General features: G+C 50.0%; 91 protein-coding genes, 1 riboswitch and 1 other annotated feature (3 of these 93 running past the window's edge). Of the genes, 60 read left to right on the top strand and 31 right to left on the bottom strand.

Annotated elements, in window-relative coordinates; genetic code table 11:
- The 5 genes from thrL to B3Z23_RS16435 all read left to right on the top strand — a co-directional run.
- Position 1: a 1-nt sliver of a thr operon leader peptide gene (gene thrL / locus B3Z23_RS16455; protein ID WP_072055937.1), read on the top strand. 71 nt of this gene lie to the left of the window's left edge; just 1 of its 72 coding nucleotides falls inside the window; its start codon lies off the left edge, out of view; its stop codon straddles the left edge of the window (only 1 of its three bases is visible, at position 1).
- Positions 1-59 (top strand) — a sequence feature (Thr leader region) (it extends 64 nt beyond the left edge of the window). (Overlaps the previous gene by 65 nt.)
- Positions 60-85: 26 nt before the next feature.
- Positions 86-2,548, top strand: a complete 2,463-nt coding sequence (gene thrA / locus B3Z23_RS16450; protein WP_294912237.1) for a bifunctional aspartate kinase/homoserine dehydrogenase I — start codon at positions 86-88, stop codon at positions 2,546-2,548.
- Between the two features lie 2 nt (positions 2,549-2,550).
- Positions 2,551-3,480, top strand: a complete 930-nt coding sequence (gene thrB / locus B3Z23_RS16445) for a homoserine kinase (protein ID WP_294912236.1) — start codon at positions 2,551-2,553, stop codon at positions 3,478-3,480.
- 3 nt (positions 3,481-3,483) lie between these two features.
- Positions 3,484-4,776: a threonine synthase gene (gene thrC / locus B3Z23_RS16440; RefSeq protein WP_294912235.1), complete on the top strand. Its 1,293-nt coding sequence runs from the start codon at positions 3,484-3,486 to the stop codon at positions 4,774-4,776.
- Positions 4,777-4,854: 78 nt separating this feature from the next.
- Entirely contained in the window at positions 4,855-5,259 is a 405-nt protein-coding gene (locus B3Z23_RS16435) for a YybH family protein (RefSeq protein ID WP_294912234.1), read from the top strand.
- A gap of 65 nt (positions 5,260-5,324) precedes the next feature.
- Here B3Z23_RS16435 and yaaA read toward each other — a convergent pair whose 3' ends face one another.
- A complete protein-coding gene (gene yaaA / locus B3Z23_RS16430; protein ID WP_294912233.1) occupies positions 5,325-6,104 on the bottom strand; it encodes a peroxide stress protein YaaA in 780 nt (259 codons plus the stop codon).
- Positions 6,105-6,365: 261 nt separating this feature from the next.
- Between yaaA and tal the strand changes: the two genes are divergently transcribed.
- The 6 genes from tal to nhaA all read left to right on the top strand — a co-directional run bounded on the left by tal (position 6,366) and on the right by nhaA (position 14,183).
- On the top strand, positions 6,366-7,319 hold the full coding sequence (gene tal, locus B3Z23_RS16425; protein WP_294912232.1) for a transaldolase: 954 nt from the start codon (positions 6,366-6,368) through the stop codon (positions 7,317-7,319).
- Between the two features lie 100 nt (positions 7,320-7,419).
- Positions 7,420-8,007 (top strand): molybdopterin adenylyltransferase, encoded by a 588-nt coding sequence (gene mog / locus B3Z23_RS16420; protein ID WP_294912231.1) that lies wholly within the window; start codon positions 7,420-7,422, stop codon positions 8,005-8,007.
- Positions 8,008-8,125: 118 nt separating this feature from the next.
- Positions 8,126-9,418, top strand: a complete 1,293-nt coding sequence (locus B3Z23_RS16415) for an MFS transporter (RefSeq protein WP_294912230.1) — start codon at positions 8,126-8,128, stop codon at positions 9,416-9,418.
- Between the two features lie 296 nt (positions 9,419-9,714).
- Positions 9,715-11,628, top strand: coding sequence for a molecular chaperone DnaK (gene dnaK, locus B3Z23_RS16410; RefSeq protein ID WP_038023172.1), 1,914 nt, complete (start codon positions 9,715-9,717; stop codon positions 11,626-11,628).
- Between the two features lie 103 nt (positions 11,629-11,731).
- Positions 11,732-12,874: a molecular chaperone DnaJ gene (dnaJ, locus tag B3Z23_RS16405; protein WP_294912229.1), complete on the top strand. Its 1,143-nt coding sequence runs from the start codon at positions 11,732-11,734 to the stop codon at positions 12,872-12,874.
- A 139-nt stretch (positions 12,875-13,013) separates the two neighbouring features.
- Entirely contained in the window at positions 13,014-14,183 is a 1,170-nt protein-coding gene (gene nhaA, locus B3Z23_RS16400) for a Na+/H+ antiporter NhaA (RefSeq protein WP_294912228.1), read from the top strand.
- A 94-nt stretch (positions 14,184-14,277) separates the two neighbouring features.
- On the opposite strand, the gene rpsT is transcribed toward nhaA, so the two are convergent.
- Positions 14,278-14,541, bottom strand: coding sequence for a 30S ribosomal protein S20 (gene rpsT, locus B3Z23_RS16395; RefSeq protein WP_038023165.1), 264 nt, complete (start codon positions 14,539-14,541; stop codon positions 14,278-14,280).
- Positions 14,542-14,859: 318 nt separating this feature from the next.
- Between rpsT and ribF the strand changes: the two genes are divergently transcribed.
- From ribF to ascB, 13 genes are all read left to right on the top strand, one after another.
- The gene (ribF, locus tag B3Z23_RS16390; protein WP_294912227.1) at positions 14,860-15,798 is read left to right on the top strand and encodes a bifunctional riboflavin kinase/FAD synthetase; all 939 of its coding nucleotides are present in this window, start codon (positions 14,860-14,862) and stop codon (positions 15,796-15,798) included.
- A gap of 27 nt (positions 15,799-15,825) precedes the next feature.
- Positions 15,826-18,642, top strand: a complete 2,817-nt coding sequence (gene ileS / locus B3Z23_RS16385) for an isoleucine--tRNA ligase (protein WP_294912226.1) — start codon at positions 15,826-15,828, stop codon at positions 18,640-18,642.
- Entirely contained in the window at positions 18,642-19,145 is a 504-nt protein-coding gene (gene lspA, locus B3Z23_RS16380; RefSeq protein WP_294912225.1) for a signal peptidase II, read from the top strand. Before ileS ends, lspA begins: the two co-directional genes overlap by 1 nt.
- A 3-nt stretch (positions 19,146-19,148) precedes the next feature.
- Entirely contained in the window at positions 19,149-19,619 is a 471-nt protein-coding gene (gene fkpB, locus B3Z23_RS16375; protein ID WP_294912224.1) for an FKBP-type peptidyl-prolyl cis-trans isomerase, read from the top strand.
- Positions 19,600-20,553 (top strand): 4-hydroxy-3-methylbut-2-enyl diphosphate reductase, encoded by a 954-nt coding sequence (gene ispH, locus B3Z23_RS16370; RefSeq protein ID WP_294912223.1) that lies wholly within the window; start codon positions 19,600-19,602, stop codon positions 20,551-20,553. The genes fkpB and ispH overlap by 20 nt, the downstream gene beginning before the upstream one ends.
- Before the next feature lie 230 nt (positions 20,554-20,783).
- Complete coding sequence (dapB, locus tag B3Z23_RS16365) at positions 20,784-21,599, top strand: 4-hydroxy-tetrahydrodipicolinate reductase (RefSeq protein ID WP_294912222.1); 816 nt, start codon at positions 20,784-20,786, stop codon at positions 21,597-21,599.
- A gap of 457 nt (positions 21,600-22,056) precedes the next feature.
- Positions 22,057-23,205, top strand: coding sequence for a glutamine-hydrolyzing carbamoyl-phosphate synthase small subunit (gene carA / locus B3Z23_RS16360; protein WP_294912221.1), 1,149 nt, complete (start codon positions 22,057-22,059; stop codon positions 23,203-23,205).
- 14 nt (positions 23,206-23,219) lie between these two features.
- Entirely contained in the window at positions 23,220-26,444 is a 3,225-nt protein-coding gene (gene carB, locus B3Z23_RS16355) for a carbamoyl-phosphate synthase large subunit (protein ID WP_294912220.1), read from the top strand.
- Between the two features lie 282 nt (positions 26,445-26,726).
- Complete coding sequence (locus B3Z23_RS16350) at positions 26,727-27,821, top strand: porin (protein WP_294912361.1); 1,095 nt, start codon at positions 26,727-26,729, stop codon at positions 27,819-27,821.
- Positions 27,822-28,098: 277 nt separating this feature from the next.
- Positions 28,099-29,244, top strand: coding sequence for a porin (locus B3Z23_RS16345; protein ID WP_294912219.1), 1,146 nt, complete (start codon positions 28,099-28,101; stop codon positions 29,242-29,244).
- A 214-nt stretch (positions 29,245-29,458) separates the two neighbouring features.
- The gene (gene folA / locus B3Z23_RS16340) at positions 29,459-29,941 is read left to right on the top strand and encodes a type 3 dihydrofolate reductase (protein WP_294912217.1); all 483 of its coding nucleotides are present in this window, start codon (positions 29,459-29,461) and stop codon (positions 29,939-29,941) included.
- Positions 29,942-30,467: 526 nt separating this feature from the next.
- On the top strand, positions 30,468-31,862 hold the full coding sequence (locus B3Z23_RS16335; protein ID WP_414716503.1) for a PTS transporter subunit EIIC: 1,395 nt from the start codon (positions 30,468-30,470) through the stop codon (positions 31,860-31,862).
- 118 nt (positions 31,863-31,980) lie between these two features.
- On the top strand, positions 31,981-33,372 hold the full coding sequence (gene ascB / locus B3Z23_RS16330; protein ID WP_294912216.1) for a 6-phospho-beta-glucosidase: 1,392 nt from the start codon (positions 31,981-31,983) through the stop codon (positions 33,370-33,372).
- Positions 33,373-33,423: 51 nt separating this feature from the next.
- Here ascB and apaH read toward each other — a convergent pair whose 3' ends face one another.
- The 6 genes from apaH to lptD all read right to left on the bottom strand — a co-directional run bounded on the left by apaH (position 33,424) and on the right by lptD (position 40,215).
- Positions 33,424-34,248, bottom strand: a complete 825-nt coding sequence (gene apaH / locus B3Z23_RS16325; RefSeq protein ID WP_294912215.1) for a bis(5'-nucleosyl)-tetraphosphatase (symmetrical) ApaH — start codon at positions 34,246-34,248, stop codon at positions 33,424-33,426.
- 55 nt (positions 34,249-34,303) lie between these two features.
- Positions 34,304-34,681, bottom strand: a complete 378-nt coding sequence (gene apaG, locus B3Z23_RS16320; protein WP_294912213.1) for a Co2+/Mg2+ efflux protein ApaG — start codon at positions 34,679-34,681, stop codon at positions 34,304-34,306.
- Positions 34,682-34,684: 3 nt separating this feature from the next.
- Complete coding sequence (gene rsmA, locus B3Z23_RS16315; RefSeq protein ID WP_294912212.1) at positions 34,685-35,509, bottom strand: 16S rRNA (adenine(1518)-N(6)/adenine(1519)-N(6))-dimethyltransferase RsmA; 825 nt, start codon at positions 35,507-35,509, stop codon at positions 34,685-34,687.
- Positions 35,502-36,494, bottom strand: a complete 993-nt coding sequence (gene pdxA / locus B3Z23_RS16310) for a 4-hydroxythreonine-4-phosphate dehydrogenase PdxA (protein WP_294912211.1) — start codon at positions 36,492-36,494, stop codon at positions 35,502-35,504. Before pdxA ends, rsmA begins: the two co-directional genes overlap by 8 nt.
- Positions 36,487-37,779 carry a peptidylprolyl isomerase SurA gene (gene surA / locus B3Z23_RS16305; protein ID WP_294912210.1) on the bottom strand — a complete coding sequence of 431 codons (1,293 nt, stop codon included), beginning with the start codon at positions 37,777-37,779 and terminating at the stop codon, positions 36,487-36,489. The genes pdxA and surA overlap by 8 nt, the downstream gene beginning before the upstream one ends.
- Positions 37,780-37,842: 63 nt before the next feature.
- Positions 37,843-40,215 carry an LPS assembly protein LptD gene (gene lptD / locus B3Z23_RS16300; protein ID WP_294912209.1) on the bottom strand — a complete coding sequence of 791 codons (2,373 nt, stop codon included), beginning with the start codon at positions 40,213-40,215 and terminating at the stop codon, positions 37,843-37,845.
- A 179-nt stretch (positions 40,216-40,394) separates the two neighbouring features.
- On the opposite strand from lptD, the gene djlA reads away from it, so the two are divergent.
- Positions 40,395-41,207, top strand: coding sequence for a co-chaperone DjlA (djlA, locus tag B3Z23_RS16295; protein WP_294912208.1), 813 nt, complete (start codon positions 40,395-40,397; stop codon positions 41,205-41,207).
- A 57-nt stretch (positions 41,208-41,264) separates the two neighbouring features.
- Here djlA and rluA read toward each other — a convergent pair whose 3' ends face one another.
- From rluA to B3Z23_RS16280, 3 genes are all read right to left on the bottom strand, one after another.
- Positions 41,265-41,918: a bifunctional tRNA pseudouridine(32) synthase/23S rRNA pseudouridine(746) synthase RluA gene (gene rluA / locus B3Z23_RS16290; RefSeq protein WP_294912207.1), complete on the bottom strand. Its 654-nt coding sequence runs from the start codon at positions 41,916-41,918 to the stop codon at positions 41,265-41,267.
- A 37-nt stretch (positions 41,919-41,955) separates the two neighbouring features.
- Positions 41,956-44,862 carry an RNA polymerase-associated protein RapA gene (gene rapA / locus B3Z23_RS16285; RefSeq protein WP_294912359.1) on the bottom strand — a complete coding sequence of 969 codons (2,907 nt, stop codon included), beginning with the start codon at positions 44,860-44,862 and terminating at the stop codon, positions 41,956-41,958.
- A gap of 154 nt (positions 44,863-45,016) precedes the next feature.
- Positions 45,017-47,377: a DNA polymerase II gene (locus B3Z23_RS16280; RefSeq protein WP_294912206.1), complete on the bottom strand. Its 2,361-nt coding sequence runs from the start codon at positions 47,375-47,377 to the stop codon at positions 45,017-45,019.
- A gap of 178 nt (positions 47,378-47,555) precedes the next feature.
- On the opposite strand from B3Z23_RS16280, the gene B3Z23_RS16275 reads away from it, so the two are divergent.
- Positions 47,556-48,320, top strand: coding sequence for a DedA family protein (locus B3Z23_RS16275; RefSeq protein ID WP_038023115.1), 765 nt, complete (start codon positions 47,556-47,558; stop codon positions 48,318-48,320).
- Here the strand turns inward: B3Z23_RS16275 and thiQ are convergent.
- The 4 genes from thiQ to sgrR form a co-directional block, all read right to left on the bottom strand.
- Positions 48,290-49,021 (bottom strand): thiamine ABC transporter ATP-binding protein ThiQ, encoded by a 732-nt coding sequence (gene thiQ / locus B3Z23_RS16270; RefSeq protein ID WP_294912205.1) that lies wholly within the window; start codon positions 49,019-49,021, stop codon positions 48,290-48,292. The two genes, B3Z23_RS16275 and thiQ, sit on opposite strands and share 31 nt — an antisense overlap.
- Positions 49,005-50,615, bottom strand: a complete 1,611-nt coding sequence (gene thiP / locus B3Z23_RS16265; protein ID WP_294912204.1) for a thiamine/thiamine pyrophosphate ABC transporter permease ThiP — start codon at positions 50,613-50,615, stop codon at positions 49,005-49,007. The genes thiQ and thiP overlap by 17 nt, the downstream gene beginning before the upstream one ends.
- Entirely contained in the window at positions 50,591-51,577 is a 987-nt protein-coding gene (gene thiB, locus B3Z23_RS16260; RefSeq protein ID WP_294912202.1) for a thiamine ABC transporter substrate binding subunit, read from the bottom strand. The genes thiP and thiB overlap by 25 nt, the downstream gene beginning before the upstream one ends.
- A gap of 42 nt (positions 51,578-51,619) precedes the next feature.
- Positions 51,620-51,711, bottom strand: a riboswitch (TPP riboswitch).
- A 35-nt stretch (positions 51,712-51,746) separates the two neighbouring features.
- Positions 51,747-53,408 carry an HTH-type transcriptional regulator SgrR gene (gene sgrR / locus B3Z23_RS16255; protein WP_294912201.1) on the bottom strand — a complete coding sequence of 554 codons (1,662 nt, stop codon included), beginning with the start codon at positions 53,406-53,408 and terminating at the stop codon, positions 51,747-51,749.
- 237 nt (positions 53,409-53,645) lie between these two features.
- Here sgrR and B3Z23_RS16250 point away from each other — a divergent pair, with 237 nt between their 5' ends.
- Complete coding sequence (locus tag B3Z23_RS16250) at positions 53,646-54,827, top strand: MFS transporter (RefSeq protein ID WP_294912200.1); 1,182 nt, start codon at positions 53,646-53,648, stop codon at positions 54,825-54,827.
- Between the two features lie 65 nt (positions 54,828-54,892).
- On the opposite strand, the gene leuD is transcribed toward B3Z23_RS16250, so the two are convergent.
- The 4 genes from leuD to leuA are packed head-to-tail and all read right to left on the bottom strand — an operon-like array spanning position 54,893 to position 59,572.
- Positions 54,893-55,498 (bottom strand): 3-isopropylmalate dehydratase small subunit, encoded by a 606-nt coding sequence (leuD, locus tag B3Z23_RS16245; RefSeq protein WP_294912199.1) that lies wholly within the window; start codon positions 55,496-55,498, stop codon positions 54,893-54,895.
- A 10-nt stretch (positions 55,499-55,508) separates the two neighbouring features.
- The gene (leuC, locus tag B3Z23_RS16240; protein ID WP_294912198.1) at positions 55,509-56,909 is read right to left on the bottom strand and encodes a 3-isopropylmalate dehydratase large subunit; all 1,401 of its coding nucleotides are present in this window, start codon (positions 56,907-56,909) and stop codon (positions 55,509-55,511) included.
- Positions 56,910-56,912: 3 nt separating this feature from the next.
- Positions 56,913-58,004, bottom strand: coding sequence for a 3-isopropylmalate dehydrogenase (gene leuB, locus B3Z23_RS16235; protein WP_294912197.1), 1,092 nt, complete (start codon positions 58,002-58,004; stop codon positions 56,913-56,915).
- 2 nt (positions 58,005-58,006) lie between these two features.
- Positions 58,007-59,572 carry a 2-isopropylmalate synthase gene (gene leuA, locus B3Z23_RS16230; protein WP_294912196.1) on the bottom strand — a complete coding sequence of 522 codons (1,566 nt, stop codon included), beginning with the start codon at positions 59,570-59,572 and terminating at the stop codon, positions 58,007-58,009.
- A 902-nt stretch (positions 59,573-60,474) separates the two neighbouring features.
- Here leuA and ilvI point away from each other — a divergent pair.
- The 22 genes from ilvI to mutT all read left to right on the top strand — a co-directional run bounded on the left by ilvI (position 60,475) and on the right by mutT (position 86,175).
- The gene (gene ilvI / locus B3Z23_RS16225; protein ID WP_294912358.1) at positions 60,475-62,196 is read left to right on the top strand and encodes an acetolactate synthase 3 large subunit; all 1,722 of its coding nucleotides are present in this window, start codon (positions 60,475-60,477) and stop codon (positions 62,194-62,196) included.
- A complete protein-coding gene (gene ilvN, locus B3Z23_RS16220) occupies positions 62,196-62,687 on the top strand; it encodes an acetolactate synthase small subunit (RefSeq protein ID WP_294912195.1) in 492 nt (163 codons plus the stop codon). The genes ilvI and ilvN overlap by 1 nt, the downstream gene beginning before the upstream one ends.
- 156 nt (positions 62,688-62,843) lie before the next feature.
- On the top strand, positions 62,844-63,854 hold the full coding sequence (gene cra, locus B3Z23_RS16215) for a catabolite repressor/activator (protein ID WP_038023439.1): 1,011 nt from the start codon (positions 62,844-62,846) through the stop codon (positions 63,852-63,854).
- A gap of 428 nt (positions 63,855-64,282) precedes the next feature.
- The gene (mraZ, locus tag B3Z23_RS16210) at positions 64,283-64,738 is read left to right on the top strand and encodes a division/cell wall cluster transcriptional repressor MraZ (protein WP_038023087.1); all 456 of its coding nucleotides are present in this window, start codon (positions 64,283-64,285) and stop codon (positions 64,736-64,738) included.
- Positions 64,739-64,741: 3 nt separating this feature from the next.
- Positions 64,742-65,683: a 16S rRNA (cytosine(1402)-N(4))-methyltransferase RsmH gene (gene rsmH, locus B3Z23_RS16205; RefSeq protein ID WP_038023084.1), complete on the top strand. Its 942-nt coding sequence runs from the start codon at positions 64,742-64,744 to the stop codon at positions 65,681-65,683.
- Positions 65,680-66,000, top strand: a complete 321-nt coding sequence (ftsL, locus tag B3Z23_RS16200; protein WP_038023081.1) for a cell division protein FtsL — start codon at positions 65,680-65,682, stop codon at positions 65,998-66,000. The genes rsmH and ftsL overlap by 4 nt, the downstream gene beginning before the upstream one ends.
- Positions 66,001-66,015: 15 nt before the next feature.
- Entirely contained in the window at positions 66,016-67,782 is a 1,767-nt protein-coding gene (locus tag B3Z23_RS16195) for a peptidoglycan glycosyltransferase FtsI (protein ID WP_294912192.1), read from the top strand.
- Positions 67,769-69,256 carry a UDP-N-acetylmuramoyl-L-alanyl-D-glutamate--2,6-diaminopimelate ligase gene (murE, locus tag B3Z23_RS16190; protein ID WP_294912191.1) on the top strand — a complete coding sequence of 496 codons (1,488 nt, stop codon included), beginning with the start codon at positions 67,769-67,771 and terminating at the stop codon, positions 69,254-69,256. The genes B3Z23_RS16195 and murE overlap by 14 nt, the downstream gene beginning before the upstream one ends.
- The gene (murF, locus tag B3Z23_RS16185; RefSeq protein WP_294912189.1) at positions 69,253-70,617 is read left to right on the top strand and encodes a UDP-N-acetylmuramoyl-tripeptide--D-alanyl-D-alanine ligase; all 1,365 of its coding nucleotides are present in this window, start codon (positions 69,253-69,255) and stop codon (positions 70,615-70,617) included. Before murE ends, murF begins: the two co-directional genes overlap by 4 nt.
- The gene (gene mraY, locus B3Z23_RS16180; RefSeq protein WP_038023071.1) at positions 70,611-71,693 is read left to right on the top strand and encodes a phospho-N-acetylmuramoyl-pentapeptide-transferase; all 1,083 of its coding nucleotides are present in this window, start codon (positions 70,611-70,613) and stop codon (positions 71,691-71,693) included. Before murF ends, mraY begins: the two co-directional genes overlap by 7 nt.
- Before the next feature lie 2 nt (positions 71,694-71,695).
- Positions 71,696-73,012: a UDP-N-acetylmuramoyl-L-alanine--D-glutamate ligase gene (gene murD, locus B3Z23_RS16175; RefSeq protein WP_294912355.1), complete on the top strand. Its 1,317-nt coding sequence runs from the start codon at positions 71,696-71,698 to the stop codon at positions 73,010-73,012.
- Positions 73,012-74,238: a cell division protein FtsW gene (gene ftsW / locus B3Z23_RS16170; RefSeq protein ID WP_294912188.1), complete on the top strand. Its 1,227-nt coding sequence runs from the start codon at positions 73,012-73,014 to the stop codon at positions 74,236-74,238. Before murD ends, ftsW begins: the two co-directional genes overlap by 1 nt.
- A complete protein-coding gene (gene murG, locus B3Z23_RS16165) occupies positions 74,235-75,293 on the top strand; it encodes an undecaprenyldiphospho-muramoylpentapeptide beta-N-acetylglucosaminyltransferase (RefSeq protein WP_294912187.1) in 1,059 nt (352 codons plus the stop codon). Before ftsW ends, murG begins: the two co-directional genes overlap by 4 nt.
- 64 nt (positions 75,294-75,357) lie before the next feature.
- On the top strand, positions 75,358-76,833 hold the full coding sequence (gene murC / locus B3Z23_RS16160; protein WP_294912186.1) for a UDP-N-acetylmuramate--L-alanine ligase: 1,476 nt from the start codon (positions 75,358-75,360) through the stop codon (positions 76,831-76,833).
- Entirely contained in the window at positions 76,826-77,746 is a 921-nt protein-coding gene (locus B3Z23_RS16155) for a D-alanine--D-alanine ligase (RefSeq protein WP_294912185.1), read from the top strand. Before murC ends, B3Z23_RS16155 begins: the two co-directional genes overlap by 8 nt.
- A gap of 1 nt (position 77,747) precedes the next feature.
- Positions 77,748-78,584, top strand: coding sequence for a cell division protein FtsQ (gene ftsQ / locus B3Z23_RS16150; protein ID WP_294912183.1), 837 nt, complete (start codon positions 77,748-77,750; stop codon positions 78,582-78,584).
- A complete protein-coding gene (ftsA, locus tag B3Z23_RS16145) occupies positions 78,584-79,840 on the top strand; it encodes a cell division protein FtsA (RefSeq protein WP_038023056.1) in 1,257 nt (418 codons plus the stop codon). The genes ftsQ and ftsA overlap by 1 nt, the downstream gene beginning before the upstream one ends.
- Positions 79,841-79,911: 71 nt before the next feature.
- Positions 79,912-81,066: a cell division protein FtsZ gene (gene ftsZ / locus B3Z23_RS16140; protein ID WP_294912182.1), complete on the top strand. Its 1,155-nt coding sequence runs from the start codon at positions 79,912-79,914 to the stop codon at positions 81,064-81,066.
- A gap of 101 nt (positions 81,067-81,167) precedes the next feature.
- On the top strand, positions 81,168-82,085 hold the full coding sequence (gene lpxC, locus B3Z23_RS16135; RefSeq protein ID WP_038023053.1) for a UDP-3-O-acyl-N-acetylglucosamine deacetylase: 918 nt from the start codon (positions 81,168-81,170) through the stop codon (positions 82,083-82,085).
- A gap of 255 nt (positions 82,086-82,340) precedes the next feature.
- On the top strand, positions 82,341-82,847 hold the full coding sequence (gene secM / locus B3Z23_RS16130; RefSeq protein WP_294912181.1) for a secA translation cis-regulator SecM: 507 nt from the start codon (positions 82,341-82,343) through the stop codon (positions 82,845-82,847).
- A gap of 65 nt (positions 82,848-82,912) precedes the next feature.
- Positions 82,913-85,618, top strand: a complete 2,706-nt coding sequence (gene secA / locus B3Z23_RS16125) for a preprotein translocase subunit SecA (protein WP_294912180.1) — start codon at positions 82,913-82,915, stop codon at positions 85,616-85,618.
- A 161-nt stretch (positions 85,619-85,779) separates the two neighbouring features.
- Positions 85,780-86,175 carry an 8-oxo-dGTP diphosphatase MutT gene (gene mutT, locus B3Z23_RS16120; protein WP_294912179.1) on the top strand — a complete coding sequence of 132 codons (396 nt, stop codon included), beginning with the start codon at positions 85,780-85,782 and terminating at the stop codon, positions 86,173-86,175.
- Between the two features lie 49 nt (positions 86,176-86,224).
- Here the strand turns inward: mutT and yacG are convergent, their stop codons facing one another.
- The 3 genes from yacG to coaE are packed head-to-tail and all read right to left on the bottom strand — an operon-like array spanning position 86,225 to position 87,783.
- The gene (gene yacG / locus B3Z23_RS16115) at positions 86,225-86,416 is read right to left on the bottom strand and encodes a DNA gyrase inhibitor YacG (RefSeq protein ID WP_294912177.1); all 192 of its coding nucleotides are present in this window, start codon (positions 86,414-86,416) and stop codon (positions 86,225-86,227) included.
- 9 nt (positions 86,417-86,425) lie between these two features.
- The gene (zapD, locus tag B3Z23_RS16110) at positions 86,426-87,169 is read right to left on the bottom strand and encodes a cell division protein ZapD (protein WP_294912176.1); all 744 of its coding nucleotides are present in this window, start codon (positions 87,167-87,169) and stop codon (positions 86,426-86,428) included.
- On the bottom strand, positions 87,166-87,783 hold the full coding sequence (gene coaE / locus B3Z23_RS16105) for a dephospho-CoA kinase (RefSeq protein ID WP_294912174.1): 618 nt from the start codon (positions 87,781-87,783) through the stop codon (positions 87,166-87,168). The genes zapD and coaE overlap by 4 nt, the downstream gene beginning before the upstream one ends.
- Before the next feature lie 197 nt (positions 87,784-87,980).
- Between coaE and B3Z23_RS16100 the strand changes: the two genes are divergently transcribed.
- Complete coding sequence (locus B3Z23_RS16100; protein WP_294912172.1) at positions 87,981-89,027, top strand: GMP reductase; 1,047 nt, start codon at positions 87,981-87,983, stop codon at positions 89,025-89,027.
- 275 nt (positions 89,028-89,302) lie between these two features.
- On the opposite strand, the gene hofC is transcribed toward B3Z23_RS16100, so the two are convergent.
- From hofC to B3Z23_RS16080, 4 genes are all read right to left on the bottom strand, one after another.
- A complete protein-coding gene (gene hofC / locus B3Z23_RS16095) occupies positions 89,303-90,502 on the bottom strand; it encodes a protein transport protein HofC (RefSeq protein WP_294912171.1) in 1,200 nt (399 codons plus the stop codon).
- Positions 90,480-91,880, bottom strand: coding sequence for a type II secretion system protein GspE (gene gspE, locus B3Z23_RS16090; protein WP_294912170.1), 1,401 nt, complete (start codon positions 91,878-91,880; stop codon positions 90,480-90,482). The genes hofC and gspE overlap by 23 nt, the downstream gene beginning before the upstream one ends.
- On the bottom strand, positions 91,877-92,323 hold the full coding sequence (gene ppdD / locus B3Z23_RS16085; protein WP_294912354.1) for a prepilin peptidase-dependent pilin: 447 nt from the start codon (positions 92,321-92,323) through the stop codon (positions 91,877-91,879). The genes gspE and ppdD overlap by 4 nt, the downstream gene beginning before the upstream one ends.
- Before the next feature lie 166 nt (positions 92,324-92,489).
- Positions 92,490-93,368 (bottom strand): nicotinate-nucleotide diphosphorylase, encoded by an 879-nt coding sequence (locus B3Z23_RS16080; RefSeq protein ID WP_294912169.1) that lies wholly within the window; start codon positions 93,366-93,368, stop codon positions 92,490-92,492.
- Positions 93,369-93,574: 206 nt separating this feature from the next.
- On the opposite strand from B3Z23_RS16080, the gene ampD reads away from it, so the two are divergent.
- Both ampD and ampE read left to right on the top strand, forming a co-directional pair.
- On the top strand, positions 93,575-94,129 hold the full coding sequence (gene ampD / locus B3Z23_RS16075) for a 1,6-anhydro-N-acetylmuramyl-L-alanine amidase AmpD (RefSeq protein WP_294912168.1): 555 nt from the start codon (positions 93,575-93,577) through the stop codon (positions 94,127-94,129).
- A gap of 32 nt (positions 94,130-94,161) precedes the next feature.
- Positions 94,162-95,016: a beta-lactamase regulator AmpE gene (gene ampE / locus B3Z23_RS16070; RefSeq protein WP_294912166.1), complete on the top strand. Its 855-nt coding sequence runs from the start codon at positions 94,162-94,164 to the stop codon at positions 95,014-95,016.
- 88 nt (positions 95,017-95,104) lie between these two features.
- Here the strand turns inward: ampE and aroP are convergent, their stop codons facing one another.
- Positions 95,105-96,460, bottom strand: a complete 1,356-nt coding sequence (gene aroP, locus B3Z23_RS16065; protein ID WP_294912164.1) for an aromatic amino acid transporter AroP — start codon at positions 96,458-96,460, stop codon at positions 95,105-95,107.
- Between the two features lie 469 nt (positions 96,461-96,929).
- On the opposite strand from aroP, the gene pdhR reads away from it, so the two are divergent.
- The 4 genes from pdhR to lpdA all read left to right on the top strand — a co-directional run bounded on the left by pdhR (position 96,930) and on the right by lpdA (position 104,056).
- Positions 96,930-97,694 (top strand): pyruvate dehydrogenase complex transcriptional repressor PdhR, encoded by a 765-nt coding sequence (pdhR, locus tag B3Z23_RS16060; RefSeq protein ID WP_294912352.1) that lies wholly within the window; start codon positions 96,930-96,932, stop codon positions 97,692-97,694.
- 116 nt (positions 97,695-97,810) lie between these two features.
- Entirely contained in the window at positions 97,811-100,474 is a 2,664-nt protein-coding gene (aceE, locus tag B3Z23_RS16055; RefSeq protein WP_294912163.1) for a pyruvate dehydrogenase (acetyl-transferring), homodimeric type, read from the top strand.
- 13 nt (positions 100,475-100,487) lie between these two features.
- Positions 100,488-102,371, top strand: a complete 1,884-nt coding sequence (gene aceF, locus B3Z23_RS16050) for a pyruvate dehydrogenase complex dihydrolipoyllysine-residue acetyltransferase (protein WP_294912162.1) — start codon at positions 100,488-100,490, stop codon at positions 102,369-102,371.
- A 260-nt stretch (positions 102,372-102,631) separates the two neighbouring features.
- A complete protein-coding gene (gene lpdA / locus B3Z23_RS16045; RefSeq protein WP_294912161.1) occupies positions 102,632-104,056 on the top strand; it encodes a dihydrolipoyl dehydrogenase in 1,425 nt (474 codons plus the stop codon).
- Between the two features lie 60 nt (positions 104,057-104,116).
- Here the strand turns inward: lpdA and mgtA are convergent, their stop codons facing one another.
- On the bottom strand, positions 104,117-106,816 hold the full coding sequence (gene mgtA, locus B3Z23_RS16040) for a magnesium-translocating P-type ATPase (RefSeq protein WP_294912160.1): 2,700 nt from the start codon (positions 106,814-106,816) through the stop codon (positions 104,117-104,119).
- Positions 106,817-107,592: 776 nt separating this feature from the next.
- Between mgtA and acnB the strand changes: the two genes are divergently transcribed.
- Positions 107,593-110,190 (top strand): bifunctional aconitate hydratase 2/2-methylisocitrate dehydratase, encoded by a 2,598-nt coding sequence (gene acnB / locus B3Z23_RS16035; protein ID WP_294912159.1) that lies wholly within the window; start codon positions 107,593-107,595, stop codon positions 110,188-110,190.
- Between the two features lie 202 nt (positions 110,191-110,392).
- Positions 110,393-110,755, top strand: coding sequence for a YacL family protein (locus B3Z23_RS16030; RefSeq protein WP_294912158.1), 363 nt, complete (start codon positions 110,393-110,395; stop codon positions 110,753-110,755).
- 65 nt (positions 110,756-110,820) lie between these two features.
- Here the strand turns inward: B3Z23_RS16030 and speD are convergent, their stop codons facing one another.
- The 3 genes from speD to B3Z23_RS16015 form a co-directional block, all read right to left on the bottom strand.
- Positions 110,821-111,624: an adenosylmethionine decarboxylase gene (gene speD / locus B3Z23_RS16025; RefSeq protein ID WP_038023016.1), complete on the bottom strand. Its 804-nt coding sequence runs from the start codon at positions 111,622-111,624 to the stop codon at positions 110,821-110,823.
- A 30-nt stretch (positions 111,625-111,654) separates the two neighbouring features.
- On the bottom strand, positions 111,655-112,515 hold the full coding sequence (gene speE / locus B3Z23_RS16020; RefSeq protein WP_294912157.1) for a polyamine aminopropyltransferase: 861 nt from the start codon (positions 112,513-112,515) through the stop codon (positions 111,655-111,657).
- Between the two features lie 95 nt (positions 112,516-112,610).
- Positions 112,611-112,961 (bottom strand): YacC family pilotin-like protein, encoded by a 351-nt coding sequence (locus B3Z23_RS16015; RefSeq protein ID WP_038023012.1) that lies wholly within the window; start codon positions 112,959-112,961, stop codon positions 112,611-112,613.
- Between the two features lie 157 nt (positions 112,962-113,118).
- Between B3Z23_RS16015 and cueO the strand changes: the two genes are divergently transcribed.
- Positions 113,119-114,765, top strand: coding sequence for a multicopper oxidase CueO (gene cueO, locus B3Z23_RS16010; RefSeq protein WP_294912156.1), 1,647 nt, complete (start codon positions 113,119-113,121; stop codon positions 114,763-114,765).
- A gap of 151 nt (positions 114,766-114,916) precedes the next feature.
- On the top strand, positions 114,917-115,343 hold the 5' portion of the coding sequence (hpt, locus tag B3Z23_RS16005; protein WP_294912155.1) for a hypoxanthine phosphoribosyltransferase. Its footprint extends 110 nt past the window's final position; only the first 427 of its 537 coding nucleotides appear in the window; its start codon is at positions 114,917-114,919; the stop codon falls past the right edge of the window.

The raw sequence follows: 115,343 nt of genomic DNA, 5'->3' as shown, positions 1-115,343 counted from the left end.
ACGCATAACAGGAAAAAACGAAAAAGCCCGCTCCCTAATCAGGTGCGGGCTTTTTTTTCGGCATAAATTCAGGAGTTACAAACCCATGCGAGTGTTGAAATTTGGCGGAACCTCGGTCGCAAACGCAGAGCGTTTTCTGCGTGTTGTCGACATACTGGAAAATTATGCACAGCAGGAACAGGTTGCGACAGTCCTCTCCGCTCCGGCAAAAATTACCAATCACTTAGTTGCTCTTATCGAAAAGACTATCTCAGGTCAGGATGCTTCAGCCAACCTGAATGATGCACGCCAGATTTTCGACCAGTTATTGCAGGGACTGGCGGTTGCTCAGCCAGGCTTCGACTTGCAGGCGATGACCCGGTTTGTCGATACCGAATTCGCTCGCTTACAGCAGGTTATCCTCGGGATTAATCTGCTGGGTCAGTGCCCTGATAGTGTCAATGCTACCGTTATCTGTACCGGTGAAAAACTATCCATTGCGATTATGCAGGCATTGTTACAGGCCCGTGGTCATCAGGTCACCGTTATTGATCCGGTAGAAAAGTTGCTTGCTATCGGCGGTTATCTGGAATCCACCGTGGATATTACCGAATCGAGCCGGCGGATCGCCGCCAGCCAGATTCCGCCAGACAATTATGTACTGATGGCCGGCTTTACTGCCGGAAACGAGCAGGGCGAACTGGTCGCCCTGGGACGTAATGGTTCAGACTATTCCGCCGCCGTCCTGGCAGCATGTTCACGGGCCAGCTGTTGCGAGATCTGGACTGATGTTGACGGTGTTTATACCTGTGACCCGCGTCAGGTACCAGATGCACGGCTGCTGAAGTCGATGTCCTACCAGGAGGCGATGGAGCTCTCCTATTTTGGCGCCAAAGTGCTTCACCCGCGCACCATAACCCCGATTGCCCAGTTCCAGATCCCTTGCCTGATTAAAAACACGGCTAATCCGTCTGCACCAGGAACTCTGATTGCTGCAGGGCAGGGTGAAGATTCGACGCCGGTAAAAGGCATTACCAATCTGAATAACATGGCCATGTTTAATGTTTCAGGGCCAGGAATGAAGGGCATGGTCGGTATGGCGGCCAGGGTGTTTGCCGTGATGTCGCGTAAAGGAATTTCGGTCGTTCTGATTACACAGTCTTCTTCTGAGTACAGTATCAGTTTCTGTGTTCCGCAAAATGAAGCATTGTCTACCCGCCGGGCGCTGGAAGACGAGTTCTATCTGGAGCTGAAAGATGGTTTGCTTGACCCGCTGGAAGTCACAGAAAAGCTGGCGATTATTTCGGTGGTAGGTGATGGAATGCGTACCCTGCGTGGCATCTCTGCAAAATTCTTCTCAGCACTGGCCAGGGCAAACATTAATATTGTCGCCATCGCTCAGGGCTCATCAGAACGCTCTATCTCGGTAGTGGTCAGTAATGATGACGCGACCACCGGGGTGAGGGTGGTCCATCAGATGCTATTCGCGACTGACCAGGTGATCGAAGTGTTTGTGGTCGGTACCGGCGGAGTCGGTGCCGCATTACTCAACCAGTTACATCGCCAGCAATCCTGGCTGAAAAAGAAACATATTGATTTACGGGTATGCGGTATTGCCAACTCGCGGGCATTACTGACCAACGTACATGGTATTCATCTTGACCATTGGCAGGATCAGCTTTCCCGGGCGACCGATGAGTTTTCTCTTGAACACCTGACACGTCTGGTCAAAGAGTACCACCTGCTGAATCCGGTCATTGTTGACTGCACTTCCAGCCAGCAGTTGGCTGATCAGTACGTCGATTTCCTGCGTGAAGGTTTCCATGTGGTAACGCCGAACAAAAAGGCAAATACCTCCTCCCGGGAATACTATCAGCAGATTCGGGCAGCTGCAGAGAAAGCCCGGCGTAAATTCCTGTATGACACGAATGTGGGAGCAGGCCTGCCGGTGATTGAAAATTTGCAGAATCTGTTAAATGCCGGCGATGAACTGATTAAGTTCAACGGTATTCTTTCCGGTTCTTTGTCGTATATTTTTGGCATGCTGGATGACGGTGTATCGCTGTCAGAGGCGACGAGCAAAGCCCGCGAGCTCGGCTTTACCGAACCTGATCCACGGGATGACTTATCGGGAATGGATGTGGCACGAAAACTGCTAATTCTGGCCCGGGAAGCCGGAATGTCGCTGGAGCTGGAAGATATCGTGATTGAGCCCGTGCTGCCGGAAAGACTGCTGTCGCTGGCAGATGCGGATGAGTTTATGCAGCAACTGCCATCGCTGGATGCAGAGTTCTCGGCCCGTGCAGCTAAAGCCCGTGATGAAGGTAAAGTATTACGCTTCGTTGGCGCCATCGATGAACAGGGACATTGCAGTGTGAAAATTGCGGCGGTGGATGGAAACGATCCGCTGTTTAAAGTGAAGAATGGTGAAAATGCGCTGGCATTTTACAGTCGCTACTATCAGCCTCTGCCTCTGGTGCTCCGGGGATACGGTGCCGGTAATGATGTCACCGCGGCCGGGGTGTTTGCAGATTTATTGAGAACTCTGACGTGGAAGCTGGGAGTCTGATCATGGTAAAAGTTTATGCACCCGCCTCTATCGGGAATGTCAGTGTCGGGTTTGATGTGTTGGGCGCGGCGGTTTCGCCGGTCGATGGCACATTACTGGGTGATTGCGTCACTGTCGAAGCGGCGGAATCTTTTCGTCTTGAAAATCGTGGCCGCTTTGTATCAAAACTGCCAACGGATCCGAAAGAGAATATTGTTTATCAGTGCTGGGAACGTTTTTGCCAGGAGGTCGGCCGTGAAGTCCCTGTAAGCATGGTACTGGAAAAGAATATGCCGATTGGTTCCGGACTGGGTTCCAGCGCCTGTTCGGTGGTAGCCGGACTGATGGCGATGAATGAGTTCTGTAACCGGCCTTTGGATGATGACCGGTTGCTGGCCCTGATGGGCGAACTGGAAGGGCGGGTCTCCGGCAGCGTACATTTTGATAATGTCGCTCCCTGCTTTCTGGGGGGGATCCAACTGATGCTGGAAGCTCATGGCATCACCTGTCAGCCCGTACCGGGCTTCGATGAATGGTTCTGGGTAATGGCTTACCCGGGGATTAAAGTGTCCACCGCTGAAGCCAGAGCCATTTTACCGGCGAGTTACAGTAAAGCCGATTGCATTACCCACGGGCGGATGCTTTCAGGATTTATTCATGCCTGTCATACCCGCCAGCCATTGCTGGCTGCCAGCCTGATGAAGGATGTCATTGCTGAACCCTACCGTACCGGACTACTGCCAGGCTTTGCGCAGGCGCGGCAGGCAGTGACAGAACTGGGGGCGCTGGCCTGTGGCATTTCAGGTTCAGGGCCGACATTGTTTGCGGTCTGTGACACACCTGAAGTGGCTGAGCAGGCTAAGGCATGGCTGCAGCAACACTATCTGCAGAATGATGAAGGCTTCGTACATATTTGCCGTCTTGATACGACGGGCGCACGTAAACTGGGATAAGCGATGAAATTATATAATCTGAAAGATCATAACGAGCAGGTCAGTTTCACTCAGGCCGTAAAGCAGGGCCTGGGTTCACAACAGGGGCTGTTCTTCCCGAATGAACTGCCAGAGTTTGAACTGACCGAAATTGATCAGTTGCTGGAGCTGGATTTTGTCAGCCGCAGCAGCAAAATTTTGTCGGCATTTATCGGTGATGAGATCCCTGAAGCAGAACTGGCTGAACGGGTAAAGGCTGCGTTTGCTTTCCCGGCTCCGGTGCAGCCTGTCTCAGACGATATCGCCTGCCTGGAGTTGTTCCACGGCCCTACACTGGCATTCAAAGACTTTGGCGGCCGGTTTATGGCACAGATGCTGGCTTTGAGCAGTGATAAAGATGAGAAAATCACTATTCTGACAGCAACCTCCGGAGATACCGGCGCGGCGGTGGCTCATGCTTTTTATGGCATGGAAAATATCCGGGTGGTTATTCTCTATCCTCAGGGAAAAATCAGTCCACTACAGGAAAAACTGTTCTGCACCCTCGGTGGGAATATCCAGACCATTGCGGTAGATGGCGATTTTGATGCCTGCCAGTCACTGGTGAAACAGGCATTTGATGATCAGTCACTGAAGCAGTCGATTGGCCTTAATTCCGCGAACTCTATTAATATCAGCCGCTTACTGGCTCAGGTCTGCTATTATTTCGAAGCGGTAGCTCAGTTACCCCAGGAAAAACGTAACCAACTGGTGATTTCAGTACCCAGTGGAAACTTCGGTGATCTTACCGCAGGGTTACTGGCGAAAAGCCTTGGACTGCCGGTAAAACGTTTTATTGCCGCGACCAATGCCAATGATACGGTTCCTCGTTTCCTGAGCAGCGGTGAGTGGGCGCCGAATAAGACCGTCGCAACGCTTTCTAATGCCATGGATGTCAGCCAGCCGAACAACTGGCCACGCGTCGAGGAGTTATTCCGCCGTAAAACCTGGCAACTGGACGAGCTGGCCTACGGCGCACTGAGCGACGAGCAGACCCGTGCAGCGATGCGTGAGCTGGCCGCAGAAGGTTATATCTCTGAACCTCATGCCGCAATTGCATGGCGTATGCTGCGTGACCAGTTACAAGAGGGGGAATATGGGTTATTCCTGGGCACCGCGCATCCGGCAAAATTCAAAGAGAGCGTGGACGAGATTCTGCAGAAAGATCTGCCGTTACCGGCCGAATTAGCTGAACGTGCCGATCTGCCTCTGCTGTCCGATAACTTACCGGCAGATTTTGCTGCGTTAAACGAGTATCTGCTGACCAAACGCATCTGATCCTTTCGGTAATGACTCTCCTGCAGGCGCTGTTTGCTTGCAGGTTTTCCACTATCCCTCCAGCCAGCCGGAGCTATGATGACTACCCACCCTGTTCGGCAGATTATCGAATATTGTGACCGGGCGATTTCTGCCGGGGACTTTGATGCAGTGATGGAGCATTACACTGAAGATGCAGCACTGGTGATTAAGCCCGGTATGATTGCCCGCGGAAAATCCGATATTCGTCAGGCCTTTGGGCTGATTTCTGACTATTTTCAGGGACAGTTACAGGTCACCCAGGGGAATATGCAGGTGATTGAAGCGGGGGAAGATGCCCTGGTAATCATGGAAACTCAGTTAAAATTCCCGGGCCCGCACGGAGAACCCGTGGAAATCAGTCGTCGGGCGACCTATGTTTTTCGGAAAGAACCGGACGGACGCTGGTTATGCAGCATTGATAATTCATACGGTACGGATCTATTGGATACAGAAACAGCCTGAGTTTGTTTGGGATTGCCGTCGTCACTGAATGCTCAACCTCCATTAGCCACGACGGTCTCCTTCGGTCAGGCTGATTGTTCGTGGCGTTTAAACACCAGTTCCTGTCCGTCGCTGGCAGCACCGTCAAAAAAGTAGCCTTCACTGTCGAAAGCGGTCAGTTGTTCAGGGCTGGTCAGGCGATTCCGTATGATGTAACGGCACATCAGCCCGCGGGCTTTCTTCGCGTAGAAACTGATGACTTTAAATTTACCGTTCTTCTCATCCAGGAATACCGGTTTAATAATTTTACCGGCCAGCTGTTTTGGTTTTACGGCTTTGAAATACTCATCAGAAGCCAGGTTAATCAGTACATCATCGCCCTGGCCTGCCAGAGCTTCATTAAGCACTTTGGTCAACCGGTCTCCCCAGAAACTATAGAGATCTTTGCCTTGCGGATTCGCCAGTTTAATTCCCATTTCCAGCCGGTAGGGTTGCATTAAATCAAGCGGGCGAAGTACACCATATAATCCCGAGAGCATACGCAGGTGTTGTTGGGCGAAACTAAAATCATCGTCACTCAGGCTATCAGCCGCAAGCCCGGTATAGACATCACCTTTAAAGGCCAGAATAGCCTGACGAGCATTGTCAGGGGTAAAATCTGCCTGCCAGTCATTGAATCGCTCAGCATTCAGATGGGCCAGTTTATCACTGATACTCATCAATGAAGCCACCTGTGCCGGGGACAACTGACGGGCTACATCAATTAATTGTTGAGAATATTTTAACAGTGCTGGTTGGGTATATTTTTGGGTCGCCAGCGGGCTTTCATAATCCAGCGTTTTGGCCGGAGAGATAACCATCAACATCGTTTAATCCTTATATCTGGCCCGCGTGGGCTCACTGTTTTACCGGCAGTGTAACAAAAAAGTTGCACGGATAGATCAATCGTTGTCATTCATCCGGGCTATGGTATAAGGCAGATGGCCGGGAAAACCGGGGGCGAATGCCTGTGTTGTACAATGCGATTTCGTGATTGTTTCGCCGGGCTGGTCTTGCACCTCAGGAAGTGCGTGATATTATCCGGAGAGGATTTTTTACCCTGACAGTTCAACAGAAGAGAAGCAAACATGACGGACAAACTTACCTCACTGCGCAAGTTAACCACAGTCGTTGCCGATACGGGTGACATTGCAGCAATGAAACTGTACAAACCACAGGATGCAACCACTAACCCTTCACTGATTCTCAATGCTGCTCAGATTCCTGAATACCGTAAGCTGATTGATGAAGCTATCGAATGGGCACGTAAGCAGAGCAACGATAAAGATCAGCAGATTGCTTTCGCCTCTGACAAGCTGGCCGTAAATATCGGTCTGGAAATTCTGAAATTAATCCCTGGCCGCATTTCGACCGAAGTTGATGCTCGTCTGTCTTATGACACCGAAGCCAGTATCGCTAAAGCTCATAGCCTGATTAAACTGTATAACGATGCGGGTATCAGCAATGATCGTATTCTGATCAAACTGGCTTCCACCTGGCAGGGGATCCGCGCGGCAGAACGCCTGGAAAAAGAAGGCATCAACTGTAACCTGACACTGCTGTTCTCTTTTGCTCAGGCACGGGCTTGTGCTGAAGCGGGTGTTTTCCTGATTTCTCCGTTCGTCGGTCGTATCCTTGACTGGTACAAAGCTAATACCGACAAAAAAGAGTACGCACCTCACGAAGATCCGGGTGTAGTTTCTGTCGCTGAAATCTACAACTACTATAAACAGCACGGTTATGAAACTGTCGTTATGGGCGCAAGTTTCCGTAACACCGGCGAAATTCTTGAGCTGGCCGGTTGTGACCGTCTGACCATTTCTCCGGGACTGCTGAAAGAGCTGTCAGAAACTGACGGTGAAGTTGAGCGCAAGCTGAGCTACAGCGGTGAAGTGAAAGCCCGTCCGGAAAAAATGTCAGAAGCTGAATTCCTGTGGGAACATAACCAGGATCCAATGGCTATCGATAAACTGGCTCAGGGTATCCGTAACTTTGCTCTGGACCAGGGCAAACTGGAAAAAATGATTGCAGATCTGCTGTAATTAACCTGCCCGCAGCAGTGTTGTTGCTGCGGGATATCAGCATTCCCTTTTATTCCCCGCATTTGCTGCCATCGGCAGCCCTCAGATAAAGCGAATTATCATGACTACTTTACGTATCGGACTGGTATCCGTTTCCGACCGCGCCTCTCAGGGGGTATATCAGGATCAGGGGATACCGGCCCTCAGTGAATGGCTGTCCCGGGCGCTGATCACGCCGTTTCAGTTGGAAAGTCGGGTGATCCCGGACGAGCAAGCGTTGATAGAACAGACTCTGATCGATCTGGTCGATGAGCAACATTGTCACCTGGTGTTGACCACGGGTGGTACCGGGCCTGCTTTGCGTGATGTGACCCCGGATGCAACTCTGGCAGTGGCTGACCGTGTGATGCCTGGTTTTGGCGAGCAGATGCGCCAGATCAGCCTAAATTTTGTTCCGACGGCGATTCTGTCACGGCAGACCGGGGTTATCCGTAAGCAGGCACTTATCCTGAACCTGCCAGGTCAGCCAAAATCGATTAAAGAAACACTGGAAGGGCTAAAAGATGAGTCCGGCCAGGTCAAAGTTGCCGGTATCTTTGCGAGTGTACCCTATTGTTTACAGTTGCTGGAAGGGCCTTATATCGAAACCGAGCCACAGGTGGTAGCAGCATTTCGCCCTAAAAGTGCAAGGCGTGAGATAAACAACTAAAAATAAAGTTTTTTAAGGATAAAATTCATTGGTGCTGGTGTGGTGATTGATTGCCGATATAGTAAGAAAATATTTACAAACATCCCTTTGGCCACACCTCTGAAAAGTATATTTTATTATGGATAATCGTCCCTCAAGTCGCCTGAGCGCGCAGGACTACAAAACACTCATTCTTGCCGCGTTGGGCGGTGCCCTGGAATTTTACGATTTTATTATTTTCGTGTTCTTCGCTGCGGTTATCGGCGACCTGTTCTTCCCGGAGGATATTCCTGAATGGTTACGTCAGGTTCAGACCTTTGGTATTTTTGCTGCCGGATATCTGGCCAGGCCTCTGGGCGGGATTGTAATGGCGCATTTTGGCGATATTCTTGGGCGTAAGAAGATGTTTAGCCTGAGTATTTTGTTAATGGCACTGCCGACTCTGGCGATGGGATTATTACCTTCCTACCAGTCAATCGGTCTGGCTGCTCCGCTGTTGATGTTACTTATGCGTTTATTACAGGGGGCGGCCATTGGTGGTGAGGTACCTGGTGCCTGGGTGTTCGTTGCCGAACATGTCCCGGGCAACCGGACTGGCATTGCCTGTGGCACACTCACCGCCGGGTTAACGGTAGGCATCCTGCTGGGATCACTGGTGGCTGGCCTAATTAACCGCAGTATGTCTCCGGAGTTGGTTGCCTCCACCGGTTGGCGGCTGGCATTTCTTCTCGGTGGTGTTTTCGGTTTTGTGGCGTTGTACCTGCGTCGCTGGTTGCAGGAAACGCCGGTATTTCGCCAGATGCAGCAGCAAAAATCATTATCTGAAGCCATGCCATTGAATACGGTTATTCGTTTCCACCGTAAAAGTTTGCTGATCTCGGTACTGCTGACATGGCTGCTGTCCGCTGCTATCGTGGTGATTATTCTGATGGCTCCGGCATTAATGCAAAAAATGCATCATATTCCGGCTGCACTCAGTCTGCAGGCTAACAGTATCGCCACGGTCATGCTGTTATTAGGGTGCATTATTGCCGGCTGGCTGGTTGACCGTTTTGGTGCCGGACTTTGTTTATCCGTAGGCTGCCTGTTACTGGCCATTAGCAGTGGGCTATTTTTCCATGTTATCGCCACTCATCCACAGTATCTTATTGCTGTTTATGCACTGACCGGACTCTGCGTCGGGACTGTCGGGATAGTGCCGTATATTATGGTACGGGCTTTCCCACCAGCGGTTCGTTTCAGTGGTATTTCTTTGGCCTATAACCTCTCTTATGCATTGTTCGGTGGCCTGACTCCTGTCTTTGTGACGCTGGCATTAAGGATGACCCCACTGGCTCCTTGCGGCTACATTGTCGGGTTATGTGTGATGGGGGCGGTGACTGGTTTATATCTGCACTCGCAGACCCGTTCTACCGGCCAGGCCAGAGCCTGAATACACAGGGGGGCTCCCCCTGTGTATTTACACCTTCTTTCTCACCGTTATACGCTGGCGGGCCGAACCCATATGACATGCGTACCATGATTGACAAGCCTGCTGTCATCACGCTGCTTTTTTTTACTTTTTTTTACTCCGACCCTTGATGGTCGTCAAACTGACCCCATCTAGTTCTCATAGCGAGTTATGAGCCGAAAAAAAATATGCAATCCGGGGCTTGAATTAATCACCTGTGACCGCATTTAAGGTTCATATCCGAACGAAAACAGAATTTAAGTGGGAGATGTGTAGAGATGGGTAAAATTATTGGTATTGACCTTGGTACAACCAATTCATGTGTAGCAATTATGGATGGTGGTAAAGCACGCGTACTGGAAAATGCTGAGGGTGATCGTACAACACCTTCAATCATCGCTTACACCCAGGATGGCGAAACTCTGGTAGGCCAGCCTGCTAAACGTCAGGCCGTGACTAACCCGCAAAACACTCTGTTTGCTATCAAACGTCTGATTGGTCGTCGTTTCCAGGACGAAGAAGTTCAGCGTGACCTGAAAATTATGCCTTATAAAATCATCGGTTCTGATAACGGTGATGCATGGCTGGATGTGAAAGGTCAGAAAATGGCACCACCGCAGATCTCTGCGGAAGTGCTGAAAAAAATGAAGAAAACGGCTGAAGATTATCTGGGTGAGCCAGTGACTGAAGCGGTTATCACTGTACCTGCATACTTCAACGATGCGCAGCGTCAGGCGACTAAAGATGCCGGTCGTATCGCAGGTCTGGAAGTCAAACGTATCATCAACGAACCTACCGCTGCAGCACTGGCATACGGTATGGATAAAGGCCAGGGCAACCGTACTATTGCGGTCTATGACCTGGGAGGTGGTACTTTCGATATTTCGATCATCGAAATCGATGATGTTGATGGCGAAAAAACCTTCGAAGTTCTGGCAACCAATGGTGATACTCACCTGGGTGGTGAAGACTTCGACAGCCGTCTGATCAACTACCTGGTGGACGAGTTTAAGAAAGAGCAGGGCATTGATCTGCGCAACGATCCACTGGCAATGCAACGTCTGAAAGAAGCGGCTGAAAAAGCGAAAATCGAACTCTCTTCTGCACAGCAGACTGACGTTAACCTGCCATACGTGACTGCCGATGCGACAGGCCCTAAACACCTGAACATCAAAGTGACGCGTGCAAAACTGGAAGCACTGGTCGAAGATTTGGTGAGCCGTTCTATCGAGCCACTGAAAGTTGCTCTGAAAGATGCCGGTCTGTCAGTCTCTGACATCAATGACGTGATTCTGGTGGGCGGACAGACCCGTATGCCATTGGTTCAGACCAAAGTAAAAGAGTTCTTTGGTAAAGAACCGCGTAAAGACGTTAACCCGGATGAAGCGGTAGCTGTAGGTGCAGCGGTTCAGGGTGGTGTACTGGCTGGTGATGTTAAAGATGTTCTGTTGCTGGACGTCACTCCGCTGTCCCTGGGTATTGAAACCATGGGTGGTGTGATGACCAGTCTGATCAGCAAAAACACCACTATCCCGACCAAGCACAGCCAGGTGTTCTCTACAGCTGAAGACAATCAGTCTGCGGTAACTATCCATGTGTTGCAGGGTGAGCGTAAACGTTCATCTGATAACAAGTCACTGGGTCAGTTCAACCTGGACGGTATTCAGGCAGCGCCACGTGGTATGCCACAGATCGAAGTGACTTTTGACATCGATGCGGATGGTATCCTGCACGTGTCTGCTAAAGACAAAAACAGCGGTAAAGAGCAGAAGATTACCATTAAGGCTTCTTCCGGTCTGAACGATGAAGAAATCGAAAAAATGGTCCGTGATGCAGAACTGAATGCTGAATCTGACCGTAAATTCGAAGAACTGGTTCAGGCGCGTAACCAGGGTGACCAGGTGGTACACAGCACCCGTAAACAGTTAGAAGAAGCTGGCGATAAATTATCTGCTGAAGATAAAGCACCGATTGAGTCTGCACTGACTGCGCTGGAAACTGCGCTGAAAGCAGAAGATAAAGCCGATATCGACGCTAAAATTCAGGCGCTGGTTGAGGTGTCCGGTAAGCTGATGGAGCTGGCACAGCAGCAGGCTCAGGCGAACGGTGAAACTCAGGGTGCAGACGCTTCTGCTCAGAAAGATGACGATGTCGTCGACGCTGAATTTGAAGAAGTAAAAGACAAAAAATAATTGCCCATGACCGGGCTCAGCGGCAGGCAACTCTGTCGCTGCTAACCAGCACGGGCGTCGGAGAATATCCACGCCCGTGCGATCATGTTAAAGGCAATGAAAAATGGCGAAGAGTGATTACTACGAGGTTTTAGGCGTATCCAAATCAGCGGATGAGCGTGAAATCAAAAAAGCCTATAAACGGCTGGCAATGAAATATCACCCTGACCGTAACCCGGGCGATACCCAGGCTGAAGAGAAGTTTAAAGAAGTTAAAGAAGCCTATGAAATTCTGACAGATGAGCAGAAGCGTGCAGCTTATGACCAGTACGGCCATGCGGCGTTTGAACAGGGTGGCATGGGCGGCGGCGGATTCGGCGGTGGCTTCGGTGGTGGCGGCGCAGATTTCGGCGATATCTTCGGTGATGTATTCGGTGACATTTTTGGCGGCGGTCGTCGCCAGCGTGCTGCCCGGGGTTCCGATCTGCGTTACAACATGGAACTGACTCTTGAAGAAGCGGTTCGTGGCGTGACTAAAGAGATCCGTATTCCGACACTCCAGGAATGCGATACCTGTCATGGTAGCGGAGCGAAAGCAGGCTCCAAACCGCAAACCTGTACTACCTGCCAGGGTGCAGGTCAGGTACAAATGCGTCAGGGTTTCTTCACGGTGCAGCAACCCTGTCCGACCTGTCAGGGGCGGGGAACCATCATTAAAGATCCGTGCAACTCTTGTCACGGTCATGGTCGTGTAGAGAAAACCAAAACGCTGTCAGTAAAAATTCCGGCAGGCGTGGATACCGGAGATCGCATTCGTCTGAGTGGCGAAGGTGAAGCGGGTGAGCAGGGCGCACCAGCCGGTGATCTTTATGTACAGGTCTCGGTGAAAAAACACCCGATCTTCGAGCGTGAAGATAATAATCTCTATTGCGAAGTGCCGATTAACTTTGCTATGGCGGCTCTGGGGGGGGAGATTGAAGTGCCTACCCTGGACGGAAGGGTGAAGCTGAAAATCCCTGCCGGCACGCAAACCGATAAATTATTCCGGATGCGTGGCAAAGGTGTGAAATCGGTACGTGGCGGTTCTGTCGGCGATTTGTTGTGCCGTGTGGTCGTCGAAACACCGGTGAATCTGAGTGAGAAGCAGAAAGAGTTACTCAGTGAACTGGGTGAGACTCTGGGCGGTCCCTCAGGTGACAATAACAGTCCCCGTTCGAAAAGCTTCTTCGATGGTGTGAAGAAATTCTTTGACGATTTGACCCGATAAACTACCGGTTCAACGAAACAAGCCAGTACTCTGTTGTGCTGGCTTTTTTTTGTATATTAATCCTGGAATGTTTGGCAATCAGTCACATAACTGAGATCATTATCCAAACCGTAACAATAAACCGGAAGGATGCAGACTGATGTCAGTTTTGAAAAAAATATTCCTGAGCGAGGCGGCCGGAGGTGTGGTCTTAATCGTTGCCGCGATACTTGCCATGGTGCTGGCAAACGCCAGCTGGAGTGCGGAGGGATATCAGCATTTCCTGCATTTTACCCTGTCGGAAGGCAGCAGTGCTGATGCACATCCTCACAATACCTTGTTCTGGATTAATGATGCCCTGATGGCGCTTTTTTTTCTGCTGGTCGGGCTGGAGGTCAAACAGGAGCTGGTCAGTGGTGCGCTGGCAACCCGTCAGCAGGCTATTTTTCCGTTATTGGCCGCGCTGGGGGGAATGATTGCTCCGGCCGTAATCTTTCTGGTGGTTAACGGGCATCAGCCTGAATTTCGCAATGGTTGGGCCATTCCTACCGCCACGGATATCGCTTTTGCACTGGGTATATTGGCATTACTGGGGCACAGAGTTCCGGCGGTTCTGCGGGTGTTTCTGATGGCCCTGGCGGTGATCGATGATCTGGGGGCTATTATTATCATTGCCCTGTTCTACAGTAGCGATATCTCTCTGTTGGCGCTGGCTGCCATGGCAGTGATGGTATTGATTCTGGCACTGATGAATCGTGCCGGTGTACAAAAGCGCAGCATCTGGCTACTGGCCGGGGTTGTATTGTGGTATGCGGTACTCTCTTCAGGAATACATGCCACCATTGCCGGTGTTATCCTGGGACTCATGATGCCGGTGAAGGGGCAGGGTGAACATTCCGCTGCGATAAAACTGGCGCACAGTCTCGCCCCCTGGAGTCGCTGGCTGATCCTGCCTTTGTTTGCCTTTGCCAATGCCGGAGTCGTGCTGGATAACCTGAGTCTGTCAGATGTGATATCGCCTTTACCCTTAGGTATTATTGCAGGTTTGCTGATTGGTAAACCGCTGGGAATTTCCCTGGTCTGCTGGCTGAGTACAAAACTGGGGATTGCCAGATTTCCGGGCAAAACCGGTATTGCCGATATCGCGACCATCGGTGTGTTGTGCGGTATTGGTTTCACCATGTCGATATTTATTGCCTCACTGGCATTTGGCCTGCAGTATGCGCAGCTGGTGAATGAGGCTAAGCTGGGGATTCTTGGTGGCTCAATTCTGTCTGCTGTCGTTGGGTACGTACTCCTTCGACTACGTTATGCGGCACCATCGAACTAACAGACTGACCGGTCAGTAATCTCTGGCCGGTAGATTTCAGGTATAAAAAAACCGGCCAGAGCCGGTTCTTTTCAAAGCGACAACAATCAGGCGATTAAGCCAGTTTGTTGATCTGTGCAGTCAGATTAGCTTTATGACGTGCAGCTTTGTTTTTGTGGATCAGACCTTTAGCAGCCTGACGGTCCACGATTGGTTGCATTTCGTTAAATGCGTTCTGCGCAGCTGTTTTATCGCCAGCAGCGATTGCAGCGTATACTTTTTTGATGAAAGTACGCAGCATTGAGCGACGGCTTGCATTGTGCTTGCGACGTTTCTCAGATGTTACAGCGCGTTTCTTAGCTGATTTGATATTAGCCAAGGTCCAACTCCCAAATATGTTCTATATGGACAAATCAAAGGCCGAGGACTATGCCTTTTGCGCCTTCTTTTGTCAATGGATTTGTGCAAATAAGCGTCGTTTAAATAACAACACCCGGTTACGTAATTGATGGCGCAAGATTCTACCAGCTTCCTTGCCCTGAATACAGCTTTTCGCAACAAAATTGTCGGGAATTTACCCGGCTATAAATAAACATGAGGAAAAGCAGTAAAGAAGCACCGAAAGGGTAGGTTAACGGGTTAAATTTGTACGCCGTAAAGGGTATAATCCGGCGATTTCCAGCGATTTGAGTCGACCATGAAGTTTATCCGCGGTTTACATAATCTTTCAAAGCAGCATCAAGGCTGTGTTTTGACTATTGGTAATTTTGACGGAGTGCATCGCGGGCATCAGGCGCTACTGACGCAGCTTTGCGAAGAAGGGCGAAAACGTCATCTGCCGGTGGTGGTGATGTTGTTTGAACCACAGCCGCTGGAGTTTTTTGCTCGCGGACAGGTCCCTGCGCGACTGACAAGATTACGGGAAAAAATTCACTTTCTGGAACAGGCCGGGGTTGATACCGTACTGTGCGTCCGTTTTGACAGTGCTTTTTCGGCACTGACGGCGGATGATTTCATCCATGATATCCTGGTGGATAAACTGGATGTCCGCTTTCTGACTGTCGGTGATGATTTCCGTTTTGGCGCCGGCCGGGAAGGTGATTTCCTGTTATTACAGGAAGCCGGACGACGGTATCGCTTTGAAATTGCTAATACCCTGACATTTTGTCATGAAGGGCAGCGAGTCAGCAGTACTAAAGTCCGCGAGGCGCTGGCGGCTGATGATTTTGCTGCGGCAGAGCGATTGCTGGGGCGCCCTTATGCCATTTCCGGCAAGGTGATACATGGTGATGCTCTGGGCCGGACACTGGGCTTCCCCACCGCCAATATTCCGTTGCGACGATCTGTGGCGCCGGTGAAGGGTGTATTTGCGGTCGAAGTGCAGGGCCTTCACGGTGGTCCCTTTTATGGCGTGGCGAATATTGGTACACGACCCACGGTAAAAGGGATTCGACAGCAACTGGAAGTGAATTTACTGGACGTAAATATTAATTTATATGGCCGCCATATCTCTGTGGTATTGCGGCATAAAATACGCAATGAGCAACGATTTGCCTCGCTTGATGAACTGAAAGCGCAAATTGCTAAAGATGTGGTGACGGCCCGGGAATTTTTTGGGCTTAAAGCAACGGTGTAATAACCGAAATATGGAACCGAGAATCTGATGAGTGACTATAAATCTACCCTGAATTTACCAGAAACAGGGTTCCCGATGCGTGGCGATCTGGCCAAACGGGAACCAGCAATGCTGCAACGCTGGACCGACGATAATTTGTATGAAGTTATTCGTGCAGCCAAAAAAGGTAAAAAAACATTTATCCTGCACGATGGCCCTCCGTACGCTAATGGCAGCATTCATATTGGTCACTCAGTTAATAAGATTCTGAAAGATATTATTATTAAATCCAAAGGACTATCGGGGTTTGATGCTCCATATGTTCCGGGCTGGGACTGCCATGGATTACCTATCGAACATAAAGTTGAGCAGATGATCGGCAAGCCTGGTGAAAAGGTGACTGCTGCTGAATTCCGTGCGGCTTGTCGAGAGTATGCGGCAGAACAGATCGAAGGGCAGAAAAAAGATTTCATCCGGCTGGGTGTATTGGGTGACTGGAATCATCCTTATCTGACGATGGATTTCAAAACCGAAGCTAACATTATCCGTGCGTTAGGACGCATTATCGGTAACGGCCACTTATTGAAAGGGGCAAAACCGGTTCACTGGTGTACCGAGTGCCGCTCTGCACTGGCCGAGGCAGAAGTTGAGTATTACGATAAAACATCACCCTCTATTGATGTGATGTTTAGGGCGACAGACCCAGCCGCGGTGGCAGCTAAGTTCTCTGCAGTTTTGCCGGAAGCTCCAATATCGCTGGTGATCTGGACCACCACTCCGTGGACCATGCCTTCTAACCGGGCGATTTCTGTTAACCCTGAGTTTGAATACCAGTTAGTTCAGGCCGGTAGCAATGTGCTGATTCTGGCAAAAGAACTGACCGAAAGTGTACTGGAGCGTGCCGGGATCACAGAATGGACCGTTCTGGGGGAATGCCGCGGCGATGCGCTTGAGCTGTTGCGTTTCCATCATCCGTTCCTCGACTTTGATGTTCCGGTATTGCTGGGTGATCATGTCACTCTGGATGCTGGTACAGGTGCTGTTCATACGGCCCCGGGACATGGTCCTGAAGACTATGTCATTGGTCAAAAATATGGCATTGAAGTTGCCAACCCTGTTGGCCCGGATGGCAGCTACCTGCCAGGAACTTATCCGGGTCTGGATGGCGTTAATGTATTTAAAGCGAATGATCTGATTGTGGAACTGCTGCGTGAGAAAGGCGCACTTCTGCATGTGGAAAAATTACACCACAGCTATCCACACTGCTGGCGTCACAAAACACCTATTATCTTCCGTGCAACGCCACAATGGTTTATCAGCATGGATCAGAAAGGTCTGCGTGCTCAGTCACTCAAAGAGATCAATGATGTGCAGTGGATTCCGGACTGGGGTCAGGCTCGAATTGAATCTATGGTCGCGAATCGCCCTGACTGGTGTATTTCCCGCCAGCGTACCTGGGGTGTGCCGATGGCACTGTTTGTCCACAACCAGACTGAGGAGCTTCATCCGAATACCCTGCAACTGATGGAACAGGTTGCACTGCGTGTCGAGCAGGATGGTATTCAGGCATGGTGGGATCTGGATGCTAAAGAGTTACTGGGTGATGATGCTGAAAACTACAGCAAAGTGCCTGATACGCTGGATGTCTGGTTTGATTCCGGGTCGACCAGCTGCTCTGTCGTGGATGTGCGCCCGGAGTTTAACGGTCACAGTGCAGATATTTATCTGGAAGGCTCTGACCAGCACCGGGGCTGGTTCATGTCATCCCTGATGATCTCTACCGCTATCAAAAGCAAGGCACCTTACCGCCAGGTACTGACTCATGGTTTCACCGTGGATGGTCAGGGCCGTAAGATGTCTAAATCGATTGGTAATACTGTTAGCCCTCAGGATGTGATGGACAAACTGGGTGCGGATATTTTACGTCTGTGGGTCGCTTCTACCGACTACTCAGGTGAAATGGCGGTATCAGACGAAATTCTGAAACGTTCTGCGGATGCGTATCGCCGTATCCGTAACACCGCCCGCTTCCTGCTGGCAAACCTGAACGGATTTAATCCGGAAACTGATCTGGTGGCTGCAGAGGATATGGTGGTGCTGGATCGCTGGGCTGTCAGTTGTGCACTGGCGGCACAGCAGGATATCGTAGCCTCTTATGAGCGTTATGACTTCCACGAAGTGGTACAACGCCTGATGCAGTTCTGTTCAGTCGAGATGGGATCTTTCTATCTGGATATCATCAAAGATCGCCAGTACACCGCGAAAGCCGATAGCGTGGCACGCCGGAGTTGCCAGACGGCACTGTGGCATATTGCCGAAGCACTGGTTCGCTGGATGGCACCTGTCATGTCATTCACCGCGGATGAAATCTGGGGACACTTGTCCGGACAGCGTGAACAGTATGTGTTTACCGGTGAATGGTATCAGGGACTGTTTGGCCTTGCGGAAGACGAGGCGCTGAATAGTTCTTACTGGGAACAACTGCTGAAAGTTCGTAGTGAAGTGAATAAGGTGATAGAACAAGCCCGAGCCGATAAGCGGATTGGTGGTGCTCTGGAAGCCTCAGTGGTTCTGTACGCGGATGAGTCGTTAGCTGAAAAACTAAAAGCTCTGGGGGATGAACTGCGTTTTGTCCTGCTGACTTCGTCGGTTCAGGTTGCTGACTACCCGTCTGCGCCTGCGGATGCTGTTCAAAGTGAACATCTGAAAGGTCTGAAGGTAGTTCTGACTAAAGCTGAAGGCGAAAAATGTCCACGTTGCTGGCATTACACGACCGATGTTGGTCAGAATCCTGAACATGCTGAAATCTGTGGCCGTTGTTATACCAACGTGGCAGGTGCCGGCGAAGAGCGTAAGTTTGCCTGATGAGTAAATCATTGTGTTCAACCGGCTTACGCTGGCTTTGGGTGATGGTGCTGGTGATCGTGGTCGATTTTGCCAGCAAACAGTGGATTATGGCGAATATGCAGTTGCACGAGAGCCGTACGCTGATGCCATTTCTGAACCTGTTTTATGCGCATAACTATGGTGCGGCATTCAGTTTTCTGGCGGATAAAGGCGGGTGGCAGCGTTGGTTCTTTGCCGGAATTGCGGTGGCTATCGTTATCGCATTACTGGTGATGATGTACCGTAGTCGTGCCAGCCAGAGGCTAACGAATATTGCTTACGCTATGATTATTGGTGGGGCATTAGGTAATTTGCTCGACCGGGCTTGGCATGGTTTTGTCGTCGATTTTATTGACTTCTATGTCGGTGACTGGCATTTCGCGACCTTCAATATTGCGGACTGTGGAATTTGTATTGGTGCGGCACTGGTGGTTCTGGAAGGGTTTATCCCTTCCTCAGCTAAACAGGCTGACAAAGGGTAAGGCATGAGTAACACGCTACAGCATAACCATTCGTTTCTGGTGCATTTTACACTGACTCTGGAAGATGGATCGGTTGCCGAATCGACACGTGCAAACGGAAAACCGGCATTATTCCGACTGGGGGATGACAGTCTGTCTCCGGCCTTTGAGGCCGCTCTGGAAGGGCTGACTGCCGGGGATTCCCGTCAGTTTACCCTGGCAGCGGAAGATGCATTTGGTGCAGCTAATCCTGATTTGATTCAGTATTTTTCGCGCAGGGACTTTGCCGACGCTGGTGAGCCTCAACAGGGGGCAATAATGTTATTTACGGCGATGGATGGCAGTGAAATGCCGGGAGTTATTCGTGATGTTTCCGGTGATTCCATTACCGTGGATTTTAACCATCCACTGGCCGGACAAGTGATCACTTTTAACGTTGAGGTGCTGGAAGTTAATCCACAACCGGAGGCCGAAAATGCAGATTCTGCTCGCTAATCCGCGGGGATTTTGCGCCGGTGTTGACCGGGCGATCAGTATTGTGGAGCGGGCGCTGGAGATGTACGGCGCACCGATTTATGTCCGCCATGAGGTAGTACATAACCGCTATGTTGTGGAGAGCTTACGTGAGCGTGGGGCGATTTTTATCGAAGAGATCAGTGAAGTGCCGGATGGTGCGATTCTGATATTTTCCGCCCATGGCGTTTCTCAGGCGGTCAGGGCGGAAGCCCGTTCCCGTTCACTGACGATGCTGTTCGATGCAACCTGTCCGTTAGTTACCAAAGTGCATATGGAGGTTGCCAGGGCCAGCCGCAAAGGTGTGGAAGCAATTCTGATTGGTCATGCCGGGCATCCTGAAGTTGAAGGCACCATGGGGCAATACAATAACCCGGAAGGGGGGATGTATTTGGTGGAGTCACCTGAAGATGTGTTCAGGCTCAAAATCAAAGATGAATCTAATCTGAGCTTTATGACTCAGACCACCTTATCTGTGGATGATACCTCTGAGATTATCGATGCGTTACGTGAACGTTTTCCGGCTATTATTGGCCCGCGCAAAGATGATATCTGCTACGCCACGACTAACCGCCAGGAAGCTGTACGGCATCTTTCTGATCGTGCGGAAGTGATTCTGGTTGTTGGATCGAAGAACTCTTCTAACTCTAACCGGTTGGCGGAACTGGCACAGCGCGCCGGTAAACTGGCTAAGCTGATTGATTCTGCGGAAGATATCCGTGAGAGCTGGCTGGAAGGGGTCAGTTGTGTCGGGGTGACTGCGGGCGCTTCAGCTCCGGATATTCTGGTGCAACAGGTGATTTCCAGATTACAGGAATTTGGTGGTGAAGCCGCGATAGAACTGATTGGTCGAGAAGAAAATATTGTCTTTGAAGTGCCAAAAGAACTTCGGGTTGATATTAAAGAAGTTGAATAATCCCGTATTCCTGCAGCCGGTTCCTGTGCTGCAGGAGTTCAGCTGTTGCTGATCTGCCGTACCGGTAGCATTAATTTCTGAATACTGCCGGCTTCACGTCTCATTGTTTTTGCTGATAATATTCCCCCATCCCGCTGAAATTCTAATGATGCTTTATTTTACTGGTGCCCACTCACGAGGCTGGTTACTCTGAGCCGGCATTTTATGCACATGTACAGGAATGAATAGTTATGAAAAACATCCGAATAGGTATTGTCGGAGCCTCCGGAAGAATGGGCCGTCAGTTGATTGAAGCCACCTTGCTGGCCAGTAATGTCAGTCTTGGTGCTGTGGTGGTTCGTCAGGGATCATCTTTAGTGGGCTGTGATGCTGGTGAACTGGCGGGTATCACCAAAACCGGAGTATTGATTACTGATAATCTGCTGGCGGTGAAAGATGAATTTGATGTTCTAATCGATTTTACACGTCCGGAAGCCACACTTGAGTACCTTGAGTTCTGTCAAAACCATCAAAAAGCGATGGTGATTGGTACTACCGGGTTTAATGATGCTGGTAAGCAGGCGATCCATACAGCCAGCCAGCAGGTGCCCATTGTTTTTGCGGCTAATTTTAGCGTCGGTGTCAATCTGGTGCTTAAATTGCTGGAAAAAGCAGCAAAAGTAATGGGTGAATATAGTGATATCGAAATTACTGAAGCGCATCACCGACATAAAGTTGATGCGCCTTCAGGCACCGCGCTGGCGATGGGGGAATCAATCGCAGATGCGATGGACTGGAAACTTGCCGAACATGCAGTGTACAGCCGTGAAGGTCATACGGGTGAGCGCAAGCCACAGACCATCGGCTTTGCCACCGTGCGGGCCGGAGATATTGTTGGTGAGCATACGGCAATGTTTGCGGATATTGGGGAGCGGGTTGAAATCACTCATAAAGCTTCCAGTCGAATGACTTTTGCAAAAGGCGCGGTTAAAGCCTCTGAGTGGGTTCTCACTCGAGAAAATGGTCTTTATGACATGCGGGATGTACTTTCCTTGAATGATTTATAATGTGTTGTGATGTGAATGGCAATCAGTAACTATTTGATTGTAATGGAGGGTTTTTTATTTTCCCTCCTTATTTTTTAAATATATTCATCTCAGGTCATTTTTATAAATTTTTAGTTGTTTTTTTTATTTAACCTGTTTTTTGTCCCTTATTTGGTGTTGATTTCGGACCATTTGGTCTGAAACGTCGTTTTTTCCACTTATCTATTATGCTTCTCGTCAGGCAATCGTTTTAGTACGCTATTAATCCACCATTTATGTCGCTGTCAGTAGCTTTTTCGCTTCAGTGCGTTAAAAAAAACAATATTATTGGCTTTCAGACTGGACATAGTGCATGACGCTCATTAGAATGCGCCCAATTTGCCAAAAATCGACCTGAAAGGTGTTTTTTGGATTGATTCAGGTGCTATTCATGAATTAATATGCAGGTATAGTGACTATTTATTCCCTGGAGGAAGTTTTGACAAAGTCAGCAATCCTGGTTCTGGAAGACGGAACCGAGTTCCACGGTCGGGCCATTGGGGCATGTGGGTCGGCAGTGGGAGAGGTCGTTTTCAACACGTCAATGACCGGTTATCAAGAAATCCTTACTGATCCTTCCTATTCCCGCCAGATCGTCACTCTTACTTATCCCCATATCGGTAATGTTGGTACCAATCCCGCAGACGAAGAGTCCTCCCGGGTGCATGCTCAGGGATTAGTTATCCGCGACCTGCCTCTGATTGCCAGTAACTACCGCAGTACCGAAGACCTCTCAGCCTATCTTTCCCGCCATAACATTGTTGCAATAGCCGATATCGATACCCGTAAGTTGACCCGCTTATTACGCGAAAAAGGTGCTCAGAATGGCTGCATTATTGCCGGTGATAATCCGGATGTGGCTGTAGCACTGCAGCAGGCGAAAAGTTTCCCGGGTCTGAAGGGGATGGATCTGGCCAAAGAAGTTACCACTGATAAGACCTATGTCTGGCAGCAAGGTAGCTGGACGCTGGCGAATGAATTGCCTGCGGCAAAAGATGAAAGCGAATTGCCTTACCATGTCGTGGCTTACGACTTTGGTGCCAAACGCAATATCCTGCGTATGCTGGTTGACCGTGGGGTACGGTTGACCGTGGTTCCGGCCAAAACATCGGCGGATGAAGTTTTGAAACTGAATCCGGATGGTATTTTCTTATCGAACGGTCCCGGTGACCCGGAGCCTTGTGATTACGCGATCAGCGCAATTCAACAATTTCTGACAACGGATATTCCGGTATTTGGTATCTGCCTCGGGCATCAGCTATTAGCTCTGGCCAGTGGCGCTAAAACGATAAAAATGAAGCTGGGACATCACGGAGGAAACCACCCGGTGAAAGATCTGGACCGGAATGTCGTGATGATCACCGCGCAAAACCACGGTTTTGCCGTTGATGAACAGAATCTGCCAGAGTGTCTGCGGGTGACCCATAAATCCCTGTTCGACCATACCGTGCAGGGGATTCACCGGACAGATAAGCCCGCATTCAGTTTCCAGGGCCATCCGGAAGCCAGCCCCGGACCGCATGACGCGGCACCGTTATTCGACCACTTTATCGATTTAATTAACACTTTCCGTTCCGGTAAAAGGTAATCAGGAGCCAATAAATGCCAAAACGTACAGACATAAAATCCATCCTGATCCTTGGTGCCGGCCCGATAGTGATTGGCCAGGCGTGTGAATTCGATTACTCCGGAGCTCAGGCTTGTAAAGCCTTACGCGAAGAAGGCTATCGTGTGGTGCTGGTGAACTCAAACCCGGCTACCATCATGACTGACCCGGATATGGCGGACGCTACCTATATTGAACCTATCCACTGGGAAGTGGTGCGCAAAATTATCGAAAAAGAGCGTCCGGATGCGGTATTGCCTACCATGGGCGGTCAGACAGCTCTGAACTGTGCGCTGCAACTGGAAAAGCACGGTGTGCTGGAAGAGTTTGGCGTCACCATGATTGGTGCAACGGCAGATGCTATCGATAAAGCAGAAGATCGTCGCCGTTTTGATAAAGCCATGAAGAGCATTGGGCTCGATACCGCGCGTTCCGGTATTGCTCATACTATGGAAGAAGCTCTAAAGGTTGCAGAAGATGTCGGTTTCCCGTGCATCATTCGTCCTTCCTTTACTATGGGTGGCACCGGTGGCGGTATCGCCTATAACCGCGAAGAATTTGAAGAGATTTGTGAACGCGGGTTGGATCTCTCTCCAACCAATGAACTGCTGATTGATGAGTCGCTGATTGGCTGGAAAGAGTATGAGATGGAAGTGGTTCGTGACAAAAATGATAACTGTATCATCGTTTGTTCTATCGAAAACTTCGATGCCATGGGTATTCATACCGGTGACTCCATCACGGTTGCGCCCGCTCAGACGCTGACCGATAAAGAGTACCAAATCATGCGTAACGCTTCGATGGCGGTTCTGCGTGAAATTGGTGTGGAAACCGGTGGATCTAATGTGCAGTTCTCGGTAAATCCTGAAAATGGCCGTCTGATCGTCATCGAAATGAACCCCAGGGTTTCCCGTTCTTCGGCACTGGCTTCTAAAGCGACCGGTTTCCCGATTGCGAAAATCGCGGCCAAACTGGCAGTGGGTTATACCCTCGATGAGCTGATGAACGATATTACCGGAGGCCTGACTCCGGCGTCATTTGAACCTTCAATTGACTATGTCGTCACTAAGATTCCTCGTTTTAATTTCGAAAAATTTGCTGGTAGCAACGATCGTCTGACTACCCAGATGAAGTCCGTCGGTGAAGTGATGGCTATTGGCCGTACATTCCAGGAATCCATGCAGAAAGCATTACGAGGCCTGGAAGTCGGTGCCTGTGGTTTTGACCCGAAAGTTGATCCGGATGATGCTGAAGCATTAACCCGTATACGGCGTGAACTGAAAGATGCTGGCAGTGACCGTATCTGGTACATCGCCGATGCTTTCCGCCTGGGGATGTCCGTGGATGGTGTCTTTAATCTGACCAATGTGGATCGCTGGTTCCTGGTTCAGATTGAAGAACTGGTTCGTCTGGAAGAGCAGGTAGCACGTCAGGGACTCAATGGCCTGAACTATGATTTCCTGCGTCAGCTGAAACGTAAAGGTTTTGCCGACCAGCGTCTGGCTAAACTGGCCGGAGTGGCAGAAAGTGAAGTCCGCAAACTGCGTCAGCAATATAATCTGTATCCGGTGTATAAGCGCGTAGATACCTGTGCAGCGGAATTCGCGACCGATACTGCTTATATGTACTCAACGTATGAAGAAGAGTGTGAATCGAATCCAAACAGTGATCGTGAAAAAATCATGATTCTTGGCGGTGGCCCTAACCGTATTGGTCAGGGGATTGAGTTTGACTACTGCTGTGTACATGCTGCTTTGGCTTTGCGTGAAGATGGTTACGAAACCATTATGGTCAACTGTAACCCTGAAACCGTGTCTACCGATTACGATACTTCAGACCGCCTCTACTTCGAACCGGTGACTCTGGAAGATGTGCTGGAAATCGTCCGGATTGAGCAGCCGAAAGGTGTCATTGTGCAGTACGGTGGTCAGACACCACTGAAACTGGCTCGTGCCCTGGAAGCGGCGGGTGTTCCTGTCATAGGAACAAGCCCTGATGCCATTGACCGTGCAGAAGACCGCGAGCGATTCCAGCAAGCGGTAGAACGTCTGTCACTGAAACAACCGGCGAACTCAACCGTGACTGCGCTGGAGCAGGCGGTAGAGAAAGCAGCAACCATCGGTTATCCGTTAGTCGTACGTCCTTCTTATGTCTTGGGCGGACGCGCAATGGAAATTGTTTACGATGAAATCGACCTGAAGCGCTACTTTATGACGGCAGTTTCTGTGTCAAACGATGCTCCGGTACTGTTAGACCGTTTCCTGGATGACGCCGTAGAAGTTGATGTTGATGCAATTTGCGACGGTGAGCAGGTACTTATTGGCGGGATTATGGAACATATCGAGCAGGCGGGTGTTCACTCCGGTGATTCTGCGTGTTCTTTGCCAGCTTATACACTGAGTCAGGAGATTCAGGATGTGATGCGTGAGCAGGTGAAAAGCCTGGCCTTTGAGCTGAATGTCCGTGGGTTGATGAACGTGCAGTTTGCGGTGAAAGATGACGAAGTGTATCTGATTGAGGTTAACCCGCGTGCCGCCCGTACCGTACCTTTTGTCTCCAAAGCAACAGGAGTAGCGCTGGCGAAAGTGGCGGCCCGTGTTATGGCCGGGAAGACTCTTGCACAACAAGGTGTTACTAAAGAAGTCATCCCTCCTTATTATTCGGTCAAAGAAGTGGTATTGCCGTTTAATAAATTTCCGGGTGTTGACCCTATTCTTGGACCGGAAATGCGTTCAACAGGGGAAGTGATGGGCGTCGGGCGTACCTTTGCCGAGGCATTTTCTAAAGCAATGCTGGGTGCACAGTCCACCATGAAAAAATCCGGACGTGCACTGTTATCGGTGCGCGAAGGCGACAAGCAACGGGTGGTCGATCTGGCAGCGAAGCTGCTGAAATTTGGTTATGAGCTGGATGCGACACATGGTACTGCTGTGGTGCTGGGAGAGGCCGGAATTAATCCTCGCCTGGTGAATAAGGTACACGAAGGTAGGCCACATATTCAGGACCGTCTGAAGAACGGAGAGTATAGCTATATTGTCAATACCACTGCCGGTCGTCAGGCGATTGAAGATTCCCGCCTGATTAGACGCAGTGCACTACAATATAAAGTTCATTATGACACAACACTGAATGGTGGTTTTGCAACCGCAATGGCTTTAAACGCTGATCCGACAGAGCGGGTTATTTCAGTTCAGGAAATGCATTCTGAAATAAAAGCGTAATACTCCTCGCGTAATATAGGCGATCCTTATATCAAGGATCGCTTATCTCATAAATATTCTTGATAAAAATCGCACTTTCTACCCTATAAATATATTTGTTTTTCTGACAGGATATGTTTCGATATGCATGTTCAGACATATCCAAAAATTAGAAAGTGTTAGTTATTTTTTTGCTTTGCCTCAATACCCCGGACAAAAAAAATTTAAATTTTATTATTCATGTGGATAATCTTAATGAAGAAAAGCTGGCGTAATAAATCTGTAACCGGTGGCCTGGTGCTAATGTCGATGCTCCCTCTTGCCTCTCAGGCAGAGATCCATTTAGTTCCTCAGGTACCTGAAGATAGCGTACTGAGTCGTCTGGATTTAACTGTTGGTGGAAGTATTCGTCCTCAGTTTAACCATTCTACAGGGGTGAACGACAAATCTTATAAACGTAACGGATTCGATGGTGGCACACGTTTTCGTTTCGGGGCTAACTATCACTTCAATGATGATCTGACCTGGATCAACTACTATGAACTGGGTGTAAACGTTCCTGCGGTATTGAAGTGGGATAACCACTATCAGAAAGGTTCCCACCATACCACTCGTCGTATGCTTTACACCGGTCTGGACAGTAAAGAGTGGGGTCGCCTGACTATTGGTCAACAGAATAGTGTTTACTATGATGTCGTCGGTGCGAAAACCGACATCTGGGATGACGATATGTTAGCCCAGGGGCCAGGTAATGGTATTAACGGTGACTACGATGGTTCCTACCGTTCACGTAAAATGCTGAAGTATAAGAAATCGGTAGACCAGGTTGATGTCTATGCCGGCTTTCTGTTTGCTGATTCAAGCTACTACCCGGGCAATGGCCTGGCGTACAAACGCCAGGGTGGCGGTTCTTTAGGTGCTGACTATCATATCACCAAGGATCTGACCTGGGGTACAGCATGGAACTATACCAAAGCTTCAATGCGTGATCCTTCTACTGGTGAAGGCCATGATTACAACCAGAACCTGTTTGGTACTGCTCTGAGCTGGAATCCGGGTAACTGGGTATTGTCTGCAGGTGGAGGTTTCTATGAGAACTTCCTGCAGACTAAAAGATCTAATCTCAACGATTACTTCGCGGGTAACGCATGGGGTATCGAGTATTTCGCCGGATATAATTTCCATATTGATCAGTATGGCGTTAAGGTTATCCAACCTTACTTCATGGGTGACCGTCTGCAGTACGTTAGCGGCCGTAATTACCAGCGTATTGATAATGGCCTGGGTGTATCGTTCCAGCTACAGCACGGCTTCCGTGTTGACGTTGAGCATATGTTCACTTCCAGCACCGACAAGATTGGCGACCTGAACCTGGTTCGTCTGCGCTACGACTTCTAATCCGTAGTTAATATATAAAGGGCAGCTGATAAGCTGCCTTTTTTCATTGAGATTAATACCTCTCTGCCGGGAATAAAATACCTCATCATATCCATGGGTACTGTATTTATTCTGTGGTCTGATAAATATTATTGGGTAGTGATTGCCTGCTTTAACCAACAAAATAGCCCGTTATCCTCACTATTAATTACATTCAGCCATGATAATTTGTTGCTGGTGATTTACCAGGGGACACGATTACTCATGTGAGATTAATTAATATTAGCCAGGGTTAACTATGAATAAAATTCGCTGCGTAACACTCTCAGGATCGTTAGCAATATTATCGTTATTATTGCCATTAACTGGTCGTGCAGAAATAACATTAATTAAAACTGACCCGCAAAAAAATGATGCTCTTAGCCGGTTAAATTTTAAAGTCGGGGGTAGTATTCGTCCGCAAATAAACCACATGACCGGAGGGCAGGGTAAAAACTATAAGCGTAATGTCTTCGATGGAGGAAGCCGTTTTCGTTTCACTGCTGATTTCCGTATCACCGATGATCTGATTTGGACAAACTATTATGAACTGGGAGTGAATATTCCGGCGTTGTTGAACTGGGATAATCATCATGCTGATGGGGAAAGGAATACATTGCGCAGAATGATGTATACCGCGTTACGCAGCTCACAATGGGGTGAACTGAGTTTCGGTCAGCGCAATAGTATTTATTATGATGTGGTGGGAGCTAAAACCGATATCTGGGATTACGATATGCTCGGACAGGGGCCCGGTAACGGAATTAACGGTGATTATGATGGTTCTTACCGGCCCCGGAAGCAGTTGAGGTATCAGAACCAGTTCGGGGATGTCAGTTTATACGTTGCCTACCTGTTTTCTGATGATGATTACCTGCCGGGTAATGGCCTTCATTACAAGCGACGGAGTGGTGGTTCACTGGGCTTTAATTACAGTATTACACCGGTTCTGAACTGGGGGGTGGCATGGAACTACACTAAGGCCCGGATGAGGAACCCACAACTTCATGAAAATAAAAACGAAAATCAGAATTTGCTGGGAACTGCATTCAGCTGGCGTCCCGGGCAGTGGCGGCTGGCCGCTGGGGGAGGATGGTATCAGAACTTTGCACCCAGCCATCGTATTGATGTTAATGATTATTTTGCGGGCGATGCCTGGGGTCTGGAATATTATGCCGGATATAACATACCTGTTCAGCGTTATATTCTGCAATCAGTACAACCCTATTTTATGGGCGATCGCATGCAGTTTGTGACAGGGCGTAACTATCAGCGTAAGGACAACGGCTTAGGGATATCCTTTGCCCTCGATTATGGCTTCCAGGTCGATTATGAGTACGTCATTACCTCCGATACAGACCACCAGGCTAATATGAATCTGGTCAGGGTTTATTATAATTTTTAGCCGATGCAAAGCGGCCAGTCCCGGCGGAATACCTGAGAGTGTTAGCTGCGATCCAATTTCCTGTTTAAGCGGATGTTTTCCGTGACAGGGAAACAGACTGGCTGTGAGTTAAGCCGGGACCCGGCTCGCAAGGTAATGAAATAGTCTCAATGCCTATCGACGAAGGCAAAGCCTTTCCGTATGATGTCGCCAATTTTTCGAACGGGTTAACGTAATGATTAGTCTGATTGCTGCTATGGCAGCAGATCGTATTATTGGAATGGATAATGCCATGCCATGGAGCTTACCGGCCGATCTGGCCTGGTTTAAAAAGCATACCCTGAACAAACCCGTAATTATGGGGCGCCGTACGTTTGAATCGATAGGCAGACCCCTTCCTGGTCGTCTGAACATTGTGATCAGCCGTACCCCGGGAGAGACTACGGGCGTCACCCGGGCGACATCCCTGGAAGAAGCTATCCGGCTGGCGGGGGATGCTTCTGAGATTATGATTATCGGTGGTGGAAAAATCTATGCTCAGATGCTGGAGAAAGCTGATCGGTTGTATCTGACACATATCGATGCGGAAGTGGAAGGTGATACCCAGTTTCCTGACTACGATCCGGATCAATGGCTCCCGGTTTTCAGTGAGTTCCATGATGCTGACAGTAATAATACCCACAGTTTTTGCTTTGAAATCCTCGAACGCCGCCGTTAGTTTGTGCTTAATTCCGTTAGGGTTTCGATATATCGCAGGACCCTGACGGTGATTTTTCCTGCTGGCGTACATTATCGGCCAGAATTGACGAAGATATTTCTCCCTCCTTTATTATCTTTTTATAAAACGATCTTGTTCACAATTTTAATCTTCCCGGTAAATAAATGTGGATTAACCTGCCTGCAATGCTATTTTGAGGGAATATGGTGATCACAGTGCAATAGGAATTTTCCATAATTACCAGCCCTCACCAGCATATTTTAACTGTTTTACCAAGGCGGTGTTTTAAATCTGTAGCTGGTCGCTGTCATTGTAATTTTAGCGAGCGAATTCAAACATGACTTGCTGGTATTGGTGACCTAAGTTTAACTCTCAAAAATTAAATATATATCAGGCAATACAGGCACCAGAACAAGAAGATGAACAATTATTTTTTCCACAACAGAAGGGGGCCTGGAGAGTTCTGGCTGTTGGTGGGATATTTACAGTAAATAAGGAAATTAAACAGTAAATCAGGGAGATCAGGATGACAGGACTTGTGCAACTGGCGACGCAGATCGTCGAAGCCGTGGGTGGAAAAAACAATATCCAGACGGTGGTTCATTGTGCAACCAGATTACGTTTCAAGCTTGTATCAACACCTGCAGGTGCTGCCAGCACAATTAAGGCTCTGGAAGGGGTCATGGCCGTTGTTGAAAGTGGCGGGCAATTTCAGGTGGTGATTGGTAATCATGTGGGGGAAGTGTTCCGTGCGATAGAGGAATCTCTTGCCGGGGGCGGAGAAGTGCGGCAGGATACCGACTGCTCTGCACCATCAAAACCTGCAGCCAGTTTACTGGCGCGTTTTATCGATCTGGTTTCAGGGATATTTACCCCGGTACTGGGTGTGATGGCGGCCTCAGGGATGCTGAAGGGGTTTCTGGCATTAGCGCTGGCGCTTAATCTGTTGTCACAGGAGGGCGGCACTTATCAGATATGGTTTGCCGCCAGTGATGCCCTTTTTTACTTTTTCCCACTGGTACTGGGTTATACGGCGGGCAAGAAATTTGGCGGCTCGCCGTTCCTGACGATGGCCATCGGCGGGGCACTGGTTCATCCGGTTATTATGTCACTGAGTAACGGCAGTGATCCCTCGACAGTTGATACTTTTTTTGGCCTGCCACTCACCTTTATCAATTACAGCTCTTCGGTGATTCCGATTATTTTTGCCTCCTGGGCATGCTGCTGGCTCGAAAAACAGCTTTATCCACGCCTGCCATCCTCTATCCGTAATTTTGCCACTCCACTTTTTTGCCTGATGGTGATAGTTCCACTGACATTTCTGGTGATAGGCCCATTGTCTACCTTTCTCAGCCAGTGTCTGGCTTCGGGCTATCAATGGATCTACGACATCGCTCCATGGATTGCCGGCATTTTCCTGGGCTCAGTATGGCAGATCTGTGTGATCTTTGGTCTGCATTGGGGACTTGTTCCTGTGGCCATTAATAACCTGAGTATGCTCGGCTTTGACACAATCGTTCCATTGTTACTGCCGGCTGTGCTTGGGCAGACAGGTGCAGCTTTGGGTGTTTTCCTGGCTTGCAGAGAGCAGAAGCTGAAGATGCTGGCAGGGACATCAGTGACTGCAGGTTTGTTTGGTATTACAGAACCTGCAATCTATGGCGTGACGTTACCGCTCAGAAAACCCTTTATGATTGGTTGTATTGCCGGAGGCATCGGTGGTGGGATTGTTGGGGTGTTCCAGGCAAAAGTCTGGTCTTTTGGACTCGTCAGTGTATTTTCGTTCACACAGATGATCCCTGCTGAAGGTGTTGACCTCTCTGTCTGGGGGGCTGTGGCCGGAGCGATAAGCGCTCTGCTGCTTTCCTGCCTGTTAACGTTTTTCTTTGGGGTTCCCCGTACACCACCAGCAACAGCATAAAGATGAGAACCAACCGGCAGGTGGCACCGCAAAAAATATTCAGCGGAGACTGCCTGTCGGTGACCAGAACTACGGCCACTGTGCCGGAAGATTACAGTCACTATCTAAGGAGAGATAAATGAATTTGTTTCCGGAATCATTTCTATGGGGAGGAGCCATTGCAGCTAACCAGACGGAGGGAGCATGGCGGGAAGGTGGTAAGGGACTTTCAACTTCAGATGTACAACCGAACGGCATCTTCGGAGAAATCGATCAACGGACATCGACAGAAAGTCAGCTGAAAGATATCGCTATCGATTTTTATCATCGCTATCCGCAGGATATTGCGTTGTTTGCTGAAATGGGTTTTACCTGCCTGCGTTTATCCATAGCCTGGACGCGTATTTTTCCGCGAGGTGATGAGAGTGAACCCAATGAGGCCGGACTGGCATATTACGATAATCTGTTCACTGAGCTGGAGAAGTATAACATTCAGCCTATGGTCACCCTGTCGCACTATGAAATGCCATGGGCATTAGTTTCTGAGTACGGTGGGTGGGGTAACCGCCAGGTGATTGAGTTTTTTATACGCTATGCCAAAGTGGTTTTTACGCGCTACCGGCAGCGTGTCAGTCTGTGGCTGACATTTAACGAAATCAATATGTCACTGCATGCGCCGTTAACCGGGGTAGGTATTGCTGCAGGCAGCAGCCTTAATGAAATTTATCAGGCGATTCATCATCAGTTGGTGGCCAGTGGGCTGGCAGTTCAGGCATGTCATGAGATTATGCCTCAGGCAAAAATCGGTAACATGTTGCTGGGTGGATTGCTTTATCCATTAACCCCCAAGCCGGAGGATGTCTGGGCGACACTGAGTGAAAATCGTCACTGGCTGTTTTTTGGTGATGTACAGGTCAGAGGAGAGTATCCGGGCTACATGCAACGCTATTTTCGCGAGAATAATGTCTGTCTGGAGATAACGGATCAGGACAAAGCGGCCCTGAAGCACAGTATTGATTTTATTTCTTTCAGTTATTACATGTCTGGCTGTGCCTGTGCAGATGCCCCGGCTCATGACTCTTGCCAGGGCAATATACTGAATATGATCCCTAATCCTCATCTTGCGGCTTCAGAGTGGGGGTGGCAGATTGACCCGGTGGGGTTACGGGTATTACTGAATCTGCTGTGGGACCGATATAATAAACCCCTGTTTATTGTTGAGAATGGCCTGGGGGCCCGTGACCAACTGACAGAAGATCATCAGGTGATTGATGATTACCGGATCAGTTACCTGAACTCTCATTTACTTCAGGTTAGAGAAGCACTGGAGGACGGGGTGGAGATTATGGGCTACACCAGCTGGGGCCCTATTGACCTCGTCAGTGCATCAAAGGCCGAACTTTCAAAACGCTATGGTTTTATTTATGTTGATCGAAATGATGACGGAGAGGGCAGTTTACAACGTTATCGTAAGAAGAGTTTTGGCTGGTATCAGTCAGTGATTGCCAGCAGAGGGGCCGTACTTAAGTAGAGGTGTTTACGTTAGCCCTACAACGTGCTGTAGGGCTGACATGTTATCGAATCAGTTCTTTTTGCGTTGCAGTGACGGCTGGCGAAAATATTTGTTATCCTCCCAGCGTAACATTGTCAGGCTGCCACCCCAGCAGCAGCCAGTATCCAGCCCGATGATTCCATCCGGAGTTCCTTTGCCTTCCAGTGATGCCCAGTGACCGAAAACAATAGTGTAGTTATCGCGCACCGGACCGTTAAGCATAAACCAGGGTTTTAGCGGAGGTATGGCTTTTTCCGGAGTGTCCTTACAAATCATATCCAACTGACCGTTAGGGAAGCAGTAGCGCATTCGGGTGAATGCGTTAGCACTGAATCTCAGTCGGGATAAACCGCTGAGTTCAGGAGACCAGTTATTAGGCATATCGCCGTACATCGCATCAAGGAATAACGGATAACTTCCGCTGGAGAGAATAGCCTCCAGTTCTCTGGCGCAGACAATTGCTGTTTCAAGGTCCCACTGAGGAGTGATACCGGCATGGGCCATGACCAGTTTCTTCTCTTCATCGACCTGCAGCAAAGGTTGACGACGCAGCCAGTTGATCAGACTGTCGCAGTCTTCTGCTGCCAGTAAGGCAGCAAGATTATCTTTGGGTTTATTGCGGCTGATTCCGGCGTAGACTGCGAGAAGATGCAAATCGTGGTTACCAAGAACCAGACGAACCGAATCGCCCAGCGATTTCACTTTACGTAATACCGCCAGAGAATCGGACCCGCGAGCCACCAGATCACCGGTCAGCCAGAGTTCATCGGTTGACGGGTCAAAATTGACCTTTTTCAGCAACGCAGTAAATTCAGCGTAACAACCGTGAATATCACCAATCAGATAGGTACTCATGAAAATCCTGTCAACGTAAAACAGCCGTCCTGAAGACAGGCTGACGATGTGGTTCTTAATGGAGCTGGGCAGAGACTGCCAGACGAAATACAGGAATAGGGGTATGGAACTGCTCGCCGTGTTCATCCTGCATAATATAATGTCCCTGCATGGTGCCGATAGGGGTTTCCAGAACAGCACCACTGGTGTATTGGTATTCACCACCAGGTGCAATCACGGGTTGCTCCCCGACCACACCTTCTCCACGAACTTCGGTTTCACTGCCATTACCATTAGTAATCAGCCAGTAGCGTTCAAGCAACCGGACAGTGTCATGCCCCAGATTACGTATAGTAATAGTATAGGCAAACACATAACGTTCGGCTTCCGGTTGAGACTGTGAAGCTACGTAAAACGTCTGTACATGGACATAAACGCGTCTGGACCCACTCATGGTTTAGCTCTCCTGAGGTTGCTCCGGATGTTCAGTCAGCCAGTGTGCCAACTGGCAGTATTGGGCAATAGTCACATTCTCTGCACGCAGATTATTATCAATACCTAAATCGGCCATCACAGCTTCAGGAAACAGGTGTCCCAGGCTGTTACGCAGAGTTTTACGGCGCTTCCCAAATGCCTCAGTAGTAATGCGGCTCAGCACTTTGACGTTGACTGCCGGATAAGGTGACTGAGTATGCGGAATCAGTCGGACTACCGCAGAATCGACTTTAGGCGGGGGCGTAAAAGAATGTGGCGGAACTTCCAGGACAGGAATCACCTGACAGTAATATTGCGCCATCACGGTTAAACGACCATAAGCTTTACTTCCCGGACCGGCGACCAGACGATTAACTACCTCTTTCTGCAGCATAAAGTGCATATCTTTAATGGCACCATGGTAGCTGAACAGGTGGAACATCAGTGGGGTAGAGATATTGTAAGGTAAATTCCCAAACACCCGCAGTGGCTGCCCCCGTTCTGCTGATAACTCAGCAAAATTGAAGGTCATAGCATCCTGCTGGAAAATCGTCAGTTTTGGACCGAGGAATGGGTGCGTCTGTAAACGAGCCGCCAGGTCGCGGTCGAGTTCGATCACCGTTAATGCATCCAACTGTTCTCCAACGGGTTCAGTCAGAGCACCGAGTCCGGGGCCGATTTCAACCATCGCATCACTTTTTTGCGGGTGAATAGCTGAGACAATACTGTCTATAATATATTGATCGTTAAGGAAGTTTTGCCCGAAACGTTTACGGGCGTAATGCCCCTGATGGACGCGATTATTCATTACTGCTCTTAATCATATTTAGGGCGAGGTTAATCGCCGTAATAAAGCTTCCCGGATCTGCCTGGCCATGGCCGGCTAACTCAAGTGCTGTTCCGTGGTCAACAGAAGTCCGGATAAATGGCAGGCCGAGGGTAATATTCACCGCCCGGCCAAAACCCTGATATTTTAACACGGGTAAGCCCTGATCGTGATACATCGCTAGCACTGCGTCAGCGTTTTGCAGGTACTTCGGCTGAAACAGGGTATCGGCAGGTAGAGGTCCGAGAAGGGTGATCCCCTGCTGTCGGAGTTCTTCCAGTGCCGGTTCAATCACATCGATTTCTTCGTGGCCCATATGGCCACCTTCACCTGCGTGTGGATTCAGCCCGCAAACCAAAATGGTTGGGCTGGCAATATGAAATTTATGCTGCAAATCGTGATGAAGGATAGTGATAACCTCATGCAGATTCTCCCGGGTAATTGCCGCAGAGACATCTTTCAGAGGCAGGTGAGTCGTGGCAAGCGCTACACGTAATTCTGTGGTTGCCAGCATCATTACCACCTTTTCACAACCCGCCCTGTCTGCGAAAAACTCAGTATGTCCTGTGAACGGGATACCTGCATCGTTAATGATACCTTTATGTACCGGACCGGTGACCAGTGCGGAAAATTCACCTTTCAGGCAATCATCACAGGCTGTTGCCAGGGTTCTTAGTACATAATCGCTATTGTCGACAGAAAGCTGTCCGGCAATAGCATGAGTATTCAGAGGTACCGGCAACAAGGTTAAACTCCCGGCTTGCTGGGGTTGTGCCGGGGAATCAGGCTGATAATCTCTCAGCGTCAGTGGCAGACCCAGTTGTGCAGCCCTGTCTAGCAAAAGCTGTCTGTCGGCGCACACAACTAATTCGGCCGGCCATTGCTGGCCGGCCAGGAGTACAGCCAAATCAGGACCAATCCCGGCAGGCTCGCCGGGAGTGATCACTATTCTTGGTATGTCAGCCATTGTTATCCAAAATCTTCACATAAGCTTCAGCACGTTGTTCCTGCATCCAGGTCTGTGCTTCTTCTGCAAACTTACGGTTAAACAACATCCGGTAGGCCCGGTCTTTACCCGCATCTTCAGTCCTGTCTACCTGACGGGTATCCATCAGTTGAATTAAATGCCAGCCAAAAGATGAACGCACAGGTTGGCTGATTTGGCCTTTATTCAGACGCATAACTGCATCACGGAAGGCAGGGTCATAAATGTTCGGAGAGGCCCAGCCCAGATCACCACCCTGATTGGCTGAACCCGGATCTTCAGAGTACTGTCTTGCTGCCTGAGCAAAAGTTATTTTACCGCTACGGATGTCAGCAGCAATCTGCTCTATCTTGGCGCGTGCCTGCTGGTCAGACATAATTGGCGATACTTTAATCAGTATATGGCGGGCATGGACTTCGGTTACTGAAACATTTTGAGATTCGCCACGCACATCATTCACTTTCAGAATGTGGAAACCGACACCTGAGCGGATTGGACCAACGATATCCCCTTTATGAGCAGTGCTCAGTGCCTGGCTAAACAGGCTTGGCAGCTCTTCAATTTTCCCCCAACCCATATTGCCGCCTTTCAGCGCCTGAGGGTCAGCAGAGTAAGTGACGGCCATTTTACCAAAATCAGCACCTTTCTTCAGTTCACCCACCAGCTTTTTAGCCAGGGTTTCTTCATCATCCACTTGCTGCTGAGTAGGATTTTCTGGCAGAGGCAGCAGGATCATACTCAGGTTCAGTTCGGTGCCTGGTACGTTCTGGTTTGCTATCTGTTTTGCCAGGTTATCGACTTCCTGAGGAAGAATAGTCACTCGGCTTCTTACTTCATTGTTACGAACCGTAGAGATCAGCATTTCCTTACGGATCTGATTACGATAGGTTGCATAGTTAACCCCATCATAGCTCAGTCGGCTGCGCAACTGATCCATGCTCATATGGTTCTGTGCAGCAATATTCTGAATAGCCTGATCCAGTTCCTGGTCACTTATCTGAATTCCGGCACGCTGACCGATCTGAGTGATGATACTGTCCATGATTTCACGCTCGAGGATCTGATGGCGTAATGTCTGATCGTCAGGCAATTGCTGGCCGGCCTCTTTAGCCTGAGTCTTCACCGTGCTCATCATGTCATCGACGTCACTTTCTAACACCACACTGTTGTTCACAATCGCAGCGACTTTATCAATCATCTGTGGTGCTGCAATAGCAGTAGTAGCGTTCATCGCTACACACAGAATCAGCATTCTCCAGTTCTTCATACTTTATCCATCGTTGTTACCGCTTTGCGGAATTTACCGGCTAAACATTTATACATTACAACATCAAAAAGCAGGCTGATAAGGGATAATTCCCTGATTCAGCATTTGAGCTGTTCCCAGAGTGTAGTTTGAACTCAGGCCCCGGAACTCTATGTTGAATGAAATTGAGTTGTCATATTTACTTGTATCATTTTCCCAGCCGTTGATTTTACGCTCATATCCGAAACGGATAGCGTAACAACAAGAGCTGTACTGAACGCCTAACATTTGGTCTGCCGGTTTACTATTACGGGTATCATAATAGTAAGCACCCACGATGGACCATGCATCCGCAATCGGCCAGCTTGCCGTTGCCCCGACCTGTGAAATCCCGTTTTTATAAATCGGGTTGTCCAGCAGTGATGCATCATTCAGCGCCTGCGCCACATATTGCGGGCTGCTGTAACGATAGCTCAGCTGTACCATACGATCGGCATCACGACGATATTCCAGAATCGCATTGCCCTGGGCTATGTTATCCAGTTTTGTATCATATTGCAGGCCGCCACGGACACCCCAGTAATCACTGATTTTCCAGTAAGTATCACCGGCCCAGGTCAGGCTTCCACGGTCATTATTATCGTCAAGTTCATCACTCCCGGTGCGGGCAGGTGTAAACGAATAGATTTGACCTACAGAAACATTAAAACGTTCAACCAGATTGTTATCATAAATTCGGGTTGTCACCCCGGAGGCGACCTGGTTCGCTGAAGAGATACGATCCAGTCCACTGTATGTACGATCACGGAACAGCCCGGTATAGTCGGTCTGTAGCAATGTTGAATCGTAAGGATAGATATTACTCTGGTTACGGTATGGCACATACAGGTACTGAACGCGGGGTTCCAGCGTCTGGGTATAGCCAGGCGACCAGTCCATATCACGATCGAACACCATTTTTCCATCCACTTTAAACTGTGGCATGGTGCGGTTAACCGAGTTTTTCAGCCGATATCGGTCTGCAGAGCTGTCAATGGACCCATTGTTATAGTTTTCAATGTTATCCTGCTGATAGTGGGTCGCCAGTAATTTAGCTTCAGTATCCAGGCTGGCCCAGCCATTGGACAGCGGCAAATCCAGGGTCGGTTCAATATGTAACCGGTCTGCCCGCGGATAATTCGGGTTAGTGTTGGTAAACCGGGCAAACTGGCCATAAACATGGGCATCAAAAGGACCGATATCATTCTGGTAAACATTCACATCCAGCTGAGGCAGCACACGATAAATACTGGTAGTGGTATGTGAGAATGTCTGGAAGTCTTTACTCGACAGAGTTGCATCCCAGTTAGTATCGGCATAACCGATACTGAATTTCTGGTTCGCATAACCGTCTGTCGAACTGTAGTATCTTGAGGCCAGATCGTTGAAATAGTAACTGTCACTGACTTTGCTATAGTCTGCGTTGAAGCGCCAGTGTTGGTCATAGACCCCGGTATGCCGCCAGTAGAACAGCCAACGGTCTGAACTGTCATCTGCAGCGATGTCGCGGGCAGCTTTGTCTTTATTGTACTGGCTGTCAGACGGAAGGTAATCCAGTTCCATCAAACCACTACCAAATTCAGACAGATAACGAAATTCGTTTTGCAGTTGCAGGCCGCGTTTACTCATGTAGTGCGGAGTAATGGTCGCATCCATCTGCGGCGCAATATTCCAGTAATAAGGCAGCATGAATTCGAAGCCATTATCATTACCGTATTTTGCGTTGGGGATCAGGAAACCGGAACGACGACGATCACCGATCGGAAGCTGCAGGTATGGGCTGTAGAAAATCGGCACCGAACCCACTTTAAAACGGGCATTCCAGATTTCGGCGACCTGCTCCTGGCGGTCTTCAATAATCTCAGAACCGGTGACACTCCAGCTGTTGTCTCCGGGTAAACAGGAAGTAAAGCTACCGTTTTCCAGGATGGTGTAACGGTTATTACCCCGTAACTTCATCTGGTCAGCAGAACCACGACCCTGGCGGCCAACCATCTGATAATCGCCGTTCCAGACATTAGTATCTTTGGTATTCAGATTGGACCACGCTTTCGGCCCGTTAAGAATTACCTGATTATCATCATAATGCACGTTTCCCAATGCATCGACGGTACGTGTCGGTGTACTCTGCCCGGATTGCTGGCGCTGATGAAGCTGGATTTCATCGGCCTGGAGCTGGCCATTACCCTGGTTTACACTGACTTTGCCGGTAAATACCGAATCGTCAGGGTAAGTCCCTTTGGCGGAATCAGAATGAATAGTGACCGGTTGCTCATTCGGCGTACCGCTGGTTAAAGGACGGTTATAAGAGGGTACGCCCAGCATACATTGCGACATCAGATCATCGGCAAGGCTGTGCTGGCTGTAGAGCGCTGCACCAATCATCGTGGCCAGCAAGGTTGGTAATCTTTTATTCATACGTAGTATTAGGGATTCCGTAAAAACTGGCATCATGCCGACAATCAGACGGAGACTAACTTACCGCATAATGGCGCTGGTGTTAATCCTGATCTCTTCGGTTTGCGGATAGGCGGTTAACCAAATGACAGGTATGATAATGCAAATTTCGGCCGTAAGCATGGCGAATTGAGGAGTTTATGCGCTATTGGGGTAAAGTAATTGGATTAGCAGTGGGTATTTTCTCCGGAGCAGGCTTTTGGGGCATTGTTCTGGGACTAATGATAGGCCACGCTATCGACAAAGTTCGTATCGGAAGCGGACAAGGATATTTTTCTGATAACCAGTCACGGCAGAATCTGTTCTTCCGTACCACTTTTCAGGTCATGGGGCATCTGACCAAGTCTAAAGGGCGGGTGACCGAGGCAGATATTCAGATTGCGTCAGCATTTATGGAACGGATGCAGCTACATGGCGAGTCCCGTCGATCCGCCCAGCAGTCCTTCCGCGAAGGTAAAGACAGCCATTATCCGTTGCGTGAGAAACTGCGGGAATTTCGCAGCGCTTGCTTTGGACGCTTTGATCTTATCCGGATGTTTCTGGAAATTCAGGTACAGGCCGCTTTTGCCGATGGCGTGCTGCACCCGAATGAGCGCCAGGTCCTGTATGTGATTGCAGAAGAGCTTGGGATCTCCAGGATACAATTCGATCAATTTCTGCGGATGATGGCCGGGGGGGAGCAATTTTCGGGGGCTGGTGGACAGTATCAGGGCAACTATCAGCAACCACAGCGCGGCCCGACCCTGGAAGATGCCTGCAGTGTGCTGGGGGTGAACCCGGGGGACGACAGCACCACCATTAAACGGGCTTACCGGAAACTGATGTCGGAACATCATCCGGACAAACTGGTGGCGAAAGGCTTGCCTCCGGAGATGATGGAAATGGCGAAACAGAAAACCCAAAAAATACAGTCTGCTTACGATCTGATTCGTAAGGAAAAAGGGTTTAAATAATCCGGCGCCCGGACATTACCACGACAGGGTAATGTCCGTCGGTTTGAGGGTGGATTTTCAGAAATCCGCCGGCTGGCGAAATGTCATGGGTGTGCCGTAATGCGGGTGGGTAATGGTCAGTGATTCTGCATGCAACAACAGACGATCTGCCAGTGCTTTGGCTTCCGGATGCGCGTAGAAACCATCCCCGAGAATCGGATGGCCAAGCGCCAGCATATGTACCCGCAACTGATGAGAACGGCCAGTTACCGGCTTTAACTCAACTCTGCAACTTAAGTCATCGTAGTTTTCGAGTATCCGCCATTCGGTCTGAGCCGCTTTACCGGTTTCAAAGCATACCTTTTGTTTAGGCCGGTTCGGCCAGTCGCAAATTAACGGCAGGTCGACCAGACCTTCGTCTTTTTCCGGGTGTCCCCAGATCCTTGCGATATAGGTCTTCTTCGGTTCACGTTCCCGAAACTGTCGTTTCAGCTCGCGTTCAGCCGCTTTGGTTAATGCCACCACAATAATACCGCTGGTTGCCATATCCAGCCGATGCACTGACTGTGCGCCGGGATAATCGCGCAGAATCCGCAACATCACACTATCCTGATGTTCAGGCAGGCGACCCGGTACGGATAACAGCCCGCTGGGTTTGTTAACCACCATGATATGGCTGTCCTGATACAGAATATGCAGCCAGGGTTCGGTAGGGGGATTATAAGCTTCCATTGGGTATCCATCGGGGGGATTTCCCCCCCGTTTGCGGTTACTGATGTGTGACAACAATCAGCCGTAAAGCATCCAGTCGCCAGTTGGCCTGTGCAAGGCTTTCGGTGACTTCACTGCGATTAGTTTCCAGTGCTTCAACTTCATCATCACGGATATTCGGGTTAACAGCCTGTAACGCACGCAGACGGTCCAGTTCAGCGCCCAGCGTTTCATCCGCCTGGCGCCGGGCCTGTTCAATTACGGCCTGTGCATCACTGACTACCAGTTCTTCCCCCAGGGTCAGAATCTGGTAAACATCCTGTTGGACCGCATTGACCAGTTTACTGCCGGTATGACGATTGACTGCGGTCAACTGGCGGTTAAAGCTTTCGAATTCCACTTTGGCTGCCAGATTATTGCCTGCTTTATCCAGCAACAGACGTAATGGCGTCGGTGGCAGAAAGCGAGTGAGCTGCAGATGTTTCGGCGCCTGTGCTTCAACAACATACATCAGTTCCACCAGCAGGGTACCTACCGGTAAGGCTTTATTTTTCAGTAACGAAATAGCGCTGCTTCCAGTGTCACCTGAAAGAATGAGATCCAGTCCGTTACGGATTAACGGGTGTTCCCAGGTAATAAACTGGGTATCCTCACGGGATAATGCCTGCTCACGGTTAAAAGTGATGGTGCAACCATCTTCCGGTAATCCCGGGAAGTCAGGTACCAGCATATGGTCTGAGGGCGTAAGAACAATCAGGTTGTCACTGCGGTCATCCTGGTTGATACCGACAATATCAAACAGATTCAGTGCAAAGTTGACCAGTTCAGTATCATTATCCTGGGCGGCTATCTCATCTGCCAACTGGGCAGCCTGTTCACCACCGTTGGAGTTCAGTTCCAGCAAGCGGTCACGACCTTGTTCCAGTTGCGATTTCAACGTGTCATGTTGCTGCCGGCTATCGGCGATAAATTCATCCAGCCCCGAGGTGTCTTCTGGCGAGGCCAGATATTTCAGTAACTGTGGGTGTACTTCGTCATAGACCGTACGACCGGTAGGGCAGGTATGCTCAAAGGCATCCAGACCTTCATGGAACCAACGTAGCAACACGGCCTGAGCCGTATTTTCCAGCCAGGGGACCAGAATCTGAATATCGTTCTGCTGACCGATACGATCCAGACGACCAATTCGTTGTTCCAGCAGGTCCGGGTTGAACGGCAGGTCAAACATCACCAGCCGGCTGGCAAACTGGAAGTTACGACCTTCAGAACCAATCTCCGAACACAGCAGGACCTGCGCACCCTCTTCGCGCGAGGCAAAAAACGCTGAGGCTTTATCCCGTTCTATAATCGATAAACCTTCATGGAACACTGCTGCGCGGATACCTTCACGTTCACGCAAATATTGTTCCAGTTGGAGCGCCGTTGCGGCTTTCGCACAGATTACCAGCACTTTCTCTTTACGGTTTTCCAGTAAGTAATTGCTCAGCCACTCAACTCGCGGATCAAATGCCCACCAGGTCCCGCTTTCACCTTCAAATTCCTGATAAATTTGTTCCGGATAGAGCATATCCCGCGCGCGTTCTTCGGCACTCTTACGGCTACCCATAATGCCGGATACCTTGATAGCCGTCTGGTATTGTGAAGGTAATGGCAGGCGGAATTGTTGCAACTGTCGTTCCGGAAAACCTTTGACACCCTGACGGGTATTACGGAACAGAACGCGGCTGGTACCGTGGCGGTCCATCAGTAGTGATACCAGTTTCCTGCGAGCTTCGAGCCGGTTCTCATCGCGGCTGTTAGCTTTCTCAATCAGCGGACCAATGTCCTGATCGCTGATCAAATTATTAATCATCGCGACTTCGTCGGCAGAAACCGGATGCCCGGCGAGCAACGAGGTGACAGCATCAGCGACCGGTTGATATTGCTGCTGTTCTGCAACAAATTGCGGGTAATCATGAAAACGGTTGGGATCCAGCAACCGCAGGCGGGCAAAGTGGCTTTCCATACCCAACTGCTCAGGGGTTGCTGTCAGCAGCAGAACCCCCGGGATATTTTCAGCCAGTTTTTCAACCACCAGATATTCACGACCCGCCTTGCCTTCGTTCCAGGACAGGTGATGGGCTTCATCGACCACCAACAAATCCCATTCAGCTTCAGTCATTGCTTCCAGGCGCTGCTTATTTTTACAGGCGAAATCGAGTGAGCAAATGACCAGTTGTTCGGTGTAAAACGGATTGCTGGTGTCAAACTGGGCTTCGGTATAGCGTTCATCATCAAACAGCGCAAAACGCAGATTAAAGCGGCGTAGCATCTCCACCAGCCACTGATGTTGCAGTGTTTCCGGAACAATAATCAGTACACGTTCAGCACGGCCAGCCAGCAATTGTTGCTGGATAATCATCCCGGCTTCAATGGTTTTCCCCAGTCCAACTTCATCCGCCAGTAATACCCGGGGAGCGTGCCGGCGACCGACATCATGAGCGATATGCAACTGATGTGGGATCAGATTAGTACGCATACCACGCAAGCCGCTTACTGGCAGGCGATACTGAGCACTCTGATATTTACGGGCACGAAAACGCAGAGCAAAACGGTCCATGCGGTCGAGCTGACCGGCAAACAATCTATCCTGAGGTTTACTGAATACCAGTTTACTATCGAGCATGACTTCCCGCAGGCTCACACCGGTTTCCAGCGTATCAGTCCGCACTCCGGTATAAGTCATGACTCCGTCATTATCCGTGACGCTTTCTACGGTAAGCTGCCAGCCTTCGTGGCTGGTAATAGTATCGCCCGGGTTAAAAATGACACGGGTAATCGGAGAATCATTGCGGGCATAAAGTCTGTTTTCGCCAGTAGCCGGAAAAAGTAAAGTGACCATACGTGCATCGATAGCGACGACCGTCCCCAGTCCAAGTTCACTTTCTGTATCACTAATCCAGCGCTGACCAAGTGTAAAAGGCATAAATAATGAGCTCGATTCTCTTAACATGTAAAAAGATATTCATGCTCTGCGGGCAATAGCATGTTGACCAGACAAGAGGTCTGGTAAATACATGCAGAGCAATGAAATTCAGGGAGGGCGCTATGTTACTGGAAGGCGAGCCATTCGTCACCTATCAAAACAGTCCCAGTTGCCCGGTAATCAGTGTGGCAAAATTTCCGTCGACAAATCCAAGAATGCCATCGGCAATAGGTTCCAGCTGTCGGCTGAGGTAGTGGTCATAATCCAGTGGCGCAGTTCGGGCGTTCAGGGGTTCCGGGCCGCGGGTGGTGATGACATAATGAATCGTCCCGCCTTTCTGGTAACGCAAGGGCTGGCCGTCTTTACGGTGCTGCTCATCTGCCAGCAGGGCTGCGCGGGCATGTGGCGGGATATTGCGCTGATAGTCGCCCAGCGGCCTGCGCAGACGCTTGCTGTAAACCAGCTGATCATCCAGTTCTCCCGCCATCAACTGTGCGACAGTATCCCGCACATATTGTTGCCAGGGCTGGCGGCGAAAGATTAAATCGTACAGTGTCTGCTGAAACTTTCGGGCCAGCGGGGTCCAGTCGGTCCGTACCGTTTCCAGACCTTTGAAAATGATCTGTGATTTGCCCTGCTGGCTGACCAGTCCGGCATAGCGTTTTTTGCTGCCTTGTTCTGCACCACGAATCGTAGGCATCAGGAAACGGCTGTAATGATTCTCATACTCCAGCTCCAGAGCACTGACCAGATTGAACTGTTGAACCAGTTGCTGTTGCCACCAGGCGTTCACGCCGTCTGCCAGTCCCCTGCCAATCTCTGCGGCCTGCTGTTCGCTGTGGGCAGTTTTCAGCCAGACAAACGTAGAGTCAGTATCACCATAGATAACCTCGTAACCTTGCTGTTCGATAAAATCACGGGTTTTCTGCATGATTTCATGCCCACGCAGAGTAATTGATGAAGCCAGCCGTGGATCAAAGAAACGGCAGGCCGGTGTCCCCAGTACGCCGTAAAAGGAGTTCATAATAATTTTTAACGCCTGGGACAGGGGCTGATTTTTCTGTTTTTTGGCCAGTTCGCGGTTTTGCCAGATCTGACTGATGATTCCGGGCAGGCAATGCACTGTGCGGGAAAAACGGGCTCCGAGAAAGCCGGGGACCGGGTCAGGATCGGCAGGGTTGCCCATACCTTCCGCCAGTCCTACAGGATCTATCATGAAGGTACGAATGATAGAGGGATAAAGGCTTTTAAAATCAAGTACCAACACCGAATCATATAATCCGGGTCGTGAGTCCATGACATATCCCCCCGGGCTGGCGGCAGGGGCAACTTCACCCAAATTGGGAGCGACAAAGCCGGAACGATGCATCCGCGGGATATACAAATGGCCAAAAGAGGCCACCGAACCGCCATGACGATCGGCCTGAAGTCCGTTGACACTGCTTCTTTCCAGCAGAAAGGGCATCAGACTGGTTTCATGAAATATTCGGGTCACCAGTTCACAGTCGCGCAGGTTGTAACGGGCCAGGGCACTCTTATTAGTGGCAAAGTTACGGTTTATTTCCCCCATTCGCTGATCAGGATCTTCGGTAAGTTTGCCTTCCCCGAGCAACTCACGTGATACATTTTCCAGGCTGAAAGAGCTAAATTCCCGGAATGACGATTTAAGCGCTTCAATACCATCGATAATCAACCGGCCAGCGGCCTGTGCCATAAAAACGCCGGGTTTGAATCCGTGTTCACGCCATTCCAGAGGAGTGCCTCCACGACCGGCGCGCAGAGGGATGTGATAACGGTCGGCATGTTTTTGCAGAACCCGTAAATCAAACTGGATCAGATTCCAGCCGATGATGACATCCGGATCGTGGTCAATAAACCACTGATTAAGCATCTCCAGTAACTGCTGAGGGCTGGCCGCGTAATCCAGTTGAAAATCGACCTGCTGATTTTCCTCTGTCGGATCTCCCAGCATCATGACCTGCCGCTGACCGCAGCCTTCAATGCCAATACAGTACAGTTCCCCGTATTCGCTGGTTTCGATATCGAGCGACATCCACTTCAGCGTTGGTCGGTAATCGGGATGTGGCTTCAGTCGGGCATTATCGATGAGTATGCCTTCCTGCTGACCACTGAACCATACCGGCGCGGTGATAAATCGTTCCATCAAAAAACGTTCCGCCGGCCGGATATCGGCTTCATACACCGGGATTCCCTGTTCACGGAGCACTTTTTCCAGCCGTTGCAGTTGCCGGTACTGACGGCAGTAAATACCTGACTGAGGCTGCTGATGAAAATCCCGCAACTGCAATGGCAGCAAACGAATATTTCTTTCACCGGCTAACAGCTTCGTCGCTTGATTTGTCGCAGATTGCGGGATGAAAGCTACCGCCTCCTGCGGGGGCACCCGGACCTGCACTGGCCCCTGATCGGTTGCCAGCCAGAAAGTGAGTTCGATGCCGCGGGGGGTATCCCGCCAGTGACGGGTGAGCAGGAAGCCTGGTTGGGGATTATTCACGGGATCTCCGGAGTTTCAGTCATTGCAGTATAACATACCTGTCGAAGGGGACCGTTATTCCCTGCCGGGCACAGTCTGGTATCTGGTTTGGTATTAGTTTGTATTAAACCTCACACATTGCTTGACGTCTGTGCACTTGCTCTGGACAATCCAGGCTCAGTTTACGTGAGGAATGCTTATGGAAGTCTGGATCCAACACCTTCTGACTCAGTCACTGGATTGGGCTTTGTTTGCGGTCGCCGTGGTGACTTTTTTTGAGTCACTGGCGCTGGTGGGGTTGATCCTCCCGGGGACGGTGCTGATGGCGAGTCTGGGCGCACTGATTGGCAGTGGAAAAATTGGTTTATATCCGGCATGGGGGGCAGGGCTGGCAGGGTGTCTGCTGGGTGACTGGCTTTCATTTTATATTGGCTGGCGTTTCCAGGGTCCTTTACACCGTTGGAAATATTTACAAAAACATCGCAGTTTACTGGACAAAACTGAGCATGCGCTGAATGAACACAGTGTGGCAACAATTCTGATTGGCCGCTTTGTAGGACCGACCCGCCCATTGATTCCTCTGCTGGCAGGTATGCTGGAACTACCCGTGAAGAAGTTTCTGCCGCCGAACATTATTGGCTGTATTTTGTGGCCACCCGTCTATCTGTTACCCGGCATTCTGGCAGGGGTAGTGATTGACGCGCCACATAATGCACAATCCAGCCTGTTTAAGTGGCTGTTACTGGCAGAAGCCGTGGCTCTGTGGCTGGCTGTCTGGACCGGATGGCGTTGGTTACGCGGCACCAAAAAGCAGGACTGGGCCAGCAAGCTGTTGCCGGCTGCCCGTCTGCGTTGGCTCGCGCCGTTACTGATTATTCTGGCCATTGCCGGGCTGGTGGGTTTACAGTTTGATCCGATGATGCCGCACTTTCGTCAGCTGTTATGGCGGGTATTTATCGCCTGACGACTTCGGATGATGCCAGTCAGCTCTGCATCCGCCACCTCTCCGTTTAGTAATGTCTGGCTCTCTCCCTGCCAGACAATGTGACCGTCGTTAACCAGTAGTGTTTGTCCGGCAATTTGCCGGACGTCTTCCAGATTATGTGTCACCATCAGCAAGGTAATGTTGTGCGCGGTACAGAGTTGATCAGTCAGTATCAGCATTTCCTGGCGCAGTACCGGATCCAGTGCCGAAAAGGGCTCATCCAGCAATAACACCGGTTGCTGGCGTAACAGGCAGCGAGCCAGTGCGACTCTTTGGCGCTGGCCTCCTGATAATTGCCCGGGCAACCTGTCGAGCAGTCCCTGCAATCCCACACTGGCGGCAATATCGGTTACCTGTTGCTGCTGCTGTCCATTGAGTCTGAGTCCCGGATGCAAACCAAGTCCAAGGTTCTGTCTGGCGGTCAGATGAGCAAACAGGTTATTTTCCTGAAACAGCATGGAGACCGGGCGTCCGGAGGGTGGCAACCGGGTGCAGTTTTTTCCGTCGATCCATAACTCACCGCCACTCAGAGGCAGGAATCCGGCTATCATACTGAGCAGGGTACTTTTACCTGCCCCGCTGGGGCCAAGAATGGCGACCCGTTGACCCCGCGCTACCTGCAATGAGAAGCACATTGTCTGTGACTGATAGTGGTAGGTCAGATCATTCAGTGTCAGCATGAGTTCCTGTAATTTTTTCAATCAGAGTGAACAATATAAAACACACCAGCAGCAGCAGCAGGGCACTGACTGCCGCCTGTTGCCCACGATAGGCACCTATCTGTTGGTACAGGTAAAACGGGAGTGTCCGAAAATCATCACTCCCAAACAAAGAGATCACCCCAAAATCACCCACCGATAAGACACAGGCAAAGGCCAATGCCTGGGCCAGAGGTCGTTTCAGCGCCCGTTCTTCAACCAGCCGTAATCTTTGCCAGCCATGAATTCCCAGTGAAAGACAGAGCTGGTTGTAGTGCCCGGCAATGTCACGCATTGGTGTATCCAGAACTTTGAGGGCATAGGGCATGGCGATCAGTGCATTGACCAGTACTATAATATTTTCCGGCGAATCAGGGACACCGCTGGTGCTGTTGTAAAACATGAAAATTCCACTGGCCAGTACAATTCCGGGCATTGCCAGGATCAGCATACCGCTGGTATCCAGCAATTGTGCTGGCAGCAGTGCTCCGCGCAGCCGAAATTCACGGCTGCTCCACAGTAACATCATGGTCAGAATCACCGACAGTATTCCGGCGCGTAATGCAATACTCACCGAGTTCCAGGTCGCTTTCCAGAGTTCAGGCTGACGCAATGTGGTGAACAGATCAGTATTCAGGCCGTTAATGATCACCGCCAGTACGGGGGGAATAAGTAATAGCAGGGTCAGAAGGATTACCAGACTATCGAAAATTCTGGGGCGCCAGCGATAATCCGGTGAGCGCCAGTGGTTGATCAGTGGGCTGTTACCGGTCAGTGGTGTATTCAGCCGAAGGCTGAGTAAGACCAGTAACAGACAAAAAACCAACTGCACCAGGGCCAGTACAGCGGCTTTTGCCGGGTCAAAATCGTAACTGAGCGCCTGAAAGATGGCCAGTTCCAGAGTTGTTGCCCGTGGTCCGCCCCCCAGGGCTAATACGATGGCAAAACTGGCGAAGCAGAGCATAAAAATCAGAGCCGCTACCGGCAGCAACTGACGTTTCAGCCACGGCCACTCCAGCCAACGGAACAGATAAAATCCCTGCATATTGAGTTGTGCCGCCAACTGCCGTTGTTCGGCAGGGATTTGCTCTAAAGACTGTAGTAACAAGCGGGCTGCCAGCGGCAGGTTAAAAAAGACATGGGCCAGCAAAATCCCCGGCAGGCCGTAGACCGAAAAGCGGTAGTGAACCCCGACAAGAGCGGCCAGGCTGGCCAGCCAGCCATCTCTGCCATAGATACTCAGCAGGCCAAACACCGCCACCAGCACCGGCAACACCAGTGTCATTGCGCACAAGCGGAGTAGCAGGTTACGACCTGGAAAACGGCGACGGTACAGTGCCCGGGCGACGAGGATCGCCGGAAATACGGAGAGCAAGGTGGATAATGCTGCCTGCTCAAAGGAAAAGGCGATGACATGCCACAGATAAGGATCGCTCAGCCAGCGATATCCATGAGTTAGCGGAGCATTCCATAGTAGGCTGACGAAAGCCAGCAGTGCAATACCACAGGTTACCAGGGCTGCCAGTAACCCCGGGATTAACCAGCGCGGCATTATTGGCTGACTGCGTTCTGCCATGCACTTATCCATGCTTCACGGTGTGCCGCGACTTCTTCAGGCGTAAACTGCAGGGCAGTTTTCGGGATGCTCAGTTGCTGATAGCCTTCCGGCAGTGTGGTTTTAATCACAGGATACATCCAGTTTCCGGTAGGCAACGTTTGCTGGAACGCCGGACTGGTCACAAACTGCATAAACTGTTTTGCCAGCGCAGGGTGTGGGCTGTTTGCCAGTCGGGCTGCTACCTCCACCTGCATATAGTTACCTTCCGAAAAACTGGCGGCAGCGTAATCAGCATTATGTTCTTCAATAATATGATAGGCCGGTGAGGTGGTATAACTGAGTACCAGGTCGCTTTCTCCTTTCAGGAACAGGCTATAAGCTTCGCTCCAGCCGCGGGTCACCGTGACTGTTTTAGATGCCAGCTTCTGCCAGGCTGCCGGAGCCTGCTCCCCGTAAACTTTTTGCATCCACAGCAGTAAGCCTAACCCCGGGGTGCTGGTCCGTGGATCTTCATAGATGACGCGCCATTTCTCAGGGCTTTCAACCAGTTGTTTCAGGCTGGTGGGAGGGTTTTTCAGCAGCTTCTTGTTATATACAAACGCAAAATAGCCATAGTCATAAGGGACAAAGGTCGTGTTATTCCAGCCCCCGGGGACGATGATATGACTGTAATCGACGGGGGTGGGAGCGAACAACCCGGTTTTTTGTGCGGCGTCCAGCAGGTTATTGTCCAGCCCGACCACAACATCTGCTTTACTGCGTTTTCCTTCCATTCTCAGACGATTTAGCAAAGCGACACCATCGCCGAGAGATACATACTTCAGGGTACAGTGACAGTTCGCTTCGAAGGCTTTTTTAATCGCCGGTCCGGGGCCCCAGTCAGACGAGAAAGAGTCGTAAGTGTAAACGGTCAATTCCGGTTTAGCAGCCAGAACCGGCGCAGAGACAAGTAATAATACAGGCAGAACTTTTTTAAACACTTTGCGCTCCTTGAGGCGGGAATTTTTTTGCGCAAAGGATCTGAGTGAGTCAGTCTCAAATCCCTACGCCGGTGTTAACCGGATCAGGTTCTACGGGTATATCTCAGCACCAGTGGGCACCCCGTTGAGAACAACTTATTCTAGTCAATTAGTGCCTGCGGTGAAAGTCTCAAAGTTCCGGAGGAACAAACCAGGCCGATTTAAAGTCAAACCAGCCCAGAGAGTTCATCCGGATTCCACGCATGCTTCTCTGCCCCTGTAATGTCAGCCAGTGATGGAACAGGGGCAGCAGACGATGGTGGTTATGCAGTTTCCGGTACCACTGTTCAGTATTGAACTTTTTCTGATGCCAGAGTGGCAGTGACAGGGTGAGTTGATCCCCCAGACAGTGATGGAATAATGGTATTTCGCAGATTTGAGCAAATACCGACCAATCCAGCGGTGCGGTAAAGTTGCAACTTCCCAGCCACAAATCGGCACTGGCATCGCCGTTAAACCATTGCTGATAGCTGACCTCTTTGCTGATTAACCGGATACCATGGCTGGCGAGCAGGGGAGTGACAATTTTCACAATGGCCAGATGTTCAATATGTGAACCGTACCAGCAGAGTGTCAGTTGGGTGAGACTTGCTGGTTTTTCTGTCAGAGATTCATAGTGGGTATGTCGCCACTCCGGTAGCATACCCCGTGCCGGAGACCAGAAGCGTTGGTGTACTGAGGCGGCCTGTTGCAATAAAATTTCCGGATTTAACAGATTACTCAGCCAGCGTCGTACTGCTGAGCGCTGAGCAACTGCTGAGCGCTCATCGAACAGCATAAAATAGCAACCTTCTTCCAGCTTTCTTTCTCCGGCGGTTTGCTGACTCCCGTTTCCCTGTAATGTCAGGCCCCGATAAACAAGGTCTTCACTGATTTCAGGTAACACCCAGATAGTGACATTATCGATGAGCGGTCGATAGCCAAAGTAATCGTCGAAAGCTTCTATCCGCAGTTGGCTTTTCTGATTTTCCACCACATAGTAGGGACCCGTACCACTGGGTTTAGAGGAAAAATCAGGCATGGTTTGCCATTCAGCGGGGAGTATCAGAGCGGCAACGCTACCCAGCAGCCAGGGCAGCCATTCATCGGCAGAAGTCAGATGGATATCAACTATCCAGGCTGCCGGTGAGTCGATACTTTTCAGATGGCAAAATAATGGATGACAGGTTAAACGTTGCAGACTGGTAATAATGTCGGTGACATTCAGTTCCCGGCCGTGATGAAAATGAACCGCCGGGCGGATATAAAAACGCCAGTGTAAGGGTGATAACTGTTGCCAGTGATGGGCAATATCGGGGACGGCTTCGCCGGAACGTTCATCCACACGAAGCAGCCCGTTAAATATTTGTCGGGCGATGTGAGTTTCACTGCGCCGTAATGGTGACCCCGGAAGTAAACTGAGTAGGGGACGGTAGTAGGGGACCCGCAGAATATGCCGTCCCTGACGGAAACTGCGGCCCAGTCTGGCCAGTATCATCTGCTTTACCCGTGACTTAACTCCCGTCAGTTGCAGTAACTGCTCCGTCTGGTCTTGTTCCAGCAATGCCTCTGCTTGTTGTTGACGGAGCTCACCGGCGGTTATCTGAAAGTACAGCGCTGAACGTTTGCCTCTGCCGGAATGACTCTCCCAGCGCAGCCACTGCTGCTGTTGCATTCGATTTAGCAGGTTACGGATATGCCTGGCTGAACAATGGAGTTGTTCCGCCAACTGAGCCAGCGTGGTTTGCTGATCCTTCCCCTGGTTCAGTTCCCATAATCGGATAAATTGCTCTTTCAGTCGCTTGGTTGTCATAAAAGAGGAACTCTTTTTTTAAACTGCTCAATATTAATTTCCTTATATTAAGAGCAGACTTCAGGTGAACGGAAGACCGCGATGCTGTTTCTGTGCTCCCCGTCTTTTGTTCATCTTTCTCAAAAAATTTGCGACATTTCGGGTGTTAATTGCTCTGCCGGCAGACAATCTCTGCCGGCTTTTCCCTGTTTGTTATATGATCTAACTATCGTTACCTCTGGATGCGGATGTATTTTTATGCAAAGCCCTGAGCTTCAGCCTGCAAAAGGCAACAGCGTATTTGTGTTTTTTATGCTGGTCACCTTTATCGTGAGTATTGCCGGCGCACTGCAGGCACCAACACTGAGCCTGTTCCTCAGTAAAGAATTGCATGCAGCACCTTTTAAGGTCGGATTGTTCTTTACCGTGAATGCCATTACCGGAATTCTGGTCAGTTTCCTGCTGGCTAAACGTTCGGATAAGAAAGGAGACCGCCGAAATTTACTGATGCTTTGCTGTCTGATGGCCATTGGTAATGCGATAGTTTTTGCGTTTACCCGCAGTTACTGGCTGCTGATCAGCCTGGGATTATTGCTGTCAGCGTTTTCGACCGTGGTAATGCCTCAGATTTTTGCGTTGGCCAGGGAATACGCCGACTATACCTCGCGGGAAGTCGTGATGTTCAGCTCACTGATGAGGGCACAGATGTCGCTGGCCTGGGTTATCGGTCCTCCTCTTTCGTTTGCACTGGCGCTGAACTGGGGGTTTATAACCCTCTATCTGGTCGCTGCATCGTTGTTTCTGATTGCATTATGTTTTATCCGGCTTAGCCTGCCTTCGGTACCGAAGATTTTTCCGGAGGCTGATATTGCCCGCAGTACCGTTTCTGGCTGGAAAATCCCGGGAGTTCGCCGGTTATTTATTGCTTCGGTGCTGATGTGGACCTGCAATATTATGTACATCATTGATATGCCGCTCTATATCAGCAGCACACTAGGCATGCAGGAAAAGGTCGCCGGGATCTTTATGGGGACTGCGGCAGGGCTGGAAATTCCTGTGATGCTATTGGCGGGTTTATTGGCGAAACGCATCGGTAAGCGTCCTCTGGTGCTGGCTGCGGTATTTGCCGGGGTGCTGTTTTATCCGGGCATGCTGTTGTTTCATTCATTCCACAGTATGCTGATGTTGCAGCTACTGAATGCCATATTTATCGGTATTGTCGCCGGGCTGGTGATGTTGTGGTTCCAGGATCTGATGCCGGGCCGGGCCGGAGTCGCGACCACGATGTTTACCAACTCGGTATCGACCGGGATGATTTTTGCCGGGTTATTGCAGGGAAGTGTCAGTGACTGGTGGGGGCATGAGGCCATCTACTGGCTGGCTTCGGGGCTGATACTGGTATCGTTGTTGTTGACCTGGCGGGTGAAAGAATCGGCGTAACCTGCCGGAAACGAAAACCCCCTCACAGGAGGGGGTATCGGCTAAAAATGGTGACTAACCTGCGTTTAACGCAGAAACACCGGCTGGCTGGTTTCGTAGGCCGAAATTGCCGCTTCGTGCTGTAACGTCAGGCCAATACTGTCCAGACCGTTAAGCATGCAGTGCCGGCGGAAACTGTCCAGAGTAAACGGATAATGTTTACCACCAGCGACCACTTCCAGTTTTTCCAGGTCGACCAGGAATTCGATTCCCGGCTGTTCTGCAACCAGACGGAACAGTTCATCTACTTCTTCTTCTTTCAGTTTTACCGGCAACAGCTGGTTGTTGAAGCTGTTTCCATAAAAAATATCAGCGAAGCTTGGGGCGATAACGGTACGAAATCCAAAATCAGTCAGTGCCCAGGGTGCATGTTCACGTGAAGAACCACAGCCGAAGTTCTCGCGTGCCAGCAGGATACTGGCGCCTTTGAATACCGGTTTGTTCAGGACAAAGTCAGGATTAGGCACTTTCCCGGCATCGTCCAGGAAACGCCAGTCATTAAATAAATGCTGACCGAATCCGGTACGGGTCACTTTCTGCAAGAATTGTTTTGGAATAATGGCATCAGTATCGACATTGGCTGCATCCAGAGGCGCAACAATCCCGGTATGTTGGGTAAATTTAGTGGCCATCAGAAGCTCCTTAATTCAGTTCACGAATGTCGGCAAAACGGCCCATCACGGCAGCAGCAGCGGCCATCGCCGGGCTGACCAGATGAGTACGTCCACCACGGCCCTGACGGCCTTCGAAGTTACGGTTGCTGGTAGAGGCGCAACGCTCACCGGCATTCAGCCGATCGTTGTTCATTGCCAGACACATTGAACAACCTGGCAGGCGCCATTCGAAACCGGCATCGGTAAAGATTTTGTCTAAACCTTCCTCTTCTGCCTGAGCTTTTACCGGACCAGAGCCTGGTACCACCATTGCCACGATACCCGGGGCAACTTTACGACCCTTGGCAATGGCTGCTGCAGCACGTAAATCTTCAATACGTGAATTTGTACAGGAACCGATAAACACTTTATCAATCGCGACGTCGGTCAGTTTAACGCCAGCATCCAGTCCCATATAAGCCAGGGCTTTTTCTGCGGAGGCACGTTCAACCGGATCGCTGAAAGACTCAGGGGCCGGAATGGCCTGATTGATCGCAATAACCTGACCAGGGTTGGTTCCCCACGTTACCTGTGGTGCAATATCGGCAGCATCCAGGGTCACAATACTATCAAAAACCGCGTCACTGTCAGACTTCAGCGTTTTCCAGTAGGTTACTGCCTGGTCCCATTGCTCGCCGGTAGGGGAAAACTGACGGCCTTTCAGATAATTAAAGGTCGTTTCGTCCGGAGCAACCAGTCCGGCTTTAGCACCCATTTCAATCGCCATATTGCACAGGGTCATGCGGCCTTCCATGCTCAGAGCCTCGATGGCAGGGCCACAGAACTCCACCACATGACCGGTACCACCAGCACTGCCAGTTTTGCCGATCACGGCCAGCACGATATCTTTCGCGGTGATGCCCACGGCAGCTTCGCCGGTGACTTCAATCTTCATGGTTTTTGCCCGGCCCTGTTTCAGGGTCTGAGTTGCCATGACATGTTCAACTTCTGAAGTACCAATACCAAACGCCAGAGAGCCAAAGGCCCCATGAGTGGCGGTATGTGAATCTCCGCAGACAATGGTCATACCTGGCAGAGTCATTCCCTGCTCAGGGCCGATAACATGTACGATGCCCTGATAAGGGTGGTTCAGGTCATACAGCTGTACGCCGAATTCTTCGCAGTTTTTGATCAATTCCTGCATCTGAATACGGGCCATCTCGCCGGACGCATTGATATCACGGGTCTGGGTAGACACGTTATGGTCCATGGTGGCGAAGGTTTTGGAGGGCTGCCGTAAACGACGGCCATGAGCACGTAAGCCATCAAATGCCTGGGGAGAGGTCACTTCATGAACTAAGTGACGATCGATATACAGTAACGGGGTTTCGTTTTCTGCTTCATAGACGACATGTGCATCAAATAACTTCTGGTATAAAGTTTTGCTCATTTTTTATTTTTCTCCGGTGATAAAGCGGGCAATGATATCGCCCATTTCATCAGTACTGACAGAAGGACCCTGACCTGCTAAATCACGGGTACGATGACCTTCTTCTAACGCACGGTTTACTGCGCGTTCAATACTGTCTGCGGCATCACCGGCGTTCAGGCTATAGCGTAACAGCAAGGCCAGTGACAAAATCTGTGCGATCGGGTTAGCAATGTTTTTACCTGCGATATCCGGCGCTGAACCCCCTGCAGGTTCATACAGACCGAAACCTTGTTCGTTCAGACTGGCAGAAGGCAGCATCCCCATAGAACCGGTGATCATTGCGCATTCATCGGAAAGGATATCGCCGAACAGGTTAGAACACAGCAGTACATCAAACTGAGAAGGATCTTTGATTAACTGCATGGTCGCGTTATCAATATAGATGTGCTCCAGTTCGATTGCCGGGTACTCTTTGGCAATTTCTGTCACAGTTTCACGCCATAAAATGGATGACTGCAACACGTTAGATTTATCGACAGAAGTGACTTTACCGCGACGTTTTGCTGCTGACTCAAAGGCCAGACGGGCGATACGTTCGATTTCATAGCGGTAATAGACTTCTGTATCAAATGCCCGTGTCTGATCGCCACTACCCTCACGGCCTTTAGGCTGACCAAAATAGATACCACCGGTTAATTCGCGAACGCACAGGATATCAAAGCCTTTCGCGGCAATATCGCTACGTAGCGGACAAAAAGCTTCCAGGCCATTATAAAGAGCGGCCGGACGCAGGTTACTGAATAATTTAAAGTGTTTACGCAGAGGCAGCAGGGCACCACGTTCAGGCTGGCCATCGGGTGGCAGGTGCTGCCATTTAGGACCGCCAACGGAACCAAACAGTACGGCATCGGCCTTTTCACATCCCGCGAGGGTCTCTGGTGGCAATGGCTGGCCGTGGTTATCGATTGCAATACCACCCACATCGTACTGTGCAGTGGTGATGTTAATTGAGAAACGCTGGCGGATAGCTTCCAGCACTTTCAGCGCCTGGGTCATAACTTCCGGACCGATACCATCACCCGGTAATACTGCAATATGATAAGATGTCGACATAATTACACTGTTTCCTTAGCTTCAGTCTTAAATTTACGCTGCAATTCTTTTTCAACCTGTTTGGCCTGCCAGATGTTATTCAGGGCATTGACCATTGCCGTGGCTGAAGATTCAACAATATCCGTTGCCAGCCCGACACCATGGAATTTTCTGGAGTTATACCGGATCACAATGTCTACCTGTCCCAGCGCATTTTCGCCCTGGCCTTTGGCTGACAGCTGATATTTGACCAGCTCTGCCTGGTAACCCGTGATACGGTTGATAGCCTGATACACGGCATCTACCGGACCGTTCCCGGTGGCCGCTTCTTCCTTCACTTCATCGCCACAAGCCAGTTTCACTGATGCGGTGGCACTAATGCTGGAGCCTGACTGGACATTAAATTCCTGCAGACGGAAGTGGTCGTGTTCTTCATTCTGTTTATTAATAAACGCCAAGGCTTCCAGATCGTAATCGAAGATTTGGCCTTTTTTATCTGCCAGTTTCAGGAAGGCGTCATACAATGCTTCCGCGTTATAATCCGTTTCTTTATAACCCATCTCTTCCATACGATGTTTAACGGCGGCGCGTCCAGAACGCGAGGTCAGGTTCAGTTGCACCTGATTCAGGCCGATTGATTCCGGGGTCATAATTTCATAGTTTTCGCGGTTTTTCAGCACGCCATCCTGGTGAATACCGGAGGAGTGGGCAAAGGCATTACTGCCGACCACTGCTTTATTGGCCGGAATAGGCATATTACAAATCTGGCTGACCATCTGGCTGGTACGATAAATTTCCTGATGGTTAATCCCGGTGGTCATATTCATCATCTGCTGGCGGGTTTTGATTGCCATGATAACTTCTTCCAGGGCACAGTTTCCTGCACGTTCACCCAGACCATTCAGTGTCCCTTCGACCTGACGTGCACCTGCCTGTACCGCAGCGATTGCATTGCCCACGGCCATCCCTAAGTCATCATGGGTGTGTACCGACAAAATGGCTTTATCGATATTAGGAACGCGTTGAGTTAAGGCTGAGATGATGTTGGCATATTCATGGGGCAGGGTATAACCGACGGTATCCGGGATGTTAATGGTGCGGGCGCCAGCGTTAATCGCTGCTTCAACGACCCGACACAGATCATCAATCGGTGTCCGGCCGCCGTCTTCACAAGAGAATTCTACATCGTCTGTATACCGGCGGGCGTGTTTAATCATGTATACGGCCCGTTCGATAACCTCTGGTAAGGTACTGCGTAATTTGGTCGCAATATGCATTGGGGAGGTAGCGATAAAGGTATGAATACGGAAAGCTTCCGCGACCTTTAAAGCCTCATAAGCGGCATCAATATCTTTTTCAACACAGCGTGCCAGACCACAAACGCGGCTGTTTTTGATGGTACGGGCAATAGTCTGCACCGACTCAAAGTCACCAGGAGAAGAGACCGGAAAGCCAACTTCCATAACATCGACTTTCATTCTCTCCAGTGCCAGAGCAATTTGTAATTTCTCTTTGACACTCAGGCTGGCCTGCAGCGCCTGCTCACCGTCACGCAACGTTGTATCAAAAATAATGACTTGCTCGCTCATCGTAAATTCCTTGTGTGTTTTATGGCTCCGGCTCACGGGCATAAAAAAACCCGCGCTGCGGCGCGGGTTTTTCTGTTTTCAGGCCCGAATCATTTTTTGATTCCGCCCACAAAACTACCGCGCACATTAAATGCGAGAAGGAGTAGTCCTGATAGGCGGATAAAACGAATCATTAGTTCAGACCCTGTAAAATAATGTATGCCTATATTGGTACTGGAATCTGTAGCTGATGTCAACTTAAAGTCAGTGGCTATTCCGCCAGTGTCAGCAGAGGATTATTCTGCCATCCTAAGCTCAGCAAGATATCTGTTGTGAGAGACGGTTACCCGGTTGAATAATGGGTAGTTAGCCCGGAGTGTCTGAATGAATTTCTTATGTAATTGATTGAAATTTAATGTTTTTATTTCTGGTTTATTAAGGTGGAAGTTATCGCGGAGGATGGAGGTGGTAGTGAAATGTTTTGCAAAGATATTCATTCCCAGAGAATAACATCGCTACCTGAAAAATATGCGGAACAGGGCACTGAATTTATAACCTGAATAAAATACTTAAATTTCATTATTAACTGCAGTGGCTCATAAAGTCAGAATATTAAACTACTAAAAAACACTGTAGTAGTTTTATTCCGGGCTGGTTGTTCGTGATCGCAGTAACTTTTATTAAATATTTATCCGCCTGAATCAGACAGGGGTTTGCCTGGTAACATTTCTGCGGTTATGTTAGCCGGATGAAATGCAGATAATAAATGCTGTCTTCCTCCTGTATACACGCAATGAAGAGATGATTCCATCATCTTGCAGATGGTATAAGTTTTTGATCTTCATTGGGGAATATTATTATCGGAAGGCTATCGTTTGTCAGTCATGCGTGTCCGTGAATTCAGTTATCGCCTGGAGGCAAAAATGGAGATGTTGTCAGGAGCCGAGATGGTCGTTCGATCGTTGATTGACCAGGGCATAAAACAGGTTTTTGGTTATCCCGGAGGGGCCGTGCTGGATATTTATGATGCACTGCAAACTGTCGGTGGGATTGACCATATCCTTGTTCGTCATGAACAGGCTGCTGTGCACATGGCAGATGGCCTGGCCCGTGCCACCGGGGAAACGGGAGTGGTGCTGGTGACATCCGGCCCCGGAGCAACCAACGCCATTACCGGTATCGCGACGGCCTATATGGATTCTATTCCAATGGTCGTACTGTCCGGACAAGTAGCTTCCTCGCTCATAGGTAGCGATGCCTTTCAGGAATGTGACATGGTGGGGATCTCCCGCCCTGTGGTGAAGCACAGTTTTCTGGTAAAACGCACAGAAGATATCCCTGCGATCATTAAGAAAGCTTTCTGGCTGGCATCGTCCGGTCGTCCCGGGCCTGTGGTGATCGATCTGCCTAAAGATGTTCTGAACCCGGCAGAAAAACTGCCCTATTACTGGCCGGAGCAGGTATCCCTGCGCTCTTACAACCCCACAACTCAGGGGCATCGGGGCCAGATTAAGCGGGCGTTACAGGTGTTACTGGCGGCCAAACAGCCCGTGATTTATGCTGGTGGCGGGGTGATTACTTCCGGCTGTGAACAGGCGCTGATTTCTCTGGCAGAAACGCTGAACATTCCGGTAACCACGACTCTGATGGGGCTGGGGGCGTTCCCCGGAACGCATCAGCAAAGCGTTGGCATGCTGGGTATGCACGGCACCTATGAAGCCAATATGACGATGCATAATGCTGATGTCATCTTCGCTATTGGAGTGCGTTTTGATGATCGTACCACTAATAACCTGGCAAAATATTGTCCTGATGCCACGGTCATCCATATCGATATCGATCCGACATCCATTTCCAAGACCATCGCAGCGGATATTCCTGTTGTAGGTGATGCCGGGCAGGTGTTACAGCAGATGCTGGAACTGTTGAATGCCGGAGACAAAACTTCTGAAGACCACAGTGACTGGTGGAAACAGATTGAAGGATGGCGGGCGCGTCACTGCCTTGCTTTTGAGACCGGGGGTGAAACGATTAAACCTCAGGCCGCGATTGATGCTATCTGGCGCCTGACGAAAGGTGATGCTTATGTGACCTCTGATGTCGGCCAGCACCAGATGTTTGCAGCGTTGCATTATCGCTTTAATCAGCCGCGTCGCTGGATTAACTCGGGAGGCCTGGGCACGATGGGCTTTGGCCTGCCAGCCGCACTGGGTGTGAAAATGGCGGTGCCGGAGGCTACGGTAGTTTGTGTGACCGGCGATGGCAGTATCCAGATGAATATTCAGGAATTATCTACGGCGTTGCAGTATGAACTGCCGGTATTAATTCTTAATCTGAATAACGGTTATCTGGGGATGGTGAAGCAATGGCAGGATATGATCTATTCCGGCCGTCACTCGCAATCCTACATGCAGTCGTTACCTGATTTTGTACGGCTCGCCGAAGCTTATGGTCACGTAGGAATGACCATCAGTAATCCTGCTGAACTGGATGAGAAACTGACTGAAGCCCTGAATATCGTTGCCAGAGGCCGTCTGGTGTTTGTGGATGTGCATGTCGATGGCAGTGAACACGTTTATCCGATGCTGATTCGTGGCGGCGGAATGAATGAGATGTGGTTAAGCAAAACCGAGAGGACTGAATAATGCGCCGTATTTTATCTGTATTACTTGAGAATGAATCCGGGGCATTGTCACGCGTAATCGGATTGTTTTCACAACGGGGTTATAATATCGAAAGTCTGGCGGTTGCTCCTACCGATGACCCTACCTTGTCGCGGATGACTATCCAGACCGTGGGCGATGCCAAGGTTCTGGAGCAAATTGAAAAGCAGCTGCATAAACTGGTGGACGTTTTACGGGTCAGTGAACTGGGCCAGGCTGCCTGTGTCGAACGGGAAATTATGCTGGTTAAAATTAAGGCAGAAGGCAGCCAGCGTGATGAAGTTAAACGCTGTTCTGATATTTTCCGCGGACAGATCGTAGATGTCAGTGCCTCTCTGTATACCGTGCAATTGGCCGGCACCAGTGACAAACTGGATGCATTTCTGAATACATTGCGTGGTGTGACGGATATTGTCGAAGTGGTTCGCTCCGGAGTCATCGGTTTGTCCCGTGGCGAGCGCACCATTGGCTAAAGGCTAAATTACGTCTCTGCCATACTTTCTGGCCCGTTCTTCGGGCCTTTTTTATCGGTATCAACAAAACGGTTGCTCCGTTGCAGCATCTGCGTTTAGATCGGCAGTAGAGTGTCGATCAGGCATCAGAAGAATTTTTTGGACGCTGGGGTAAAAGTGAAACTGGATGAAATTGCACGTCTGGCAGGTGTTTCCCGGACGACGGCGAGTTATGTCATTAATGGCAAAGCCAGACAATACCGTGTTAGTGAAAAAACGGTAGAAAAAGTCATGGCTGTGGTCAGGGAACATAATTATCAGCCTAATGCAGTGGCGGCGGGATTACGTGCAGGGCGGACTCGTTCTATCGGGCTGGTCATCCCTGATCTGGAAAATACCAGTTATACACGGATTGCAAAATACCTTGAACGCCAGGCCAGACAACGTGGTTATCAGCTACTGATAGCCTGTTCAGAAGACCAGCCAGACAACGAAATCCGGTGCATCGAACATCTGCTGCAACGTCAGGTCGATGCGTTAATTGTATCGACGTCCCTGCCTCCTGAGCACCCTTTTTATCAGCGTTGGGTGGGCGATTCATTACCGATAATTGCACTGGATCGTGCCCTGGACAGGGAGCATTTCACCAGCGTGGTAGGCGCTGATCAGGAAGATGCGTTTGCCCTTTCCAGCGAATTACGCAAACAGCCGGTAGACAATGTATTGTTTCTGGGAGCATTACCTGAATTGTCTGTGAGTTTTTTACGTGAACAAGGATTTCGTGATGCCTGGCGCGGTGACAGTCGCCAGGTAGATTTTATCTACAGCAACAGTTTTGAGCGAAGTGCTGCGGCAGATACTTTTGTTCGCTATCTGGAAAACCATCCGATGCCTGCGGCGTTGTTTACCACTTCATTTGGTCTGTTACAGGGAATGATGGATGCCTGCCTGCGGGTTCATGGTCATCTTCCAGGTCATGTTTCAATTGCCACGTTTGGTGATAATGAATTACTGGATTTTCTGGAGTGCCCGGTACTTTCTGCCGGCCAGCGGCATCGGGATATTGCTGAGCGTGTACTGGAATTAGTGTTGGCCAGTCTTGATGAGCCCAAACGTCCTAAGCCGGGACTGACCCGTATCCGCCGTAATCTTTATCAGCGTGGCAAACTGGGGCGCCGGCCTCAATAACTCAGTTTTCAGAGCGTGATTTTGTGCCTGATAAGGTCTGTTTTCAGGGCCGCCCGCCAGTTTAACTGGCGACAAGGTGATTAGCTTTACTAATATCATGGCAACTCTGCTGTGATTCCTGTAAGAAATTCCTTAAAATGCCCGCCGTGAATACACCGCCCGAAGTTAACAATTCCGTCGTTTTTCGCCGATTTTTATTAACCCTTCCCCGCAGTGTTCTCAAATTATTGCAGTTATTCATTGAGTTAATTCTTTTGGCCCGGCTTTTTGTCAAAGATGTCTCTGGAATTCTCTGAATTTTCCGCAGGAAATAATGTTATTAAGCGACCGTTGTTGCTTGACAAGGATTTCATCCGCTCCGTACACTCAATTAGTGGTAAATTGTGGGGTAAAGTGGTGAAACAGGTTAACTGAGGGGATCTACACTCATGTTTCGCGGGGCAACGCTGGTTAATCTCGACGGTAAAGGCCGGATAGCAGTACCTACACGCTATCGGGAAATACTGATCGGGGAATCTCAGGGGCAAATGGTATGTACCATTGACCTCCACCAGCCCTGTCTGCTGCTTTATACCTTACCGGAATGGGAAGTCATTGAGCGAAAGCTGTCCCGCCTGTCGACAATGAACCCGGCTGAACGTCGTGTGCAGCGCCTGTTACTTGGGCATGCCAGCGAGTGTCAGATGGATAGTGCAGGGCGGTTGTTACTGGCAGGAACACTCAGGCAACATGCCGGATTACAGAAAGAAATCATGCTGGTCGGTCAGTTCAACAAATTTGAACTGTGGGATGAACAGACCTGGTATCAACAAATCAAGGAAGATATTGAAGCAGAGACGGCTCAGGATGTGTTATCTGAGCGGTTGCAGGATTTATCGCTATAGCTTATGTCGGAAAATTTTAAACATACCACAGTGCTGTTAGATGAGGCAGTCAACGGACTCAACCTTCAGGAAGACGGCATCTATATTGATGGCACCTTTGGCAGGGGAGGGCACTCACGTCTGATCCTTTCCCGACTGGGAGAACATGGCAGGCTTATCGCCATTGACAGAGATCCTCAGGCGATTGCAGCGGCGGCGGAAATCAATGATCCGCGTTTTTCTATTATCCATGGTCCTTTTTCCGGCCTGGCTGAATACACAGATTCACTGGGACTGCGTGGCAAAGTAAACGGTATTTTATTGGATCTCGGGGTTTCTTCCCCGCAGCTCGACGATGCCGAACGTGGTTTTTCATTTATGCGTGACGGACCACTGGATATGAGAATGGACCCGACGCGCGGACAATCAGCCGCTGAATGGTTGTTACAGGCCGAAGAGCAGGATATTGCGTTTGTGCTTAAGGCCTATGGTGAAGAGCGATTTGCTAAACGTATTGCCAGAGCCATCGTTGAGCGTAACCGTGAACAACCGATGAGTCGTACCAAGGAACTGGCGGAAGTGATTTATAACGCGACGCCAGTGAAAGATAAATTTAAGCACCCGGCAACCCGCAGCTTTCAGGCTATCCGGATTTGGGTGAACAGTGAACTTGAAGAGATTTCACAGGCATTGAACGGTGCTCTGACAGCTCTGGCACCGGAGGGGCGTCTGTCCGTCATCAGTTTCCATTCACTGGAGGACCGGCTGGTTAAGCGTTTTATGCGTGATCAGAGCCGTGGTGCACAGGTCCCTTCCGGTTTGCCGCTGACAGAAGCTCAACTGAAAGCACTGGGCGGGCGTGAGCTGAAAACACTGGGCAAGCTGGTGCCGGGAGAGCGTGAAGTTGCTGATAATCCGAGGGCCCGCAGTTCGGTATTACGTATTGCACAGAGGACCGCTGAATGATCGGTAACGAACGTCACAGCCTGCCCGGCATTATCGGTGGAGATTTACTACGCCACGGAAAATTACCTTTGCTGCTCATTATTGCGGTACTGATTTCGGCAGTGATGGTGGTGATAACTACCCATAAAACCAGATTACTGACCGCCCAACGTGAACAGATGGTACTGGAGCGGGATTCGCTGGATATCGAATGGCGAAACCTGATCCTTGAAGAGAATGCGCTGGGTGATCATAGCCGGGTAGAGCGATTGGCGATTGAAAAACTTCATATGCAACATGTTGATCCTTCTCAAGAAAATATTGTGGTTCAACCATAGGAAAACGATAACGGCATGAGCAGCGCGAAAAAAACGCTGAAGTCCAGAAAACCGGAAAACAAGGCCAGCTTTATCAGCTGGCGTTTTGCGTTGCTGTGTCTCGGAATTCTGGCCGCACTGGTAGGGCTGGTGACACGTGTTGGCTACCTGCAGGTCATCAATCCGGATCGTTTAGTCAAAGAGGGCGATCTTCGTTCGTTACGTGTCCAACCTGTGCCGACCTCCCGTGGCATGATAAGCGATCGCGCCGGGCGTCCTTTAGCGGTAAGTGTGCCGGTGAATGCTGTTTGGGTCGATCCGAAAGAGTTGAATGATAAAGGCGGTGTCACAGTTGATAACCGCTGGAAGGCGCTGGCTGACGCACTGTCGATGACTCAGGACCAGCTTTACGCTCGTGTCAATTCTAATCCGAAAGGCCGCTTTGTCTACCTTGCCCGGCAGATCAATCCGTCGGTGGGTGAGTACATTAAAAAACTGAAACTGCCGGGGATCTATCTGCGTGAAGAATCCCGCCGCTACTATCCGGCAGGTCAGGTGACCGCTCACCTGATCGGTTTCACCAATATTGATGGTGTCGGGATTGAAGGTATCGAAAAGAGTTTTGATAAATGGCTGACCGGTCAGCCGGGTGTCAGAACAGTACGTAAAGATCGTCAGGGCAGAGTGATTGAGGATATCTCCTCTGTTGACAGCCAGGCTGCGCATAACCTGACACTGAGTATCGATGAGCGTTTACAGGCACTGGTGTATCGTGAACTGAGTAATGCAGTAGCATTCAATAAAGCGGAATCAGGTTCAGCGGTTCTGGTCGACGTGAACACCGGAGAAGTGCTGGCCATGGCAAACAGTCCGGCGTACAACCCGAATAATCTGGGTACCACCACCAAAGATGCGATGCGTAACCGGGCCATCACCGATATTTTTGAACCCGGTTCTACAGTGAAACCCATGGTAGTGATGACAGCATTACAGCGTGGAGTTATCCGCGAAAATAGTGTCATCAATACCGTGCCGTACAGGATTAACGGCCACGAAATCAAGGATGTAGCACGTTACAACGAACTGACACTGACAGGTGTCTTGCAAAAATCGAGTAATGTCGGTGTATCAAGACTGGCATTAGCGATGCCCTCCTCTGCGCTGGTAGAAACTTACTCGCGCTTTGGATTGGGTAAACCGACTAATTTGGGGCTGGTCGGGGAAAGCAGTGGCATTTACCCTAAAAAACAACGGTGGTCTGACATAGAGAGGGCCACCTTCTCATTCGGCTACGGGCTAATGGTAACGCCGTTACAGTTAGCGCGTGTCTACGCCACCATTGGCAGCTACGGCATCGCCAGACCATTATCGATTACCAAAGTTGACCCACCGGTAGCAGGAGAGCGGGCCTTCCCCGAGTCTACTGTGAAAACTGTACTGCACATGATGGAAAGTGTCGCACTGCCGGGGGGGGGTGGTGTTAAAGCTGCCATTAAGGGTTACCGGATAGCGATCAAGACCGGGACCGCGAAAAAAGTCGGTCCGGATGGTCAGTACATTAACAAGTATATTGCTTATACCGCAGGCGTAGCGCCTGCCAGCCATCCACGTTTTGCGCTGGTTGTGGTGATTAACGATCCACAGGCCGGCAAATATTACGGTGGTGCGGTATCTGCACCGGTTTTCGGCGCCATCATGGGTGGCGTATTGCGAACGATGAATATCGAACCGGATGCATTACCTGCCAATGACAAAAACGATTTCGTGGATAACAGAAATGAGGACGAAAGTGACAGATCGTAACTTGCGCGACCTGCTGGCCCCGTGGGTGCCGGGTGCGCCGGAACGTCAGCTGAAGGAAATGACACTGGACAGCCGCACGGCGGCTGCCGGCGATCTGTTTGTGGCTGTGGCCGGGCATAGCGTCGACGGACGTCACTATATCCCTCAGGCCATTGCTCAGGGTGTGGCCGCAGTGATTGCCGAAGCTGAAGGCGAGGCTGCGGATGGTGATATCAAAGAACTGCATGGCGTGCCGGTCATCTATCTGAAGCAATTATCGCAGCGCCTGTCTGCACTGGCGGGTCGTTTCTATGAAAATCCTGCAGAAAAACAGACAGTAATCGGAATCACCGGTACCAATGGTAAAACCACGACCAGCCAGCTGCTGGCTCAGTGGGCTAATCTGCTGGGAGAAACCGGTGCGGTAATGGGGACAGTCGGTAATGGCTTGTACGGACATCTGACACCGAGCGAAAATACCACCGGTTCTGCGGTAGATATCCAGCAGGTTTTAGCTGGATTAGCGGAGCAAGGGGCCACACTGACCGCCATGGAAGTTTCGTCTCACGGGCTGGTCCAGCATCGTGTTGCTGCCTTGCCGTTTGCGGCGGCCGTATTTACCAATCTGAGCCGTGATCACCTGGATTATCATGGTGATATGCAAAGTTACGAAGCTGCAAAATGGTCGCTGTTTGCCGATCATCAGGTCGGACAATCGATTATTAATGCTGATGATGAGACAGGACGCCGCTGGCTGGGAAAACTGACCGATGCCGTCGCCGTCAGCATGCAAGGGCAAATTCCTGCCGGCCATCATGGTCGCCGGTTGGAGGCTTGTCACGTAGAGTATCTGGATAAAGGGGCAAAGGTTACTTTTCGTTCTGACTGGGGTGGCGGAGAATTTACCAGTCAGCTGATGGGAGCATTTAATGTCAGCAATATGCTGATGGCGATGGCGACTCTGCTGGCATTAGGTTATCCGCTGGAACGGTTGCGTGACACTGCTGCCCGGTTACAGCCTGTCTGTGGGCGGATGGAAGTTTTCCATGCCGACGGCCGTCCGACGGTGGTGGTCGATTATGCCCATACTCCGGATGCGCTGGAAAAAGCACTGGCAGCGAGCCGGTTACACTGCAGTGGTAAACTGTGGTGTGTTTTTGGATGTGGTGGTGATCGTGACAAAGGTAAGCGCCCGTTAATGGGGGCGATTGCCGAACAGCTGGCCGATCAGGTGATTGTGACCGATGACAACCCCCGCAGCGAAGATGCGCAGGCGATTGTTAATGACATTCTCAGCGGGTTGCTGGACCCGGGCAGAGCGCTGGTGGTTCCCGGTCGTGCCCGTGCCGTCACCCACGCCCTGATGCAGGCTGGTCCTCAGGATATCGTTCTGGTGGCAGGCAAGGGGCATGAAGATTATCAGATCATCGGCCAGCGCCGTCTGGATTATTCAGACAGAGCGACCGTAGCTTCATTACTGGGGGTGTTGGCATGATTGCGATGACCCTGCAGCAACTGGCCACCCTGACCGGTGGTCAGCTATCCGGAGATTCGGCGTTGAGCTTTTCTTCGGTTACCACCGATACCCGTAAAGTCACGCCAGGATGCCTGTTTGTTGCTTTAATCGGTGAACGCTTCGATGCTCATGATTTTATCAACGATGCCCTGAAAGCGGGAGCAGCCGCGTTGATGGTCAGCAAACCACTGCCGACAGATATCCCCCAGGTGGTGGTCAGAGATACCCGTATTGCCTTTGGTGAACTGGCTGCGTTTGTTCGCCAGCAGGTGCCAGCGCGGGTGGTTGCTCTGACAGGTTCATCCGGGAAAACCTCGGTTAAAGAGATGACCGCATCGATTCTGAAGCAATGCGGTAATACCCTGTACACCGCGGGCAACCTGAATAATGACATCGGCGTACCTATGACTCTGCTGCGTCTGACGCCGGAACATGAATATGCGGTGATTGAACTGGGCGCGAATCATCAGGGTGAAATAGCCTATACCACTGCGATGGTTCGTCCTGAAGCAGCACTGGTGAATAATCTGGCCGCAGCACATCTTGAAGGTTTTGGATCGCTGGCCGGTGTTGCCAAGGCTAAAGGCGAGATTTTTAGCGGTCTGCCGCAAAAAGGGATTGCCATCCTCAATGATGACAGCAATGACTGGCCGCACTGGCAGACACAGTTGTCGGATAAGACCGTTTGGCGTTTTTCCCCTGCGGTGGAATCGTCGGCAGATTTCCATGCCCGCGATATTATCGTCAGTGGAACGGGTACTGCATTTACTCTGTACACCCCGCAGGGTAGCGTCGCGGTTCGTCTGCCACTGCCTGGCCGGCATAACATCGCTAATGCCCTGGCTGCGGCGGCTCTCTCTCTGGCTGTGGGGGCGCCTTTGTCCGCGATTGCGACCGGGCTCAGTGATCTGCAACCGGTACCCGGACGACTCTTCCCTGTCCGATTGTCTGAACAACAGCAACTGTTGGACGACAGTTACAATGCGAATGTCGGTTCAATGACGGCAGCAGCGCAAGTGCTGGGCGAGATGCCGGGTTACCGGATTATGGTGGTTGGCGATATGGCAGAGTTAGGCGATGAAGCTGAACAGTGCCACCGTGCGGTTGGCGTTGCTGCACGGGAAGCCGGTATTGATAAAGTATTGAGCGTTGGAACACTGAGCCGTTTTATCTCTCAGGAAAGTCAGCAGGGTGAACATTTTACTGGCAAACCGGCGCTGATTGCGCGGTTGTGGAAATTATTATCTGAACATCAGGAAGTTACCATTTTGATCAAAGGTTCGAGAAGTGCTGCTATGGAAGAAGTGGTTCAGCAATTACAGGAGAAAGGCACATGTTAGTCTGGTTGGCTGAACACCTGGTTTCCCTCTACTCAGGATTTAATATCTTTTCGTACCTGACGTTTCGCGCCATTGTCAGTCTGCTGACCTCGTTGTTTATCAGTCTGTGGATGGGGCCACGTTTGATCGCATGGCTACAAAAACTGCAAATTGGTCAGGTGGTTCGTAACGACGGTCCGGAGTCGCATTTCAGCAAGCGTGGTACGCCGACAATGGGTGGACTGATGATTCTGACGTCAATCACCATTTCGGTCCTGATGTGGGCGTATCCGTCTAACCCTTATGTCTGGTGTGTACTGGTCGTGCTGATCGGTTACGGCATCATCGGGTTTATAGATGATTACCGCAAAGTGGTACGTAAAGACACCAAAGGCCTGATTGCCCGCTGGAAATATTTCTGGCAGTCGGTGATTGCATTAGGTGTGGCCTTTACGCTGTATGCGATTGGTAAAGGTACTCCGGCGACCCAACTGGTCGTGCCATTTTTTAAAGATGTCATGCCGCAACTGGGCCTGAGCTACCTGTTACTGACTTACTTCGTCATTGTTGGCACCAGTAATGCAGTAAACCTGACAGACGGTCTGGATGGGCTGGCAATTATGCCAACAGTGTTTGTTGCGGCCGGTTTCGGTCTGGTTGCCTGGGCCACCGGTAACGTGAACTTTGCCGAATACCTGCATATTCCTTATCTGCGTCATGCGGGGGAGCTGGTGATTGTCTGTACGGCAATTGTCGGTGCCGGTTTAGGCTTTTTGTGGTTTAACACCTATCCGGCACAGGTATTTATGGGCGATGTCGGCTCGCTGGCTCTGGGCGGTGCGCTTGGAACCATTGCGGTGCTATTACGTCAGGAATTCTTACTGGTGATTATGGGCGGGGTATTTGTAGTGGAGACTCTGTCGGTCATATTGCAGGTAGGATCGTTTAAGCTGCGCGGTCAACGTATCTTCCGCATGGCTCCTATCCATCACCACTATGAACTGAAAGGCTGGCCGGAACCTCGCGTTATCGTGCGTTTCTGGATTATTTCGTTAATGCTGGTTCTGATTGGACTGGCGACCCTTAAGGTACGCTAATGATGTCTGACTATCAGGGTAAAAAAGTTGTCATTATCGGGCTGGGGCTGACCGGCCTGTCCTGTGTTGATTTCTTTTTAGCCCGCGGAGTAACACCGCGGGTGGTTGATACCCGAATGTCCCCTCCCGGACTGGATAAATTACCGGAGCATCTGGAGCGTTACCTCGGGGGGATTAATGAGGACTGGTTGCTGGATGCCGATTTAATTATCGCAAGTCCGGGCATTGCACTGGCGCATCCGGCGCTGGCAGAAGCTGCCAAAGCCGGGGTGGAAATTATCGGTGATGTTGAACTGTTTTGCCGTGAAGCCAGCGCCCCTATCGTTGCGATTACCGGATCTAACGGTAAAAGCACCGTGACCACACTGGTGGGAGAAATGGCTAAAGCTGCCGGCTGGCAGGTCGGGGTAGGCGGTAATATTGGTTTACCTGCGCTGTCGTTGCTGGAAAAACCGGCACAGTTGTACGTACTGGAATTGTCCAGTTTTCAGCTGGAGACTACATATAGTCTTGCGGCAGCAGCGGCAACCATACTGAACGTTACCGAAGATCATATGGATCGTTATCCGCTCGGCATGCAGCAGTACCGCGCAGCCAAGTTGCGGGTTTACGAAAATGCCAGAGTCTGTGTCGTTAATACCGATGATGGGCTGACATTGCCGGTGAGGGGAGTGGATGACCGTTGCATCAGTTTCGGTGTGAATACCGGTGACTATCATCTGGACAGTCAGCAAGGCGCTACCTGGTTATGGGTAAAGGGCGAAAAAGTGCTGGATACCCGGGAAATGAAACTCACCGGCCAGCATAATTTTACCAATGCGCTGGCGGCACTGGCACTGGCTGACGCTGTCGGTTTGCCTCGGGTGTCCAGTCTGGAAGCACTCACCCGCTTTAGCGGGTTGAGTCACCGTTTTAATCTGGCCCACCGCAATAAAGGGGTGGACTGGATCAATGACTCGAAAGCGACCAATGTCGGCAGTACTGAAGCCGCGCTGAAAGGACTTAATGTTTCAGGAACATTATGGTTATTGCTGGGGGGCGATGGAAAATCAGCAGATTTCTCTCCTCTGCAACCCTACCTGCTCAAGGATAATCTTAAGATTTACTGCTTTGGCCGGGATGCGACTGAACTGGCGGCACTACGTCCTGAAGTCTCTGAGTGCAGAGAAACGTTACAGCAAGTGATGACAGAGATTGCCCCGCAGACCCGAGAGGGAGATATGGTATTGCTGTCTCCGGCGTGTGCCAGTCTGGATCAGTTTAAAAATTTTGAGCAACGGGGCGATCTTTTTACCCGGTTAGCTAAGGAGTTAGGCTAATGCGTATTCCGGGCCTGGCGCTTGCTGGCACCGCAGTTATGGCGATCACCGGTCGTTTAAGAGACTGGGTCATGGGGGCCAGAGAAAGTGATGATACTGCCATTATTCTCTATGACCGCACGTTGTTATGGCTGACCTTTGGTCTGGCAATTATTGGTTTTGTTATGGTGACCTCTGCGTCTGTTCCTGTGGGCCAGCGGATGAGTGATGACCCGTTCTACTTTGCGAAGCGTGACGCTTTCTATCTGGGACTTGGTTTCGCAATATCTCTGGTGACACTGCGGTTACCCATGTCTTTCTGGCAGCGTTATAGCAATGTCATGCTGCTGGCCTCGGTCGTGATGTTGCTGGTGGTTCTGGTGGTGGGAAGCTCGGTTAACGGGGCTTCACGCTGGATTGCGCTAGGGCCGTTGCGTATTCAGCCCGCTGAATTTTCTAAGCTGTCACTGTTTTGTTATCTCGCCAGTTATCTGGTGCGAAAGGTGGATGAAGTCCGGAGTAACTTCTGGGGGTTCTGTAAACCGATGGGGGTCATGGTCGTTCTGGCGGTATTACTGCTGGCTCAACCAGACCTCGGTACGGTCATTGTGTTGTTTGTTACCACTCTGGCGATGCTGTTTCTGGCCGGAGCAAAATTGTGGCAGTTCCTGGCGATTATCGGGTCCGGAATTTTTGCGGTTGTGTTGCTGATTATTGCTGAGCCCTATCGTATGCGACGTGTGACCTCTTTCTGGAACCCATGGGCCGATCCTTTCGGCAGTGGTTATCAGTTAACCCAGTCACTCATGGCCTTTGGTCGTGGTGAATTCTGGGGACAGGGACTGGGGAATTCGGTTCAGAAACTTGAATACTTACCGGAAGCACATACTGACTTTATCTTCTCGATTATTGGTGAAGAACTGGGCTTTTTCGGTGTGGTATTGGCACTTTTAATGGTATTCTTCGTCGCTTTTCGGGCGATGTCCATTGGCCGCAGAGCGCTGGAGTTAGATCAGCGTTTTTCCGGGTTTCTGGCCTGTGCTATCGGTGTCTGGTTTAGTTTTCAGGCGCTGGTTAACGTCGGGGCCGCTGCCGGAATGCTGCCAACCAAAGGTCTGACGTTACCCCTGATCAGTTACGGGGGATCGAGCCTGATTATTATGTCTACAGCGATAGTGCTGTTATTACGAATAGATTATGAAACGCGTCTGACAAAAGCACAGGCGTTTACCCGGGGTAGTCGATGAGTGGCAAACGACTGATGGTGATGGCCGGAGGAACCGGCGGACATGTGTTTCCGGGGCTGGCTGTTGCGCACCATCTGATGGATCAAGGCTGGCAGGTTCGCTGGCTGGGTACTGCAGACCGGATGGAAGCTGATTTGGTACCAAAGCATGGCATTGATATCGATTTTATTCGGATCAGTGGGTTGCGTGGTAAAGGGATAAAAGCACAGCTTATGGCGCCGCTTAGGATTTTTACTGCATGGCGACAAGCCCGGGCCATCATGAAGGCCTGGCAACCGGATGTGGTGCTGGGCATGGGTGGCTATGTTTCTGGTCCTGGTGGTCTTGCGGCCTGGAGCTGTGGCATCCCGGTGGTGCTACATGAGCAAAACGGGATTGCCGGTCTGACGAATAAAGGATTATCGAAGATAGCGCGTAAAGTGATGCAGGCTTTCCCGGGGGCTTTTCCCGATGCGGAAGTGGTTGGTAACCCGGTGCGGACCGATGTACTGGCGCTGCCAGCGCCGGAACAACGCTTTGCCGGAAGAGAAGGCCCGCTGAGGGTGCTGGTGATAGGGGGTAGTCAGGGAGCCAGAATCCTCAATCAGACTATGCCTCTGGTTGCTCAAAAAGCAGGGGAGAGTATTACCCTCTGGCACCAGACCGGTAAAGGCGCACTGGCGCAGGTGAATGAATTGTATGCCAGCGTCGGACAAACCGGACACCGGGTCGCTGAGTTTATTGATGATATGGCGGAAGCTTATGCCTGGGCTGATGTGGTGGTGTGTCGTTCGGGCGCATTGACGGTCAGTGAAATTGCGGCGGCAGGGCTACCGGCGATATTTGTTCCGTTTCAGCATAAAGATCGCCAGCAATACTGGAATGCTTTACCGCTGGAAAAAGTGGGAGCAGCAAGAATTTTCGAACAGCCAGATTTTAACGCTCAGGGTGTCGCCGACACCCTGGCGGGCTGGGATCGCCAACAGTTACTGACCATGGCCTTAAAGGCTCGTGCCATTGCGATTCCGGATGCCACTGAACGTGTGGCAACTGAAGTGGCGAAAGCCGCCAAATGAATAGTGCTCCAGAAGAGCAACTTCCCGGTGAAACGGGCAAAGTGATAACAGGTAGTGTGAATAAATGAATACTCAGCAATTAGCAAAACTTCGCTCTGTTGTGCCTGAAATGCGTCGGGTCAGGCATATCCATTTTGTTGGCATCGGTGGTGCTGGCATGGGCGGTATTGCTGAAGTGCTGGCAAATGAGGGGTATCAGATCAGCGGTTCTGATCTGGCGCCAAATCCGGTGACTCAGCACCTGAGTTCACTGGGTGTGACTATATACTTTAACCACCGGCCAGAGAATGTGACAGATGTCAGCGTGGTCGTGGTATCCAGTGCTATTTCTCAGGATAACCCTGAGCTGGTGGCGGCCCGTGAGGCCAGGATTCCGGTGATCCGCCGGGCTGAAATGTTGGCCGAACTGATGCGTTTCCGGCATGGGATTGCGATTGCCGGCACACACGGTAAAACCACTACCACGGCGATGGTTTCCAGCATCTATGCTGAAGGTGGTCTGGATCCGACGTTTGTTAATGGCGGTCTGGTGAAAGCTGCCGGAACTCACGCCCGGTTGGGTAGCAGCCGCTACCTGATAGCAGAAGCCGATGAAAGTGATGCATCATTCCTGCATCTTCAACCCATGGTTGCGATCGTCACCAATATCGAAGCAGACCATATGGATACCTATCAGGGTGATTTTGAAAACCTGAAACAGACGTTCGTGAACTTCCTGCATAACCTGCCATTTTATGGTCGCGCGGTGTTGTGTGTGGATGATCCTGTGATTCGTGAACTCATCCCACGAGTCGGGCGTCAGATAACAACGTATGGTTTCAGTGATGATGCTGACGTAAGAATTGAAAATTATCAGCAGCAGGGTGCCCGTGGTCACTTCCGGCTGGTGCGTCAGGATAAGCCGGTGATGGAAGTGACTCTGAATGCGCCAGGTCGTCACAATGCATTGAATGCTGCTGCGGCTGTCAGCGTTGCCACAGAAGAAGGCATCGATGATGCAGAGATACTGACTGCACTGGAGAACTTCCAGGGAACCGGCCGGCGTTTCGACTTGCTGGGGGAATATCCGACAGCTCCGGTAAACGGAACCCGTGGAACGGCGATGTTGGTGGATGACTATGGTCATCACCCTACAGAAGTTGATGCCACCATCAAAGCAGCAAGAGCGGGCTGGCCGGATAAGAAACTGGTGATGATATTCCAGCCACATCGTTATACAAGGACCCGTGATCTGTTTGATGATTTTGCCAACGTGCTGTGTCAGGTGGATGTGTTGCTCATGCTGGACGTCTATTCAGCCGGGGAGGCGCCGATTGCCGGAGCTGACAGCAGGGCATTATGCCGGTCAATCCGCAGCCGTGGAAAAGTTGATCCGATTTTGGTGGCAGACAATGAGTTGCTAGCGGAAATGCTGGCTCCGGTATTGAGTGGTAATGATTTGATTCTGGCTCAGGGAGCAGGGACAGTCGGTCGTATTGCCCGGACTCTGGCTGAGCATAAATTACAACCGGTTGCCCGCACGGAGGAGCAGCATGGTTGAAAAAATTGCTGTTCTGATGGGCGGAGCCTCGGCAGAACGAGAAGTTTCTCTTGAGTCAGGTCGCGCAGTCGTCGCCGGATTAGCTGCGGCAGGACGAAACGCTTATGGGATAGATACCCGTGAACAGTCGGTACTTAGCCTGAAAGAACAAGGTTTTACCCGTGCATTTATTGCCCTGCATGGCCGTGGCGGGGAAGATGGGACACTGCAGGCGGTACTGGATTTTATCGGTTTGCCGTATACCGGCAGTGGTGTGATGGCTTCGGCAATCACCATGGATAAAGCCCGTACTAAATGGTTGTGGCAGGGATGTGGATTGCCAACCAGTCGGTTTGTTTGTCTGACTCGTCAGCAGATGAGTGCAGGGTTAGACCAGTCGACTCTGGAGTCAGTTAAGGCGCTGGGACTGCCATTATTTGTAAAGCCTGGTAACGAAGGTTCCAGTGTTGGTATTAGCCGGGTTAACCATGCTGACGATCTGTTTGCCGCATTAGAACTTGCTTTTCAATATGATAGCGAAGTTCTGGTCGAAGCTTTTCTCAGCGGTGAAGAATATACGGTTGCAATTATTGGCAATAAAGTTCTGCCTTCAATACGAATTAAAGCTAAAACAGAATTTTACGACTACAATGCAAAATATCTCGCTGATGACACAGAATATTTTTGTCCGTCAGGGTTAGATGAACAACAACAGATTGCGCTGAATGAATTAGTATTGGCGGCATGGCATTCTTTAGGTTGCAGCGGATGGGGCCGTGTTGATGTCATGATGGACGGAGAGGGTAATTTCCAGCTGTTAGAGGTCAATACCTCGCCAGGCATGACCAGCCATAGTCTGGTGCCGATGGCAGCAAAGCAGGCAGGTATAGAGTTTTCGCAATTAGTGACCATGATTCTGGAGTTAACAGACTGATATGTCTCAGGCGGCTTTAAATACACGTAACCGGGAACCACAGGATCGTATGGGGTCCGGACGAAGTAATGGTTCGCGCCTGTTCGGAATGATCTTTCTGTTAATAGTCATCGGTGTCATGGTGCTGGGTGGTGTGATGGTAGTGAAATGGATGGATGATGCATCCCGTTTACCACTTTCGAAACTGGTGGTTACCGGAGACACGCATTACACCACTAACGATGATATCCGACAGGCAATTTTATCACTGGGCCCACCAGGCACATTTATGTCACAGAATGTGGATGTGATACAGCAGCAGATTGAGCGGTTGCCATGGATTAAACAGGTTAGTGTACGTAAGCAGTGGCCTGACGAATTAAAGATTCATCTGGTTGAATATGTTCCTGTAGCCCGTTGGAATGATCAGAATGTCGTGGATGCGGATGGAGTGTCATTCAGCTTACCTTTAAGCCAGTTGGGTAAGCAAGCGATGCCCATGCTTTACGGGCCAGAAGGCAGTGAGAAAGAGGTGATGGCTGGCTTCTATCAGATGAGCGATATGTTAAAGCCTTCGAAAGTTATTCTGAAGGCAGCTTCGATGACCGCACGACGTTCATGGCAGCTGGTCACCAGTGATGATATGAAAATCGAGCTGGGACGTGATGAAACAATGAAACGTCTACAACGTTTTATTGACCTTTACCCGGTACTGCTCAGGCAGGGGCAGGCGGAGAATAAACGGATAGGTTATGTGGACTTGCGGTATGACTCTGGTGCGGCAGTTGGTTGGGTAGCCGCCCCTGTTGATCCTCAGACCACTAACCAGCAACAAAAGCAGGCACAGGCTAAACAATAATGATCAAGGCAACGGACAGAAAACTTGTAGTAGGACTTGAAATCGGCACCGCTAAGGTTGCTGCCCTTGTAGGGGAGATTCTGCCCGATGGTATGGTCAACATTATCGGAGTAGGCAGCTGTCCATCCCGTGGGATGGATAAAGGCGGCGTAAACGATCTCGAGTCAGTGGTGAAATGCGTTCAGCGGGCGATAGACCAGGCTGAATTAATGGCTGACTGTCAGATATCGTCAGTTTACCTGGCGCTGTCTGGTAAGCATATCAGTTGTCAGAACGAAATCGGGATGGTTCCGATTTCGGAAGAAGAAGTAACCCAGGATGATGTAGAGAATGTGGTACATACGGCGAAATCAGTTCGTGTCCGTGATGAACACCGTATTTTGCACGTAATTCCTCAGGAATATGCCATCGACTATCAGGAAGGGATCAAAAATCCTGTAGGATTATCGGGAGTCAGGATGCAGGCGAAAGTGCATCTGATTACCTGTCATAACGATATGGCGAAAAACATCGTTAAAGCGGTTGAACGTTGTGGGCTAAAAGTGGACCAACTCATTTTCGCCGGACTGGCATCAAGTTATGCCGTTCTGACTGAAGATGAACGTGAACTGGGTGTCTGTGTGGTTGATATTGGTGGTGGTACAATGGACATGGCGGTTTATACCGGCGGAGCATTGCGACACACTAAAGTGATCCCTTATGCAGGGAATGTGGTGACCAGTGATATCGCCTATGCGTTTGGCACCCCGCCTACAGATGCGGAAGCGATTAAAGTCCGTCATGGTTGTGCCTTAGGTTCGATTGTGGGTAAAGACGAAAATGTCGAAGTCCCGAGTGTTGGCGGAAGACCACCACGCAGTCTGCAACGTCAGACGCTGGCTGAAGTTATCGAACCTCGTTATACCGAACTGTTAAACCTGGTGAATGACGAAATCCTGGAGCTTCAGGAACAGTTACGTCAGCAGGGAGTGAAGCATCATCTGGCTGCCGGCATCGTGTTAACCGGTGGGGCAGGGCAGATTGAAGGTCTGGCGGCTTGCGCACAACGGGTATTCCATACCCAGGTACGTATTGGTCAGCCTTTAAATATCACCGGCCTGACCGATTATGCGCAGGAACCCTACTATTCAACGGCTGTTGGCCTGTTGCATTATGGTAAGGAGTCGCATCTGGGTGGGGATGGTGATAGCGAGAAAAGAGCATCAGTCGGCGGTTGGTTTAAACGAATCAATAGTTGGCTTAAAAAAGAGTTTTAATTTTTACTAAAGGAGATCATGCTAACAGCATTTATGGTCTCCAGGCGACAGGCACATAACGGAGAGAAATCATGTTTGAACCTATGGAATTAACCAACGATGCGGTGATAAAAGTCATCGGCGTTGGCGGTGGCGGCGGTAACGCCGTAGAGCATATGGTACGCGAGCGTATCGAAGGTGTTGAATTCTTTGCAGTCAATACCGATGCTCAGGCATTACGTAAGACTGCTGTCGGTCAAACCATCCAGATTGGTAATAACATTACTAAAGGGCTGGGTGCGGGTGCGAACCCTGAAGTCGGCCGTAATTCGGCAGAAGAAGACCGTGAAGCATTACGCGCTGCGCTGGATGGTGCTGATATGGTGTTTATCGCTGCGGGTATGGGCGGTGGTACCGGAACAGGTGCTGCACCGGTAGTCGCTGAAGTTGCTAAAGATCTGGGTATCCTGACAGTGGCTGTTGTGACTAAGCCATTTAATTTTGAAGGCAAAAAGCGTATGGCTTTTGCTGAGCAGGGTATTGCTGAACTTTCCAAGCATGTTGACTCATTAATCACCATTCCAAATGACAAACTGCTGAAAGTGCTTGGTCGTGGTATTTCGCTGCTGGATGCTTTTGGCGCTGCGAACGATGTATTAAAAGGGGCTGTTCAGGGTATCGCTGAACTGATCACCCGTCCTGGCCTGATGAACGTCGACTTTGCTGACGTACGTACAGTGATGTCTGAAATGGGTTACGCCATGATGGGTTCCGGCGTTGCCTGTGGTGAAGATCGTGCTGAAGAAGCGGCTGAAATGGCTATCTCCAGCCCGTTACTGGAAGATATCGATCTGTCAGGTGCGCGTGGCGTGCTGGTTAACATCACCGCTGGCTTCGACCTGCGTCTGGATGAGTTCGAAACCGTCGGTAATACTATCCGTGCATTTGCATCAGATAATGCGACCGTGGTTATCGGTACTTCACTGGATCCGGAAATGAACGACGAACTGCGTGTCACTGTGGTCGCGACCGGTATCGGCATGGACAAACGTCCTGAGATAACCCTGGTGACGAACAAAAATGCCAGCCAGCCAGTAATGGACCACCGTTACCAGCAGCATGGTCTGACACCATTACCCCAGGAACAAAAACCTGCGGCTAAAGTAGTCAATGACCCGGCTAGCCAGGCGAATAAAGAGCCTGATTATCTTGATATTCCAGCATTTTTGCGTAAGCAGGCTGACTAAGAATATACCGATATTTGGCCTTGCTCGCTCTTTGTGCTAAAATGGCGGCAACAAAGTAGTGTATAGTCATGAACGAAGAGTAATTTTGCGAGATTAATACGATGATCAAACAAAGGACATTAAAACGTATTGTTCAGGCGACAGGTATCGGTTTACATACCGGTAAGAAAGTCACCCTGACTCTGCGCCCTGCGTCGGCCAATACCGGGGTCATCTATCGTCGCACAGACTTGAATCCACCGGTGGATTTTCCGGCTGATGCAAAATACGTGCGCGATACCATGCTGAGTACCTGCCTGGTTAACGACGAAGGTGTGCGTATTTCAACCGTCGAGCATTTAAATTCGGCGCTGGCCGGGCTGGGTATCGACAATATTATTGTAGAAGTTGATGCGCCAGAAATCCCGATTATGGATGGTAGTGCTGCACCGTTCGTTTATCTGCTGCTGGATGCAGGGGTTGAAGAACTTAACAGCGCTAAAAAATTCGTTCGTATTAAACAGGCTGTACGTGTTGAAGACGGTGATAAATGGGCAGAGCTGAAACCCTACAATGGTTTTTCTCTTGATTTTACTATCGACTTTAAACACCCGGCGATTGATGCAAGTTCACAGCGTTATCAGCTGAACTTCTCAGCCGATGCATTTGTTCGCCAGATTAGCCGTGCCCGTACCTTCGGATTCATGCATGAAATCGAATATCTGCAGTCTCGTGGCCTGTGCCTGGGCGGTAGTCTTGACTGTGCGATTGGCCTGGATGAATTCCGTGTACTGAATGAAGATGGCCTTCGTTTTGAAGACGAGTTTGTTCGCCACAAAATGCTGGATGCTATCGGTGACTTATTTATGTGTGGTCATAACGTGATTGGTGCATTTACTGCATTCAAATCCGGACATGCACTGAATAACAAGTTGCTGCAGGCGGTACTGGCAAAACAGGAAGCCTGGGAATGGGCAACCTTTGAAGATGAAGCCGAATTGCCTCAGGCGTTTAAAGCACCGAATCTGGTTCTGGCCTGATAAAATCTAAGGACAGCAGGAATTACTGATACTCTCTCCGGTCAGTAAGCCTGCTGTTTTTTGTTCCCGCCTGATATTCTGCCGAAAAAACCAGCAAATATCCCGAATTTCTTTGCCGGCTCCTTATTCTCTGATGTTGAAAACTGTCATTAGTGTTACTATCTCTGATATATCAAATGACATGTCCGGCTGGTTTTTGCAGGGATAGCTGAATTTCCCCCGAATGTGTGTACACCCGTATTCAATGGACAGATTGTGATCGGACTCTTTTCACGTTGGCGACAACTTGGCATGCGTTATTTCTGGCCGCATCTCCTGCTGGGGATGGTCGCGGCGAGCCTTGGCCTGCCGGTAGCGAATGCGCAGGCGCTTGAGTCCGGAAATGGTGCGGATGTTCCAGCTAATACCCTGTTCATCGGCAACACTGTCCCGTTTGAAAACCTGTTGCGGAGTCGTTCGACGGTACGTCGCCCCGGGGTGAGTGTAGATTACTGGCATCAGCATGCTATTCGGGTGGTAATTCGCCATCTGTCATTTTCCCTGCCGCAGATTCAGCCAGAAACACAGCAACAACTATTACCACTGGCAGTGCAAAAAATTGCAGTACTGCAGTCACTGCATGCTCTGCTAACCACCAGGCCTCCTGCCGGTGTGGTGATTTCCCGCCCGCGTCCTGAGGGTAACCGGACTCCTTCTGTTTTTAATAGTGGCCTCTGGCTGGCCGGGACCCAGGGCATCCGTGCCGGACCCGTGGCCGCCTGAAATCAAGCAAACAATTACCCCCAATTTTTTGCAGCAAATTTTTGCTGAATTGAGATTATAAAAAAATGGTCATTAAATTATTAACTAAAATTTTTGGTAGCAGTAATGATCGTACTTTACGCCGTATGCGTAAAACGGTTGATATTATTAATAAAATGGAACCTAAGTTCACTGCGCTGACTGATGAACAACTGAAAGGAAAAACAGCAGAGTTCCGTGCCCGTCTGGAAAAAGGTGAAGTGCTGGAAAGCCTGATTCCCGAGGCCTTCGCCACGGTTCGTGAAGCCAGTCGCCGAATCTTTAATATGCGCCATTTCGATGTGCAGTTAATGGGTGGGATGGTGCTGAATGAGCGTTGCATTGCAGAGATGCGTACCGGTGAAGGTAAAACCCTGACAGCAACTTTGCCTGCTTATCTGAATGCATTGTCAGGTAAAGGTGTGCACGTGGTGACGGTCAACGATTATCTGGCCCAGCGTGATGCGGAAAATAACCGTCCGTTATTTGAATTCCTCGGCCTGACGGTCGGTATTAACCTGCCAGGAATGCCGGCTCCTGCTAAGCGTGAAGCCTATGGCGCGGATATCACCTACGGCACCAATAACGAATATGGTTTTGACTACCTGCGCGACAACATGGCATTCAGCCCGGAAGAGCGCGTTCAGCGTAAACTAAACTACGCCCTGGTGGATGAAGTTGACTCCATCCTGATCGATGAAGCTCGTACCCCACTGATTATTTCCGGTCCGGCAGAAGACAGTTCTGAGCTGTATATCAAGGTCAATAAAATTATTCCTCATCTGGTGCGTCAGGATAAAGAAGACTCTGACACTTTCCAGGGAGAGGGCGATTTCTCTGTTGATGAGAAATCCCGCCAGGTGCATTTGACCGAACGTGGGCTGGTGAAGATTGAACAGCTGCTGGTCAGTCAGGGAATCATGGAAGAAGGTGAGTCGCTGTATTCTCCTACCAATATCATGTTGATGCATCACGTTACAGCTGCACTGCGTGCTCATGCGTTATTTACCCGTGATGTTGACTACATCGTAAAAGACGGTGAGGTAGTTATCGTTGATGAACATACAGGACGTACCATGCAGGGCCGCCGTTGGTCAGATGGTTTGCATCAGGCGGTAGAAGCTAAAGAAGGGGTGGAAATCCAGAACGAAAACCAGACTCTGGCATCTATCACCTTCCAAAACTATTTCCGGTTGTATGACAAGCTGGCCGGAATGACCGGGACTGCCGATACCGAAGCCTTTGAATTCAGTTCTATCTACAAACTGGATACGATTGTACTGCCGACTAACCGTCCGATGGTCCGTAAAGATCTCCCGGATCTGGTCTATATGACAGAGAAAGAGAAAATTGATGCCATCATCGAAGATATCCGCGAGCGCACCGCTAACGGTCAGCCAGTACTGGTCGGTACTATTTCGATCGAGAAATCAGAGGTCGTATCTCATGAGCTGACTAAAGCCGGAATTAAGCATAATGTTCTGAATGCTAAATTCCATGCCAGCGAAGCTGACATCATCGCCCAGGCTGGTCAGCCGTCAGCGGTGACGATTGCGACCAACATGGCGGGACGTGGTACCGATATTATGCTGGGCGGTAGTTGGCACGCTGAAGTTGAGGCTCGTGAGAACCCGTCTGAAGAAGAAATTAGTGCTATCAAAGACGAATGGCAAAAACGTCATGATGCAGTTTTAAACTCAGGTGGTTTGCATATCATCGGTACTGAACGTCATGAATCTCGTCGTATCGATAACCAGCTGCGCGGTCGTGCCGGTCGTCAGGGGGATAAAGGTTCTTCCCGTTTTTATCTGTCAATGGAAGATGCACTGATGCGTATTTTTGCCTCAGACCGTGTGTCGGGCATGATGCGTAAACTGGGGATGAAACCAGGCGAAGCCATTGAGCATCCATGGGTGACCAAAGCTATCGCTAATGCACAGCGTAAAGTGGAAAGCCGTAACTTTGATATCCGTAAACAGTTGCTTGAATACGATGATGTTGCGAGCGATCAGCGTCGTGCAATCTATACACAGCGTAATGAATTACTGGATGTGTCTGATGTGAGTGAGACCATTAATGGTATTCGCGAAGATGTCATGACGGCGACTATCGACAGCTATATTCCGCCACAGTCTCTGGAAGAGATGTGGGATATTCCGGGGCTGGAAGAGCGGTTACGCAATGACTTCGATCTGAATCTGCCTATTGCTGAGTGGCTGGATAAAGAACCGGAGCTGCATGAAGAAACATTACGCGAACGTATTATGCAACGCACTCTGGAGAATTACAGAGAGAAAGAAGTTGTCGTCGGTGCGGATATGATGCGTAACTTTGAAAAAGGTGTAATGCTTCAGACACTGGATTCATTGTGGAAAGAGCATCTGGCGGCCATGGATTATTTACGTCAGGGCATCCATTTGCGTGGTTATGCACAAAAAGATCCGAAACAGGAATATAAACGTGAATCTTTCTCTATGTTCTCTAACATGTTGGAATCACTGAAATATGAAGTGATCAGCACCCTGAGTAAAGTTCAGGTTCGCATGCCAGAAGAAATTGAAGCGCTTGAGCAACAACGTCGTGAAGAAGCAGAACGTTTAGCCAGCCAGCAGCAGCTTAGTCATGTGGATTCTGATACTGCCGCTGCCGAAGAGTTAGCTTCTCAAAGCGGTGAGCGTAAAGTCGGGCGTAATGATCCCTGTCCTTGTGGTTCAGGTAAAAAATTCAAGCAATGTCATGGACGAATTGCCTGAGTGACCTGTCACCGGCCGTAAGGCCGGCTTATTGCGACTCATAAGAAGAAGGTTCATGGTGACATGGACCTTTTTATTGGCCGTTATTCCCGGGTATCACTACAGAATTGTCATGACATCGGGATTTTATTTCCGGCAAACAACGAATATTAAGGTAATCAATGAAACATCTTCAGGTAGCGGTAGGTATTATTCGGGATCCTGCGCGGGGGATTTTCCTCGCCCAACGTTCGTCGACTTCACATATGGCAAACAAATGGGAGTTTCCTGGCGGAAAAATTGAACAAGGTGAAACTGCTGAGCAGGCGCTGAAGCGTGAACTTATGGAAGAAACTGGCATTGAAGTGATTTCTGCACAACCGGCCGGGAGTGCTGACCACACCTATGATAATGTCCGGGTCAGCCTGCACTTTTTTATTGTTGAACAGTGGAACGGCGAACCCTGGGGGAAAGAAGGGCAGCCACAGCGCTGGGTAGCACAGCAGGATCTTCAGGCAGACGAATTCCCGCCGGCTAATCATCAACTGGTTGGCAAACTGGTTGCCGGCGAGCTGTAATCCTGAGAGGGGCAATGCGATGGCATCCAGCCCCTGTCTGTGGGCTGGGTTATTCTCCGCTCCACTCTTCGTCTTCAGAAAGTTTATCATCCACCGGGATACGTTTTTCCTCAGCGGCCCACTCACCCAAATCGATCATCTGGCAACGTTTTGAACAAAACGGCCGCCATGGACTGAGCTCATTCCAGATGACATCTTTTTTGCAAGTAGGGCATTGAACTGTGACGATCTCTTCCTGCATACATTCCTCTTAACAACATGCGAGTTCAAACTGTAACCGGGACGGTATTTCTCCGCCGCCAGTGTCCATCGGTAAAAAACGGATGGCGTAACGATTTTTATGACCGGAAATCTGCGGGTAAAGCGCAGTGCTGTTATCCACCTTCAACCTGAGTAAATCGGCATCCTCGGCAGTATCCTGGAAAAAACCATTCAGGCTTGTTTGGGGCTGAAAATTCCCGGACTGGCGGATAAGTTCCAGGACTGAAGTCAGGCTTTCACGCAGTGGTTCCAGGGTAGTATACCATTCTGTGACCTGGGCCTGGCGTTCATCTTCCGGCAGGTTTAGCCATACATGCAGGGCAGGCAGGTCAAAACTACAACATCCGCCGGGGATGCTCAGACGCTGCCGGACCTGACTGATAAACCGGTCTTCGCGCAGTTGTTGTCCCATACGAGGCGCTGTCATCAGTCGCGCTGACTGGCCTTTCAACTGCTGCAGTAGTTCTGTCACCCTGAGAGTGTCGACCCCGCTGACACTCAGCCAGCTTTGCAGTTTCAATTGCTGACGATCCAGCTCTTTGACGAGATCTGCCCGCATATCGCCGCGATCGAAAATATCCAGTAAATCGCCGATACCACGGAAAAAACTCAAAGCGGAGACCGGATCACTGACCGGCATACTCCCGCTCAATTGCTGCATGAGATACTCAATTCTCAACCAGGTACGCATCTTTTCATTTAACGGATATTCAAACAGCACAACAGAGCTCATGGTACCGATCCTTTTTTTGCTGACGCCAGTAACTGATAGCGTTGGTGTAGCATTGCCACGACCTGCTGCTGTTCATCCGGTGAGCCGGAATTATCAATCACATCATCGGCAATCTGTAAGCGAGATTGCCGGCTGGCCTGAGCCGTCAGAATGTCAGCGGCCTGCTGACGCGTAATATTATCTCTGGCCATGGTGCGCCGAATCTGTGTTTCTTCATCGATATCGACTACCAGCACCCGGTCTGCCCGGTCTTGCAGACCATTTTCTGTGAGAAGTGGCACGACCCAAAGGCACCAGTCGTCGGTAATTTCGTTGATCAATTGTTGTGTCTGTTGCTGAATCAATGGATGCAACAGACCATTCAGCCATTGCTTACTGCCGGGATCAGCAAAAATTCGCTGCCGTAGCCAGCTCCGGTTTAGATTTCCTTCAGGCAATAAGGCCTGTGGACCAAAGTGAATGCGGATTTCGCTAAGAGCCGGTGAGCCGGGTTCGACGACCTGACGGGCAATAATGTCTGCATCGACAATTTTCACCCCTAACCGGGCGAACATCTCTGCGATAGTGGTTTTGCCGCTACCAATACCTCCGGTTAGCGCAACAACATAAGGCATATTGCATATATCCTGACAGTAAGCGGGCGAATCAAAATGCAGAGTAACTTACGGATGTCGAAAATTATCTCAGTCTGAATAAGCGAATTGTAGCTCAATAAAAACCAAAAACGCAGCCTTGTTGTTGCTTTATTGCAGCGTATGATAACACTGGAAGGAACATACGATGTCTCACTGTAACAGGAACGGACTAAATTATGCGTATTGAAGAAGATATCAAACTGGGATTCAAGGATGTCCTGATCCGGCCGAAGCGCTCTACACTCCAAAGCCGCTCGCAGGTTGAACTTAGCAGGGATTTTACCTTTAAACACTCCGGACTGAACTGGTCCGGGGTGCCGGTGATTGCTGCCAATATGGACACTGTCGGAACTTTTCAGATGGCAACGGCGCTGGCTGATTTTGGGATGCTAACCGCAGTCCATAAACACTACAGTGTTGAACAGTGGCAGCAATTCTTGCAGGATACTCCGGAAAAGGTGCTCAGTCATGTGATGGTATCTACCGGAACATCAGCTGCTGATTTCGGGAAGTTGAAACAAATACTGGCACTGTCGTCCGGGCTGAATTTTATCTGTATCGATGTGGCGAATGGTTACTCAGAACACTTTGTTAATTTTCTACAGCGTGCCCGGGAAGCCTTCCCGGATAAGACAATTTGTGCCGGCAATGTGGTCACTGGTGAAATGGTGGAAGAGCTGATCCTCACGGGAGCCGATATTGTCAAAGTCGGTATTGGGCCGGGGTCAGTGTGTACCACCAGGGTGAAAACCGGCGTGGGTTACCCCCAGTTATCTGCCGTGATTGAATGTGCAGACGCCGCTCACGGGCTGGGTGGACAGATAGTCAGTGATGGCGGCTGCAGTGTGCCTGGAGATGTTGCTAAAGCGTTCGGGGGGGGTGGTGATTTTGTTATGCTCGGGGGGATGCTGGCCGGCCATGATGAATGTGAAGGCACCATTGTGGAAGAGAATGGTCACTCTTATATGTTGTTTTATGGCATGAGTTCGGAATCCGCAATGAAACGCCATTCAGGCAGTGTCGCAGAGTATCGTGCCGCAGAAGGCAAGACTGTTCGCTTGCCGTTGCGGGGGCCTGTTGAGCCGACAGTCAGGGATATCCTGGGAGGCTTACGTTCCGCTTGTACTTATGTGGGAGCGGAACGGTTAAAGGAACTGACTAAGCGTACTACCTTTATCAGAGTGGCAGAGCAGGAAAACCGGACCTATAACGGTCAGGAGTAATGACCGGGCAGCCTGCGTGTTTAACCTGTCTGCAGGCTGCTGTTGAATCTGGCAGAAACTGAATGGGTCTGTGATCTCAGCAAGGGGGAGTTCAGGCCAGTCGGTGCTAATGTTGCTGGTTTTCATTTCCCTGTGGGCTGACTGATTACGACAGGGACAGCTTTATCGGATGTTTTTGAAAGGCTGAGCCCTCATTTTTTGCCAGTCTCTTTACCAGAAAAATTTTTGACTGCAACAACAAAGCCTCACCAGTGCTAAGGTCCCGGAGCGCATCGCTATAACAGGGCCTCACCCAGACTGAACATGGGTAAATACATTGCCACTAAAATGCTGCCGGTAATGATTCCGGTAATGAGTAACATGACAGGTTCCACGGATGCTGTAAGGTCTGCTGTAGTCCTGCTGGCCTGGGTTTCGTACCAGTCGGCCAGGCGGCCAAATAAGTGGTCCAGAGTCCCAGTCTGTTCACCTAACCGGGTCAGCATATAGCAGAGTGGCGGGAAACCCACTTGTTGAATTAAGCCTGATGACAAGGATTGCCCTTGTTCAATATGCATGCGGAGATTGTCCAGCCCCTGTTGCCAGAGTATGCCATGTTGAAGCTCTTCGGTGATTTTAAGTCCCTCCCTCAGTGGTAACCCTGACTGTTGCGTCAGTGCCAGTACGCTGAATATCTGTGCCAGGATGGTGGACTGCCACAGTACTCCAGCCAGAGGTAGTCGCAACATAAAGCGTTGTTCAGTCAGTTGCCATGCGTGATTACTTCGTCGCTTGATTCGCCATCCGAAAATTAAGGTGATTAAGAGCACTACAATTCCTGGCAAAATGGCTATCAGGTTATCTGATAACGAAATCAACAGCCGGGTGAATTCTGGTAACGGGGTATTTGATGAACGGTAAATCGCGGCAAATTCTGGCAAAACCCATAATAACATCCCGCTACTGATTAGCACCGTCAGTAACAGCATGAACAGTGGATAGCGCATGGCCTTGAAGAGTTGCTGTTTCAACTGTAACTGTCGTTGCTGCTGCTGAGCCAGTTTAATGCAGCAATATTCCAGTTGTCCGGTCTGCTCTCCGGCACTGACCAGTGAAATACAGACCGGCGGGAAAATTTCTGGCCACTGCCGAAGTGCTACTGAAAATGATTGTCCGGAAAGTATTTGCTGTTGCAACTGCAGCATTACTGACCGCCAGTGTCTTGCCGGATGGCTGCCAGCCAGCAGACTCAAACCGTCAGCCAGCGGTAAGCCAGCCTGTAACAGTGTACCCGTCTGGCTGAAGAACAGTATCCTCTCTGGCCAGCGCCAGTGACGGGCTGAGTAGGTTTTCCTTCGGATGATCTCTGTTGCCACCAGACCTTCAGTCTGCATGAAATCGACCAGTTGCTGCCGTGTTCTGACCAGTGTTGAACCGGCACAATATTCTCCCTGACGATTTACGGCTTGCCAGTCAAACAATATTGAATGATCCACCAGGTCCTCCGGTTATCCTGACCACTTCAGCCCATGACGTTTGGCCCTCTCTGACGGCATTCAGCCCGGCAACGAATAACGTTTGCATCCCCTGGCGGATAGTGATGGCCTTCAACTCCTCTGCAGAGGCATCCCGGGCAATAGCCTGATGGAGCTCTCCCTGTACAGTCAGTATTTCAAATAATGCGATACGACCATAATACCCCGAAAAGCAGTGGTCACAGCCGACAGGCAGCCAGTGTGTTAAACAGGGTTCTCCAAACGACGCAGGAAGTGTTATCTCTGTTGCTGACACTCTGCGGCAGTGATAACAGAGTTTACGAACCAGTCGCTGCGCAATAACCAGTTTGAGGGAGGCTGCGAGCAGATAGCCGGCTATGCCCATTTGTCGCAGGCGAATAAGTGTTTCATGGGTTGAATTGGTATGCAGTGTGGAAAGAACCAGGTGCCCGGTTTGTGCGGCTTTAACGGCTATTTCGGCGGTTTCATTATCCCGTATTTCGCCAATCATAATGACATCAGGATCCTGACGGAGTAATGCCCGTAAAATTCGGGCGAAATCCAGACCTGCTTTGCTGTTAATCTGTGACTGATTTATACCATTGAGCGGCATTTCAACAGGATCTTCAACACTACTGAGATTTTTATCACTGGAGTTAAGTTTGTTCAGCAGACTATAGAGGGTAAAGGTTTTTCCGCTTCCCGTCGGCCCGGTCACCAGAATCATTCCCTGAGGCTGTTTAAGCACATCAAGAACTTGTCGTAAATCATGCTCACTTAGTCCTAACTGTTGTGGGTCCAGAGTTGCAGGAAGTAACTGTAGCCGCCTGAGTACCAGTTTTTCTCCGAGCCTTGTTGGTAAGGTCGATAAACGAAAGCTGTGATTCTCTCCGTTTATTTCAAGTGATAACTGACCATCCTGAGGCAAGCGAGATTCGGCAATATCCAGTCCTGCCAGAATCTTAAACCTGGCGATCAGTGCCTGAGCTGTACAGGAGCCGGGAAGACTGGCAGGTTGTAGTAAGCCATCAATGCGTAGCCGGATGACGGTTCCCTGCTGAGTTTGCTCAAGATGAATATCTGATGCCCGCTGCCTGACGGCAAGATGCAATAGTTGGCTGGCAATCTGTGGAACTCCTGGCGCTTCATATTCGGGAACTTCCTGAGTCAGATGGGAAGGCTGATTCCTGAGATGACTTTCAATTCTGGCCTCTGGCCAGATCTCAAATTCCACCTGGCACTGGCTGGCAAAACATAATGTTTCGATAACTTCCGCAGAGGGCTGTGAAGTCACAGCCAGTATCATACGTTGGTGATCGCGGAAAATAATACAGGCAGGGAGCTGGCGGCAGAGGAGGTCCAGAGGTAAAGATGTCATAGATCCTCCGGCTGATCTCTGAATCTGAACTGACTCTGACAGTTATTGAGTAATAAGCGATTTTCACTCTGGCATTTCTTGTACCACTGTAAATCACCCTTTTTAGGATCCCAGTGCGGGAAAAGTTGGACACGCAGGCCTTTCAGTGTCTCGAGCCCATTCAGTGTGATCTGCCCGTTGCTGATGGTTACTTTTTCAGTGTAACGGGAACCCTTTTCGCCAGGAATACCATAGGTTTCTGTATTACAGTTTTGTACGCTCCCTGTTTCCATGGCACAGAGTTCAATCGCCGTTTTATAAGGCATCATCAGTTGCAGCATATCGGTGATAGCGGCTTTCTGCAGGTAGTTCTGATAAGCCGGTAATCCAATGGCACTGAGGATGGCGATGATAGCAATAACGATCATCAGTTCTGTCAGCGTAAATCCTTGCTGGTTATGCATGCTGTCCTCCTTAGCAATGAGTCGGGAGAATAACGTGGTCATGCCAGCAACTCATGCGCGCGACAATCACACTGAGAAAGGACTCTGCGTGATTGTCGGAATATTACATCGTTGCAATAAATTGTGCGGGATGGCTTTAAAATCGTTTTGCGCTGTTAACCTGTAATTATCGATCGGAGGTCTTAAATTGCAGCGATATACTCAGAGACCTCTGGTGGCGAATCAGGGCGTCTGCAGCGACATAACTGATACCCGTCTGCAGCAGTGTGGCAAGTTCAACCGCGTCAATATTACCCCCGGCTTCCAGATGTGTTTGTGCTGAGTTTTTTCTGGTCAAGGTGACGGCGGTGGTGATCTCTGCCGGAGTAAAGCCGTTAAGCAAAATAAAATTAGCCTCAGCACTGATCGCTTCTGACAACTGTTGTTGAGACGTTACTTCAATTTCAACTGGCCGATCCGGGTCTATCCAGCGGGCATTTTCTACTGCCTCTAATACTGAACCACAGGCAATAATATGATTTTCCCGCAGCGGAATCATGTCGCTAAAGTCCATGCATCCAAACTGTTTCGTCCCTGTTAGCAGGGCATATTTCAGACTGTTAGTGCCGGGAGTATTCCCCAGACTGTCGATTAAGCGGGTCCCCGACCCGACAAGCTGTTGAGCGAACGCATTAATTTGCGTGGCAACGCCGGAAAAATTTTGCAAAAAATGGACAACTACACTCTCTGCCACCAGTAATGCTGACGCAGGACCGCTGAGGGTTGCCAGTGTTTGCCCGGCCTGAATGGTATCCGCATCGTTGACTTGCCATTGCACATTGATACTGGTATCCAACTGTCTGAATACCTCATCTGCCCAGTCTTTCCCGCAGAAAATACCGGTTTCCTTGCAGACAATAATGGCGTGTCCGGGTTTAACGCCTGACAGGGTAGGGGCGGGGTGCGCATTTTTCAGTGCTAACTGAACAGACTCAGGAATTTCTGTCTGAATTCGTTCCAGTAAGAGTTGGCGACAGTGTTCTGCGGCGTAATGGCTAATCGGCATAAGGCGGTTTGCTCCTTTTATGGCGGGAATAAATACTGTAGCCTGAAGCGCAACACACCACCAGTTGAATAGAGTAACCAGTTGAGTATCAGGTTAAGCATCGGAATAACCACAATAAACACAGAATACTGGTCTGTATTATCAGGAAACAATATCATGCCAGTATTTATGATATTCTCAAATTCAGGCGGGGAAACGGCACAGGTATGAAAATAGAATCAGGCTGGCTGACAGAGGCAAGAAAGGTACCTTCAGAGCATTTTAATGAGCGTCCTGAAGATACCAGCCCCTGGTTACTGGTGGTACATAATATCAGCCTGCCGCCGGGGAAATTCGGCGGGCCCTGGATTGATCAGCTTTTTACCGGCTGCCTTGACCCACAAGCAGATCCCTATTTCAAAGATATTGCTGAGCTCAAAGTCGCTGCGCATTGTCTTATTCGCCGTGACGGAGAAATTGTCCAGTATGTGGCTTTTGATAAACGGGCCTGGCATGCCGGTCAGTCCTGTTACCAGGGGCTTAGTAATTGTAATGATTTCTCTGTCGGTATCGAACTGGAAGGAACCGATACTCTTCCCTATACCGAACAGCAGTATCAGGCACTCTGTCAGCTAACCCGTACCCTGATGAATTGTTATCCGATTAAGAGTGAACATATTACCGGGCACAGTGATATCGCACCCGGCAGGAAAACGGACCCGGGAGAGGCATTCGACTGGTACTATTACCGGCAGAAATTGCTCGCCATGACAAATAAGTAAACCGGAATAAATGAAGAGAAAGGCTGGAAAGTATGACGTTATTTAGTTTGTTAATGGTTCTCGGCTGGGAACGTTTATTTAAGCTCGGTGAGCACTGGCAGCTTGAGCACCGCCTGAGACCGGTGTTTCGCGGACAAACGCATTTCTCGATGGTGCGAACCGGCGGAATGGTCATTCTGGCCATGTTAATCACTCTGGTACTGGTACTCAGCTTAAAAGGAATATTATTTGGTATTGCCTCTTTATTATTATGGGTTGTTGTCGGAGTTCTGTGCATTGGTGCCGGGGTGACTCGTCGGCACTACCATGCTTATCTGAAGTCTGCCAGCCATGATGATAATGTTGCTCATCAGGCAATGGCAGAAGAGTTAAGTATGATCCACGGTTTGCCGGATACTGCCAACGAACGCGTATATCTGCGGGAACTGCAAAACGCACTGTTGTGGATTAACTATCGCTTTTACCTCGCACCATTGTTCTGGTTCGTGGTCGGTGGTCCCTGGGGACCGGTAACGCTGATGGGCTATGGTTTTTTACGCGCCTGGCAGGGCTGGCTGGCAGCCAATAATACGGCGGCAGAGCGTGAACAATCAGGTGTCGACCGGTTGCTGTTTGTCATCGACTGGATTCCGGTGCGTCTGGCAGGGTTAGCCTATGCGCTCCTAGGCCACGGTGAAAAAGCTTTACCGGCATGGTTCAGGTTTATGTCAGATGTTCGCCACAAGCCTTATCAGGTTCTGACACAACTGGCTCAGTTTTCACTGGAGCGTGACCCCTGCACTGATAAAGTCGAAAAACCACGTATTGCAGTGGCGCTGGCGAAAAGAATTACCCTGGTGCTGGTAGTTGTCGTGGCATTACTCACGATTACCGGGACGTTGTTGTAACCGGGGTAGGGATTTATCATCGTAAAAAAACGGGCGCAGTGAGAACTGCGCCCGTTTTTGTTTATCATTTTATCTTTTCCGATCTGTATCAGGCCGCCTGATTTTTGCGGGTGAACCGGTAACCGATAGCCAGAATTACCAGCCAGACCGGAATCAGCCACACAGAGATAGCCATACCCGGGGTCATCACCATGATGACCAGAATGGCCAGCATAAACAGCAGGCATATCCAGTTGCCCAGTGGATAGAACAGTGACGGGAAACGGGTGACCACCCCTTGTTTATCTTTGGCTTTGCGGAATTTCAGGTGAGCCAGGCTTATCATCGCCCAGTTGATCACCAGCGCAGATACCACCAGAGACATCAGCAGGCCAAAGGCTTCTGCTGGCATCAGGTAGTTAATTAATACACCAATGGCGGTGGCTAGTGCCGACAGACCCAATGCCACATAAGGAACACCACGACGGTCCACTTTTAGCAAGGAACGCGGCCCGTTGCCTTGTTTGGCCAGACCGTACAACATCCGACTGTTACTGTATACGCAACTGTTATATACCGATAATGCCGCAGTCAGGATAACGACATTCAGGGCATTAGCCACCAGACTGTCGCCCAGTTCATGGAAAATCATGACAAACGGACTACCACCTTCAACGACCTTAGTCCACGGATAAAGAGACAGCAGGATAGTCAGGGAGCCAATATAAAAAATCAGGATACGGTAGATAACCTGATTGGTGGCTTTCGGAATACTGATTTCAGGATTGTCGGCCTCTGCCGCTGTAATCCCTACCAGTTCCAGTCCACCAAAGGAAAACATAATGACGGCCAGTGACATCACAAGCCCGGTAATTCCATGTGGGAAAAATCCGCCTACCTGCCAGATATTCGTCACAGATGCGCCCGGCGCGCCACTACCGCTGAACAGCATCCAGCCGCCGAAAATGATCATACCCACCACGGCGGCGACTTTAATGATAGAAAACCAGAATTCCATCTCACCGTAAATTTTGACATTTGTCAGGTTGATGACGTTGATCAGCACGAAGAAGATCGCGGCAGATACCCAGGTCGGGACTTCAGGCCACCAGTACTGGATATATACGCCTACCGCGGTGAGTTCTGCCATGGCCACCAGCACATAGAGCACCCAGTAATTCCAGCCAGAAGCAAATCCGGCAAAACTGCCCCAGTATTTATAGGCAAAGTGGCTGAAAGAACCGGCTACCGGTTCTTCAACCACCATCTCTCCCAGTTGGCGCATAATCATAAATGCAATAAATCCGCCGATGGCATATCCCAGAAGTACCGAGGGTCCGGCCATTTTAATCGTTTGAGCAATCCCAAGAAACAGGCCAGTCCCAATGGCACCCCCCAGAGCGATCAACTGAATATGACGGTTTTTCAACCCTCTCTTCAGTGTGTCCTCTTGCTGTTTTTCCATACAAACCTCGTGATGATGAACAGAGCGACTATTCACAGTGTCGAATGCCGCTATTTATATGACTATGATTATTATTTTTACCCTGTGACTCGCGGTGAGAGCACCAAATCAGTCCGCGCATCAGAATAGAGATAAGTTGTCTGTATTGCACCAGACTTTTGTTGTTTAGTGCGGAAAATATGATATACCTCTGCCGGCCATCGACAGATCGGCCGACAATAGAATTGCAGGGAGCTGATTGTTTTCAAACAAAAATATCCACAGGGCTGTTGCGGGCTATCTGAACAGTTGCCACATACTCATCTGAATGGCAGGACAAAAACAGTGAATAATTGCATTTGCTCCTTCAGAAAACGCGATCGGGGATTATAGACACCTGGTAAATAGTTTGTTACTTTACCGCCGTATTTCGCAAATTGGTCATACCAATTATCCGGTTCATGGACAAGGAACTCACGAATACTTCGCGATGGCATATAGCAAAATCCGACAACCCAAGCTCTCTGATGCCATAGAGCAGCAGTTGGCGACACTTATCATGGAAGGTTCACTGTGCCCCGGGGAACAACTTCCTCCGGAACGTGAACTTGCCCGCCAGTTTGACGTATCACGCCCTTCGGTGCGCGAAGCTATTCAACGCCTGGAAGCCAGAGGTTTGTTGTCACGGCGTCAGGGGGGAGGAACCTTCGTGCAAAATGAATTGTGGCACAGCGTCAGCGATCCCCTGGTTGGACTGCTGGCTAACTCATCGGAATCCCGGTTTGATTTTCTGGAAACACGGCATGCGCTGGAAGGTATTGCCGCGTATTATGCTGCCCTGCGGGGAACCGACGAAGACTTGCAGCGAATTCAGGAATATTATTTGCGGATTCGGCTGGCCCAGGACAGCGGTAACCTTGATCTCGAGGCTAGTGCCGTCATTAAATATCAAATAACCGTCACCGAAGCCGCCCATAATGCTGTGTTACTGCATTTGGTTCGTGCAATGGGGCCGTTACTTGAGCAGAATGTCCGGGAAAATTTTGAAATACTGTACTTAAGCCGCGATATGTTAGCGAAAGTGAGCGGGCACCGCGCCAGAATTTTTGAGGCGATTATTGCACGTGAGCCGGAAAAAGCCCGTGAAGAATCAAACTCACACCTGGCGTTCATTGAGGAAATATTGCTGGACAGAAGCCGGGAACAAAGCCGGCGGGAACGTTCTTTAAGGCGTCTTCAGCAACGCAAGGATTAAGCACATTCGGTGTGCAATAAAAGACAGGTTTATCGGCGGCGCTGTACCCTGAAATATTGCCGGTCAGATATTCTTATGAAAACTCAACGAAATAGACACAGATAAGGAATAGCCCCATGTCAGAACGTTTACCTAATGACGTGGATCCGATTGAAACCCGCGACTGGCTACAGGCGCTCGAATCGGTCATCCGTGAAGAAGGTGTTGAACGTGCTCAGTACTTAATTGATCAGGTACTGGACGCTGCACGCAAAGGTGGTGTGAATGTTGCTGCCGGTGCGACGGCGCACAACTATATCAATACTATTGCCGTTGAAGATGAACCGGAATATCCGGGGAATCAGTCACTGGAGCGACGCATTCGTTCAGCCATTCGCTGGAATGCTATTATGGCAGTACTGCATGCCTCTAAAAAAGATTTAGAACTGGGTGGACACATGTCGTCCTTCCAGTCGTCAGCGACCATTTACGAAGTATGTTTTAACCACTTCTTCCGTGCACGCACTGAGCAGGATGGTGGCGACCTGGTTTACTTCCAGGGGCATATCTCTCCTGGAATTTACTCCCGTGCTTTCCTCGAAGGTCGTCTGACCGAAGACCAGATGAATAACTTCCGTCAGGAAGTTCATGGTAAAGGGTTGTCGTCTTACCCGCATCCAAAACTGATGCCGGATTTCTGGCAGTTCCCTACCGTCTCTATGGGATTGGGGCCGCTGGCCGCAATTTATCAGGCGAAGTTCCTGAAATACCTGGAACACCGTGAGCTGAAGAAAACGTCAGCGCAAACCGTTTACGCGTTCCTGGGTGATGGCGAGATGGATGAGCCGGAATCCAAAGGTGCGATTACCATTGCTACCCGTGAAAAACTGGATAACCTGGTATTTATCATTAACTGTAACCTGCAACGTCTGGATGGCCCGGTGACAGGTAACGGTAAAATAATCAACGAGCTGGAAGGTATCTTCGCGGGTGCCGGCTGGGAAGTGATTAAGGTGATTTGGGGAGGGCGCTGGGACGAACTGCTGCGTAAAGATACCAGCGGTAAGCTGATCCAACTGATGAATGAAACCGTTGACGGTGATTACCAGACCTTTAAATCTAAAAATGGTGCTTATGTTCGTGAGCACTTCTTTGGTAAATATCCGGAAACCGCTGCATTGGTCAAAGACATGACCGATGATGAAATCTGGTCCCTGAACCGTGGTGGTCACGATCCGAAGAAAGTCTATGCTGCACTGAAAAAAGCGCAGGAGACTAAAGATAAACCAGTAGTGATCCTTGCCCATACCATTAAAGGTTACGGGATGGGGGAAACGGCAGAAGGTAAAAACATCGCTCACCAGGTGAAAAAAATGAACATGGATGGCGTGCGTTATATCCGTGATCGTTTCAATGTACCAGTCAGCGATGATCAGATCGAAAAACTGCCTTATGTGACCTTTGAGAAAGGCTCAGAAGAGTATAACTACCTGCATGCTCAGCGTGAAAAACTGGGTGGCTATCTGCCGAGTCGTCAGGAAAAATTCAGTGAAAAACTGGATATTCCGGCACTGGATGAGTTCAAATCTCTGCTGGAAGAACAGAATAAAGAGATCTCAACCACCATTGCATTCGTCCGTGCTCTGAACGTCATGCTGAAAAATGCGTCAATCAAAGATCGTCTGGTCCCTATCCTTGCAGATGAAGCCCGTACTTTTGGTATGGAAGGTTTGTTCCGGCAGATCGGTATTTACAGTCCTAATGGTCAGCAATATACCCCTCAGGACCGTGAACAGGTGGCTTACTATAAAGAAGACGAAAAAGGTCAGATTCTGCAGGAAGGGATTAATGAACTGGGTGCCGGGGCTTCCTGGCTGGCTGCTGCCACCTCGTACAGTACTAACAATCTGCCAATGATCCCGTTCTATATCTACTACTCGATGTTTGGATTCCAGCGTATCGGGGATTTGTGCTGGGCGGCAGGCGATCAGCAGGCGCGTGGCTTCCTGGTTGGCGGTACCTCCGGACGAACCACACTGAATGGTGAAGGGTTGCAGCATGAAGATGGTCACAGTCATATTCAGTCTCTGACTATTCCTAACTGTATCTCTTACGATCCTGCTTATGCCTATGAAGTGGCAGTGATCATGCATGATGGCCTGGAGCGTATGTACGGTGAGTCTCAGGAAAATGTCTATTACTACATCACGACGCTGAACGAAAACTACCATATGCCGGCGATGCCAGAAGGTGCTGAAGAGGGCATTCGTAAAGGTATCTACAAACTGGACAGCGTTGCAGGCAGCAAAGGTAAGGTGCAGTTGCTGGGTTCAGGGTCAATTCTACGCCATGTACGTGAAGCCGCAGAGATCCTGGCGAAAGATTACGGTGTCGGTTCTGATGTGTACAGTGTGACTTCGTTTACAGAACTGGCCCGGGACGGTCAGGACTGTGAGCGCTGGAATATGCTGCATCCTACCGAAGAGCCTCGCGTACCGTATATTGCTCAGGTGATGAATGAAGCACCGGCAGTCGCGTCTACCGACTACATGAAACTGTTTGCCGAGCAGGTACGTAACTACATTCCTGCCAGTGATTATCGCGTGCTGGGGACCGATGGTTTTGGTCGTTCTGACAGTCGTGAGAATCTGCGTCATCATTTCGAAGTTGATGCTTCTTATGTGGTGGTGGCTGCACTGGGTGAACTGGCGAAACGCGGTGAGATTGATAAAAATGTGGTGGCTGAAGCTATCCGCAAATTTGATATCCATGCGGATAAAGTCAACCCGCGTCTGGCCTAAGAGGTAATGATTGATGTCTATTGAAATCAAAGTTCCGGATATCGGTTCCGATGAAGTTGAAGTGACCGAAATTCTGGTCAAAGTGGGTGATAAGGTTGAAACCGAACAGTCACTGATCACTGTAGAAGGTGACAAGGCCTCTATGGAAGTGCCTTCACCTCAGGCAGGGGTGATCAAAGAAATCAAAGTTGCGGTCGGTGACAAAGTTGAGACGGGCTCACTGATTATGGTGTTTGAATCTGCTGATGCGGCCGCAGAAAACAAAACGGAAGCACCTCAGGCTGAAGCTGCACCTGCGGCGGCTCCTGCTACCAGCAGTGCAGTGCGTGAAGTGAACGTTCCGGACATTGGTGGGGATGAAGTCGAAATCACTGAGATTCTGGTGAAAGCGGGAGATACCGTTGAAGCCGAGCAGTCTCTTATTACCGTTGAGGGCGATAAAGCTTCGATGGAAGTGCCTGCACCATTCGCCGGTAAAGTGAAAGAGATCAAAGTGGCGACCGGGGATAAAGTCAGCACCGGTTCACTGATTATGATTTTCGAGACTACTGAAGCGGGAACTCAGGCAACGCCAGCCGCACCTACTGCTCAGCCTGTTGCAGCGGCACCTGCTGCCGCTCAGGATAAAGAAGTTCAGGTACCGGATATCGGTGGTGATGAAGTTGAAGTCACCGAAGTCATGGTCAAAGTGGGCGACAAAGTAGCCGCTGAGCAGTCGCTGATCACGGTTGAAGGTGATAAGGCCTCTATGGAAGTTCCGGCACCGTTTGCCGGGACAGTCAAAGAGATCAAAATCGCGACCGGAGATAAAGTCAGCACCGGCTCACTGATCATGGTGTTTGAAGTGGCGGGTGCAGCAGCTCCGGCTCAGCCAGCGGCTCCTGCTGCAGCGCCGGCACCGGCCTCAGAAAAACCGGCGGCACCGGCGGCAGCGAAATCTGCCACTCCGGCTCCGGCGGCGAAAAATGAGTTTGCCGAAAATGACGCCTATGTCCATGCCACTCCGGTGATTCGCCGCCTGGCCCGTGAATTTGGTGTCAATCTGGCGAAAGTCAAAGGCACAGGTCGTAAGAATCGTATCCTGCGTGAAGACGTACAGGCCTATGTCAAAGATGCAGTGAAACGAGCAGAAGCCCCGGCGGCGGCGGGTATCAGTGGAATGTTGCCGTGGCCTAAAGTTGATTTCAGCAAGTTTGGCGACATCGAAGAAGTTGAGTTGGGGCGTATTCAGAAACTGTCAGGGGCTAACCTGAGCCGTAACTGGATGATGATTCCGCATGTCACCCATTTCGATGAAACAGATATCACCGAGCTGGAAGCGTTCCGTAAGCAGCAAAACGTGGACGCTGAGAAGCAGAAACTGGATGTGAAAATCACTCCGGTGGTATTTATCATGAAAGCTGTGGCTAAAGCGCTGGAAGCCTTCCCGCGTTTTAACAGTTCAATTTCTGAAGATGCGCAACGTTTAACGCTGAAAAAATACATTAATATCGGTGTGGCAGTTGATACGCCAAACGGTCTGGTAGTTCCGGTATTCCGCGATGTTAACAAAAAAGGCATTATCGAGTTATCACGCGAATTGATGGAAGTTTCTAAAAAAGCCCGCGGCGGTAAGCTGACCTCCGGTGATATGCAGGGAGGGTGTTTTACTATCTCCAGCCTTGGCGGGCTGGGAACCACGTCCTTCACGCCGATTGTCAACGCACCAGAGGTGGCCATTCTTGGTGTCTCTAAATCTGCGATGAAACCGGTATGGAATGGTAAAGAGTTTACCCCACGCCTGATGCTGCCATTATCACTGTCCTTCGACCACCGGGTCATTGATGGTGCCGATGGCGCACGGTTTATCACTTACATTAATCAGGTGCTGTCAGATATTCGTCGCCTGGTGATGTAAAGCAGGATGGATAAGGCCGGTGAAGACCGGCCTTATTGCTATTAACGCAGAATGACAGGTTGTTTTTTTGGGCTCAGCCGGCCCTGCCTGATAGGGATGTGCTGGTACCTGAAAAGTCGTTTTTCTGTTCAGATAAAGCCGTTTGCAGTTTATTAACAATTCTGTAAACTCTTGCGCTAAACGCGTCCCGGTGGCTAGCTGAAGGTTATCACTGATAACAACTGGCGTCGGACCGCCGGATAGTTAACTAAGAGGTCATGATGAGTACAGAGATTAAAACCCAGGTCGTGGTACTTGGAGCGGGCCCTGCAGGTTACTCTGCGGCTTTCCGTTGTGCCGATTTAGGATTAGAGACAGTACTGGTTGAACGCTACAGCACTCTGGGTGGTGTTTGTCTCAATGTGGGTTGTATCCCTTCCAAAGCGCTGTTGCATGTGGCGAAAGTGATTGAAGAAGCCAAAGCGCTGGAAGCTCACGGTATTGTCTTCGGTCAGCCACAAACTGATATTGATAAAGTCCGTACCTGGAAAGAGAAAGTCATTAACCAGCTGACCGGCGGCCTGGCCGGTATGGCGAAAGGTCGTAAAGTTACCGTGGTCAACGGGCTGGGTAAATTTACCGGAGCCAATAGCCTGGTAGTTGAAGGTGAAGACGGCACGACGACGATTAACTTTGATAACGCGATTATTGCTGCCGGCTCACGTCCGGTGAAATTACCTTTTATCCCTCATGATGACCCGCGTGTCTGGGATTCTACAGACGCACTGGAACTAAAAACTGTCCCTGAGCGTCTGCTGGTCATGGGCGGGGGAATTATCGGTCTGGAAATGGGGACGGTTTACCATGCGCTGGGCTCACAGATTGATGTCGTAGAGATGTTTGATCAGGTGATTCCTGCCGCAGACAAAGACGTAGTGAAAGCATTCACTAAACGTATCAGCAAACAGTTCAAACTGATGCTGGAAACGAAAGTCACTAAAGTCGAAGCCAAAGAAGATGGTATTTATGTCTCGATGGAAGGCAAAAATGCCCCGGCAGAACCACAGCGTTATGATGCTGTGTTGGTGGCCATCGGACGGGTACCTAACGGTAAAAACCTGGATGCCGGTAAAGCGGGAGTCGAAGTGGATGATCGCGGGTTCATTCAGGTTGATAAGCAAATGCGTACCAACGTACCGCATATTTATGCGATTGGTGATATTGTCGGTCAGCCAATGCTGGCACACAAAGGTGTACATGAAGGCCATGTCGCAGCTGAAGTCATCTCTGGTAAGAAACACTATTTCGATCCTAAAGTGATTCCTTCTATCGCTTATACCGAGCCGGAAGTTGCCTGGGTGGGTCTGACCGAAAAAGAAGCCAAAGAGAAGGGTATCAGTTATGAAACCTCAGTCTTCCCATGGGCAGCTTCAGGGCGTGCGATTGCCTCTGATTGTGCAGACGGTATGACCAAACTGATTTTCGACAAAGAGTCACACCGTGTTATTGGTGGGGCTATTGTCGGGACGAATGGCGGTGAACTGCTGGGTGAAATCGGTCTGGCGATCGAAATGGGCTGTGATGCAGAAGATATCGCACTGACTATTCACGCTCACCCGACGCTGCATGAATCCGTTGGTCTCGCGGCAGAAATTTACGAAGGTAGTATTACCGACCTGCCTAATCCGAAAGCTAAGAAAAAATAATTTTCGGATAACAGCGAAAAACGGCTCCCTGCGGAGCCGTTTTTGTTTATTGCCGGGAAATTAAAACCACTGACCAAACCGGCGGCTATAGAGTTGCTTCATTGTCTGACTCAGCAGGCAGTAACCTGCCAGAATAAGCAACAGCCACGGGAAATAGCTGAGGGGTAAAGCCTGTAAGTGAAAATTAACGGCCAGTGGAGAGTAGGGCAATGCAATGCCGATCACCACGACGACCAGAGTACTCAGTAATACCGGCCAGCGGGCACAACTCTGCAAAAATGGTACTTTGCGGGTTCTGAGCATATGTACTACCAGCGTCTGTGACAATAACCCTTCTACAAACCACCCTGACTGAAAAAGAGACTGACTTTCACTGCTGTGAGCCGCAAAAACATGCCACATCAGGGCAAAAGTTGCCACATCGAATACTGAGGAGACCGGACCAAAAAACAGCATAAACCGGCCGATATTGCCCGCATCCCATTGCCGGGGTTTAGCGACAAACTCTTCATCCATTGCATCCCAGGGTAATACCATCTGTGATACGTCATAAATCAGGTTCTGCAGCAGTAACTGAATCGCCAGCATCGGCATAAAAGGGATAAATGCGCTGGCAATCAATACTGAAAATACATTGCCAAAATTTGAGCTGGCGGTAATGTTCAGATATTTAATAATATTGCCGAAAGTCTGACGACCGATTCGCACTCCTTTTTCCAGCACCTGCAAATCTTTCTCCAGCAGGATTATATCAGCTGCGTTTTGCGCAATCTGAGTAGCATTATCTACAGAGATCCCGACATCAGCAGCATGCAATGCCGCAGCATCATTAATACCGTCCCCCAGGAAGCCAACAGTTTCTCCGCCAGCCTGGAGCAGAGTCACAATCCGGGTTTTATCAGAGGGGGTCAGCCGGGAAAAAATGGTATGACTTGCCAGCTTTTGTTGCAGAGTGTCATCATCCATCTCAGCAATCTCTGGTCCCTGCAGCGGGTGCCCGCCTTCCAGTCCCAGTTCTCCGCAGATTTTTTCGGTGACTTCTGCATTATCACCGGTCAGTACTTTGACCAGCACGCCGTGCTCTTTCAGGGCGCGTAATGCGATATCGGCACCACGTTTTACCGGGTCAAGAAACAGCAGGACACCACACAGAGTCAGGTTTTGCTCGTCGTTGTAATTCAGGCGGCGCAGTGACTCTGTCGTCTCCAGCGTTTTACGACCCAGTAGCAGTACACGGTAACCTTCACGGTTATAACCGGCAATTTTATCACGCAGTTGGCGGTTTAATTCAGGGGTGATCTCAGTTTCCCGGTCTCCGGTGAGCACGCGCTGACAGCGGGCCAGCATCTCTTCGCTGGCCCCTTTGCAGATCAGCTGCTGGCGGCCATGGTCATCATAAACGGAAACTGACAGACAGCGACGAGTGAAGTCGAAAGGTAATTCGTCAGCTTTACGGACATGCATCAGACGTCTGGCCATACCATGAGCATTCGCAAAGCGATTAATTGCCCGATCCATCGGGTTATCAATTCCCTGCTGAAAATGGCTGTTCAGCCAGGCCATTTCAGCTACCCGGGGATCTTCCTCCCCCTGCAGGTTGAGAGCCTGCTCGAGGACTATATTATCGTCAGTCAGAGTCCCTGTTTTATCAGTACAAAGAACGGTCATTGCCCCGAGATTCTGAATCGCATTAATCTTTTTCACCACCACCTGATGAGCAGCCAGAGCCATCGCTCCTTTAGCCAGATTGGTACTGACAATCATTGGCAACATCTCAGGGGTGAGACCGACGGCAACCGCCAAAGAGAAGAACAGTGCTTCTGTCCACTCACCTTTGGTAAACCCGTTGATTAGAAAGACAACAGGCACCATCAGCACCATAAAGCGAATCAACAACCAACTGACACTGTTGACACCTTTATCGAAAGACGATTTTGGCGCCTCGCCGGCAATGTTACCCGCCAGTGAACCAAACCAACTCTGTTTCCCCGTGGCAACCACCACGGCAGTGGCAGAGCCACTGAGTACACTGGTACTCATCAGCACAATGGCAGGTTGGTGCAGCAAAGCATGTTCACTGACTGCTGACAGCTTTTCTTCCTCCGTCAGCCTGGCGTGTTTTTCCACCGGCAGAGTCTCTCCGGTCAGTGCTGACTGATTCAGCTGTAATGAAGAGCTTTCCAGCAACCGCATATCGGCAGAAATAATGTCTCCGGCACTCAACAGGACAATATCTCCCGGTACTAACTGATGTCGGGGTATCCTGGTTTCCAGTGGCTGGTTTTGCGCATTGCGGCGACGGACAGTGGTAGTCACTTCAACCAGTGAATTCAGCGCATCAGCTGCCTTATTGGTTCTGAACTCCTGAATAAAACGTAACAGGGTGCTGAACAGAATCATGCAACTCATGATGATGACACCGGTGAGGTCAGGCGTATCTCCTGAACGGCGTGGAATCCAGTAATCAGTAATGAAACTGACTGCTGCTAATGCCATCAGCACGTAAATAAATGGATTATTAAACGCCAGAATCCACTGCAGTAATGCAGAAGGGGCTTTTTTGGTGGCAATTTCATTGGGACCAAATGTTGCCTGACGTTCAGTCACCTGCTGCGAGGTGAGACCGCCAATGGAGGCATTCAGTAGTTGCAGGGTGGTTTCTGTGCTGGTCGCAATATGCCGGGTAATCAGCCAGTCATTTTGCTGTTGTGGTTGTTTTTTTCCCTGCAACGGCAGAGAGGAGTTGATAATCTGAGTCATCTCTTTGGGTCCATTTTTTTACCGCCATGCGCGCTTCACAGCGATACAGGCAGTCAGTTATAGAGATGCGTTGCAGATTTTTTGGGGTTCAGGCAGGAATACCCCTGCAACGCGTGTAACGTTGCCTGGTCGGGTCATCATCCATTTTGGGCTCCTTCATTCACTGTACGGATGTGCAAAGTTGAAATAAAAACAAGGACTATCGGGATGTGTGCCTGAAGGGCTCACCCGGAGGGAAAAGAGTATGGGTAATCATTGTGAGTGGCCTCGCGTCTGTTGCAAAAAATAAGACAAGCGGGGCATCATTTGTAGCTCGCTGTCTGCCGGTTTAGGCAGACAATAATTTTATCTGCCCTTGTTGGTTCGGTAACTGTTCAAGGGAGTTTCCTGTGATGAAAGACGGACAAAATATAAGGTTTTTATTCTTGCCGGTAAACGGGTAACTTAAACCATAAATCAACCATCGGAATTTTTATCTGGTGGAGGGGCGCACAAGCTCACAGTCGCCAGGTGGGTTACCGGTTATAGTTTGTCGTTATATTTCCGGGAACATAGTGCGTATTAGAATAATTCTATTATTATCAATTTATTAGCCAGGTTTTAGCTCAGCAAAGGGCTCTGCATGGATATGTTGATTTTTTGTAAACGGATTAACAATCAGGCGGGTTCCTGATATGCTGTCAAGGCGGAACCGGACACCGTAACCCTGCATAGAACAATATCAAGTGGTGAGTCGGGGGCCCGGAAGCCAATACAATGTGAGTGAGGAGAACGTCGTGCTAGAAGAATACCGTAAGCACGTTGCCGAACGTGCTGCCCAGGGAATTGTACCAAAACCCTTAGATGCAACTCAGATGGCAGCACTGGTTGAACTGCTGAAAAACCCACCAACGGGTGAAGAAGAATTCCTGACAGACTTACTGATAAACCGTGTTCCCCCTGGTGTTGATGAAGCCGCCTATGTTAAGGCCGGCTTTCTGGCCGCCATTGCCAAAGGTGAAGCGACCTCCCCACTGGTCAACCCTGAAAAAGCGATCGAACTGCTGGGTACCATGCAGGGTGGCTATAATATTCAGCCACTGATTGAGGCTCTCGATAACGAGAAACTGGCTACAGGTGCGGCAAAAGCGTTATCTCATACTCTGCTGATGTTTGATAACTTCTACGATGTGGAAGAGAAAGCGAAGGCCGGAAACCACTATGCTCAGCAAGTATTACAATCCTGGGCCGATGCCGAATGGTATCTGTCCCGTCCGGAACTGGCAGAAAAAATCACTCTGACGGTATTCAAGGTGACCGGTGAAACTAACACCGATGATCTGTCACCTGCACCCGATGCCTGGTCGCGTCCGGATATCCCACTTCATGCTCTGGCGATGCTGAAAATTGCCCGCGAAGGTATTGAACCGGATGATGCCGGCAATATCGGCCCGATTAAACAAATTGAAGCACTGCAAAGCAAAGGTTTCCCACTGGTTTATACCGGAGATGTGGTCGGTACCGGTTCTTCCCGTAAGTCAGCGACCAACTCTGTGTTGTGGTTTATGGGTGAAGATATCCCTTATGTCCCCAATAAAAAGGGCGGAGGTCTGGTTCTGGGCGGTAAAATCGCTCCTATCTTCTTCAACACCATGGAGGATGCTGGTGCGCTGCCCATTGAACTCGATGTCAGCCAACTGAATATGGGTGACGTTATCGACGTTTATCCCTACAAAGGCGAAGTGCGTCGTCACGACACTGATGAACTGCTGGATAAGTTTGAACTGAAAACCGATGTTCTGCTGGATGAAGTGCGTGCCGGAGGAAGGATCCCGCTGATTATTGGCCGGGGTCTGACTGCCCGTGCCCGTGAATCACTGGGTTTGCCACACAGCGATGTCTTCCGTAAAGCCAAAGATGTTGAGAAAAGTAGTCGTGGTTTCTCTCTGGCACAAAAAATGGTCGGACGTGCGTGCGGTGTTGCAGGTATTCGGCCGGGTGAATACTGTGAACCTAAAATGACTTCTGTCGGTTCGCAGGATACTACTGGCCCGATGACCCGTGATGAACTGAAAGACCTGGCGTGTCTGGGCTTTTCTGCTGATTTGGTGATGCAGTCTTTCTGTCATACTGCAGCTTATCCTAAGCCGGTAGACGTTGCGATGCAGCACTCTCTGCCTGATTTTATTATGAACCGTGGCGGGGTTTCGCTGCGTCCGGGCGACGGTATTATCCATAGCTGGTTAAACCGTATGTTATTACCGGATACCGTGGGTACCGGCGGAGATTCTCATACCCGTTTCCCGATCGGTATTTCATTCCCGGCAGGTTCCGGTCTGGTTGCTTTTGCTGCGGCCACCGGTGTGATGCCACTGGATATGCCGGAATCGGTACTGGTGCGGTTTAGCGGCAAAATGCAGCCAGGTATCACCTTACGTGATCTGGTCCACGCTATTCCGCTGTATGCTATTAAGCAGGGCCTGTTGACGGTTGAGAAGAAAGGTAAGAAAAACATCTTCTCCGGCCGTATTTTGGAAATTGAAGGTTTGCCGGATCTCAAGGCTGAACAGGCTTTTGAACTTTCCGATGCTTCAGCAGAACGTTCAGCCGCAGGCTGTACCATTAAACTGGATAAAGCACCGATTATCGAATATCTGAATTCGAATATTGTGCTGCTTAAATGGATGATTTCCGAAGGCTACGGTGACCGTCGTACCATCGAACGTCGTATCCAGGGAATGGAAAAATGGCTTGCCGATCCGCAACTGCTTGAAGGCGATGCTGATGCTGAATACGCAGCTGTGATCGACATTAATCTGGATGAAATTACTCAGCCAATCCTGTGTGCACCCAATGATCCGGATGATGCCAGACTGCTCTCTGATGTTCAGGGAACCAAAATTGACGAAGTGTTTATTGGTTCCTGTATGACTAACATCGGGCATTTCCGTGCGGCCGGGAAATTACTGGACAGCCAGAAAGGTCAGTTACCAACACGTCTGTGGGTGGCTCCACCGACGAAAATGGATGCTGCTCAGTTAACTGAAGAGGGCTACTACAGCGTCTTTGGTAAGAGTGGGGCCAGAATAGAAATTCCGGGCTGTTCATTGTGTATGGGTAACCAGGCACGCGTAGCGGATGGTGCAACGGTAGTCTCTACCTCTACCCGTAACTTCCCTAACCGTTTAGGGAACGGAGCCAATGTTTATCTGGCGTCCGCTGAACTGGCAGCGGTATCCTCTCTGTTGGGCAAATTACCAACCCCGGAAGAGTATCAACACTATATGGCTCAGGTGGATAAAACAGCCAGCGATACTTATCGTTACCTGAACTTTGACCGCCTTTCTCAGTACACAGAAAAAGCCGATGGTGTCATTTTTCAGAGCGCTGTCTGATTTTTAAACGTTATTTCTGAATAACCTGAAGCACAGCATCCGCTGTGCTTTTTTTATATTCTTCTTCGCATCATTTTTTCGGTAGGCAGGAAAGGGGACTTTTTGCCGGTAGTGTCCGGCATTCGGTTATTTGGTTACACTATGCTGATTCTCTGTCAGCAGAAAGAGTCTGAAGACAGGCCGTTGCAGTAAGGAGTCCAATGTGGAATACCAGTTTGTCAATGATGTCACCGGCAATGTCATCGTCAGAATGTCGATGGATCATGAGGCTGTGGGGCACTGGTTTAATGAAGAAGTTCAGGGTGATATGGCTATACTGGATGAAGTTGTTGCGGCTTCAATGGCGCTGAAAGGCACCGAAAATCAGTGGCAGAAAACCGGCAAGGAATACACGCTGTGGCTGGATGCGGAAGAGGTGATGATTGGCGCTAATCTTCTTTCTTTTGACACCGATGAATTAGAAGAAGGGATGGCTTACTACGATCAGGAATCGCTATCGTTCTGCGGTCTGGAGGATTTTCTGCAGCTGATAGCGGCTTACCGGGAATTTGCTCGTGGTCGCTAGAGTAAAAGATGGTCTGAACTCATTCTGGTCATTCGTGGACCGGCATAAGCGCCGGTCCGTCTGAATTATTTATTACTGACCGCAGGGATATTCCGGCCATAATAAATTTCCCGCATCTCCTTCCACAGCAGATCAGTGATGCGCTGATGTTCCTGAGGCGTCAGGTCTTCCGGGCGGGTATTAAACAGGTAATGCTTCAGGTCAAATTCTTTTAGCAGCATTTTGCTGTGAAAAATATTCTCCTGATAAACATTCACATCCATCATGTCATACATTGATTTGATATCTTTGGACATGAAATTCTGTATAGAGTTAATTTCGTGATCGATGAAGTGCTTTAATCCATTGATATCTCGAGTAAAACCTCGCACGCGATAGTCAATGGTCACAATGTCTGATTCCAGCTGATGGATCAGATAGTTCAGCGCTTTCAGCGGCGATATTACTCCACAGGTAGACACTTCGATATCGGCTCGGAAAGTACAGAGCCCACCTTCGGGATGGCTTTCAGGATAGGTATGTACGCAAATGTGGCTTTTATCCAGGTGAGCGACAATAGCATCCGGTAACGGACCAGGATGTTCCGAGGTATCGATATCTTCGGGATTGACCGGTTCTTCACTGACCAGGATAGTGACACTGGCTCCCTGGGGTTCATAGTCCTGGCGGGCAATATTCAGGATATTCGCGCCGATAATTGAACAGGTTTCGCTAAGTATCTCGGTCAGTCGGTTAGCATTATATTGTTCATCAATATAGGCAATATAACCGTCACGTTCTTCTTGTGAATTCGCATAGCAAATATCGTAGATACAAAAACTCAGGCTCTTGGTCAGATTGTTGAAGCCATGTAGTTTAAGCTTTTGCAATTTAGTTCACCTCCTCAGGTATTTCAGGGATTATTCTGCGCTCAGAGCGTCCAGCAGATATTGTGGCAGGGCGAAACTTGCCTGGTGAATGTCCGGGGTATAATAACGACAGCGGATGTCAGTTTCCTGACAACGTGCTTTTAGTGTGTCTGCAGGCAGCTGACGCAGCAGTGCATTATTACTGGCCCAGGCAAAAGTCATGATGCCACCGTAATAAGTCGGCACTGCGGCCTGATAGAAGGTTACATCGGAAAAATAAGGGCTTAACCGGCGATGGCTGTTGACCGCTTCATCCTGTTGCAGGAAGCAGACGCCGTTCTGTGCAACAAAGATTCCGTCTTCGTTCAGGCAGCGCTGACAGCCGGCATAAAAATCAGAAGTGAACAGACTCTCCCCGGGCCCGATAGGGTCGGTACAGTCAGAGATGATCACATCAAACTTCTGTTCGGTCTGACTGACAAAATTCACGCCATCATCGATCACCAGCGTAAAGCGGGGATCATCATAGGCCCCGTTGCTGTGTGATGGCAGATACTGACGGCAGAAGTTAACGACTCCAGCGTCGATTTCTACCATGGTTATTTTCTCAACGCCCGGATGACGCGCCACTTCCCGTAGCATGCCACCGTCACCCCCCCCGATAATCAGTACGCTTCTGGCATCACCGTGGGCAAACAACGGTACATGAGTGAGCATCTCATGATAGATGAATTCGTCCCGCTCGGTAGTCTGAACCACGCCGTCAAGGGCCATTACCCGGCCAAAAGCGCTGTTTTCAAAAATGACCAGATCCTGGTGTTCAGTCTTATCCCGATATAACTCTTTATCGACAGTAAAATATTGCCCGAATCCGTCATGAAGTGTTTCATGCCATTTCTCATTCTGAGACATGTTATGACCCCCCCTTCGCTGCATTGCGATGAAAATAAGCAGGCTATGATAGCGAAGTTAATGAGGGGATGCACGGCTGACAAGGAAAGAGGGGGTTACTTATTCACATAGGCCAGTAAGCTCAGAGATTTTTCGGCAAGAGAATGGCATTTTTTTGCTTCAGGAACGGCAATGCCACTCAGATCCTGATAACTTGATTCGCCACGTTGCTGCATGTTCATCAAATCATAATTGCTCAGATCCCAGTGGTTCTGGCGGGCGAAGAACACCAGTGCATTACGGATTTGTGCATCAGGAATATCCTGATAGCCACAGTCATTTTTAAGATAGATAAATACCGCTGTTAAATCGGCCATATCTTCTGCCTGTGATTCGTCGAGTGCGAAACTTGTGCCGGATGCTCCCAGTAACACGGATAGCAGCAGGAACCTGAACATTTTGGTCATGGGCGTTCTCTGATCACTGTAATGTGATGAACGTTATCATAGAAATTGTCAGGATGACGATAGTTTTGACCTCTTGACCGGGAACAGTTACTTGACCTTCCTGTGAGGGAAGGGTTTAAGCTTAACAAATCATATTTTTGTCTAAGGGCCCATGGATATGCAGCGTCGCGATTTTCTTAAACTTACTACCGCATTAACGGCTGCCGGAGTATTGCCTGTCTGGAGTCGTACACTGATGGCGGCTCAGCGGCCCTTACTCCCCATTCCGACGCTACTGACGCCGGATATTCGCCAGCAAATCAGGCTGACAGCAATGACGGGAACCACTCAGTGGCAAGGGAAAAATGTTGCAACATGGGGGTATAACGGTAGCCTGCTCGGTCCGGCTATCCGCCTGCAACGTCATCAGCCAGTCACGGTAAATATTAATAATACCTTACCGACCGCCACGACGCTTCACTGGCATGGGCTAAAAGTTGGAGGGGAGGTGGATGGCGGGCCGCTGGAGATAATTGCCGCCGGCAGTCGCCGTCAGGTGACATTTACGCCGGATCAGAACGCCGCGACCTGCTGGTACCACCCCCATTTACACGGTCATACCGGATTCCAGGTCGCAAAAGGGCTGGCTGGTCTGATTATCATTGATGATGATGAAATTGGTAAAATGCGTTTACCGACGGAGTGGGGAGTTGATGATATTCCTCTGATATTTCAGGATAAGCAACTGACCAGCGATGGAACGGCGATTGATTATCAACTGGATATTATGCGGGCCGCGGTGGGCTGGTTTGGTGATATGATGCTGACCAACGGTGTCAGTTATCCTCAGCATGCAGTACCACATGGATGGGTGCGTTTTCGTATGCTCAATGGCTGTAATGCCCGCAGTCTGAACGTGAGTACCAGTGACAGGCGGCCCTTGTATATTATAGCCAGTGACGGTGGGTTGTTACCTGAGCCGGTAAAAGTTGAATCCTTGACGCTTATTCCTGGTGAACGTTTCGAAGTGATGGCAGATACCTCGGATGGTCAGCCTTTTGATTTTGTCACTCTGCCGGTTGAACAGGCTGGCATGACTCTGTCACCGTTCGAACAGCCGCTACCATTGATTAATATTCTACCGCTGCGTGTCGCCGGCAGCAGTATTCTGCCGGACCAGTTAACGACCATGCCAGCTCTCCCGGCAACAGACTCACTAAAACAGCTACATCACAGAACTCTGACGCTATCAATGGATAAACAGTTGGATCAGCAGGGAATGGCGGCGCTGATGAAACGTTATGGTCACAAGGCGATGGCAGGCATGCATCAGCCTGATTCGAAGGAGCCGGCGCATAGCATGCAGGATATGCAGATGCCGTCCGGCGATAACATGTCGGGTATGTCCGGGTCTTCCGACCATCCGATGCATTCGATGAGTATGGCAACCAATAATCAGGCCGGAAGTTATGATTTCCATCAGGGAAATAAGATTAATGGTAAAGCATTTGATATGCATCAGCCTTCATTTGATGTGCCGGTACAAACGTCTGAGGTCTGGCGGATCAGCGGCGAGGGCGACATGATGCTGCACCCGTTCCATATTCACGGTACACAGTTCCGTATTCTGTCTGAGAATGGCCAGCCGGTTGCGGCACATCGTAGTGGCTGGAAAGATATGGTCAGAGTGGAAGGTGGTGTCAGCGAAGTACTGGTCAACTTCCCTCATACCGCTTCAAAAGAGACCGCATATATGGCGCATTGCCATCTGCTGGAACATGAAGATACCGGGATGATGCTTGGCTTTACGGTAAGCGGCAGCTGACCGGGGCCGTCAGAATTGCCGGGTTAATCGGTGGCTGGTCTATCGTGGGGGCCCTTTTCTGTGCGATAATTCGCGCCATGATCTGCGGATCATCAATGTATTTATCCCGGCAAAGATGAGGTTTAGCTGAGTAAAATCAGTGAGATATATTATGAAACACCGTGTAGAAGTGATGATTTCCGAACAGGAAATTAAACAGCGTATTGCAGCGCTTGGACAGCAAATTTCCGCCGATTACCGTGACCGCGGTAATGATATCGTGCTGGTCGGACTGTTGCGTGGATCATTTATGTTTATGGCGGATTTGTGCAGAGCCATAGAGGTATCTCACGAAGTCGATTTTATGACTGCCTCAAGCTATGGCAGCGGTATGTCGAGCACCCGTGATGTGAAGATCATGAAAGATCTGGATGAAGATATCCGTGGCAAAGACGTGTTGATCGTTGAGGATATTATTGATTCAGGGAATACCCTGAGTAAGGTTCGCGAGATTTTGAGTTTACGTGAGCCAAAATCACTGGCGATTTGTACTCTGCTGGATAAGCCGGACCGTCGGGAAGTTCATGTTGATGTTGAAT

Origin of the sequence: Tatumella sp. UBA2305, assembly GCF_002345795.1 — a bacterium.
Classification (GTDB): Bacteria; Pseudomonadota; Gammaproteobacteria; order Enterobacterales; family Enterobacteriaceae; genus Tatumella; species Tatumella morbirosei.
The sequence above is the reverse complement of the archived record's forward strand: the minus strand, read 5'-3'. Positions and strand labels throughout refer to the sequence as shown.

Coding starts and splice junctions, on each gene's coding strand:
- lpdA (WP_294912161.1), top strand. CDS start 102,632: ATGAGTACAGAGATTAAAACCCAGGTCGTGGTACTTGGAGCGGGCCCT.
- gspE (WP_294912170.1), bottom strand. CDS start 91,880: ATGACATCTTTACCTCTGGACCTCCTCTGCCGCCAGCTCCCTGCCTGT.
- B3Z23_RS16155 (WP_294912185.1), top strand. CDS start 76,826: ATGGTTGAAAAAATTGCTGTTCTGATGGGCGGAGCCTCGGCAGAACGA.
- rluA (WP_294912207.1), bottom strand. CDS start 41,918: ATGGAAGCTTATAATCCCCCTACCGAACCCTGGCTGCATATTCTGTAT.
- thrC (WP_294912235.1), top strand. CDS start 3,484: ATGAAATTATATAATCTGAAAGATCATAACGAGCAGGTCAGTTTCACT.
- ilvI (WP_294912358.1), top strand. CDS start 60,475: ATGGAGATGTTGTCAGGAGCCGAGATGGTCGTTCGATCGTTGATTGAC.
- thiP (WP_294912204.1), bottom strand. CDS start 50,615: ATGGCAGAACGCAGTCAGCCAATAATGCCGCGCTGGTTAATCCCGGGG.
- ftsW (WP_294912188.1), top strand. CDS start 73,012: ATGCGTATTCCGGGCCTGGCGCTTGCTGGCACCGCAGTTATGGCGATC.
- coaE (WP_294912174.1), bottom strand. CDS start 87,783: ATGCCTTATGTTGTTGCGCTAACCGGAGGTATTGGTAGCGGCAAAACC.
- B3Z23_RS16335 (WP_414716503.1), top strand. CDS start 30,468: ATGACAGGACTTGTGCAACTGGCGACGCAGATCGTCGAAGCCGTGGGT.
- mraY (WP_038023071.1), top strand. CDS start 70,611: ATGTTAGTCTGGTTGGCTGAACACCTGGTTTCCCTCTACTCAGGATTT.
- B3Z23_RS16275 (WP_038023115.1), top strand. CDS start 47,556: ATGGAAGTCTGGATCCAACACCTTCTGACTCAGTCACTGGATTGGGCT.
- yaaA (WP_294912233.1), bottom strand. CDS start 6,104: ATGTTGATGGTTATCTCTCCGGCCAAAACGCTGGATTATGAAAGCCCG.
- surA (WP_294912210.1), bottom strand. CDS start 37,779: ATGAAGAACTGGAGAATGCTGATTCTGTGTGTAGCGATGAACGCTACT.
- leuB (WP_294912197.1), bottom strand. CDS start 58,004: ATGTCGACATCTTATCATATTGCAGTATTACCGGGTGATGGTATCGGT.
- ppdD (WP_294912354.1), bottom strand. CDS start 92,323: ATGCATAACCAGCAAGGATTTACGCTGACAGAACTGATGATCGTTATT.
- ascB (WP_294912216.1), top strand. CDS start 31,981: ATGAATTTGTTTCCGGAATCATTTCTATGGGGAGGAGCCATTGCAGCT.
- dapB (WP_294912222.1), top strand. CDS start 20,784: ATGAAAAACATCCGAATAGGTATTGTCGGAGCCTCCGGAAGAATGGGC.
- lspA (WP_294912225.1), top strand. CDS start 18,642: ATGAGTAAATCATTGTGTTCAACCGGCTTACGCTGGCTTTGGGTGATG.
- tal (WP_294912232.1), top strand. CDS start 6,366: ATGACGGACAAACTTACCTCACTGCGCAAGTTAACCACAGTCGTTGCC.
- thrA (WP_294912237.1), top strand. CDS start 86: ATGCGAGTGTTGAAATTTGGCGGAACCTCGGTCGCAAACGCAGAGCGT.
- leuA (WP_294912196.1), bottom strand. CDS start 59,572: ATGAGCGAGCAAGTCATTATTTTTGATACAACGTTGCGTGACGGTGAG.
- fkpB (WP_294912224.1), top strand. CDS start 19,149: ATGAGTAACACGCTACAGCATAACCATTCGTTTCTGGTGCATTTTACA.
- ftsA (WP_038023056.1), top strand. CDS start 78,584: ATGATCAAGGCAACGGACAGAAAACTTGTAGTAGGACTTGAAATCGGC.
- leuD (WP_294912199.1), bottom strand. CDS start 55,498: ATGGCCACTAAATTTACCCAACATACCGGGATTGTTGCGCCTCTGGAT.
- ftsQ (WP_294912183.1), top strand. CDS start 77,748: ATGTCTCAGGCGGCTTTAAATACACGTAACCGGGAACCACAGGATCGT.
- carB (WP_294912220.1), top strand. CDS start 23,220: ATGCCAAAACGTACAGACATAAAATCCATCCTGATCCTTGGTGCCGGC.
- zapD (WP_294912176.1), bottom strand. CDS start 87,169: ATGAGCTCTGTTGTGCTGTTTGAATATCCGTTAAATGAAAAGATGCGT.
- B3Z23_RS16345 (WP_294912219.1), top strand. CDS start 28,099: ATGAATAAAATTCGCTGCGTAACACTCTCAGGATCGTTAGCAATATTA.
- murC (WP_294912186.1), top strand. CDS start 75,358: ATGAATACTCAGCAATTAGCAAAACTTCGCTCTGTTGTGCCTGAAATG.
- aroP (WP_294912164.1), bottom strand. CDS start 96,460: ATGGAAAAACAGCAAGAGGACACACTGAAGAGAGGGTTGAAAAACCGT.
- ileS (WP_294912226.1), top strand. CDS start 15,826: ATGAGTGACTATAAATCTACCCTGAATTTACCAGAAACAGGGTTCCCG.
- folA (WP_294912217.1), top strand. CDS start 29,459: ATGATTAGTCTGATTGCTGCTATGGCAGCAGATCGTATTATTGGAATG.
- secA (WP_294912180.1), top strand. CDS start 82,913: ATGGTCATTAAATTATTAACTAAAATTTTTGGTAGCAGTAATGATCGT.
- leuC (WP_294912198.1), bottom strand. CDS start 56,909: ATGAGCAAAACTTTATACCAGAAGTTATTTGATGCACATGTCGTCTAT.
- murD (WP_294912355.1), top strand. CDS start 71,696: ATGTCTGACTATCAGGGTAAAAAAGTTGTCATTATCGGGCTGGGGCTG.
- B3Z23_RS16015 (WP_038023012.1), bottom strand. CDS start 112,961: ATGACCAAAATGTTCAGGTTCCTGCTGCTATCCGTGTTACTGGGAGCA.
- murG (WP_294912187.1), top strand. CDS start 74,235: ATGAGTGGCAAACGACTGATGGTGATGGCCGGAGGAACCGGCGGACAT.
- B3Z23_RS16195 (WP_294912192.1), top strand. CDS start 66,016: ATGAGCAGCGCGAAAAAAACGCTGAAGTCCAGAAAACCGGAAAACAAG.
- dnaJ (WP_294912229.1), top strand. CDS start 11,732: ATGGCGAAGAGTGATTACTACGAGGTTTTAGGCGTATCCAAATCAGCG.
- thiQ (WP_294912205.1), bottom strand. CDS start 49,021: ATGCTGACACTGAATGATCTGACCTACCACTATCAGTCACAGACAATG.
- murF (WP_294912189.1), top strand. CDS start 69,253: ATGATTGCGATGACCCTGCAGCAACTGGCCACCCTGACCGGTGGTCAG.
- aceF (WP_294912162.1), top strand. CDS start 100,488: ATGTCTATTGAAATCAAAGTTCCGGATATCGGTTCCGATGAAGTTGAA.
- thrB (WP_294912236.1), top strand. CDS start 2,551: ATGGTAAAAGTTTATGCACCCGCCTCTATCGGGAATGTCAGTGTCGGG.
- B3Z23_RS16080 (WP_294912169.1), bottom strand. CDS start 93,368: ATGCCGATTAGCCATTACGCCGCAGAACACTGTCGCCAACTCTTACTG.
- rapA (WP_294912359.1), bottom strand. CDS start 44,862: ATGCCTTTTACACTTGGTCAGCGCTGGATTAGTGATACAGAAAGTGAA.
- sgrR (WP_294912201.1), bottom strand. CDS start 53,408: ATGACAACCAAGCGACTGAAAGAGCAATTTATCCGATTATGGGAACTG.
- mutT (WP_294912179.1), top strand. CDS start 85,780: ATGAAACATCTTCAGGTAGCGGTAGGTATTATTCGGGATCCTGCGCGG.
- cueO (WP_294912156.1), top strand. CDS start 113,119: ATGCAGCGTCGCGATTTTCTTAAACTTACTACCGCATTAACGGCTGCC.
- yacG (WP_294912177.1), bottom strand. CDS start 86,416: ATGCAGGAAGAGATCGTCACAGTTCAATGCCCTACTTGCAAAAAAGAT.
- pdhR (WP_294912352.1), top strand. CDS start 96,930: ATGGCATATAGCAAAATCCGACAACCCAAGCTCTCTGATGCCATAGAG.
- mraZ (WP_038023087.1), top strand. CDS start 64,283: ATGTTTCGCGGGGCAACGCTGGTTAATCTCGACGGTAAAGGCCGGATA.
- B3Z23_RS16100 (WP_294912172.1), top strand. CDS start 87,981: ATGCGTATTGAAGAAGATATCAAACTGGGATTCAAGGATGTCCTGATC.
- apaG (WP_294912213.1), bottom strand. CDS start 34,681: ATGAGTGGGTCCAGACGCGTTTATGTCCATGTACAGACGTTTTACGTA.
- ispH (WP_294912223.1), top strand. CDS start 19,600: ATGCAGATTCTGCTCGCTAATCCGCGGGGATTTTGCGCCGGTGTTGAC.
- ampD (WP_294912168.1), top strand. CDS start 93,575: ATGAAAATAGAATCAGGCTGGCTGACAGAGGCAAGAAAGGTACCTTCA.
- lpxC (WP_038023053.1), top strand. CDS start 81,168: ATGATCAAACAAAGGACATTAAAACGTATTGTTCAGGCGACAGGTATC.
- mgtA (WP_294912160.1), bottom strand. CDS start 106,816: ATGACTCAGATTATCAACTCCTCTCTGCCGTTGCAGGGAAAAAAACAA.
- pdxA (WP_294912211.1), bottom strand. CDS start 36,494: ATGGCTGACATACCAAGAATAGTGATCACTCCCGGCGAGCCTGCCGGG.
- ampE (WP_294912166.1), top strand. CDS start 94,162: ATGACGTTATTTAGTTTGTTAATGGTTCTCGGCTGGGAACGTTTATTT.
- ribF (WP_294912227.1), top strand. CDS start 14,860: ATGAAGTTTATCCGCGGTTTACATAATCTTTCAAAGCAGCATCAAGGC.
- ftsZ (WP_294912182.1), top strand. CDS start 79,912: ATGTTTGAACCTATGGAATTAACCAACGATGCGGTGATAAAAGTCATC.
- B3Z23_RS16350 (WP_294912361.1), top strand. CDS start 26,727: ATGTCGATGCTCCCTCTTGCCTCTCAGGCAGAGATCCATTTAGTTCCT.
- apaH (WP_294912215.1), bottom strand. CDS start 34,248: ATGAGTACCTATCTGATTGGTGATATTCACGGTTGTTACGCTGAATTT.
- dnaK (WP_038023172.1), top strand. CDS start 9,715: ATGGGTAAAATTATTGGTATTGACCTTGGTACAACCAATTCATGTGTA.
- B3Z23_RS16250 (WP_294912200.1), top strand. CDS start 53,646: ATGCAAAGCCCTGAGCTTCAGCCTGCAAAAGGCAACAGCGTATTTGTG.
- ftsL (WP_038023081.1), top strand. CDS start 65,680: ATGATCGGTAACGAACGTCACAGCCTGCCCGGCATTATCGGTGGAGAT.
- B3Z23_RS16435 (WP_294912234.1), top strand. CDS start 4,855: ATGACTACCCACCCTGTTCGGCAGATTATCGAATATTGTGACCGGGCG.
- mog (WP_294912231.1), top strand. CDS start 7,420: ATGACTACTTTACGTATCGGACTGGTATCCGTTTCCGACCGCGCCTCT.
- B3Z23_RS16415 (WP_294912230.1), top strand. CDS start 8,126: ATGGATAATCGTCCCTCAAGTCGCCTGAGCGCGCAGGACTACAAAACA.
- rsmH (WP_038023084.1), top strand. CDS start 64,742: ATGTCGGAAAATTTTAAACATACCACAGTGCTGTTAGATGAGGCAGTC.
- nhaA (WP_294912228.1), top strand. CDS start 13,014: ATGTCAGTTTTGAAAAAAATATTCCTGAGCGAGGCGGCCGGAGGTGTG.
- lptD (WP_294912209.1), bottom strand. CDS start 40,215: ATGAATAAAAGATTACCAACCTTGCTGGCCACGATGATTGGTGCAGCG.
- speE (WP_294912157.1), bottom strand. CDS start 112,515: ATGTCTCAGAATGAGAAATGGCATGAAACACTTCATGACGGATTCGGG.
- rsmA (WP_294912212.1), bottom strand. CDS start 35,509: ATGAATAATCGCGTCCATCAGGGGCATTACGCCCGTAAACGTTTCGGG.
- aceE (WP_294912163.1), top strand. CDS start 97,811: ATGTCAGAACGTTTACCTAATGACGTGGATCCGATTGAAACCCGCGAC.
- ilvN (WP_294912195.1), top strand. CDS start 62,196: ATGCGCCGTATTTTATCTGTATTACTTGAGAATGAATCCGGGGCATTG.
- djlA (WP_294912208.1), top strand. CDS start 40,395: ATGCGCTATTGGGGTAAAGTAATTGGATTAGCAGTGGGTATTTTCTCC.